The organism is Halomonas sp. MCCC 1A13316 (genome assembly GCF_014931605.1).
In the GTDB taxonomy this organism is placed as follows: domain Bacteria; phylum Pseudomonadota; class Gammaproteobacteria; order Pseudomonadales; family Halomonadaceae; genus Halomonas.
Genome location: NZ_CP053382.1, coordinates 2215282 through 2329038, shown reverse-complemented (window position 1 = coordinate 2329038; position 113757 = coordinate 2215282). Strand labels below are relative to the sequence as shown.

General features: G+C 63.0%; 106 protein-coding genes and 1 pseudogene (2 of these 107 cut by a window edge). 76 read left to right on the top strand and 31 right to left on the bottom strand.

The annotated features are described in order from the left end of the window. The 16 genes and pseudogenes from HNO52_RS10790 to HNO52_RS10715 form a co-directional block, all read left to right on the top strand. A protein-coding gene (locus HNO52_RS10790) for a Gfo/Idh/MocA family oxidoreductase (RefSeq protein ID WP_197565336.1) crosses the window boundary here: on the top strand, nucleotides 1-861 show its 3' portion. 90 nt of this gene lie to the left of the window's left edge; only the last 861 of its 951 coding nucleotides appear in the window; its start codon lies off the left edge, out of view; it ends in the stop codon at nucleotides 859-861. A gap of 8 nt (nucleotides 862-869) precedes the next feature. Next, nucleotides 870-1466 (top strand): annotated as a pseudogene (locus HNO52_RS10785) (acyltransferase); the annotation flags it as partial. A gap of 51 nt (nucleotides 1467-1517) precedes the next feature. Further along, complete coding sequence (locus tag HNO52_RS10780; RefSeq protein ID WP_197569185.1) at nucleotides 1518-2603, top strand: DegT/DnrJ/EryC1/StrS family aminotransferase; 1086 nt, start codon at nucleotides 1518-1520, stop codon at nucleotides 2601-2603. A gap of 25 nt (nucleotides 2604-2628) precedes the next feature. Beyond that, on the top strand, nucleotides 2629-4095 hold the full coding sequence (locus HNO52_RS10775) for a lipopolysaccharide biosynthesis protein (protein WP_197565335.1): 1467 nt from the start codon (nucleotides 2629-2631) through the stop codon (nucleotides 4093-4095). A gap of 12 nt (nucleotides 4096-4107) precedes the next feature. Next, a complete protein-coding gene (locus HNO52_RS10770; protein ID WP_197565334.1) occupies nucleotides 4108-4692 on the top strand; it encodes a GNAT family N-acetyltransferase in 585 nt (194 codons plus the stop codon). Between the two features lie 11 nt (nucleotides 4693-4703). Next, complete coding sequence (locus HNO52_RS10765; protein WP_197565333.1) at nucleotides 4704-5636, top strand: GNAT family N-acetyltransferase; 933 nt, start codon at nucleotides 4704-4706, stop codon at nucleotides 5634-5636. 68 nt (nucleotides 5637-5704) lie between these two features. Next, entirely contained in the window at nucleotides 5705-7090 is a 1386-nt protein-coding gene (locus HNO52_RS10760; RefSeq protein ID WP_232090205.1) for a polysaccharide deacetylase family protein, read from the top strand. 19 nt (nucleotides 7091-7109) lie between these two features. Beyond that, nucleotides 7110-8456, top strand: a complete 1347-nt coding sequence (locus HNO52_RS10755) for an O-antigen ligase family protein (protein WP_197565331.1) — start codon at nucleotides 7110-7112, stop codon at nucleotides 8454-8456. Then, nucleotides 8416-9534: a glycosyltransferase family 4 protein gene (locus HNO52_RS10750; protein ID WP_197565330.1), complete on the top strand. Its 1119-nt coding sequence runs from the start codon at nucleotides 8416-8418 to the stop codon at nucleotides 9532-9534. Before HNO52_RS10755 ends, HNO52_RS10750 begins: the two co-directional genes overlap by 41 nt. Before the next feature lie 11 nt (nucleotides 9535-9545). Beyond that, nucleotides 9546-10796, top strand: a complete 1251-nt coding sequence (locus HNO52_RS10745; RefSeq protein WP_197565329.1) for a glycosyltransferase family 4 protein — start codon at nucleotides 9546-9548, stop codon at nucleotides 10794-10796. Beyond that, complete coding sequence (locus tag HNO52_RS10740; RefSeq protein WP_197565328.1) at nucleotides 10793-11392, top strand: sugar transferase; 600 nt, start codon at nucleotides 10793-10795, stop codon at nucleotides 11390-11392. Before HNO52_RS10745 ends, HNO52_RS10740 begins: the two co-directional genes overlap by 4 nt. Then, on the top strand, nucleotides 11385-12110 hold the full coding sequence (locus HNO52_RS10735) for an acetyltransferase (RefSeq protein ID WP_197565327.1): 726 nt from the start codon (nucleotides 11385-11387) through the stop codon (nucleotides 12108-12110). Before HNO52_RS10740 ends, HNO52_RS10735 begins: the two co-directional genes overlap by 8 nt. Continuing rightward, nucleotides 12110-13291: a DegT/DnrJ/EryC1/StrS family aminotransferase gene (locus HNO52_RS10730; RefSeq protein WP_197565326.1), complete on the top strand. Its 1182-nt coding sequence runs from the start codon at nucleotides 12110-12112 to the stop codon at nucleotides 13289-13291. Before HNO52_RS10735 ends, HNO52_RS10730 begins: the two co-directional genes overlap by 1 nt. Before the next feature lie 49 nt (nucleotides 13292-13340). Beyond that, the gene (locus HNO52_RS10725) at nucleotides 13341-15308 is read left to right on the top strand and encodes a polysaccharide biosynthesis protein (RefSeq protein WP_197565325.1); all 1968 of its coding nucleotides are present in this window, start codon (nucleotides 13341-13343) and stop codon (nucleotides 15306-15308) included. A gap of 133 nt (nucleotides 15309-15441) precedes the next feature. After that, a complete protein-coding gene (gene glmS / locus HNO52_RS10720) occupies nucleotides 15442-17292 on the top strand; it encodes a glutamine--fructose-6-phosphate transaminase (isomerizing) (RefSeq protein ID WP_197565324.1) in 1851 nt (616 codons plus the stop codon). 284 nt (nucleotides 17293-17576) lie between these two features. Then, nucleotides 17577-18707: an O-antigen ligase family protein gene (locus HNO52_RS10715; RefSeq protein WP_197565323.1), complete on the top strand. Its 1131-nt coding sequence runs from the start codon at nucleotides 17577-17579 to the stop codon at nucleotides 18705-18707. A 9-nt stretch (nucleotides 18708-18716) separates the two neighbouring features. On the opposite strand, the gene HNO52_RS10710 is transcribed toward HNO52_RS10715, so the two are convergent. The 4 genes from HNO52_RS10710 to HNO52_RS10695 all read right to left on the bottom strand — a co-directional run bounded on the left by HNO52_RS10710 (nucleotide 18717) and on the right by HNO52_RS10695 (nucleotide 22090). Next, on the bottom strand, nucleotides 18717-19337 hold the full coding sequence (locus HNO52_RS10710) for an alpha-ketoglutarate-dependent dioxygenase AlkB family protein (RefSeq protein ID WP_197565322.1): 621 nt from the start codon (nucleotides 19335-19337) through the stop codon (nucleotides 18717-18719). A 4-nt stretch (nucleotides 19338-19341) separates the two neighbouring features. Next, nucleotides 19342-20289 carry a LysM peptidoglycan-binding domain-containing protein gene (locus tag HNO52_RS10705; protein WP_197565321.1) on the bottom strand — a complete coding sequence of 316 codons (948 nt, stop codon included), beginning with the start codon at nucleotides 20287-20289 and terminating at the stop codon, nucleotides 19342-19344. Next, complete coding sequence (gene yihG / locus HNO52_RS10700) at nucleotides 20238-21107, bottom strand: 1-acylglycerol-3-phosphate O-acyltransferase, YihG family (RefSeq protein WP_197565320.1); 870 nt, start codon at nucleotides 21105-21107, stop codon at nucleotides 20238-20240. The genes HNO52_RS10705 and yihG overlap by 52 nt, the downstream gene beginning before the upstream one ends. Nucleotides 21108-21196: 89 nt before the next feature. Beyond that, nucleotides 21197-22090 carry a LysR family transcriptional regulator gene (locus HNO52_RS10695; protein WP_197565319.1) on the bottom strand — a complete coding sequence of 298 codons (894 nt, stop codon included), beginning with the start codon at nucleotides 22088-22090 and terminating at the stop codon, nucleotides 21197-21199. Between the two features lie 136 nt (nucleotides 22091-22226). Here HNO52_RS10695 and HNO52_RS10690 point away from each other — a divergent pair, with 136 nt between their 5' ends. Beyond that, nucleotides 22227-22928 (top strand): CoA transferase subunit A, encoded by a 702-nt coding sequence (locus tag HNO52_RS10690; RefSeq protein ID WP_197565318.1) that lies wholly within the window; start codon nucleotides 22227-22229, stop codon nucleotides 22926-22928. 68 nt (nucleotides 22929-22996) lie between these two features. Beyond that, on the top strand, nucleotides 22997-23656 hold the full coding sequence (locus HNO52_RS10685; protein ID WP_197565317.1) for a CoA transferase subunit B: 660 nt from the start codon (nucleotides 22997-22999) through the stop codon (nucleotides 23654-23656). A gap of 174 nt (nucleotides 23657-23830) precedes the next feature. Here the strand turns inward: HNO52_RS10685 and HNO52_RS10680 are convergent, their stop codons facing one another. The 3 genes from HNO52_RS10680 to HNO52_RS10670 form a co-directional block, all read right to left on the bottom strand. Next, the gene (locus tag HNO52_RS10680) at nucleotides 23831-24598 is read right to left on the bottom strand and encodes a VOC family protein (RefSeq protein WP_197565316.1); all 768 of its coding nucleotides are present in this window, start codon (nucleotides 24596-24598) and stop codon (nucleotides 23831-23833) included. Between the two features lie 155 nt (nucleotides 24599-24753). After that, nucleotides 24754-25014 carry a GrxA family glutaredoxin gene (locus HNO52_RS10675; RefSeq protein WP_197565315.1) on the bottom strand — a complete coding sequence of 87 codons (261 nt, stop codon included), beginning with the start codon at nucleotides 25012-25014 and terminating at the stop codon, nucleotides 24754-24756. A gap of 121 nt (nucleotides 25015-25135) precedes the next feature. Next, nucleotides 25136-25957 (bottom strand): inositol monophosphatase family protein, encoded by an 822-nt coding sequence (locus tag HNO52_RS10670; RefSeq protein WP_197565314.1) that lies wholly within the window; start codon nucleotides 25955-25957, stop codon nucleotides 25136-25138. 98 nt (nucleotides 25958-26055) lie between these two features. Here HNO52_RS10670 and hybE point away from each other — a divergent pair, with 98 nt between their 5' ends. Both hybE and HNO52_RS10660 read left to right on the top strand, forming a co-directional pair. Further along, nucleotides 26056-26496, top strand: coding sequence for a [NiFe]-hydrogenase assembly chaperone HybE (gene hybE / locus HNO52_RS10665; RefSeq protein WP_197565313.1), 441 nt, complete (start codon nucleotides 26056-26058; stop codon nucleotides 26494-26496). An 86-nt stretch (nucleotides 26497-26582) separates the two neighbouring features. Then, complete coding sequence (locus HNO52_RS10660) at nucleotides 26583-27356, top strand: 3-hydroxybutyrate dehydrogenase (RefSeq protein ID WP_197565312.1); 774 nt, start codon at nucleotides 26583-26585, stop codon at nucleotides 27354-27356. Nucleotides 27357-27606: 250 nt separating this feature from the next. Here the strand turns inward: HNO52_RS10660 and HNO52_RS10655 are convergent, their stop codons facing one another. Beyond that, nucleotides 27607-28146: a response regulator transcription factor gene (locus HNO52_RS10655; RefSeq protein ID WP_197565311.1), complete on the bottom strand. Its 540-nt coding sequence runs from the start codon at nucleotides 28144-28146 to the stop codon at nucleotides 27607-27609. Between the two features lie 19 nt (nucleotides 28147-28165). Next, nucleotides 28166-29431, bottom strand: coding sequence for an ATP-binding protein (locus tag HNO52_RS10650; RefSeq protein WP_197565310.1), 1266 nt, complete (start codon nucleotides 29429-29431; stop codon nucleotides 28166-28168). Nucleotides 29432-29903: 472 nt separating this feature from the next. Between HNO52_RS10650 and dctP the strand changes: the two genes are divergently transcribed. The 5 genes from dctP to HNO52_RS10625 all read left to right on the top strand — a co-directional run bounded on the left by dctP (nucleotide 29904) and on the right by HNO52_RS10625 (nucleotide 36519). After that, nucleotides 29904-31070: a TRAP transporter substrate-binding protein DctP gene (gene dctP, locus HNO52_RS10645; protein WP_232090203.1), complete on the top strand. Its 1167-nt coding sequence runs from the start codon at nucleotides 29904-29906 to the stop codon at nucleotides 31068-31070. 139 nt (nucleotides 31071-31209) lie between these two features. Beyond that, entirely contained in the window at nucleotides 31210-33408 is a 2199-nt protein-coding gene (locus tag HNO52_RS10640; protein WP_197565309.1) for a TRAP transporter large permease subunit, read from the top strand. A gap of 181 nt (nucleotides 33409-33589) precedes the next feature. Continuing rightward, nucleotides 33590-35179 carry a peptide chain release factor 3 gene (locus HNO52_RS10635; protein WP_197565308.1) on the top strand — a complete coding sequence of 530 codons (1590 nt, stop codon included), beginning with the start codon at nucleotides 33590-33592 and terminating at the stop codon, nucleotides 35177-35179. 49 nt (nucleotides 35180-35228) lie between these two features. After that, a complete protein-coding gene (mscL, locus tag HNO52_RS10630; protein WP_197565307.1) occupies nucleotides 35229-35717 on the top strand; it encodes a large conductance mechanosensitive channel protein MscL in 489 nt (162 codons plus the stop codon). A 40-nt stretch (nucleotides 35718-35757) separates the two neighbouring features. Next, a complete protein-coding gene (locus tag HNO52_RS10625) occupies nucleotides 35758-36519 on the top strand; it encodes a TatD family hydrolase (RefSeq protein ID WP_197565306.1) in 762 nt (253 codons plus the stop codon). Nucleotides 36520-36534: 15 nt separating this feature from the next. On the opposite strand, the gene ygfZ is transcribed toward HNO52_RS10625, so the two are convergent. After that, the gene (gene ygfZ / locus HNO52_RS10620) at nucleotides 36535-37575 is read right to left on the bottom strand and encodes a CAF17-like 4Fe-4S cluster assembly/insertion protein YgfZ (protein WP_197565305.1); all 1041 of its coding nucleotides are present in this window, start codon (nucleotides 37573-37575) and stop codon (nucleotides 36535-36537) included. 139 nt (nucleotides 37576-37714) lie between these two features. Here ygfZ and HNO52_RS10615 point away from each other — a divergent pair, with 139 nt between their 5' ends. From HNO52_RS10615 to HNO52_RS10585, 7 genes are all read left to right on the top strand, one after another. Next, entirely contained in the window at nucleotides 37715-37912 is a 198-nt protein-coding gene (locus HNO52_RS10615; protein WP_197565304.1) for a hypothetical protein, read from the top strand. 16 nt (nucleotides 37913-37928) lie between these two features. After that, nucleotides 37929-38351 carry an OsmC family protein gene (locus tag HNO52_RS10610; RefSeq protein ID WP_197565303.1) on the top strand — a complete coding sequence of 141 codons (423 nt, stop codon included), beginning with the start codon at nucleotides 37929-37931 and terminating at the stop codon, nucleotides 38349-38351. 86 nt (nucleotides 38352-38437) lie between these two features. Beyond that, nucleotides 38438-40459 (top strand): excinuclease ABC subunit UvrB, encoded by a 2022-nt coding sequence (gene uvrB / locus HNO52_RS10605; RefSeq protein ID WP_197565302.1) that lies wholly within the window; start codon nucleotides 38438-38440, stop codon nucleotides 40457-40459. Nucleotides 40460-40596: 137 nt separating this feature from the next. Then, entirely contained in the window at nucleotides 40597-41418 is an 822-nt protein-coding gene (nei, locus tag HNO52_RS10600) for an endonuclease VIII (protein WP_197565301.1), read from the top strand. A gap of 173 nt (nucleotides 41419-41591) precedes the next feature. Continuing rightward, nucleotides 41592-43097 (top strand): fumarate hydratase, encoded by a 1506-nt coding sequence (locus tag HNO52_RS10595; RefSeq protein WP_197565300.1) that lies wholly within the window; start codon nucleotides 41592-41594, stop codon nucleotides 43095-43097. A gap of 99 nt (nucleotides 43098-43196) precedes the next feature. Continuing rightward, nucleotides 43197-44615 carry a cardiolipin synthase gene (cls, locus tag HNO52_RS10590; RefSeq protein WP_197565299.1) on the top strand — a complete coding sequence of 473 codons (1419 nt, stop codon included), beginning with the start codon at nucleotides 43197-43199 and terminating at the stop codon, nucleotides 44613-44615. Between the two features lie 98 nt (nucleotides 44616-44713). After that, nucleotides 44714-45631, top strand: coding sequence for a LysR substrate-binding domain-containing protein (locus HNO52_RS10585; protein WP_197565298.1), 918 nt, complete (start codon nucleotides 44714-44716; stop codon nucleotides 45629-45631). Here HNO52_RS10585 and HNO52_RS10580 read toward each other — a convergent pair. Beyond that, nucleotides 45628-46704, bottom strand: a complete 1077-nt coding sequence (locus tag HNO52_RS10580; RefSeq protein WP_197565297.1) for a bifunctional nicotinamide-nucleotide adenylyltransferase/Nudix hydroxylase — start codon at nucleotides 46702-46704, stop codon at nucleotides 45628-45630. The genes HNO52_RS10585 and HNO52_RS10580 overlap by 4 nt on opposite strands. 100 nt (nucleotides 46705-46804) lie before the next feature. On the opposite strand from HNO52_RS10580, the gene HNO52_RS10575 reads away from it, so the two are divergent. Beyond that, nucleotides 46805-47749: a YihY/virulence factor BrkB family protein gene (locus HNO52_RS10575; protein WP_197565296.1), complete on the top strand. Its 945-nt coding sequence runs from the start codon at nucleotides 46805-46807 to the stop codon at nucleotides 47747-47749. A gap of 39 nt (nucleotides 47750-47788) precedes the next feature. Here HNO52_RS10575 and HNO52_RS10570 read toward each other — a convergent pair whose 3' ends face one another. Beyond that, a complete protein-coding gene (locus HNO52_RS10570) occupies nucleotides 47789-48826 on the bottom strand; it encodes a Glu/Leu/Phe/Val family dehydrogenase (protein WP_197565295.1) in 1038 nt (345 codons plus the stop codon). 247 nt (nucleotides 48827-49073) lie between these two features. Between HNO52_RS10570 and HNO52_RS10565 the strand changes: the two genes are divergently transcribed. Further along, the gene (locus HNO52_RS10565; protein ID WP_167110184.1) at nucleotides 49074-49346 is read left to right on the top strand and encodes an acylphosphatase; all 273 of its coding nucleotides are present in this window, start codon (nucleotides 49074-49076) and stop codon (nucleotides 49344-49346) included. A 14-nt stretch (nucleotides 49347-49360) separates the two neighbouring features. On the opposite strand, the gene HNO52_RS10560 is transcribed toward HNO52_RS10565, so the two are convergent. Genes HNO52_RS10560 through HNO52_RS10550 form a run of 3 tightly spaced genes read right to left on the bottom strand, consistent with a single transcriptional unit; the run spans nucleotide 49361 to nucleotide 52174 of the window. Continuing rightward, complete coding sequence (locus HNO52_RS10560; protein WP_197565294.1) at nucleotides 49361-50302, bottom strand: nucleoside hydrolase; 942 nt, start codon at nucleotides 50300-50302, stop codon at nucleotides 49361-49363. A 16-nt stretch (nucleotides 50303-50318) separates the two neighbouring features. Continuing rightward, entirely contained in the window at nucleotides 50319-51224 is a 906-nt protein-coding gene (locus HNO52_RS10555; protein ID WP_197565293.1) for a ribokinase, read from the bottom strand. A 2-nt stretch (nucleotides 51225-51226) separates the two neighbouring features. Then, complete coding sequence (locus tag HNO52_RS10550) at nucleotides 51227-52174, bottom strand: D-2-hydroxyacid dehydrogenase (RefSeq protein ID WP_197565292.1); 948 nt, start codon at nucleotides 52172-52174, stop codon at nucleotides 51227-51229. 155 nt (nucleotides 52175-52329) lie between these two features. Between HNO52_RS10550 and HNO52_RS10545 the strand changes: the two genes are divergently transcribed. The 13 genes from HNO52_RS10545 (at nucleotide 52330) to HNO52_RS10485 (ending at nucleotide 63332) form a co-directional block, all read left to right on the top strand. Then, complete coding sequence (locus HNO52_RS10545; protein ID WP_197565291.1) at nucleotides 52330-52602, top strand: FmdB family zinc ribbon protein; 273 nt, start codon at nucleotides 52330-52332, stop codon at nucleotides 52600-52602. 55 nt (nucleotides 52603-52657) lie between these two features. Next, the gene (gene aspS, locus HNO52_RS10540) at nucleotides 52658-54436 is read left to right on the top strand and encodes an aspartate--tRNA ligase (protein ID WP_197565290.1); all 1779 of its coding nucleotides are present in this window, start codon (nucleotides 52658-52660) and stop codon (nucleotides 54434-54436) included. Between the two features lie 120 nt (nucleotides 54437-54556). Then, complete coding sequence (gene ruvC / locus HNO52_RS10535) at nucleotides 54557-55096, top strand: crossover junction endodeoxyribonuclease RuvC (protein ID WP_197569184.1); 540 nt, start codon at nucleotides 54557-54559, stop codon at nucleotides 55094-55096. A 134-nt stretch (nucleotides 55097-55230) separates the two neighbouring features. Next, nucleotides 55231-55845, top strand: coding sequence for a Holliday junction branch migration protein RuvA (gene ruvA, locus HNO52_RS10530; RefSeq protein WP_197565289.1), 615 nt, complete (start codon nucleotides 55231-55233; stop codon nucleotides 55843-55845). Between the two features lie 87 nt (nucleotides 55846-55932). Next, the gene (ruvB, locus tag HNO52_RS10525; protein WP_197565288.1) at nucleotides 55933-56970 is read left to right on the top strand and encodes a Holliday junction branch migration DNA helicase RuvB; all 1038 of its coding nucleotides are present in this window, start codon (nucleotides 55933-55935) and stop codon (nucleotides 56968-56970) included. Beyond that, nucleotides 56967-57362: a tol-pal system-associated acyl-CoA thioesterase gene (ybgC, locus tag HNO52_RS10520; RefSeq protein WP_269476055.1), complete on the top strand. Its 396-nt coding sequence runs from the start codon at nucleotides 56967-56969 to the stop codon at nucleotides 57360-57362. Before ruvB ends, ybgC begins: the two co-directional genes overlap by 4 nt. 35 nt (nucleotides 57363-57397) lie before the next feature. Then, nucleotides 57398-58075, top strand: a complete 678-nt coding sequence (gene tolQ / locus HNO52_RS10515; RefSeq protein WP_197565287.1) for a protein TolQ — start codon at nucleotides 57398-57400, stop codon at nucleotides 58073-58075. A gap of 12 nt (nucleotides 58076-58087) precedes the next feature. After that, nucleotides 58088-58525 carry a protein TolR gene (gene tolR, locus HNO52_RS10510; protein ID WP_197565286.1) on the top strand — a complete coding sequence of 146 codons (438 nt, stop codon included), beginning with the start codon at nucleotides 58088-58090 and terminating at the stop codon, nucleotides 58523-58525. Between the two features lie 31 nt (nucleotides 58526-58556). Continuing rightward, nucleotides 58557-59861: a cell envelope integrity protein TolA gene (gene tolA / locus HNO52_RS10505; RefSeq protein WP_197565285.1), complete on the top strand. Its 1305-nt coding sequence runs from the start codon at nucleotides 58557-58559 to the stop codon at nucleotides 59859-59861. Continuing rightward, a complete protein-coding gene (gene tolB, locus HNO52_RS10500; RefSeq protein WP_197565284.1) occupies nucleotides 59861-61156 on the top strand; it encodes a Tol-Pal system beta propeller repeat protein TolB in 1296 nt (431 codons plus the stop codon). The genes tolA and tolB overlap by 1 nt, the downstream gene beginning before the upstream one ends. A 37-nt stretch (nucleotides 61157-61193) precedes the next feature. After that, nucleotides 61194-61742 carry a peptidoglycan-associated lipoprotein Pal gene (gene pal, locus HNO52_RS10495; RefSeq protein WP_197565283.1) on the top strand — a complete coding sequence of 183 codons (549 nt, stop codon included), beginning with the start codon at nucleotides 61194-61196 and terminating at the stop codon, nucleotides 61740-61742. A gap of 36 nt (nucleotides 61743-61778) precedes the next feature. Beyond that, a complete protein-coding gene (ybgF, locus tag HNO52_RS10490) occupies nucleotides 61779-62549 on the top strand; it encodes a tol-pal system protein YbgF (protein WP_197565282.1) in 771 nt (256 codons plus the stop codon). A 27-nt stretch (nucleotides 62550-62576) separates the two neighbouring features. After that, complete coding sequence (locus tag HNO52_RS10485; protein ID WP_197565281.1) at nucleotides 62577-63332, top strand: YciK family oxidoreductase; 756 nt, start codon at nucleotides 62577-62579, stop codon at nucleotides 63330-63332. A gap of 31 nt (nucleotides 63333-63363) precedes the next feature. Here the strand turns inward: HNO52_RS10485 and HNO52_RS10480 are convergent, their stop codons facing one another. Then, on the bottom strand, nucleotides 63364-64026 hold the full coding sequence (locus HNO52_RS10480) for an HAD-IA family hydrolase (protein ID WP_197565280.1): 663 nt from the start codon (nucleotides 64024-64026) through the stop codon (nucleotides 63364-63366). Further along, nucleotides 64023-64742, bottom strand: a complete 720-nt coding sequence (gene ubiG / locus HNO52_RS10475) for a bifunctional 2-polyprenyl-6-hydroxyphenol methylase/3-demethylubiquinol 3-O-methyltransferase UbiG (protein ID WP_197565279.1) — start codon at nucleotides 64740-64742, stop codon at nucleotides 64023-64025. Before ubiG ends, HNO52_RS10480 begins: the two co-directional genes overlap by 4 nt. Nucleotides 64743-64910: 168 nt before the next feature. Between ubiG and galU the strand changes: the two genes are divergently transcribed. The 6 genes from galU to msrA all read left to right on the top strand — a co-directional run bounded on the left by galU (nucleotide 64911) and on the right by msrA (nucleotide 74979). After that, on the top strand, nucleotides 64911-65801 hold the full coding sequence (galU, locus tag HNO52_RS10470; protein ID WP_197565278.1) for a UTP--glucose-1-phosphate uridylyltransferase GalU: 891 nt from the start codon (nucleotides 64911-64913) through the stop codon (nucleotides 65799-65801). Between the two features lie 6 nt (nucleotides 65802-65807). Continuing rightward, nucleotides 65808-67106, top strand: a complete 1299-nt coding sequence (locus tag HNO52_RS10465) for a UDP binding domain-containing protein (protein ID WP_197565277.1) — start codon at nucleotides 65808-65810, stop codon at nucleotides 67104-67106. Between the two features lie 93 nt (nucleotides 67107-67199). Continuing rightward, nucleotides 67200-68108: a coiled-coil domain-containing protein gene (locus tag HNO52_RS10460; protein WP_197565276.1), complete on the top strand. Its 909-nt coding sequence runs from the start codon at nucleotides 67200-67202 to the stop codon at nucleotides 68106-68108. 66 nt (nucleotides 68109-68174) lie between these two features. Next, nucleotides 68175-70046, top strand: a complete 1872-nt coding sequence (gene tamA / locus HNO52_RS10455) for an autotransporter assembly complex protein TamA (RefSeq protein WP_332107631.1) — start codon at nucleotides 68175-68177, stop codon at nucleotides 70044-70046. 2 nt (nucleotides 70047-70048) lie between these two features. Further along, complete coding sequence (tamB, locus tag HNO52_RS10450) at nucleotides 70049-74302, top strand: autotransporter assembly complex protein TamB (RefSeq protein ID WP_197565275.1); 4254 nt, start codon at nucleotides 70049-70051, stop codon at nucleotides 74300-74302. 62 nt (nucleotides 74303-74364) lie between these two features. Next, nucleotides 74365-74979 carry a peptide-methionine (S)-S-oxide reductase MsrA gene (gene msrA / locus HNO52_RS10445; RefSeq protein ID WP_197565274.1) on the top strand — a complete coding sequence of 205 codons (615 nt, stop codon included), beginning with the start codon at nucleotides 74365-74367 and terminating at the stop codon, nucleotides 74977-74979. Here the strand turns inward: msrA and HNO52_RS10440 are convergent. The 9 genes from HNO52_RS10440 to can all read right to left on the bottom strand — a co-directional run bounded on the left by HNO52_RS10440 (nucleotide 74960) and on the right by can (nucleotide 84899). Further along, the gene (locus tag HNO52_RS10440) at nucleotides 74960-76000 is read right to left on the bottom strand and encodes a hydrolase (RefSeq protein WP_197565273.1); all 1041 of its coding nucleotides are present in this window, start codon (nucleotides 75998-76000) and stop codon (nucleotides 74960-74962) included. The two genes, msrA and HNO52_RS10440, sit on opposite strands and share 20 nt — an antisense overlap. Before the next feature lie 3 nt (nucleotides 76001-76003). Then, entirely contained in the window at nucleotides 76004-77314 is a 1311-nt protein-coding gene (gene pepQ / locus HNO52_RS10435; RefSeq protein ID WP_197565272.1) for a Xaa-Pro dipeptidase, read from the bottom strand. 22 nt (nucleotides 77315-77336) lie between these two features. Next, nucleotides 77337-78245, bottom strand: a complete 909-nt coding sequence (locus HNO52_RS10430; protein WP_197565271.1) for a LysR family transcriptional regulator — start codon at nucleotides 78243-78245, stop codon at nucleotides 77337-77339. Nucleotides 78246-78309: 64 nt separating this feature from the next. Beyond that, the gene (locus HNO52_RS10425; protein ID WP_197565270.1) at nucleotides 78310-79371 is read right to left on the bottom strand and encodes an ABC transporter ATP-binding protein; all 1062 of its coding nucleotides are present in this window, start codon (nucleotides 79369-79371) and stop codon (nucleotides 78310-78312) included. After that, nucleotides 79368-80390, bottom strand: coding sequence for an ABC transporter ATP-binding protein (locus HNO52_RS10420; RefSeq protein WP_197565269.1), 1023 nt, complete (start codon nucleotides 80388-80390; stop codon nucleotides 79368-79370). Before HNO52_RS10420 ends, HNO52_RS10425 begins: the two co-directional genes overlap by 4 nt. 21 nt (nucleotides 80391-80411) lie before the next feature. Continuing rightward, nucleotides 80412-81368 (bottom strand): ABC transporter permease, encoded by a 957-nt coding sequence (locus HNO52_RS10415; protein ID WP_197565268.1) that lies wholly within the window; start codon nucleotides 81366-81368, stop codon nucleotides 80412-80414. Continuing rightward, nucleotides 81365-82411: an ABC transporter permease gene (locus HNO52_RS10410; protein WP_197565267.1), complete on the bottom strand. Its 1047-nt coding sequence runs from the start codon at nucleotides 82409-82411 to the stop codon at nucleotides 81365-81367. Before HNO52_RS10410 ends, HNO52_RS10415 begins: the two co-directional genes overlap by 4 nt. A gap of 98 nt (nucleotides 82412-82509) precedes the next feature. Then, the gene (locus HNO52_RS10405; protein ID WP_197569044.1) at nucleotides 82510-84087 is read right to left on the bottom strand and encodes an ABC transporter substrate-binding protein; all 1578 of its coding nucleotides are present in this window, start codon (nucleotides 84085-84087) and stop codon (nucleotides 82510-82512) included. Nucleotides 84088-84245: 158 nt separating this feature from the next. Next, a complete protein-coding gene (gene can / locus HNO52_RS10400; protein ID WP_197569043.1) occupies nucleotides 84246-84899 on the bottom strand; it encodes a carbonate dehydratase in 654 nt (217 codons plus the stop codon). Nucleotides 84900-85059: 160 nt separating this feature from the next. Between can and gorA the strand changes: the two genes are divergently transcribed. From gorA to HNO52_RS10340, 12 genes are all read left to right on the top strand, one after another. Further along, nucleotides 85060-86421, top strand: coding sequence for a glutathione-disulfide reductase (gene gorA / locus HNO52_RS10395; protein ID WP_197569042.1), 1362 nt, complete (start codon nucleotides 85060-85062; stop codon nucleotides 86419-86421). 219 nt (nucleotides 86422-86640) lie between these two features. Then, the gene (gene ectA / locus HNO52_RS10390) at nucleotides 86641-87219 is read left to right on the top strand and encodes a diaminobutyrate acetyltransferase (protein WP_197569041.1); all 579 of its coding nucleotides are present in this window, start codon (nucleotides 86641-86643) and stop codon (nucleotides 87217-87219) included. A gap of 80 nt (nucleotides 87220-87299) precedes the next feature. Then, a complete protein-coding gene (gene ectB, locus HNO52_RS10385; protein ID WP_197569040.1) occupies nucleotides 87300-88565 on the top strand; it encodes a diaminobutyrate--2-oxoglutarate transaminase in 1266 nt (421 codons plus the stop codon). A gap of 100 nt (nucleotides 88566-88665) precedes the next feature. Next, nucleotides 88666-89061 carry an ectoine synthase gene (locus HNO52_RS10380; RefSeq protein ID WP_197569039.1) on the top strand — a complete coding sequence of 132 codons (396 nt, stop codon included), beginning with the start codon at nucleotides 88666-88668 and terminating at the stop codon, nucleotides 89059-89061. Between the two features lie 286 nt (nucleotides 89062-89347). Beyond that, entirely contained in the window at nucleotides 89348-90190 is an 843-nt protein-coding gene (locus tag HNO52_RS10375) for an ATP-dependent zinc protease family protein (protein WP_197569038.1), read from the top strand. A gap of 35 nt (nucleotides 90191-90225) precedes the next feature. Further along, on the top strand, nucleotides 90226-91731 hold the full coding sequence (locus tag HNO52_RS10370; RefSeq protein ID WP_197569037.1) for an inactive transglutaminase family protein: 1506 nt from the start codon (nucleotides 90226-90228) through the stop codon (nucleotides 91729-91731). A gap of 5 nt (nucleotides 91732-91736) precedes the next feature. Continuing rightward, complete coding sequence (locus HNO52_RS10365; protein WP_197569036.1) at nucleotides 91737-92735, top strand: alpha-L-glutamate ligase-like protein; 999 nt, start codon at nucleotides 91737-91739, stop codon at nucleotides 92733-92735. A gap of 33 nt (nucleotides 92736-92768) precedes the next feature. After that, entirely contained in the window at nucleotides 92769-93233 is a 465-nt protein-coding gene (locus HNO52_RS10360; protein WP_197569035.1) for a transcriptional repressor, read from the top strand. Nucleotides 93234-93243: 10 nt separating this feature from the next. Beyond that, entirely contained in the window at nucleotides 93244-93696 is a 453-nt protein-coding gene (gene hisI / locus HNO52_RS10355) for a phosphoribosyl-AMP cyclohydrolase (protein ID WP_197569034.1), read from the top strand. Between the two features lie 3 nt (nucleotides 93697-93699). Further along, nucleotides 93700-94050 carry a membrane protein insertion efficiency factor YidD gene (yidD, locus tag HNO52_RS10350; RefSeq protein WP_197569033.1) on the top strand — a complete coding sequence of 117 codons (351 nt, stop codon included), beginning with the start codon at nucleotides 93700-93702 and terminating at the stop codon, nucleotides 94048-94050. Nucleotides 94051-94185: 135 nt separating this feature from the next. After that, nucleotides 94186-94767, top strand: coding sequence for a DJ-1/PfpI family protein (locus tag HNO52_RS10345; RefSeq protein WP_197569032.1), 582 nt, complete (start codon nucleotides 94186-94188; stop codon nucleotides 94765-94767). Nucleotides 94768-94882: 115 nt separating this feature from the next. Further along, a complete protein-coding gene (locus tag HNO52_RS10340; protein WP_197569031.1) occupies nucleotides 94883-95290 on the top strand; it encodes a ribbon-helix-helix domain-containing protein in 408 nt (135 codons plus the stop codon). On the opposite strand, the gene HNO52_RS10335 is transcribed toward HNO52_RS10340, so the two are convergent. Together HNO52_RS10335 and HNO52_RS10330 are read right to left on the bottom strand one after the other, a co-directional pair. Beyond that, entirely contained in the window at nucleotides 95254-95685 is a 432-nt protein-coding gene (locus HNO52_RS10335) for a SufE family protein (RefSeq protein ID WP_197569030.1), read from the bottom strand. The genes HNO52_RS10340 and HNO52_RS10335 overlap by 37 nt on opposite strands. Nucleotides 95686-95713: 28 nt before the next feature. Further along, nucleotides 95714-96844, bottom strand: a complete 1131-nt coding sequence (locus HNO52_RS10330; RefSeq protein ID WP_197569181.1) for a tyrosine-type recombinase/integrase — start codon at nucleotides 96842-96844, stop codon at nucleotides 95714-95716. Between the two features lie 318 nt (nucleotides 96845-97162). On the opposite strand from HNO52_RS10330, the gene HNO52_RS10325 reads away from it, so the two are divergent. After that, a complete protein-coding gene (locus tag HNO52_RS10325; RefSeq protein WP_197569029.1) occupies nucleotides 97163-98212 on the top strand; it encodes a DNA-binding protein in 1050 nt (349 codons plus the stop codon). A 79-nt stretch (nucleotides 98213-98291) separates the two neighbouring features. Here the strand turns inward: HNO52_RS10325 and nfuA are convergent, their stop codons facing one another. After that, complete coding sequence (nfuA, locus tag HNO52_RS10320) at nucleotides 98292-98882, bottom strand: Fe-S biogenesis protein NfuA (RefSeq protein ID WP_197569028.1); 591 nt, start codon at nucleotides 98880-98882, stop codon at nucleotides 98292-98294. A gap of 245 nt (nucleotides 98883-99127) precedes the next feature. Here nfuA and metH point away from each other — a divergent pair, with 245 nt between their 5' ends. From metH to HNO52_RS10300, 4 genes are all read left to right on the top strand, one after another. Continuing rightward, complete coding sequence (gene metH / locus HNO52_RS10315) at nucleotides 99128-102829, top strand: methionine synthase (protein WP_197569027.1); 3702 nt, start codon at nucleotides 99128-99130, stop codon at nucleotides 102827-102829. Between the two features lie 62 nt (nucleotides 102830-102891). Continuing rightward, nucleotides 102892-104220, top strand: a complete 1329-nt coding sequence (locus HNO52_RS10310) for an MATE family efflux transporter (RefSeq protein WP_197569026.1) — start codon at nucleotides 102892-102894, stop codon at nucleotides 104218-104220. A gap of 137 nt (nucleotides 104221-104357) precedes the next feature. Continuing rightward, entirely contained in the window at nucleotides 104358-106010 is a 1653-nt protein-coding gene (locus HNO52_RS10305; protein ID WP_197569025.1) for a nitrite/sulfite reductase, read from the top strand. Then, nucleotides 106003-106536, top strand: a complete 534-nt coding sequence (locus HNO52_RS10300; RefSeq protein ID WP_197569024.1) for a DUF934 domain-containing protein — start codon at nucleotides 106003-106005, stop codon at nucleotides 106534-106536. The genes HNO52_RS10305 and HNO52_RS10300 overlap by 8 nt, the downstream gene beginning before the upstream one ends. 64 nt (nucleotides 106537-106600) lie before the next feature. Here the strand turns inward: HNO52_RS10300 and smrA are convergent, their stop codons facing one another. Then, nucleotides 106601-107194, bottom strand: coding sequence for a DNA endonuclease SmrA (gene smrA, locus HNO52_RS10295; protein WP_197569023.1), 594 nt, complete (start codon nucleotides 107192-107194; stop codon nucleotides 106601-106603). A 122-nt stretch (nucleotides 107195-107316) separates the two neighbouring features. Between smrA and HNO52_RS10290 the strand changes: the two genes are divergently transcribed. The 5 genes from HNO52_RS10290 to pdxH all read left to right on the top strand — a co-directional run bounded on the left by HNO52_RS10290 (nucleotide 107317) and on the right by pdxH (nucleotide 110038). After that, nucleotides 107317-107778 (top strand): gamma-glutamylcyclotransferase family protein, encoded by a 462-nt coding sequence (locus HNO52_RS10290; protein WP_197569022.1) that lies wholly within the window; start codon nucleotides 107317-107319, stop codon nucleotides 107776-107778. Nucleotides 107779-107869: 91 nt separating this feature from the next. After that, nucleotides 107870-108226: an arsenate reductase (glutaredoxin) gene (gene arsC / locus HNO52_RS10285; RefSeq protein WP_197569021.1), complete on the top strand. Its 357-nt coding sequence runs from the start codon at nucleotides 107870-107872 to the stop codon at nucleotides 108224-108226. A 30-nt stretch (nucleotides 108227-108256) separates the two neighbouring features. Then, on the top strand, nucleotides 108257-108880 hold the full coding sequence (gene wrbA, locus HNO52_RS10280; RefSeq protein WP_197569020.1) for an NAD(P)H:quinone oxidoreductase: 624 nt from the start codon (nucleotides 108257-108259) through the stop codon (nucleotides 108878-108880). Beyond that, nucleotides 108877-109278, top strand: coding sequence for a DUF2069 domain-containing protein (locus HNO52_RS10275; RefSeq protein ID WP_197569019.1), 402 nt, complete (start codon nucleotides 108877-108879; stop codon nucleotides 109276-109278). Before wrbA ends, HNO52_RS10275 begins: the two co-directional genes overlap by 4 nt. A 118-nt stretch (nucleotides 109279-109396) precedes the next feature. Next, nucleotides 109397-110038 (top strand): pyridoxamine 5'-phosphate oxidase, encoded by a 642-nt coding sequence (gene pdxH, locus HNO52_RS10270; RefSeq protein WP_197569180.1) that lies wholly within the window; start codon nucleotides 109397-109399, stop codon nucleotides 110036-110038. Nucleotides 110039-110098: 60 nt separating this feature from the next. On the opposite strand, the gene HNO52_RS10265 is transcribed toward pdxH, so the two are convergent. Then, nucleotides 110099-112846, bottom strand: a complete 2748-nt coding sequence (locus HNO52_RS10265) for a bifunctional acetate--CoA ligase family protein/GNAT family N-acetyltransferase (RefSeq protein WP_197569018.1) — start codon at nucleotides 112844-112846, stop codon at nucleotides 110099-110101. A gap of 108 nt (nucleotides 112847-112954) precedes the next feature. Here HNO52_RS10265 and HNO52_RS10260 point away from each other — a divergent pair, with 108 nt between their 5' ends. Continuing rightward, nucleotides 112955-113757: the 5' portion of a histone deacetylase family protein gene (locus HNO52_RS10260; protein ID WP_197569017.1), read on the top strand. The gene runs 133 nt beyond the window's last position; 803 of the gene's 936 nt are visible here — the first part of the coding sequence; it begins with the start codon at nucleotides 112955-112957; its stop codon lies beyond the right edge, outside the window.

Genomic DNA, 113757 nt, shown 5'->3' with positions numbered 1-113757 from the left:
GCCTACGACACCAACGATTCGGTGGGCATCATCGATTCGATCTCGCCGGAGAGCGAGTTCTACACCGAGTTCGAGCGCTTCCTCGAGAGCGCCTGGCAGCGCAAGCGCGACCCCTACACGGCGCTCGATTACGTCTCGGTATGCTCGCCCAACCACCTGCATCATGCCCATGTCGCCGCCGGCCTGCGGCTGGGCTGCAACGTCATCTGCGAAAAGCCGCTGGTACCCACGCCGGCCGTGCTCGACGAGCTCGGCAAGGTCGAGCAGGAAACCGGCCGGCGGGTATTCAACATTCTGCAACTGCGCCACCACCCGGCCATCGTCGAGCTCAAGGAGCGCGTGGCCGATACGCCCCGAGACGACAAATACGACGTCGAGCTCACCTACATCACGTCACGCGGCAAGTGGTACCACGAGAGCTGGAAGGGCGACCCGCGCAAGTCCTTCGGTGTGGCGACCAACATCGGCGTGCACTTTTTTGACATGCTGCACTACGTGTTCGGCGATCTCGAGCGCAACGTCGTTCATTTCCTGGACGAGCATCGCGCCGCGGGCTATCTCGAATATCAGAAGGCACGGGTGCGCTGGTTCCTGTCGATCGACAGCAACGACCTGCCGAGCAGCGTGCAGGGGCAGCAGACCACCTACCGTTCGATCCTCTGCGAAGGCCGCGAGATCGAGTTCTCGGGTGGCTTCACCGACCTGCACACCGTCTCCTACCAGGAGATACTGGCCGGCCGCGGCTTCGGCCTCGACAGTGCTCGTCACTGCATCGAGACAGTCGATACGATCCGCAATGCTTCCCTGGAAATACCTGCCCGCAACGAGGCGCACCCCTGCCTCAAGCGGCACTTGATGTGAGGCTCGCCATGGACAGCCAAACGATCGACAACCGATATCCCGGCGTGCAGATCCATTCCAGCGCCATCGTCGACGACGGTGCCGAGATCGGCGAGTCGTCGCGCGTCTGGCATTTCGTTCACGTCTGTGGCGGTGCGCGTATCGGCCGTGGCGTCTCGCTGGGACAGAACGTCTTCGTCGGCAACCGGGCCGTCATCGGCGACCGCTGCAAGGTGCAGAACAATGTCTCGGTCTACGACAACGTCACCCTCGAGGCGGGAGTTTTCTGCGGGCCCAGCATGGTCTTTACCAACGTCTACAACCCGCGCTCGCTGGTCGAGCGCAAGGACGAGTTTCGCGACACCCTGGTACGCGAGGGAGCAACGCTCGGAGCCAACTGCACCATCGTTTGCGGCGTGACGATCGGTCGCCATGCCTTCATCGGTGCGGGCGCGGTGGTCAATCGCGACGTACCCGACTTCGCGCTGATGCTGGGCGTTCCCGCTCGTCAGCAGGGTTGGATGAGCCGTCATGGCGAGCGTCTCGAATTGCCCCTGGAAGGCAAGGGCGAAGTGATTTGCCCGCACACCGGTGATCGCTATCGCCTCGCAGAGGGCACGCTGAGCTGCATCCCCGCACAGCAAGGATCCACCACCGCCGGCAAGGATGCCCGTCGCATGGATTTCATCGACCTCAAGGCCCAGCAGGTGCGCATCCGGGAGCGTATCAACGCCGGAATCCGCAACGTACTGGAGCATGGCAAGTACATCCTTGGGCCCGAGGTGGAAGAGCTGGAGATGCGTCTGGCCGACTACGTCGGCGTGCGCCACTGCATCACCTGTGCCAACGGCACCGACGCGTTGCAGATCGCTCAGATGGCGTTGGGCATCGCACCCGGCGACGAGGTGATCACTCCGGGCTTCACCTATATCGCCACTGCCGAGACGGTGGCGCTGCTTGGGGCACGCCCCGTCTATGTCGACGTCGACCCGCGTACTTACCTGCTCGACCCGGGGAAGCTGGAGGCCGCCATCACACCGCGCACGCGCGCGATCGTTCCGGTGTCGCTGTATGGCCAGTGTGCCGACATGGATGCCATCAACGAGATTGCCCAACGTCATGGCATTCCGGTGATCGAGGACGGAGCCCAGAGTTTCGGGGCCACCTATCGCGGACGTCGCTCGTGCAGCCTGTCGCAGATCGCCACGACTTCCTTCTTCCCCAGCAAACCGCTGGGTTGCTACGGCGACGGCGGGGCACTGTTCACCGACGACGACGAACTGGCCAAGGTGCTGCGCCAGATCGCCCGTCACGGCCAGGGGCGGCGTTACTACCACGTCCGGATCGGTGTCAACAGCCGCCTGGACACGCTGCAAGCCGCTATCCTGCTGCCCAAGCTTGGCATCCTCGATGAGGAGCTCAAGCTGCGTGAGCAGGTCGCCGAGCGCTATGGCCGCCTGCTGCGTGCACACGGCTTCGCGTCGCCCCATGTGGAAGACCACAACACCAGCGCATACGCTCAGTACACGGTGGAGGTCGACGATCGCGAGGTGGTAGTCGCGCGCCTGGCTGAGGCCGGCATTCCCACCGCCGTGCATTACCCGATCCCGCTCAACAAGCAGCCGGCGGTGGCCGACCCGGGGGTCGACCTGCCGATCGGTAATGCGGCCTCGCGTCGTGTGGTCAACCTGCCGATGCATCCGTACCTCACGGCAGAAGATCAGGAGCGCATTGTCACGGCGCTCGGGGAAGCGGTTGCCTGAGCCAGCTGTCAGGGAGAGACATCACGTGCTGAATCGGCTCGTCATACCGGCAAGACGTCTGCTACCGACCCATGCCTTCGCCCGTGGGGTCAGCGTGTTGGTGGGCGGCACGGCGGGGGCACAACTGCTGACCATCGCCGCCGCGCCGCTGCTGACCCGGCTGTATACCCCGGAGGATTTCGGCCTGCTGGCTGTCTTCACCGCCTTCCTGGCACTTTTTACGGTGTTGGCTGCCGGGCGCTACGAGCTGGCGATTCCGTTACCCGAGGATGATCAGGATGCGGCCAACCTGGCGTTGCTCGGGCTGCTCTGTATCGTGGTAACAACGGTCCTTGCGGCATTCGGCGTGTTGTTTTGGTCCGCGCCAATCGCTTTAGCGCTCGGCCTCCCCGATCTTGCGTCTTACTTGTGGCTGGTGCCCTTTGGCATCCTGCTCATTGGCACCTACCAAGTGTTCAACAAGTGGGCAGTGAGAGTCGGGCGCTTCGACCAGATAGCGCGCACGCGGATCTGGCAGGCGCTGGGTACACTGGGCATGCAGATTGGCGCCTCACCGTTGGGGCCGGTCGGTCTGCTGGGCGGCCAGGCGGCCGGCCAAGGCGTCGGCGCCACCGGGCTGGCACTATCCGCGCTGTCTCGTCCCGAGTTTCGACGCTGTTCTTTAGTGGACATTGTGTTTCAGGCACGGCGTTACAAGAACTTTCCGATCTACTCGACCTGGACCGGCCTGTTCAATACCGGCAGCCTACAGTTGGCGCCAATCGTCTTCGTCGCGCTCTACGGAGCCACGGTTGCCGGTTTGTATGGCTTGACGCTGCGTATCCTGACGATGCCGGTCAGTCTGATAGGGCAGGCTGTGGGTAATGTCTTCCTGTCGCACGCGCCGGAAGCCAGACGCAGGAATGAGCTACCTGCGCTGGTTGAGTCGTTACACAGGAAACTCGCTATCCTGGGAATTCCGCCTCTGGTTTCCCTCATGATCATCGGCCCCGAATTCTTCGCGAACATTTTCGGCGAAGAATGGAGAAAGGCGGGTATTTATGCCCAGTGGATGCTGCCTTGGCTGTATATCCAGTTTCAATGGTCGCCATTGTCCATGCTGGCGAGCGTTCTTGAGCTTCAGCGCGATGCCATGTTGGCTCAGCTATTTATGCTCGTGGCGCGTTTCGGTTTGTTGTTTGGACTCTTTGTTGCAGGAGCTGAGGCGGATACGGCGATTCTTGCTTTCGCCGTGGTCAGTGCCGTCGTCTATCTGCTCCAACAGGCATGGTTCTTCGCCAAGGTCGACGTTTCGTTCGCACGCAGTATGCGTTTCGAGCTGGTGAACCTGGCCATGTTCTCGCTTCTTTCTCTGCCGTTGATCGTACTGTATCTCCGTGAAAGCCTTTCCCTAGCCTGGTTTATCGCCGGCATGGTGCCTTTATCGGCAGGCTGGGTGTGGTTGCGCATTCGTCACGAGGCGGTTCCTCCCTTCGGCAGCCAGGCGGCGTGAGGTCTTTAGCCAATGAAACGTTTTATCAAGCATGCGAGAGCACTCGTCACTGGGCTTCGTGTGATACGCGATAGTCTGATTATGGCCAACCGTTTGGCGAGGTGTGAGCCCGTCCAGGCGGGAGCGATCTTGTATCGCGGCATGCGGAAACATGAATACGAAGAGGCTATGGCGCTCTATGTCGCGCTACATGACGGCAGGCGATTGGCTTGGCCACAGCGGCTGATTTTTCGACTTGCAGGCGACAAGCTGCTGTTTGTCGCGGCAGTCGAAGAGTCCAACGCCACGCAAGTGGTTGGAATCGACATGTTCTATGTGAATGCCCGGGATCGAGCCGAGCATACCGTGCATGAAGGGTTTATCGGGGTGAGGCCGGACATTGCCGGAAAAGGCGTGGCAACTGAGCTCAGAAAGTTGGCAATAGAACACTTCGGGCGACACGGGCTCGAGGGCGTCTCATCGCGTATTTCGACGGACAATGCTCCTTCGCTCGTATCGGCGAAAAAGCTGGGGTTCGTGCCGGTCGAACGCTACCACGACACCGCTATGCGGGCCGAACGCCTGTATCTCATTCGCTGGTTCCAGGAAGGACATTGAGTGTGGAAGACATGCACAAGAGAACCGACCCGCTGTTCCATCCCGGATGGATCCGGTTCAACGAGCAACGCTGGGATCTGACGGCCGAATCGTTGTCATTCACTCCCGACAAGGGTGATGGCTGGCGGCTCGATACGGTGCTCTACCGTAACCATCAGGGTCGCCTGGTGACGCCGCCGCGCAACCCTCATCTGCCGATCGACTTCCAGTGCGCCGGCGAGCGGCCCGCCTCGCGTAATCGGCGTAAACGTCTGGCCCTGACCCGGCTGGCCGAATACCTGCAGCAGTGCGAGTTCGGTGGCAGCTTGAGCCTCTCCTCGGTGGCTGACGACGTGCGTCCCTTCGAGTGGGCCAACATGGCGGCACGCCCGCGCTTCACCTACCACTTGGACATCGCCACGCGCGAAGACGCCATCGACCCCAACGCGCGCAAGAAGGCGCGCAAATGCCGCCGGCTCGGCTATCACTGCGAAGTCACCGAGGACTACCACGCGGTGGCCGACTGCCTGGCGGGCCCGGAGGCCCGCAAGGGGTTCGACTATCGCCTGGATGCCGCTGAACTCTCACGCCTGGCCGAGCTGATGGGGCCGGAGCATTTCGTCTGCTTCCTGGCACGTAGTACTGAGGGCGAGGCGATGGGTACGCGGGTCTGTCTGTACATGCCGGGGGGCCATGCCTTGGCATGGTCGGCGGGGATGAAGACCGAAGCCATGAAGGACGGCGTCAACAACCTGGTCGCAGAGGAGGCGCTGAATTTCTTCGAACGCCAAGGCTGCACCGTCTTCGACTTCATCGGCGCCAACATTGCGCCGGTGGCGGAGATGAAAGAGGCATGGGGCGGGCGACTGGTATGCCACTACACGATCAGCCAGCGGGGCATTCGTCAGCTGGCCCGAGAGGCATACGTCACGGCCCGCACACTGATGAAGAGGGAATCCAAGTGAATGAAATGACTGCACTTTACGACAGGAATTCCCCGGAGCGGCCGAACGCCTCCCTGAATCCGTCCTGTGTGACGGATAATCTGACCGTGGTTGCTTCGGGTGTCAGCTCGAGTGAGCCGGTCCTTGCCTGGCTGGAACAGATACTGCAGGAACGCTTCGGACTGCCGTTGAAGCTGGAACGCGATGGGCCGGAACGGCTCTATCTTCGCCACGCCGAGGCACCGGGACACGTCCTTTTCGATCGGCTGCAGCCGGGGTTCTATCTGGCTGGCGGAGAGCTTCCACACTGTCAGTGGGATGCGACGGCCGAAGGTTTCCGCGCGCCGCTCGACCTGCCGTTGCCGGCCCCGGGTGCCGCCAGCCTGCCGCAGCCGCTGGTCGAGCCGATGGCGGGAGGACTGACGATTCACTACGACATCCTCGGCATGACCTATTGGATGCTGTCGCGGCAGGAGGAGGTCGACGCTCAGGTCCTCGATCGCCATTGCCGCTTCCCCGCCAGTGCTTCCCATGCCGGCCGCCACGGCTATCTGGACAGGCCCGTGGTCGATGAATGGCTGGCGGTGCTCGGTCAGGTGATTCAACGCCAGTGGCCGGGGATACAGCTGCGCCAGCACGTGTTCGAACAGCGCCCGACCCACGATGTCGATCGTCCCAGCCGCTACGGCTTCGCCCGTGACATCAAGCTAGCGCGGGCGATGCTGGGCGACGTCCTGTTGCATCGCCGCCCACAGGCGCTGCTGGTCGGTCCCTGGGTTCGGTTGAGTACCCGCCGTCGGCTGCATTCGCTGGACCCGCTCAATACCTTTGATTGGCTGATGGACGTCTCCGAGCGTCATGGCCTGACCAGCGCCTTCTACTTCATTTGCGGCCGAACCGATCCGCGCAAGGATGCCGACTACGAGCCGGAGCATCCGGCCATGCGTGATCTGATGCGACGCATGCATGCGCGCGGCCATGAGATCGGTCTGCACCCCAGCTACCACACCTTCCGCAACCCCAAGGAGCTGGCCAACGAGGCCGTGCGCTTGCATCGGGTGTGCGCCGAGGAGGGAATCGAGCAGGCGCAGTGGGGCGGGCGCATGCACTACCTGCGCTGGCAAATGCCGCTGACGCTGCAGGGCTACGTGCAGGCCGGCCTGGACTACGACACCACGCTGGGTTACGCCGAATCGCCCGGGTTTCGCTGTGGCACCTGCTTTGATTATCCGGCTTTCGACCCGGTCAAGGGTGAGCCCTTGGCGCTGCGCATCCGGCCGCTTATCGCCATGGAGGCTTCGGTGATCTCACCGCTCTATCTCGGGCTCGGCACAGGGGAGGAGGCCTTCGAGTGCTTCAGCAGGCTCAAGGCGCGCTGCCGCGCCATAGGCGGTGTCTTCACCTTGCTGTGGCACAACTCGGAACTGACCACGACGGCCCAGCGCGAGCTCTACGAGCGCGTGCTGGCCGACTGAGCGATACAGGAGTATCGGCATGGTCCTGTCCGGTGACGCACTGACGACACGCGCCTCGGCCATCGGTTTCTATGTGCTATTTCCGGGCTTCATTCTCTATCACACTCTGGTGGCGATGGGGATGATTCCACCGGTGCTGGGTGGCCTGTTCGGGGTGGTGTCGGTGTTGATGTTCGTCGTCTATTGCGCGCTGCTGCCGTCCCAACTGTACGTCCTGCTGGCCACGACCCGAGGCTATGCACTGGTCACGCTGTCCTTTTTCACTTATGTGCTGCTGTGGTCGGTCGGCAACTACGGCCTGATCGGGGGCAGCGTGATGCGGGCGGCGCTGACACAGACCATCGAGACACTGGTGCTGTGGTTGGTGCTGTTCGTGCTGGGCTATCGCGTACCGCTCGATTCGCCACGATTGACACGCGCCTTCTGGATCGCCTTCGTGCTGATTGCCGGCTACCTGATGTTGCATGTGGCCACCACCGGCCAGTGGATGTTCTTCGCCCGGCGCATGATCGAGGCCGAAGTCGAGGCGGGCGATAGCGTCTCTACCTACCAGGGCTATGCACGCAGCGCCCTGGTGCTGCTGTTGTTCCTGATCGCGGTCAACGAACGGGCCGTGGTGCGTGCCGTTCTGATCGTACTCGGGGCCTTCGTCATGTTCGTGCTGGGCGCGCGCTCTGAACTCTATGCCTTCATTGCGCTGACGGCGCTGCTGCTGATGCTGTGGGCGGGCATGAGCGTCAAATACATGCTCACGCTGCTGGCGGTGGTTGCCGTCCTGATCGCACTGGTGGTGAGTCAGTTCGAGGCATTGGCCGGCAGTCGGCAGCTGCAGATATTCGACCTGTCGGGGACCAGTTCGTGGCTGGCGCGCCAGAACCTGGGGCAGCGAGCCGTAGAGCAGATCCTCGCAAGCCCGCTGCTGGGCCGCTTCGGGGGCCATATCGCCTCGGCGGATGTGACCGGCGGCTATGCCCACAGCATGCTGTCGGCCTGGGTCAACTACGGTCTGCTGGGCTTCGCCCTCTATGTCGGTCTGACGCTTTCCGCCTTCGTCGGTGCCGCCTACCGCTTGATCCTCATGGGTGATCGCAGCGCCGATTGGGTGTTCGCCTTCTCCATCAACTTCGTCTGTCTGCTGCTGATGGTGCTGGCCAAGCCGGTGTTCTGGCCGCTGCCGGCACTCGGCTGGGGGGCCTTCGCCAATGCCGTTGTCGCCTCGCGCCAGGAGCGCGGCAGCACTGACACGCAGCAGGCCGTCACCAACGGTTTCCACCACGACGAACCGGGGCATGACGCTGCCAGGGATTTACAAGGACGCAACGATAATGAAAGTGGTTCACCTGACTTCCGCCCATCCGCGCTATGACACGCGTATCTTCCACAAGCAGTGCCGCTCGCTGGCCGCCGACGGCTATCCGGTGACGCTGGTCGTCGCTGATGGCGTGGGTAACGAGGAGCGCGATGGGGTTTCCATCGTCGACGTGGGGCACCTGCCCGGACGTCTCAATCGTGTCGTCAAGACCACGCGTCGCGTCTATGAGCGGGCCAGAGAGCTGGATGCCGACCTCTACCACCTGCATGATCCCGAGCTGTTCCCGGTGGGGCGGCGCTTGAAGCGGCTTGGCAAGAAGGTGGTCTATGACGCCCATGAGGACCTGCCGCGCCAGATGCTGGCCAAGCACTATCTGGGCAAGGCCACCCGGCAAGTGCTTTCGCGCGGTGTCGAGGCCTATCAGCGGCGAGTCTGCCGTCATTTCGATGTCATCGTGGCGGCGACGCCCTACATCCGCGATCGTTTCAGCGAGTTCCATCCCCGAGTCGTGGACGTCAATAATTTTCCCATGCTGGGCGAACTCGACGGCGCGCCCGATGCGCGCCTGACCGCTAGTGCGGGTCAGCCGCTGGGGGTGTGCTATGTGGGCGGCATCGCCGAGGTCCGCGGCATTCGTGAGATCGTACGGGCGATGGAGCTGGTCGAGCAGGAATGCCGGCTGCAGCTCGCCGGCGATTTCAAGACGCTCGCTCTCGAGCAGGAGGTGATGACCTACGCCGGCTGGGCACGGGTCGAGCCACACGGCTACCTCGATCGTGCCGGTGTGCGCCGGGTCATGGCCAGTTCGATCGCCGGCCTGGTGACGCTCCACCCCATCATCAACTACCTCGATGCCTTGCCGGTGAAGATGTTCGAGTACATGAGCGCCGGTCTGCCGGTGATCGCCTCGAATTTCCCGCTCTGGCGCGAGATCGTCGAAGGCAGCGATTGCGGGCTGTGCGTGGACCCGCTCGATCCCGCTGCGATCGCCGATGCCATCGATTACATCGTGACCCATCCCGAACGTGCCCGTGAAATGGGCAAGAACGGCCAGCGGGCCGTGACCGAGCACTACAACTGGGAGCAGGAGGAACGCAAGCTGCTGGATACCTATCGCGGCCTTTCCCGCTGACCGAGGACTTCATGAAACACGTCTGGATCCTGAACCACTATGCCAAGCACCCGGATGCGGCTGGCGGGGCTCGTCACTATCAGCTCGCCCGGCACCTGCCGGCACATGGCTGGAGCGCAACCTTAATTGCCTCCAGCGTCGATCATCCCAGCGGTGAGCAGCGGCTCGCGCCGGACGAGTCCTGGCGGCTGGAGACCTGCGGCGACGTGCGTTTCCTGTGGCTGCGCACCTCCAGCTACCGGGGCAACGGCGGTGGGCGCATGAAGAACATGCTGGAGTACGCCTGGCAGTCGATAAGGCCGGCGCACCTGGCGGGGCTAGAGCGGCCCGACTTGATCATCGGCTCGAGCGTGCATCCCTTCGCCGCCCTTGCCGGTTGGTGGCTGGCGCGTCGCCACCGGGTACCGTTCGTCTTCGAGGTACGCGACCTTTGGCCCCAGACCCTGATCGACATGGGCCGGCTACGGGAGGGGGCGGCGGTGACTCGGGTGCTACGCAGGCTGGAAACCTTCCTCTATCGCCGTGCCCGCCGCGTGCTCACTCTGCTGCCACGGGCGGTGGACTATATCGCTCCGCTGGGCGTACCCGAGGAGCGTGTGGTGTGGCTCTCCAACGGGGTCGATCTTGCCGAGTTTCCCGCACCGAGTCCGCCCGCGCCGCGGCCACCCGAGATGCCGCTTTCATTGATGTACTTCGGCAGCCACGGCGAAGCCAACGGGCTCTCCGACCTGCTGGAGGCCATGGCGATCGTCAAGGCGGACAGCGTCGATGGCAAGGTACCGGTGCAGCTGCGCCTGATCGGCGACGGACCGGCCAAGAATGAGCTGATGGGGCAGGCCAGTAGGTTGGGGCTGGATGGACGCTGGCTGCGCTTCGAACCGCCGGTGCCCAAGCGCGAGATTCCGGCGCTGGCCCGCGAGGCCGATGCCTTCGTGATCACGGTACGCGACCTGCCGCAGCTCTATCGCTTCGGTATCAGCATGAACAAATTGTTCGATTACATGGCCGCTGCGCGCCCCGTGATCATTGCCTCGGCGGCGATCAATGATCCGGTTGCCGAGGCCGGGGCCGGTATCACGGTCCCGCCCGAGGACCCGCTGGCCCTGGCCGAGGCGATCAAGCGGCTGGTGGCGCTGTCGCCCGAGGAGCGCGCACGCATGGGACAGGCTGGGCGGACCCATATGGAAGCCGTCTACGACTACCGGATCCTGGCCGAGCGCCTGGCCGGCATCATGAACGACGTCATGGATGAGAAGCAATGAAGCGACTGTTCGATATCGTGGTCTCCCTGGTAGCGCTTGCGCTGCTCTTGCCGTTGATGATCACGGTGGCATTGCTGGTGCGGCTGAGACTTGGCTCGCCGGTGCTGTTCCGCCAGACCCGTCCAGGGCGACACGGCCGCGCCTTCGAGATGATCAAGTTCCGCACCATGCGCGACGCCGTCGACCGCGACGGCAAGCCGCTCCCCGATGCGGCACGCCTGACACCCCTGGGGCAACGGCTGCGCGCTGCCAGCCTCGATGAGCTGCCGGAACTCTGGAACGTGCTCAAGGGCGATATGAGCCTGGTCGGACCGCGTCCGCTATTGATGGAGTATCTGCCGCTCTATACGCCACGCCAGGCCCGGCGCCACGAAGTGCGCCCGGGTGTGACCGGCTGGGCTCAGGTCAATGGCCGCAACTCGCTCTCCTGGGAGCAGAAGTTCGAACTCGACGTGTGGTACGTCGACCACCGCTCGCTGTGGCTGGATCTGCGCATCCTGCTGCTCACGATGAAGAAAGTATTGGTTCGAGAAGGCATCGCCCACGACGGGGATGTCGCCATGCCGAGGTTCCGCGGAGGTCATCATCATGAGTAATCGTCGTCGTCTCGCCATCCTCGGAGCCAGCGGCCATGGCAAGGTGGTCGCTGACATCGCCATTCACGCCGGTTGGCAGGACCTGGTCTTCTATGACGATGCCTGGCCGGAGAAGACCCGTCATGAGCACTGGGAAGTGCAAGGCACCTTGCCGATGCTGCTGCACGACCTGTCCAGTTTCGAAGGCGTGGTAGTGGCCATTGGGCACAACGCCATCCGCGAAGCCAAACTGGATGCCTTACTGGCACATGGCGCCAGGGTCGTCTCGCTGGTGCATCCACGTGCCACGGTCAGCCCGATGGCGAGTCTCGGACCGGGCAGCGTGGTCATGGCGGGGGCGATTATCAATGCCTTTGCCGAACTCGGCATGGGCAGCATTGTCAATTCCGCCGCTACCGTGGATCACGATTGTCGCCTGGGTGCCTGCGTGCACGTGGCTCCAGGCGCCAACGTGGCAGGCGACGTCGAGATAGGCCGCACCAGTTGGATCGGCGCCGGTGCGGTGGTGCGTCAGGGTGTGGCCATCGGTGAAGGCGTGATGGTCGGTGCCGGAGCAGCGGTAGTCTCCGAAGTCGCAGGCCATCTCGTCGTGGCGGGTGTGCCGGCCCGCCCGCTATTGCCATCGAATGACGTAGACGATGACGATGACGATGAAATTCCTCCCGGTGCCTCGAACGTGCTGCGTTTCGACCTGCTTTCTCCACAAGGAAGATCGTGATGCTCAACGGACCCTTTTCCCCTTGGCCTTGCTACACCCGCGAAGAGGCGGATGCGGCGAGCCGCGTGCTGCTTTCCAACCGGGTCAACTACTGGACCGGCGAAGAATGCCGCCAGTTCGAGCGTGAGTTCGCCCACTTCGCCGGCAGCGAATATGCCATTGCCGTGGCCAATGGTACCGTTGCGCTCGACCTCGCCCTGCGCGGGCTCGGCATCGGCGAGGACCCGGCCGACGAAGTGATCGTCACGTCGCGCACCTTCCTGGCATCGGTCTCGAGCATCGTCACCTCCGGCGGCAGGCCGGTATTCGCCGATGTCGATCGTGATTCGCAGAACGTCACCGCGACGAGCGTGGCCGAGAAGATCACGCCACGCACCCGGGCAATCGTTGCCGTGCACCTGGCCGGCTGGCCCTGCGAGATGGATGAACTCATGGCCCTGGCCGAGCGACATGGGCTCTATGTGATCGAGGACTGTGCCCAGGCCCATGGGGCGCGTTACCGCGGGCGCAGCGTAGGCAGCATCGGGCATGTCGGCTGCTGGTCGTTCTGTCAGGACAAGATCATGACTACCGGCGGCGAGGGCGGCATGGTCACCACTAGCGATAGCGACCTATGGCAACGCATGTGGGCCTTCAAGGACCACGGCAAGAGCTGGGAGGCGGTGTATCGGCGCAAGCATCCACCCGGCTTCCGCTGGCTGCACGAAAGTTTCGGCACCAACTGGCGACTCACCGAGATGCAGGCCGCCATCGGTCGTATCCAGCTGGACCGCATGGCGCAATGGAAACCCGCACGGCAGGCCAATGCACGGCGCATCTGGCAGGCGGCGGCCAGGAGCCCTGGCCTGCGTGTGCCCGAGGTACCGCCTCACTGCGATCACGCTGCCTACAAGTGTTACGTCTTCGTCGAACCCGATCGGCTGGCGCCGGGCTGGGATCGCGATCGCATTATGGCCGAGGTCAATTCCGCCGGAGTGCCGTGCTTTTCGGGTTCCTGTTCGGAGGTGTATCGGGAAAAAGCGTTCGAGGGCACCGGCTGGCGGCCAGAACGACCGCTCCCCGTCGCCCATGAACTGGGCGAGACCAGTCTGATGTTCCTTTGTCATCCGACGCTGACCGAGGACGAGATCGCGCGGACCTGCGCGGTGCTCGAGGAGATCATGGAGCAGGCCTGCGCCTGATGCCGGAGTGAGGCGGGCGCCTCGGCGCTCGCGGTCATGGAGAGACGATATGCGAAATCTACTGCAATCCCTGTTCCGCCTGCCCAGACGGCAGAAGCGCACCATTCAACTTGTGGTCGATTGCGTGCTGATCGCCGCGAGCTTTCTGCTGGCCATGCTGCTGCGCCTGGAGGACTGGGCGCCATTGGTGGAAGTGCGCACATGGATGGCGCTGTTGATCATGATCCCGCTGAGTCTCGCGATCTATGTGAGGCTTGGCTTCTATCGTGCGGTGATCCGCTACCTGGGACCCAAGGCGATCCGCGCCGTGGTGATCGGGGTAGTGGTGTCGGCGCTGTCGCTGCCACTGGCAAGCTACCTCTTCGCCCTCGGCATTCCCCGCAGCGTGCCCTTCATCTACGCCATGCTGGCGCTGCTGACCATCGGTGGGGTGCGCTTCGGACTGCGCGCCATTTATCTGCGCAGCCAGATTCGCCATAAGCCGCGCGTGGTGATCTACGGTGCCGGTTCTGCAGGGCGGCAATTAGCCGTGTCGCTCAGCCATGGCCAAGAGTATCTGCCGATCGCCTTCGTCGACGACACCGTGAGCCTGCAGAACACCTATATCGAGGGGCTCAAGGTCTACCCGCCACGCCAACTGGGGTACCTGTCCGACACTTACGGTGCCGAACGGGTGCTGCTGGCGATGCCCAGCGTGAGTCGCGAGCGCCGCCGCGAGATTCTCGCCGAGCTCGAGCCCCAGGGCTTTCCGGTCCAGACGATTCCCGGCGTGGCCGACATGGTGACCGGGCGGGCCAGGATCAGCGAGGTCCGTGACGTGGCGGTCGAGGACCTGCTCGGGCGCGATCCGGTGCCGCCCAATCCCACTCTGATGGACGCCAACATTCGCGACAAGGAGGTGCTGGTGACCGGGGCGGGAGGATCCATCGGTTCCGAACTCTGTCGTCAGCTCCTGCGTCACGGTCCCAAGAGGCTGCTGCTGCTCGATATCTCCGAATATTCCCTCTACCGCATCGAGCAGGAGCTGCGCCGCATCGCCAAGGCTGAAGGGCTCGAGGTAAGCATCGAAGCGCTACTGGGGTCGGTGCAGCATCGCAAGCGGCTGACTGCGGTGATGAAGGCCTACCAAGTGCAAACCGTCTACCATGCGGCCGCTTACAAGCATGTGCCGATGGTCGAGCACAACGTGGTCGAGGGGGTGCAGAACAACGTCTTCGGCACGCTCTCCGCCGCCCGGGCGGCGATGGAGGCTGGGGTCCCGACCTTCGTGCTGGTTTCCACCGATAAGGCGGTACGACCGACCAACGTGATGGGTACCACTAAACGCCTGGCCGAGCTCATCTGCCAGGCGTTTGCCAAGCATCAGGATGCCACCCGCTTCTGTATGGTGCGCTTCGGCAATGTGCTGGGTTCCAGCGGCTCGGTGGTGCCGCTGTTTCGTGAACAGATCCAGGCGGGCGGTCCGATTACCGTCACCCACCCGGACATCACGCGTTTCTTCATGACCATTCCCGAGGCGGCCCAGTTGGTGATACAGGCCGGTGCGATGGCACGCGGTGGCGACGTCTTCGTGCTCGACATGGGCGAGCCGGTACGTATCGCCGACCTGGCGCGCCAGATGGTGCGGTTATCGGGGCTGAAGGTGCGCGACGAGTATAGTCCCGATGGCGATATCGCCATCGCCTTCAGCGGCCTGCGTCCGGGAGAGAAGCTCTACGAGGAGCTGTTGGTGGGCAATGACGTCGCAGCCACCTCGCACCCGCGCATCATGACGGCCCAGGAGGTCTTCTGGGAATGGCCGCGTCTCGAGGGCTACCTTGACCGGCTGTTCGAGGCGTGCCGCAACTTTCATCACGACGGTATTCGTAGCCTGTTGCTGGAGGCCCCGACGGCCTACCGGCCGGAGGGTGAGATCGTCGACCTGGTATGGCTGGAAAAGCGCCGTCGCGAAGCCCAGGTGGTGGGCCCGAAGATGACCGTGACGCCGTTGCGGCCGGTGCTGGAGCGGCACAGGTAGGCGCACCTTGTGAAAATCTGTCGACTCGGGATGGCTGCCAGCCGGTCTCGTCGCAGCCGGCATATCGCACCGAGAATTCATTGCCCTAGTGCACGCGGCACGAGGTCGTGGCACCGTTCATGGAGAAGAGAACATGTGTGGCATCGTAGCTGCAGTGGGTACAGACAATGTCCTGCCTATCTTGATGGAAGGTCTCAGGCGCCTGGAATACCGGGGCTATGACTCAGCCGGCGTCGCCCTGGTGGAGGCTCCTGGCAAGCTGGGTCGTGCCCGGGAAGTGGGCAAGGTGGCGGCGCTGGAGCAGCTGTTGTCGTCTTCATCGCTGACGGGCATGACCGGGGTGGCCCACACTCGCTGGGCTACCCATGGCGAACCCAGCCAGGACAACGCCCATCCTCACGTGTCGGGGCGTATTGCCGTCGTACACAACGGTATCATCGAGAATCACCATGAGCTCAAAGCCGAGCTAACCACGCATGGTTATGTATTTACTTCCCAGACCGACACCGAGGTTGTGGCGCATCTGATCGAGCATGCATTGCAAGGTCATGGTGATTTGCTGAAGGCGGTCGAGATGGTGGTAGCGCGGCTCGAAGGGGCCTATGCCCTGGGCGTGATCGATGCCGACAGACCCGATCGCGTGGTGGGCGCGCGCCATGGCAGTCCGCTCGTGGTGGGAGTCGGCGAAAATGGCTGCTATCTGGGCTCCGACCCGCTGGCGTTGCTGACGGTGACCGATCGCTTCGTCTATCTCGAAGATGGCGACCTGGTGGAAGCGACGCGCGAAGGCTGCGCCGTATATGGGCTCGACCTCGAGAGGCAGCGCGTCCCCGTGGTACGCGAAGTACTGCGCTACGAACATGACGATCAGGCGGTCGGCAAGGGTGAGTTCGACCACTACATGCTCAAGGAGATTCATGAGCAGCCGGTGGCCGTGGCCAACGCCCTGGAGGGGCGGTTGGGCAGCGATCAGGTGCTGATCGAGGCTTTCGGTCCTCAGGCCCGCCAGCTCCTCGGCAAGACCCGTCAGATCCATCTCGTCGCCTGCGGCACCAGCTATCATGCCGGCATGGTGGCGCGCTACTGGATCGAAGCACTGGCCGGCGTACCGTGCCAGGTGGAGATCGCTTCGGAGTACCGGTACCGCGACGTGGTGGCCCCCCCGGGTACGCTGCTGCTGACCCTGTCGCAGTCGGGCGAAACGGCCGATACCCTGGCCGCCCTGCGTCATGCACGCAAACGTCAGGGCGAGAATTACGCCGGTACGCTATCGATCTGCAACGTGCCGGGCAGCTCGCTGGTGCGCGAGTCCGACCTCAGCCTGATGACCCATGCCGGCCCCGAGATAGGCGTGGCTTCGACCAAGGCCTTCACTACCCAGTTGACCTCGCTGATGCTGGTGGCCCTGGCACTGCGTCAACTGCGTGGCGGCGACCAGGGCCTGACGGCCAGGCTGGTGCATCGTCTGCGCTACCTGCCGACCTTGCTGGGCGACACGCTGCAGCTCGATGCCGAAATCGCCGAGCTGGCCCAGCGCTTCGTCGACTACCGCCATACCCTGTTCCTGGGCCGCGGTGCCCAGATGCCGATTGCCCTGGAAGGGGCGCTCAAACTCAAGGAGATCTCTTACATTCATGCCGAGGCTTATCCCGCCGGAGAGTTGAAGCATGGCCCGCTGGCGCTGATCGATGGCAACATGCCAGTAGTGGCGTTGGCGCCGATGGACGAACTGATCGACAAGCTCAAGTCCAACCTGCAGGAGGTGCGGGCGCGTGGCGGTCAGCTGGTGGTCTTTGCCGATCCCGAAAGCAGGCTGGAGCAGGAGGAGGGCATGAGGGTCGTCAGGGTGCCCGGCTGCTGCCGCTTCCTGGCACCTATCGTCTACTCCTTGCCGTTGCAGCTGCTGGCCTACCATGTGGCGGTAGCGCGCGAAACCGATGTCGACCAACCGCGCAATCTGGCCAAGTCCGTCACCGTCGAGTGAAGGAGTTTGGGAACCGTTCGGGTGGGTGTCGACTTCACTATTCTATGAGAGGTCATTTTCCAGTACGGCGCCAGGGGAGCCAGGAGGGCAGTTCCTCCGAGCGTCGTTGACGGCAACGTATCAACGGATGAGCCATTGCCATGATCGAAGAAAATTCCTGTCGGCCGCTCCCCAGAGCCATGTCGTGTAGTGTTAAAGAGCAGTGCCAGGCCTGGTTGTCAGCTCTGGCCATACTTACCTTGGGGGCGTCGATGCTGGCGCTGCCGTGGGGAGTCCTCGTCCTCGTGCCACTGCTGTTGCTGGCGGCAGCCTGGCTTGGTGAGGAGGGGCAGATCGACGCGTTTCCGCGACGCGAGGACCTGTTGCTCGTTGCCGCAATGGTGCTGCAAGGCCTGATCTGGGTCGGCATGCTCCTGGTGCACGGTGAAGGCACCGCTGGCCTGGCCGTCGCCTGGCCCTTCGCGCTCGTCGCGGTCGGACTGATGGCTTTCGCCAGAGCCAGGGTTCCTGCCACCTGGCTGTGGGCGGGCTTGGCCTTGGGCAGTTTGGCGGCAAGCGCCTGGGCCCTGTGGCAGCGCGTGGTCGAGGGTACCGCGCGTGCCAACGGTCACGAGCCGCTGCACGCCATCCTGTTCGGCAACCTGGGGCTGCTGATGGGATTGCTGTGCTTCGCTGGCTTGAGTTGGTCCTTTGCCCGTCGCGATCGCTGGTCGTGGTCGCTTCTCTTGATAGCCGGTGGGCTGGCTGGCCTGCTCACTTCGGCGTTGTCCGGTTCGCGCGGGGGCTGGATCGGTTTGCCGCTGGCCATCTGGGTGCTCTATCGGGGGCACGGTCGTCGTCTGTCGTTGGGCTGGCGGGTGTCATTGGTGGCGGCATTGATGGCACTGCTGGGCAGCCTGTATGCGATGCCGCAAACCGGCGTGGCGACGCGAGTCGACAATGCGATCAACAGCGTTCGCCAGTATGTGGCGGGCGATGACGAGATGACCTCGGTCAGTGCCAGGCTGGAAATGTGGCGAGGCTCTTCACAACTGATACTGGAGCGCCCGCTGCTGGGCTGGGGTAGCAGCGGTTATCAGGCTGCCATGCGTGAGCGCGGTGCGGAGGGAGAGCAGGACCCAGCACTGGGACGTTTCTGGCACGCTCACAACGACATTCTCGATGCATGGGTCAAGCGGGGGCTGCCGGGGCTGCTGGCCCTGCTGGCACTCTATTTCGCTCCGCTGTGGCTGTTCGCTCGCGGTGTCGGTTCAGGTTCAGGCGAACAGCGGGCCCTGGCGGTGGCGGGTACCTTGGTGCCGGTCGCTTTCATCGACTTCGGCTTGACTTACAGCTTTCTTGCGTACCCTGTCGGCGGGCTGGTCTACGGGTTGCTGATCACGACGCTATGGGGTCTCTATCGTCAGGCGCGCTGATCCTGCGTCTCAGTGACGCTCGGCATGCGACAGGACACGGCGAAATGTGAGGCTGATACGGAGCCCGGGAATGCGTCTTGGCAGCAGGGCGTGCTGCAGGCTCGATTGGCAGCCGAATCCCATCAGGAGCAGGCTGTCATGTGGTAGCCAGACGTTGAAAGCCTCGCCAACTCCGTGTTTCCAGCGAAACCGCAACGGCCTTTCGCTGCCCAGCGTAACGGCGGCAATAACGGGATCCACGCCGAGTTCGGGCTCGTCGTCGCTGTGCCAGCCCATGCGCTCATGGCCGTCGGCATAGCGGTTGAGCAGGACGCTATTGAAGCCGGTTTCGATACCTCGAGACGACAGCAGGCGGTATATGCGCTCGCGTATGGCGGTGACAGCCGGGTGCCAGGCCTGCGGCTGAAAGTCACGTCCCGAGTAGCGATAACGTGCTTCGGGCTCGCCCATCCACACCTGATGGCGGGGAATAGGATGCTCGCGCCCATACAGACGCAGACTGGGGCGCTGCCAATCCAGCTCCGCGTTCAGCCTGGCCAGGGCCTCGCTGGCCTCGGGCTCGCCCAGCACGCCGCAGTAGCGATACAGTGCCGGCACTGCTAACAGCCGTTCCCAAGCCTCCGTCGGCATGGCGCTAACGCAGCACTCGGCGGGGGTCGATAGGCTTGCCGCCGAGCCGCATGTCAAACAGAAGGTCGAAACGCTCCGTGGCGTTACTGAAGCCGATTTCGCACAGCGGTGTGCCGCGGCTAACTCGCGTACCGTCATCCACCAGCAGCTTGTCGCACAGGGCGTAGACGCTCTGCAGGTTGTTAGCATGATGCACGATGATTACGCGGCCAAGCTGGCGCATGCTGCCGGCGAAGCGTACGTCGCCGTCGGCTACCGCCTTGGCCCGGGCGCCGCGACTGGTGGCGAGCAGCATCGGCTGCAGGGTGCCATGACTGTCGGTGCCATAGGAGCGCACGATGCGGTAGTCCTCCAGCGGCCAGGGCCAATTGCGTGCCGAACTCGGCACCGAACTGGGTGCGGCAGATGGCGCGGCGGCGCGTGCGGGGACACTGGTCGAACCGCCACTCGAACGGCCGCCCGAGGAGGTTGCCGCCACCGTCCCGGTTGAGCCACGCAGGGGCACCTGAACGATTTGGCCCACGCGCAACCGTGTCGGTGCGACACCGGGATTGGCCGATTGGATCCGCGACGGCGTGGTGTTGAAGCGCCGTGCGACGGCAGAGAAGGTGTCGCCGGGACGTATCTGGTAGCGATAGGGACCGCCGGAGGGCGCGCGCTCGCGTTGGGTCGGTACCAATAAACGCTGACCGACCGCCAATCGATTGGGATTGGCATCCGGGTTGAAACGCTGCAGCCGGGCCAATGGCACGTCGGCGCGGGCGGCGATGTTGCCCAGGGTATCGCCACGCTGTACCACGACCCAATTACCGGCAATGCCGGAATCGACGCGGCGTTGGACCTCCCCGCCGGGCGAGGCGCAGCCGGCGAGCGACAGCAGCGTGAGTAAGCAAAGCAGTATCAGCGCGATTCGAGTGCCTGGTCTTTTTCCTGCCACAGGGCGTTGAGCCATGAGTGGAAGCGTTCCTTGTAGTGCGGATCGTCATGGTAGCGACTGTCGAGCATCCAGCCGGGTACCTCGAGACGGCGAGCCTCGAGCGTTATCGGTCCCTCGAGTCCGCACAAGAAGCCCCAGAAGGTCGGGTTCGGGGTTGCATAGTGCAGGGTGACATCGAGGATGCCGTCGAGCTGCTCGCCGAGCAGGCTCAGTACCTGGGCGACACCGCCGGCCTTGGGACGAAGCAGGTGGCGGAAGGGGCTATTTTGCGCGTCGCGCTTGGCTGGGGTAAATCGTGTGCCTTCAACGAAGTTGAAAATGGCCAGCGGCATTTCGCGGGCGCGCTCGCACATGCGCTCGGTCTCCTTGCGGTCGACGTGCGCGAGTTGCGGGTTGCGTTCGATCTGCTCGCGGCTGTAGCGACGCATGAAGGGGTATTCGAGTGCCCACCAGGCAAGTCCCACGACCGGAATCCAGATGAGCTGTTGCTTGAGGAAGAAACGCGGCATCGGTATGCGCCGATGAAGGACCATGAGCAGCATGAAAATATCGGTCCAGCTGCGATGATTGGAGATCACCAGCCAGCGCTGCTCGGGCGTCAGCCCGTTGGGCAGGCTTGCGTTGATCTGGGGCTTCAACCAGTGGCGCATCCACCACAGGTTGCAACCTATCCAGTTCAGTGCCACGCCGTTCAGGCCGCGGAGCACGGTCAGGCGCAACCGGCGCGTTGGGGTAATCAGCTTGATCGCCGTCAACAGGATCAGGGGAACCGACCAGAACAGCGTATTTATGACCAATAGCAGAACGCTGACGAGCCCTTTCAGGGTCGACATGCCTGACTCCTTAATCGTTGCGCCTTGGCTCTTTTGGGCGATAGCCGCACATGCTAATGGATAGGGCTCAGGCTGCCCAGCTCCTCATTTCACGCAGGCGGTTCGCACAGGGTCGTCTGCAGCACCTCGCGCAGCGCCCGCGCGGCAGTCGACAGCTCCTGGCCGGCACCGAGTATCACGCCTACGGTACGGCGGATCTGTGGATCGTAGAGCGGTACGCAACGTGCGCCGAGTTCATGCATCTGTTCGCGACACAGCGAAGGTACGGCGCTGACGCCCAGGCCACTTGCCACCATGCGCCCGACGGTGGCGAGCTGGTGACTTTCGAACGCTACCGGTAGCTCCGTTTGTTGGCGCGCCAGCGCCTGTTCCAGCAGGATGCGCACCATGGAGGGGCGCTGCAGGGTGATGAAGTCGTATCTGAGCAGGGCCTTCCAGTCGATAGATTCGGCATCGACGAGGGGCGACTCGGGGGGCAGCACGGCAACGAAGGTATCGTCGAATAGCGGCAGGAAGTCGATGCCTTCTCGGGTTTCCGGCTCGAAGGCGATGCCTAGCTCGACCTGCTGACGGCGCACCATTTCGATCACTTGCTCGTTGATCACGTCGTGCACCGTCACGTTGACTCGGGGAAAACGCTCGCGAAAGCGTCTCAGCGCGCGAGGCAATCGGTTGCAGGCGATGGAGGGCATGGCAGCCAGAGCCACGCGGCCGAGCTGCAGCGTGAAGCGCTGCCGCAGCAGCTCCTCGGTATTGTCCCAGTCGGCCAACAAGCGCTTGGCCAGCGGAACCAGGACTTCGCCTTCCGGTGTGAGACGGACGCTGCGCGTGCTGCGAATCAGCAGTGCACCGCCCAAGGTTTCTTCGAGCCCCTTGATGGCAAGGCTTAGTGCCGGTTGAGACAGATGCAGCCGCTCGCAGGCTTGAGTGAAACTGAGGGTCTGGGCGACGGCAAGAAAGGCGCGAAGCTGCTTGACGGTCATGGTATGCGGCTCATTTTATAAATAATTCATATCAATTGATAAAAAAAACAAACTTAACAAATATATTGGGTGGGTCAACACTGATCATGTACCGTTATTTCTGTATTTCCATTTCACAACAAGACGAGGCTTTGCGATGTCCGGATTCGACAAGCGAGTGTACTCCTACGAAGAGGCAATGGCAGGCATCGAGAGTGGGATGACACTGGTTGCCGGGGGCTTCGGCCTGTGCGGGATTCCCGAGAACCTGATCGCCGAGGTCAAGCGCCGCGGTGTCAAGGAACTGACTGTCATCTCCAACAATTGTGGCGTCGATGGCTTCGGCTTGGGCGTGTTGCTGGAAGACAAGCAGATCAAGCGTTTCTATGCTTCCTATGTAGGTGAAAATGCCCTGTTCGAGCAACAGATGCTCAACGATGAAATCGAAGTGATCCTGACCCCGCAGGGCACCTTGGCCGAGAAGATGCGTGCCGGCGGGGCGGGCATTCCTGCCTTCTATACAGCCACCGGTTACGGCACGCCGATCGGCGAGGGCAAGGAGGTCCGCGAGTTCAATGGGCGGCACTACATCCTCGAAGAGGCATTCCACGCCGACTTCGCCATCGTCAAGGGCTGGAAGGCCGATCGTTACGGCAACGTGGTGTACCGCGATACTGCCCAGAACTTCAATCCGCTGGCTGCCAGCTGCGGCAAGGTCACCGTGGTGGAGGTCGAGGAGATCGTCGAACCCGGCGAGCTGCGCCCCGACCAGATCCACACGCCGGGCATCTACGTCGACCGTATCATCCAGGGCACCTTCGAGAAGCGTATCGAGAAGCGCACCGTGCGCGAGGGCTGAGCCCGCCGCCGCTTCCAAGCCGGCTGCGGCCGGTATCGCTTCTCCACCGAACACAAGAGGCAAACAAGATGGCACTGACTCGCGAACAGATGGCACAGCGCGTGGCGCAAGAATTGAAGGACGGCTTCTACGTCAACCTGGGGATTGGCATCCCGACCCTGGTGGCCAACTACGTCCCGGAAGGCATCGACGTGATGCTGCAGTCCGAGAATGGCCTGCTCGGCATGGGGCGCTTCCCCACCGAGGAAGAAGTCGATCCCGATATGATCAATGCCGGCAAGCAGACCGTGACGGCTAGGCCCGGGGCGGCAATCTTCGATTCGGCGGAATCCTTCGCCATGATCCGTGGCGGCCACGTCGACCTGACCGTGCTAGGCGCCTTCGAGGTCGACCAGGAGGGTAACATCGCCTCCTGGATGGTGCCCGGCAAGCTGATCAAGGGTATGGGCGGCGCCATGGACCTGGTGGCCGGCGCCGAGAACATCATCTGTACCATGACCCATGCTTCCAAGCATGGCGAGTCCAAGCTGCTCGAGAAGTGCACGCTACCGCTGACCGGAGCCGGCTGCATCAACCGCGTACTCACCGACCTCGCCTACCTGGAAATCGAGAACGGCAGCTTCATCCTCAAGGAGCGCGCTCCCGGGGTTAGCGTCGAGGAGATCGTCGAGAAGACCGCCGGTAAGTTGATCGTGCCCGATCACGTTCCGGAAATGACCTTCGACTGAGGCATGATTAGTAGCGCAAAGGCCCGGGCAGATGCCCGGGCTTTTCGTTTCGTTACGTGATGATTTTATGATCAGTCTGAGCGACACGCGTCATTCTTGGGGCGCGGGGGGCTTGTCACAGCGTCTTGCACAGCGTTATCCACAGATTCTGTGGATAACGCACCAGCCACTGGTTCAGGTGAGCTCGCAGCGCGTGTGAAGGGGTAGCAACAACTCCACGCTGCGCTCATGGTCGCTGCTCAGGCGCTTCTGGATCAGGGCCAAGCCGCCCAGGCAGATGCGATGCTCGTCACCCTCGGCGAAGGCCAGGCGCCGCGAACAGGTGGGGTAGAAGCGATACTGGAGCAACGGCGACACGGGGAAGACACCATGGTGGCGGTCTTCGGTACCTGCCAGGCCGGCCTCGGACAAGGCGGCATCGAGGGCTTCGAAACTGCTGCCGAGGCGTTCGCAATCGAAACCGGCGTGATGCACGCTCGGCCCCATGGCCGCGATCCAGGCTGCCAAGGGGTGGGCGTCGTGCAGCGCTCGATACATACCCCAACTGGGCATGGCCCAGGGGCGGCCCCGGCTCAGCAGGTTCTTGCCGCGGGTATCCTGGGGATGCGCGCGGCTCACCAATTCGGCAAGCTCGTCACGCGGCACGCGCGATAGGCTGCTGAGCTGGAATTCCGCCAGCACCAGCCAAGTGCCACTGTCGGGCGGCGCCAACAGTGATACCAGCAGGCCACGGTCGGCCATGGCGTAGCGATGCACGGGACGGTAGCCGAGATGAGCCAGCGTCGGCAGGAAGTCATCGGCAGCGAAGGGAGGCTGATTGAGGGTGAGAAGGGTCATGTACTCGACCGGCGCATCGGTTGGCCACAGGCGCAGCATCCCCACATCCGGATGATGGTGAATGTAGTCGAGCCAGAGTTGCTGGAGGAATTCTTCCCTTTGCATCGTGCCGTTCCTATTGTCCAGATGCGCTTGCGCATTAGACCTCAGTATAGGGGCTGGTCAGGAACGGCTTTCAACGCGGGGAGAACGTTAAACGGGAATTGAACGGTCAAGGCAGGCCGGGACACCGTCCCGGCACGGGCGGACGACGCAGCTCCTCATGCCATGAGGGCATTGTCACGGACGTATCGGTCGAATTCGGTGAAGCCGCCGACATGGGTCTGGTCAACGAAGACCTGCGGCACGGTCGAAACCGGCTTGCCGATGGTCTTCTCCAGATCGGCCTTGCTGATGCCTTCGGCCCAGATATCCACGTAGCGATGCCCTTCGATCGCGTTGGCACTTTCCAGGCTCTGGGCGAGCTGCTGTGCACGAACGCAGAAGGGGCAACCGGGACGACCGAAGATGACCACGAACATATAAAGCTCTCCTGAAGATATTTTCTGATGCCATTGTGACGGATGGAGGGACAGGGGGCCAATAGCAGCCTGCTAGAGGTCCGATTGGAGGATGCTATCGCGCGGCTGCCGAGGGAACCCTTCAGTACGACCTGAGTTCATCGGCATCGGCCGCGCGCAGCAGGTCGCCGAGCTCGGCATGAATCTCGGGGCCACTGACCAGCAGGTTCTCGCCGTATAGGTCTTCGGGAATACCCTCCGGACACGGATAAAGGTGACCGCTACGGGCGCCGGCCTCACGAGCGATCAGAACTCCGGCGGCGAAGTCCCAGGGCGATACGCTCTCGTAGTAGGCATCCAGGCGACCGCAGGCCACGTCGCACAGATCGAGAGCGGCGGAACCATTGCGGCGCACGTCCTGGCAATGCTCCAGGATGGCCAGCAGGCGGCGCATGAGCGGAGGTCGGCTGTCGCGCCGGTAGGGAAAGCCGGTGCCCACCAGGCAGCGCTGAAGGTTGGCGGTGCGACTGGCGTGAACCGGTTTACCGTTGCACCAGGCGCCCTGGCCGCAAAGCGCGGTATAGGTTTCGCCGAGGAAGGGGGCATGGACGACACCCAGGCGGGTCTTGCCCTCGCTGACCCAGGCGATGGAGACGGCGACATGGTACAGGCCGTGAGCGAAATTGACGGTGCCGTCGATGGGGTCGATGACCCATAGCGCATCGGCCGTACGCATGACATCGCGGTCCGGTGCGAGTTCTTCGCTGAGCCGCTGCTCGCCCGGCAGGCTGGCATCCAGGCGCTCGCTGATCAGGGTATCGACGGCCACGTCCACATCGGTGACCAGCTCCTGGCCGTGCTTGAGCTGCTGGTTGAAGGTCTGACTGTGCCTGGCCGCCACGATTCGTTCGCCTGCCTCCCGGGCGATGGAGACGGCCAGCTCTAGGCGTTGCTGGGGAAGCATGGGCATTCCTCGTCGCGCATGGAACTGCCAGAATAGCAGCCGCGAGGCATCCTGCCGAACGGGACCCTCGATCATTTTCGCAAAAAGGAGAGTGTGCCATGCTGGTCCCGACGCCCGAGCAGTACCGGCGCCTGAACGAGATGGCCCAGGCCTGGAAACGCCGCCAGGCCGGTGCACTCGAGGCAGCACCCGGTCGTAACCCTCACCTCGATGTCGACGCCTTGTGTTTTCAGGCCTGTCCCGACGATGGCGTCGATTCGACAGGGCGTGACTATCTGGTCGGTGCCTTGATCAGCCCGGTCTCGCTGTCGCTGGTGCTGTTTCCGACCTTCGGCAGTATGACGCCACCGGTCGAGGGTGAGCGGCGAGCTTTCGAGCTACCCTCGGGCCGTTACCCCTTCGTGGCCGAAATTCTGCAAGAGGGCCACTGGCTTTGGCGCTGCGAGTTGCTCGACGACCTTTCCGATCTTGAAAACCGCGAGGAGGGGAGTCGCCTGGCCCAGCGCCTGATGGACAGGGTAATGATGCCGGCCACGTGAGGCCATGTCCCGGCTGGCTCTGATTGCCGCCTCGGGCTTATGCTGGAAGCACCTCTTTTTCCAACGTCGTGTAGAAGGATTTACCCATGCCCAACGCAATGACCCCCGTGCCACGTGTCGCCCTGGTGACGGGAACCGCCAGCGGTATCGGTGAGGCGGTGGTACGCCAGTTTCGCGAGCTCGGCCATCAGGTGTTGGCCGTCGATTTCAACGACCAGGCCAAGGAGAAGGCCGATGACGTCGGCGCAGCGTTCTTCCAGGCCGACCTCACCGACGGCGAGGCATGCAAGGCTGCGGTGGCAGAGGCCATCAAACGCTTCGGTCGAGTCGATATTCTGGTCAACAATGCCGGCATCCAGCACGTGTCGCCGATCGAGGATTTTCCCGAGGCCAAGTGGCGCCAGATCATCGAGCTGATGCTGACGGCACCTTTCCTGCTGACCCAGGCGGTGTGGCCCTCGATGCGCCAGAATGGCTGGGGGCGGATCGTCAACATCGCCTCGGTGCACGCCCAGGTCGCCTCGCCGGGCAAGTCGGCTTACATCAGCGCCAAGCACGGCATGATCGGGTTGACCAAGACGGCAGCGCTGGAGGGCGGGCCGCAGGGAATCACCGCCAATGCCATCTGCCCGGCCTACGTCAAGACGCCGCTGGTGGAGAACCAGATCGCCGACCAGGCCAAGCTGCACGGCATGAACGAACAGGACGTGGTGGAGCAGATCATGCTCAAGAACGCTGCGGTCAAGCGCCTGATCGACCCGGAGGAGGTGTCGGGGCTGGTGGCCTATTTGGCCTCCGATGCGGCAGGTGCCGTCACCGGCTCGAGCTGGAATATCGACTTGGGCTGGACAGCTCAGTGACATATGCTCGCGGCTTACCCGGCGCCAGGTCTCGCGGAGGCGCTGTGAACCCAACCTTGGGCGCTAAATTTGCCCTGCTTCGCTCTCGCGTCCTGCTCCGCTTGCAGGACCGGTGCTGGCCATCCATGGCTAGCCCGTTCGGAGCAGTGATCCTCACCCCTGGCAAATGACCTCCGCTACGAGCTGCCCCCGGCGCCGCTTGCCTGGGTGGCACTTTAGTCCTGTGTCGGGAGTCGTCTGGGCGAAATGATTACCGTCGCACCGGCCGCTTCTGCAGCTTGCGCTGCAGAGTGCGGCGGTGCATGCCCAGGGCACGTGCGGTGGCGGAGATGTTGCCGTCATGCTCCTGCAGTACCTTCTGGATATGCTCCCAGGCGATGCGGTTGATCGACGGTGGGTTGTCGGCCACCTCGGCTTCCGGATCGCCCTCTTCGCGGCCCAGCGCCACCAGGATCTCCTCCGCGTCGGCGGGCTTGCACAGGTAATTGACGGCCCCGAGCTTGATCGCTTCGACGGCGGTGGCGATGCTCGAGTAGCCGGTCAGCACCACGATGCGACAGTTCGGCACCACCTCGAGCAGCTCCGGCAGCAGCTTCAGTCCCGAGCTGTGCTCCAGCTTGAGGTCGAGAGTGGCCAGTTCCGGGCGGTGGCATCGAGCCAGCGACAGCGCCTGCTCCGCGTCATGCGCCACCAGCACTTCGTAGCCGCGTCTGGCCATGGCGCGAGAGAGCACGTGGCAGAACATTTCGTCGTCATCGATGATCAACAGGCGGGTATCGGCGTCTTGCATGGCAACCTCGTCGCGTCGCTCAGGGCTCACTGTGTGGCAGGATCACTTCGGTCAGCGTCCCCCCGTCCGGATGATTATACAGGCTCACGCCGCCGCCGAAGCGGTTGATCGTGGCATGCGTCAGGAACAGCCCGATGCCGAGCCCCTTGCTCTTGGTCGAGACAAAGGTTTCGCCCAGCTGGTCGGCGATGTCCAGGGTGACTCCGGGGCCATGGTCGCGGATGTCGATCACCACATCCTGGGCGTTCCAGTCCAGGCCGATGTTGATGTCGTCGGGGTTGGCATCCGCTGCGTTGTTGAGCAGGTTGGTAATTGCCTGGTCGAGAGTGGTGTCGACCTTGAGCCAGGGAGTGCCGCGCTGACTAGCGATCTCGAGGCGATGACTGACGTCGGGGCGCAGCACCAGCCAGCGCTGCACCACGCCCTTAAGCCAGTCGCGGGAATCGCGGACTTCCGGTTCGGCCATGCGCCGCCGATCGGCGCTCTCCACCAGGTGACGCAGCCGCGACTTGCACACGTCGACCTGGCGCCGCAGCAGTTCGATGTCCTCGAGCAGTTCGGGATTGTCGCGAGCGTCCTGGCGCATTTCGCTGAGCAGCACCGCCATGGTCGACAGAGGCGTGCCCAGCTCATGGGCAGTGCCGGCAGCCTGGGTGGCCACGGCGACGATCTGCTCGTTACGCAGCGCCGACTCCCGGGTCTGGGAAAGGGCTCGCTCACGGCTGCGCAGGGCGTGGGCCATCTTGTAGATGAAGAAGGTCACCAGCCCGGCCGAGAGGCCGAAGTTGAGCCACATGCCCAGCACATGCAGGTTGAGCACCTCGTTGCCTTGATCGTGGGTCAACTGCGGGACCGGGTGGTAGTCCCCCAGCAACAAGGTGTAGGACGCCATGGCAGAGACGGCGACGATCCAGGCGTAGCGCCAGGGCAGGGTGGCGGCGGCAATGGTGACCGGTACCAGGTAGTAGTTGATGAACGGGTTGGTGGCGCCGCCGGTGAGGTAGAAGAGTAGCGTCAGGCCGAACACGTCGACGAGCAGGTGAATCACGTACTCGATATGGTTGACTGCCCATTGGCGGCCGAGCCGCCACCAGGTGAAGAGATTGACCAGCCCCATGCCGACGATGACGCCGATTACCGCGGTAACCTCGAGCTCGAAGTGAAGCAGTTCGATCCCGACGATGACCGCCGCCAGGAAACCGGTCCAGGTGATGCCACGCACGATGGTCAGGCGAACCAGGTTGCGACTGGGGGTCGATAGCGGCAGAGGGGGGGCGGTTGGCATGGTAACTCCAAGAGACAGAACTGTACCCATCATATCGTGAATTTCTTTTGGGCATTGTGTCGGGATTCTGCCGATAATGATGTGTTTCACATGGGTTTATTGGAAATCAATATCATATAGCACTGGGGTTTAAGCTTCGTCAGGCTTATTCTTTAGTCGCAAATTGAAATCAATTATAATTGGTCATACCAGTAAAAAGCTGAATTAATGCAAGGGTTTGGAATGACAGGTATCATGGTCTTACCAAAAAGATCAAACGAATGTCCCACCTCGTCACTGCTGGTGGTTAATCGGCTTTTTGGATAGCTTGGTAGGAGGTTGCGGAAAGCTTTTCCGAAACTTTATTGTCAAGCAAGGGACGACAGACGACAGGGCACTTCCCCCATGGGGGTGGATGCATGCTAGCCAAGGATGACAACAACAAATCCCGCTCATGAGTGTTGCGGGGCGCGCTACTAACTGGAGTCATGACATGCAAGACGACAAGCTATCGCTCAAAGACAACATCAACATGCCGTGTGCCGATGAGCCGGGAACGCCTTCAACCTCGGGTCGACGTAGCTTTCTCAAGAAGGCTGCCTTGGGTTCTGCGGCCGCTGTGGCCGCTCCCTGGGTAGCCAACGTTCAGGCTCAGGAAGGCATTCGTATCAGCATGCAATCTTCGTGGCAGCCGGGTACGACTGGCTACAGCATCTTCGAGTCGTGGGCAGCAGGAGTAGCAGAGGCCACCGGGGGTGAGGTAAGCATCGAACCGTTCCCGGCTGGTGCTGTTGCAGGCGCCTTCGAGGTCGCCGATGCGGTGCGAAATGGCGTTCTCGACGGCCAGAACTGGTTTACCGTCTATTGGCCAGGCAAGATGCCGGCGGGTGTTTTCCTCACCGCGTATCCCATGGGTTTATCCGTTCCGCATCAGTGGGACATCATGTTTGGCGCCTACGGTGGGTTCGATATTGCAAAGGATCTCTACCGCAAACAGGGTCAAGAGCTACTGGGTTATGTGCATCATGACCTCAACCTGATCCACTCCAAGGTCCCGCTACGCAGTTTCGACGACTTCAACGGCGTCAAGATTCGCATGCCAGGTGGTATCGTAGCGGAGACCTTTGCAGCCATTGGTGCTCGAACCACTCTCTTGCCCGGTTCGGAAGTTTATCCGGCGCTGGAGAAAGGAACTATCGATGCAGCCGATTACACTGGCGCTGCCGTCAATTTCGAACTGGGGTTCTGGCAGGTCGCAGACTACATCATCATGGGGCCACCCTCGACTCCTTGTCTGCATCAGGCGGTCGATCTCATGGATATCTCCGTCAACCGCAGGGTCTTCGAGCGGATGTCGCCGCAGACCCAGGATCTCATGCATGACTTGGTGGCAGCCTACTCTCGAGAGCATTATGCTGCTATACAGAAGGCAAATGCCGAGGCTTGGCCGAAGTATCGCGAGAAGGGCGTGGAGATTATTCACCTCACTGAAGAAGACGCTACACGGTTCCGTGAAGCGGCAATTCCGCTGTGGTTCAAGTGGGCAAACAAAGATCCAGATGCAGCTCGTCTATTCAAGGCCCACCTGGATACCATGATGGATCCTGCTGTTGCGTTGATAACAGATGAAGATATAAAAGATTACGAGCTCAACCTCTAATCTCCAATCAGCCTGGTGCCGGATGCTACTTGTACAAATGCTTGTGGTGTCCGGTTTCAACATATAGAAAATAACCTTGTCGGTCGAACCGGCGATCCGTTGCTACTGCTGAAGTCAGTAGTTTTACGGAGGAGCATTCATGAATCTCGAGATAAATTTTGTTCTACCTCATTGGCTATACTGGGCGGTATTGCTAGTACTACCCTTGGTCGTGATGTTCTTCGTTGCAAGGAGCTTTCGGCGCGGAGGGACCATAAGTGGAGGCGACACTGCAGAATTGCCGGTTACAGAGGGTTACAGCGAAGCCTATGCCCCTCCAGGCAACGTGCTCACCAAGACCATTGACAGGATATCCGGCTTCGCTGGGCAGTATGTTGCCTATTGGGCGTTGATCGCGCCGTTTGTCTTCGCCTATGAAGTGCTGGTGCGCTATGCCTTCAACTCGCCGACCAACTGGGCGCATGAGTCAATGACGTTGATGTTCGGCATGCAGTATCTTATCGCAGGGGGGTTTGCACTGCGGGAAGGGGGGCATGTCAGGGTCGATATCCTCTATAGTCGGGCCCGGCCGATCAACAAGGCTGCGCTGGACCTGATGACGTCGGTTTTCTTCTTCATCTTCACCATTGCCTTGCTCGTTACAGGTTGGAAATTCTTTTCCCAATCCGTCAGTGACAAGTTCTTCTTTGGCTCTAGCTATGCCAACGAGACATCCTTTACTGAATGGGCAATTCAGTTCTATCCCGTGAAGTTCATGCTGTTCTTCGGCGCCTTGTTGCTACTGCTGCAGGGGGTGGCCCAGCTGATACGCGATTTCCAATTATTTCGCCACTTCTGGCAGCGTCGGGAGTCCAGTCATGCTTTCGCAGCGATATTAATGGCTGTTGCTGTCGCGCTAGCCGCCTGGCTGCTGTTTGAAATGGTCAATATCGCCGTGACAGATTACGAAAGTCTGCCTTTCAGTCTGGAGTCGAGCCTCAGCGGGGTTGGGATCGGTGGATTGACTTTGGTAATGTTCGGTGCGCTGATGGTCGTGCTCGTGGCGGGCCTGCCGCTGGCATTCGTCACAGGCGGACTCGGGGTGGTGTTTCTGTACCTTGTCGGCAGCCAGGATATGCTCAATCTCATGCCGTCTCGTATCTTCCCGATGATGACGAATTACCAGCTTTCAGCAATTCCCTTGTTCATCTTCATGGCTTCCGTACTTGAGAAGGCGGGCATCATCGAGGAATTGTTCGATGTTGTCTACAAGTGGATGGGGGGGCTCAAGGCAGGCCTGGCAATAGCCACCGTCATTGCCTCGACCCTGCTGGCGGCCATGGTCGGCGTGATCGGGGCGGCAGTCGTGACCATGGGACTGATCGCCCTCCCGGCTATGCTGAAGCGCAATTACAACCCCGAGATCGCGATCGGCTCGATCATGGCAGGTGGGACGCTCGGTATCCTGATTCCGCCATCCATACTGGCCATCATCTATGGGGTCATTGCTCAGCAATCCGTAGGCGAACTATATCTTGGTTCACTGATCCCGGGCTTGTTGCTTGCCGGCATGTATGGCCTGTACTGCTGGCTGCGCGGTACGCTCAACCCGGCCATGGCTCCGCCGATGCCGGTCGCCGACCGAGTCGACATGAAGGAGAAGCTGCGTCTGCTGCGCAACATGCTGGCTCCCATCGTGCTGGTCGTTCTCGTGCTTGGTATTATCTTCACCGGTATTGCTACACCTGTGGAGGCGGCAGGCATCGGCACCTTCGGGGCGCTGATAGTGGCTGCCCTGCATAAGCGGTTGACCTGGCCAAACTTGCATGCTGCCTGCATGACGACGCTGGTGGCTTCGGCAATGGTGATGTGGATCATCTTTGGCGCCAGCATCTTCGTCGGTTTCTATATCCTTCAGGGGGGGCAGACATTCGTGCAGGAGCTCATCTCGGGAGCAGGACTGGGGCCGTACATGGTGCTGGCCTTGATGATGGTTCTCCTGGTGGCACTGGGGATGTTCCTCGACTGGGTGGGCATTCTGCTGCTGGCGGTGCCTATCTTCGTTCCGCTGATAAAAGGGTTGAGCTTCGATGGTGTGCTAGGGTTGCCTGGGGTGGATCCAGCCAATGTCTCGCTATGGTTCGGGGTCATATACTTGGTCAACATGCAGATGTCGTTTCTTAGCCCCCCTTTCGGTTATGCCCTGTTCTACATCAAGGGAGTATGCCCCCCCCATATCACCATGGGTCAGATCTTCCGGTCTTCCTTCCCGTTCCTGGGTATCCAGGCGCTGGGTCTGCTCTTGGTCATACTGTTCCCGGCTCTGGTAACGTGGCTACCGAATCTGGCTTATGGGTAGAGGCTGAGGTCGTTTCATGCTGAAAAAATGCTCCCTTCGGGGAGCATTTTGCGTCTGCATCGCTATTCCGTGTGGAGTACCCCCTCTAACCGCCCTACAACTCTTGGTATCAAAGCCGTAGAATGCGTGCCATCCCACACTCACGCACCCATATGGGTGCCATACGACGAATTCGAGACTGATGTCTGATGCCGATCTGGCCCGGGAAGTCGGGCTGCGCAGAACCTTTGCCATTATCTCGCACCCCGATGCGGGCAAGACCACCATCACCGAGAAGATGCTGCTGTTCGGAAACGCCATCCAGCTTGCCGGTTCGGTGAAGAGCAAGCGCAACGACCGCCACGCCACCTCCGACTGGATGAAAATGGAGCAGGAGCGGGGCATCTCGGTGACCACCTCGGTGATGCAGTTCCCCTACGGCGGACGCATCGTCAATCTGCTCGACACCCCGGGGCACGAGGACTTCTCCGAGGATACCTACCGCACGTTGACGGCGGTGGACTCGGCGCTGATGGTGATCGACGGTGCCAAGGGCGTCGAGGCGCGTACCATCAAGCTGATGGAAGTGTGCCGCCTGCGCACCACGCCGATCCTCACCTTCATCAACAAAATGGATCGCGACATCCGCGACCCCATCGAGGTGATGGACGAGGTCGAGACGGTCCTGAACATCGAGTGTGCACCGATGACCTGGCCGATCGGCATGGGGCGCCACTTCAAGGGGGTCTATCACCTCTACAACGATGTAATCCACCTTTATACCCAGGGGCAGGGCAGCCGCATTCCCGAAGACAAGCGCATCGAGGGCCTGGACAGCCCCGAGGTCGAGGCGGTGCTGGGTGCGGAACAGGCCGAGGAACTGCGCATGGAGGTGGAATTGGTGCGCGGCGCCTCGCATGAATTCGACCTCGATGCCTACCTGCGCGGCGAGCTGACCCCGGTCTACTTCGGTACCGCCATGGGCAACTTCGGCGTGCGCGAAATGCTCGACGGTTTCGTCGAGTACGCGCCGCCTCCCCAGCCGCGCGAGACCGACACGCGCAGCGTCGATGCCCAGGATTCACGCTTTACCGGCTTCGTGTTCAAGATCCAGGCCAACATGGACCCCAAACACCGTGATCGTATCGCCTTCCTGCGGGTCTGCTCGGGCAAGTACGAGAAGAACATGAAGATGCGACACGTGCGTCTGGGCAAGGACGTCAAGATTGCCGATGCTTTGACATTCATGGCATCCGACCGTGCCCATGTGGAGGAGGCGTGGCCCGGCGACATCATCGGCCTGCACAACCACGGTACCATCCAGATCGGCGATACCTTCACCATGGGTGAGGACATGCGCTTCACTGGTATTCCGCACTTTGCCCCGGAGCTGTTCAAGCGCGTACAACTGAAGGACCCGCTCAAGCTCAAGGCGCTGCAGAAGGGCTTGCAGCAGCTCTCCGAGGAGGGCGCCACGCAGCTGTTCCAGCCGCTGGACAACAACGACCTGATCCTGGGTGCCGTGGGCACCCTGCAGTTCGATCTTGTCGCCCATCGCCTCAAGGAGGAGTACAAGGTCGACTGCGTCTATGAGCCGGTCAACGTGCAGACCGCGCGCTGGATCTATTGCGACGATGCCAAGAAGCTCGACGAGTTCAGGCGCAAGGCGAGCACCAACCTGGCGCTGGATGGCGGCGGCTACCTGACCTACATTGCTCCCACGAGGGTCAACCTGCAGATGACTCAGGAGCGCTGGCCGGAGATTCGCTTCGCCGCCACTCGCGAGCACTGACGCCAGGCACGCCGGGAATGTCGCGGAGTTGAAGGGAGGAATGGGGGACATGGCATCCAAGATGCTGAAGGAGTTCCGCGAATTCGCGGTCAAGGGCAATGTCGTCGACATGGCGGTGGGTATCATCATCGGCGCTGCCTTCACCTCCATCGTCAACAGCCTGGTGAAGGATGTCTTTACCCCGTTGATCGGCCTGGTGACGGGCGGAATGAATTTCACCAACCAGTTCCTGGTACTGCGCGACGGCACTGGCGACGAGATCTACCACACCCTGGAACAGGCCCAGGCGGCCGGGGCAGTGACCCTCAACTACGGTCTGTTCCTGAATGCCTTGCTATCGTTCCTCATCGTGGCTTTCGCTACCTTTCTGCTGATTCGCAACATCAACCGGCTCAAGAACCTGGCCTATCGCCCCGAGACGGCAGCCGCACCCACCGTCAAGGATTGCCCGTACTGTCTGAGCAAGATTCCCATTCCGGCCAGCCGCTGCCCGGCCTGCACCTCGCAGTTGCCTGCAATGCAACCCGAATCGAGGTGACACGGCGGCGTGGCCATTCCACGCAAGGAGCATGACACGGATGTTGATAGACGCTCACTGCCATCTCGACTTCGAAGCCTTCGATGACGATCGCGAGGCAATGTTCGAGCGCGCCCGGGCAGCCGGCGTCGGTCTTTTCATGGTCCCGGGCACGACCCGCGAGCGCTGGCCGGCGGTGCTGGCGCTGGGCAAGCGCGCTGACGTCCATGTCAGCCTTGGCCTGCATCCCTATTTCATGCATGAGCATGGCGAAGGCGATGTCGAGGCCTTGGCCCGCATGCTCGACGAGCAGCAAGAGGTGAAGGCGCTGGGTGAGTGCGGCATCGATGCACGCTTCGAGGAGACCCTGGATGCCCAGTGGGCGTTGTTCAACGCCCAACTGCGCCTGGCCAAGTCGCGCCGGTTGCCGGTGGTGATACATTGCGTGCATGCCAACGACAAGGTGTCCCAGCGACTTCGGCAGCTCGATCTGCCAGCAGGCGGTCTGATCCACGCCTTTTCCGGCTCACCGGACCAGGCGTGGAAGTTCCTCGACCTCGGCTTCGTGGTGGGGCTGGGCGGTGCGGTCACCTACGAGCGCGCTCAACGCCTGTGGCGTGCGGTGAAAAGCCTGCCCGAGGATGGCTTCGTGCTGGAGACCGACAGCCCGGATATGCCGCTGTGCGGTCATCAGGGGCAGCGCAATGAGCCGGCGCGTATCGGCCAGGTGTGCGAGACGGTGGCAAAACTGCGGGGGGGGAGCGCCGAGGCGATCGCCGCACAGAGCACGGCGACCGCGAAACGCGTGTTCGGCATCGACTGAGGGCTTCGAGCCGCTTCAGCCGGCCGCCTGCGCCAGGTTTTCCGGATCGAGCCGCTCGATGGGATAGGGCAGCTTCAATAGCTTGACGGCCTGGCCGTCTACGCTCAGCGGCCCAATTTCCTCCTTGGTGGTGAGTACTGCCAGCACCTCGACCTGGCCGTAGGCGTCTAGCTCCGCAGCCACGACCTCGCCCTGGCTCTTGCCATTCTCATCGACCACTGTTGTACCCAGTTCGGGCAGGCGATCGCCTTCCAGCTGGGCCCGCACCAGGCGCTTCTTCACCTGGCCGCGAAAATGCGCACGCGCCACGACTTCCTGGCCGGTGTAGCAGCCTTTCTTGAAACTGACGCCACCCAGCGCCTCCCAATTGATCATCTGCGGCAGCAGGGCATCCTGATGGGTGGGGGTGAGCCAGGCGAGTCCGGCCTGAATGTCTTGCAGGCACCATACGGCATTGCCCACCAGAAGTGCCTGTTCGGCGAGGCGGCTGGCAATCGCTTCGGCCTGGGGCAGCGGCAGGCAGGCCAACAGCCGCTGCTGCGGGCCGGGATGGGCCAGCAACTGGAACTCCTGGTCGCCGACCTGATGCCACAGCGCGGGCGGCGTGACGTCGAAGTGCACCTCGGCCAGGGCGAGAGCTTCCTTGCCGGTCAGCCCCAGCAGCGCCAGGTCGTCACGAATGGAAAGCTCGCTCTTGTAGAAGGGAGCAAACTTCTTGAGGTGGTCACGCAGCGGCTCCAGCAGGCCGCGATGCAGGATCAGGCGGTAACGGTCGGCGTCGATTCGCAATAGTTGGGCGTTGGCCAGCATGCGCCCCTTGGCGCTGCAGAAGCAGGTCAACGGGGCGTAGTCGCCATCGGCGAGATCGACCTGGGCACTGGTCTGGCCTTGCAGCAGCTTTCCGGCACCGGGCCCGGTCACGTCGAGTACGCCAAATTGGACGAGAGGCGTGATGACGGTGCGCTCCTTGGCCTGGCGGGCGGGGTCGGGAGTATCGAATGCCACCCGTTCATCGCTCACGCGTCGCCCACCCAGGGCGGTTATCCAATCGCTCATGCCTGTCTGGCTCCGGGTCGTCGTGGGGAATACTTTAAGTAGGGTATGCGGGCGCAAGCGACCGATTGCAAGCGGTGTCGCCTCCAGAGGGTCATGCTAGACTTGGTTTTTCCTTGTTCCATGCCCAGGGGAGTCATGCATGCCACAGCAGTCGCTCAGTTTCAGCGGCGTGGATAGCGCCGATCAGGTTAACCGTATCACCACGGCCCTGATGATGGTGGATGGCGTGGAGAGTGCAGAGGTGGGTCGCCATGGGGCGGATGTGGAAGGCCGTGTCAGCCGCGATGCGTTGATAAGGGCTGTTCAAGCCTTAAATCTACCTATTGAAATCAAATAACCGAGCGGAACAGTCAATGCACAAGGCTATCGAAATCGTCAGCGAACGCAACAGCATCCTTCGTCAGCGGGTCCGGATAGAGGGCTTCGAGGACCTGTTTGTGGACGTGCCAAAGGCGTACGGCGGTGAGGGCACTGCACCGGACCCGCACGATTACTTTGACCTTTCCCTCGGCGCCTGCAAGGCCATCACTGCGCAGATGTACGCCCAGCGCAAGCAGTGGCCGCTCGAGGGAGTCAGCGTCAGGGTCAATCGCGACGACAGCGAGGAACGCAAGGGCACTTACCGACTCGAAGTGGTGATGACTTTCCACGGCATCGAGGACGAGGTGCAGCGGGCCCGGCTCGAGGAGATCAGCCACAAGTGTCCCATTCACCGCCTGATGACCAGCGCCACCGTGGAGGTCACCACGCGCACCGCCCTTGTTGCCGAAGCGTAGGCCGGGAATCGGTCTTATACTGTTTTTCGCTATCGGTACGTTCCGCCCAGGCGCCGCATGGCGCCTGTAGCTCGTCTGGAGTCGCCATGAGCAAGCCGTTTCGCCTCAAAGCCAATTTCGAGCCCGCCGGTGACCAGCCTGCCGCGATAGAGAGCCTGATCAGCGGGCTCGAGTCCGGGCTGGCCCACCAGACGCTGCTCGGCGTGACCGGATCGGGCAAGACCTTCACCATGGCCAACGTGGTCGAGCGGCTGCAGCGGCCAACCATCGTCATGGCGCCCAACAAGACCCTGGCGGCGCAACTCTACGGTGAGTTCAAGTCCTTCTTCCCCGACAATGCCATCGAGTATTTTGTCTCTTACTACGACTACTACCAGCCTGAAGCCTACGTACCCTCGTCGGACACCTTCATCGAGAAGGACGCCTCGATCAACGACCACATCGAGCAGATGCGGCTCTCGGCCACCAAGGCCTTGCTCGAGCGGCGCGATGCACTGATCGTGGTCTCGGTCTCGGCGATCTATGGTCTTGGTGATCCCGACCAGTACCTGAAGATGCGCCTGCACTTCACCCGCGGTGAGCTGATTGACCAGCGCTCGTTCCTGCGCCGCCTGGCGGAGCTGCAGTACACGCGCAACGACATGGACTTCAAGCGCGGCACTTACCGCGTGCGCGGCGACGTGATCGACATCTACCCGGCGGATTCCGACGAGGAGGCGGTGCGGGTCGAGCTGTTCGGCGACGAGATCGACTCGATTCGCTTGTTCGATCCGTTAACCGGAGAGGTGCGCGGCCATGTCCCGCGCATGACCATCTACCCCAAGAGCCACTACGTGACGCCGCGGGAGACGATCATCTCGGCCGCCGAGCGGATCAAGGCCGAGCTGATCGAGCGCCTGGCGTGGCTGCGCAAGAACGATCGGTTGGTGGAGGCCCAGCGGCTCGAGCAGCGTACGCTCTACGATCTCGAGATGATGAACGAACTGGGCTACTGCAACGGCATCGAGAACTACTCGCGCTACCTCTCCGGGCGCAACCCCGGTGAGCCGCCGCCCACATTCTTCGATTACCTGCCCGACGATGCCCTGCTGTTCATCGACGAGTCCCACGTCAGCGTTCCCCAGGTGGGGGGTATGTACAAGGGAGACCGCTCGCGCAAGGAGACGCTGGTCGAGTATGGCTTCCGCCTGCCATCGGCGTTGGACAACCGCCCGATGACCTTCGAAGAGTGGGAAAGCATTAGCCCGCAGACGATTTTCGTCTCGGCCACGCCCGGCCCTTATGAGGCCGCGCACGCCGGGCAGGTGGTAGAGCAGGTGGTGCGTCCCACCGGACTGGTCGATCCCGAGATCGAGGTGCGCCCGGCCTCGACCCAGGTCGACGACCTGCTCTCCGAAATTCGCCTGCGTACGGAGGTGGGCGAGCGGGTGCTGGTCACTACCCTGACCAAGCGCATGGCGGAGGACCTCACCGAATACTTCGACGAACATGGTGTCCGGGTGCGCTACCTGCACTCCGATATCGACACCGTGGAGCGGGTGGAGATCATCCGCGACCTGCGCCTGGGCAAGTTCGATGTGCTGGTGGGCATCAACCTGCTGCGCGAGGGGCTCGACATCCCCGAGGTATCGCTGGTGGCGATCCTCGACGCCGACAAGGAAGGTTTCCTGCGCAACGAGCGCTCGCTGATCCAGACCATTGGCCGGGCGGCGCGCAACGCCCACGGCAAGGCGATCCTCTACGCCGATCGGGTAACCGACTCCATGCGTCGCGCTATCGACGAGACCGAGCGGCGCCGGGCCAAGCAGGTCGCACACAACGAGGAGCACGGCATCACGCCGACCACCGTCACCCGCTCGGTGGCCGACATCATGGAAGCGGCTCAGGCGCCGGGGCGCAAGGGCAAGGGACGGCGCAGCGAGCGCAAGGTGGCCGAGGGCGCGGCGATCTACGACCTCTCGGAGCTATCGCCGACGGACCTGGTCAAGGAGGTCTCGCGGGTCGAGGACGCCATGTTCGAGGCGGCCCAGAACCTGGAGTTCGAGGAAGCGGCCAGGCTGCGTGATCGGCTGCATGAGTTGAAGGAGCGTCAGCTGGCGCTGGGCTAGGCATCGTTGATTGCCTGCTGCGCTCGACATCTTGCCCTCCGGTATCGAGGTAGCGCCCAGGGATGGGTTCACAGCGCCTCCTCATAGACCTGTCCGCGGATCAGCCCCGAGGGGGCAAGAGACTTAGGAAACACTGGATGCCCGAAGGCCCTGAGATTCGCCGTGCCGCCGACCGCCTGCACGAGCAGCTTGCCGGCAGACGGCTGGAGTCCGTGTGGTTCGCCCTCCCCGAGTTGGCCGCCGAGGCCGATTCGCTTGTGGGTCGCGAAGTCTCAGCAGTGGACAGCTGGGGCAAGGCGCTGCTCACCCGCTTCGACGACGGCCGCGTACTCTACTCCCACAATCAGCTCTATGGGGTCTGGAAGCTGCATGACGCTGAGCGCGAGCCCGACACCGAGCGTTCGTTACGGGTACGGCTGACCGCGGAAGGGCGCTCGGCCAGCCTCTACAGCGCCTCGGATGTCTCGCTGTGGCCGGCCGACAGACTCGATGAGCATCCACTCCTTTCCCGGCTTGGCCCCGATCTATTGACCCATGGCGTCACGCCGGAGCAGGTCATGGCCCGCCTGGCCGAGCCGCGCTTCGCGCGTCGCCGGCTAGGCGGGCTGCTACTCGATCAGGCGCTCCTCGCCGGCATCGGCAACTACCTGCGATCCGAGATCCTGTTCTTCGCTGGTGCCTCGCCCATTGAGAAGCCCCAGGAGTTGGGGGAGGAGCGCCTGGCGCTGCTGGCGCGCGCTATTCTCGACGTGACGCGGCGGGCCTACGGCCAGTCGGGCGTGACCAACCGTGACGAATGGGCAGCAGCCGCGCGTCGGCGAGGCGAAAGCCGGCGATTGTGCCGCTTTGCCGTTTACGAGCGCGATGGGTTGCCGTGCCACGACTGCGGGAGCCCGATAGTTCGGGAGAAAGTTGCTTCGCGGCGACTATATCGTTGCCCACGCTGTCAGCCAGGCTGATTCAATAGATTTATACCGTTATCTTGTGATCGTGCTAACCCCTATTCGACCTTGGCGGCACAACCCTGTCGGTCGGGGCTCGATACGGTATAATTCGCCACCGTTCGAACCCGCCGCTTCGCTCAGCGAATCCAGAAGCGGGCATGCCGACACTGCCGAGGAGTTCCTTGCACATGACCGTGATCCGCCAGGACGATCTGATCCAGAGCGTCGCCGACGCCCTGCAGTACATCTCATATTACCACCCCAAGGATTTCATCGACGCCATGGCGTCGGCGTACGAGCGGGAGGAGAACCCGGCGGCAAAGGATGCCATCGCCCAGATCCTGATCAATTCGCGCATGTGCGCCATGGGGCATCGCCCTATTTGCCAGGACACCGGCATCGTCACCGTCTTCGTACATGTGGGTATGAACGTACGCTTCGAAGCCGACATGAGTCTCGACGACATGATCAACGAGGGCGTGCGACGTGCCTACCAATTGCCGGATAACGTACTGCGGGCCTCGGTGCTGGCCGACCCGGACGGCAAGCGCAAAAATACCGGCGACAACACGCCGGCGGTAATCCATCACAAGCTGGTGCCTGGTGATACCGTCGAGGTGCATGTTGCGGCCAAGGGCGGCGGCAGCGAGGCCAAGAGCAAGTTCGCCATGCTCAACCCCTCCGATAGCGTTGCCGACTGGGTAATGGAGCAACTGCCCAAGATGGGAGCCGGTTGGTGTCCGCCCGGCATGCTCGGCATCGGCATCGGCGGTACCGCCGAGAAGGCCATGGAGATCGCCAAGGAGGCACTGCTCGATCCCATCGACATTCAGGAGCTGCAAGCCCGCGGGGCCTCGAATCGTGCCGAGGAGCTGCGCCTGGAGCTGTTCGACCGGGTCAACAAGAGCGGGATCGGTGCCCAGGGCCTGGGGGGCTTGACCACCGTGCTCGACATCAAGGTCAAGGATTTCCCGACCCACGCCGCCAACAAGCCGGTGGCGATCATTCCCAACTGCGCGGCCACGCGGCATGCCCATTTCACCCTGGATGGCTCCGGCCCCGCGGCGCTGCCGGCGCCCAAGCTCGAGGATTGGCCGGAGATCACTCGCGAGATGGGTAACAACGTCAAGCGCGTCGATCTCGACACCATCACTCCGGAGGAAGTGCAGACCTGGCAGCCGGGCGACACCCTGCTGCTCAACGGCAAGTTGCTCACCGGCCGTGATGCCGCCCACAAGCGCATGGTCGATATGATCGGCAAGGGTGAGGAGCTACCGGTCGACCTGAAAGGGCGGTTCATCTACTACGTAGGGCCGGTGGATCCGGTGCGCGACGAGGTGGTTGGCCCGGCCGGTCCCACCACAGCCACGCGCATGGACAAGTTTACCCGCACCATGCTGGAGGAAACCGGACTGCTCGGCATGGTCGGCAAGGCCGAGCGGGGGCCGGCGGCCATCGAGGCGATCCGCGACAACAGGGCGGTCTACCTGATGGCGGTGGGCGGCTCGGCCTACCTGGTGGCCCAAGCAATCAAGAAGTCACGCGTGGTGGGCTTCGCCGATCTGGGCATGGAGGCGATCTACGAGTTCGAAGTGGAGGACATGCCGGTCACCGTGGCGGTCGACAGCCAGGGTACCTCGGTGCACCAGACCGGCCCCGCCAAGTGGAAAGAGATCATCGCCGAGCGGGCCTGATCTCTCCTCGCCTGATCTCGATACCCGCGGCCTCGCCTTATGGCGGGGCCGCTCTCGTCTGGGGTATGCTGCAGATTGCTGTTTTTTCAGGGAGAGATCATGGCTTCAGGGCTGATCGGGCTGGCAATATTTCTGGTGCATCTGCTGGGCGTTCTCTCGGCGATCCTGGCGCTGCTCTCCAGCCGTACCTCACAGGGAGCCGTGGCCTGGATCATCTCGCTGGTCACCTTTCCCTATCTGGCGGTGCCGGCCTACTGGATTTTCGGTCGTCCGCGCTTCTATGGCTATGTGCTGTCACGCGGCGAGCGCGATACCGTGTTGCGCCGCATCCTGGTTCGCTATCGCCCGTGCCTGGAGCCCTTCCAGGCCGATGCGCGCAATCCCGACGTGCGTGCGATCGAAAAACTCGCCATGATGCCGTTGACCAGCGGTAACCAGGCCGAACTGCTGATTGATGGCAAGGAGACTTTCGATAGCATCTTCGACGGCATCGATGCCGCCGAAGAGTACGTGCTGGTGCAGTTCTTCATCGTTCGCCACGATGCCCTGGGGCATCAGCTCAAGGAGCACCTGCTGCGAGCGGCGGAGCGTGGCGTGCGGGTTTACTTCCTGTTCGATGACATGGGTAGCCGCAAACTCTCGGAAGGCTACTTGCGCGAGCTGAAAAAGGGAGGCATCGAGGTCCATCCATTCCGTTCCTCCCGCGGTTTCAAGCATCGCTTTCAGCTCAATTTTCGCAACCACCGCAAGATTCTCGTGGTGGATGGCGGCGAGGGATGGCTCGGTGGCTTCAATGTCGGAGTCGAGTACCTTGGCCAGCACCCGCGCCACGGGCCTTGGCGGGATACCCACCTGAAACTCACCGGTCCCAGCGTGCTGGGGTTACAAGAGGCATTCTGGGAGGATTGGCATTGGGCCACCGGCGAGGTCATCAATCTGTGCTGGGAACCACGGATCACCTGCGAAGAGTGCCAGAACGTGATCATCGTGCCATCGGGACCCGCTGATCGGCAGGAGACCGCCAGCCTGCTGGTCCAGCATGCCATACACAGCGCCCACGAACGGCTATGGGTCACGAGCCCCTACTTCGTTCCGGATCAGGGCGTACAGGATGCCTTGCGCCTGGCCGCCATGCGTGGCGTCGATGTGCGTATCATGATGCCCGAGCATCCCGATCACTTGTTGATCTATCTCTCTGCCTTCTCGTTCCTTCCCGACATGGTGCGGGCAGGCGTCAAGGTATTTCGCTACCAGCCGGGCTTCCTGCATCAGAAAGTGATTCTGGTCGATGATATCGCCGCGACGGTCGGCACGGTGAACCTCGACAACCGCTCGTTTCGTCTCAACTTCGAAATCACCGCTTATATTCCCGATCGTCGTTTCGCAGCAGAAGTATGCCAGATGCTCGAGCGCGACTTCGCCGTCTGTCGCCAGATCAGCTATGACGAGCTGCAGCATAGACCGCTATGGAGCAAGCTCGTGTCGCGCGCCGCCTATCTCACGGCACCGATCCAGTAGGTGGTGAAGTCACTTGGGTTCGGCGGGCAGCTGGGGTAAATTAGGCACCGCCTAACAACGCTATTTAATTCGCTCTATTGCTGTCAGCGGGAGTCCCGGTGAACCTCGAGACAAAGTGGCTGGAAGATTTCGTGGCCCTGGCCAACACCCGCAGCTTCTCTGCCTCCGCCCGGCAGCGTCATGTCACCCAGCCCGCCTTCAGTCGTCGTATTCGGGCGCTGGAACAGGCGGTGGGAGTGACCCTCGTCGACCGTTCCACCACCCCGATCAATCTGACGCCCGAAGGGCAGCTCTTTCTGATTACGGCGCGTAATCTGGTGGAGCAGCTCAACGAGTGTCTGGGCCACTTGCGCGGCGTGTCCATGGCACGTGAAGCGCTGGACATCGTCGCCGCCCATTCTCTGGCGCTGAGCTTCTACCCCGAGTGGATCTCGCGGCTTCAGGAAGGATTGGGGGAGTTGCCGACGCGCCTGGTGGCCATGAACGTGGGCGAGGCGATTCACGTGCTGCGCGAAGGCAACTGTGACTTGATGCTGGCTTACCATGATCCCTACGCCACCATGCAGTTGGATGCCGAAGTATTTCCCTCGTTCTCCATCGGCCAGGTCAAGATGCTGCCGGTCAGCCTTCCCGACCCCAAGGGCAAGCCTCGCTTCAGCCTCGAGAGCAAGGACACCATTCCCTATCTGTCCTATACCCAGGGCGCCTTTCTCGGGCGTAGCGTACGCATGCTGCTCAAGAACGATCCGCTGCGGCTGCGCTTGCGCACCGTCTATGAAACCGCGATGGCCGAGGGGCTCAAGGGCATGGTCCTGCAAGGAGTCGGACTGGCCTGGATTCCCGATTTCTGCGTGCGTGAAGAGCTCAAGAGCGGCAAGCTGGTGCGGGCCGGCGGCGAGAAGTGGGATGTTCCGCTGGAGATTCGCCTCTATCGCTGCTCGCTGGTACACAAGCCGGGCGTCGAGAAGCTGTGGCGGCAGATGATGAAGTTGCCGCGCGATTTCCTCCAAGCTTAAACCCCACCGAAATCGGCCGGCAGGCCGAGAAAATTCTGGATGATGAAGAAGTGGTCCTCGAACAAGCTGTCGGGTTCGAGTTCGGCCAGCGGTACCCAGCGCGCATGATCGCCACCCTTGACCGGCTTGAGCTGGGGGAGTTGTTGATCGGGGCGCAGTGCGAAATAGAAGGCTTCCGCGAGAGTGCGGCCACGCCAGCTGCGGTGGGGCTCGTCGAACAGTCGCTGGCCGCGCAGCGAGCCCTTGAGTACCGGTTCCGGCACCTTGAGTCGGACCCGTTCACGCAGTTCGCGCAGGCAGGCATCGAGCAGACGCTCGTGGGGGTTGATGAAGCCGCCGGGCAGTGCCAGCAGGCCCTTGCCGGGAGCTGCGGTGCGGCGTACCAGCAGCACGTGGCCGGATTGCACCACCACGGCGTTGACGGTAACGAAGATAGGCGGGTAGGGCGCGTTGACCCAGGCCTGACGATACTGCTCGAGCAGTTTCTGCTCCTCCATCAGTTGCTGGTGGGCATCGCTGCCGGCGAAGCGACGCAGCGCCTCGCACACGCCGGGAGGCAAGTCGTGGGTTGCCCCGGTGCTGAGGTAATCCTCGGTGGAGGAGGGGGATCGAAACAGCCGCTCGCGGATCTGGCTGGCCGAGATGCCGTCGACCAGCGGCACGCTGACGGACTCCCATTGGGGAAATAGCGACAGGTAGTAGCTCGACTGGCCGCGGCTGGCTCCGATCAGGCCGATGCGTGGTAGCCGGGCGTGGTGATGCCCGGCGATCTGCCGCACCTTGCGCTGCACGTCACGTACCCAGACGTCGTCGTTGTAGAGCGCATCCAGTAGCGGCACGATCTCTAGCCGCGCGTTTTCCTCCTCATCGAAGCAACTGCGCAGAAGCTCCTGGCGTTCATCGAAACGCCACGGATTGCGCAACGAACGCGCCTGCCAGGCCGAGCCCACCAGCACGATTACCTGACGCGCATGGCGCAGAGCCTCGTTGATCACCGCCAAGTGCCCCAGATGCGGGGGCTGGAAACGACCGATGAATACGAGACAGTCGAACTCATGATCGGTATCGCTCATCGGTAAATCCTTCGCTGGTGGCTCGGGGGGCCTATTATGGGCGTGGTCGGTACAGGGCTGCAATGCAAGCCGCCGGCCGACAGGAGCACTGCGGTTGGGTATGCTGGGAACGGAGGCAACTTGCCATGGAGGAGGTGTCGTGCGCGGTCTCTCGCTGAAATTCTGGTGGAATACGGTTCGGCAAGCGTTCAGCCTGTGGTTGGAGAGGAATGCATTCAGTTATGCCGGATCGTTGGCTTTCTATACCCTCTTCTCTCTTGCCCCGACGGTCATCATCGCCGTCGCCGTGATCGGCGTGGTATTCGGCGCGGAGGCCGCCCAAGGTCAGATCGTCGGACAGCTCGAGGGCGCCTTGGGCACGGAGGCCGCAAAGGCGATCGAGCAGGCCGTGGCGCAGTCGCGTCTTGAGGAATCGGGCCTCGTGCCGACCCTGCTTGGGATCGGCGGTCTGCTGGTGGGGGCCACTACGGTGTTCGCCCAGATGCAATACTCGCTCAACATGATCTGGGGGGTGACGGCCAAGCCCAGCCGCAACAGTATCCTGGTCTTTCTCAAACAGCGGCTGCTGTCGCTTGCGGTGGTGCTCGCCATCGGTTTCATTCTGCTCGTGTCGTTACTCATCGGCGTGATGGTGCGAGCCATGCTGCAGGCCATCGGCGATGCCATGCCGCTGGTCGGTCCATTGACGGCCGGGGCGGAATTCTTGATTTCCATGGCGGTGATCGCAGCCTTGTTCGCTACCATTTTCAAAGTGCTGCCCGACGTGGTGCTGAGCTGGCGGGACGTGTTGCTGGGAGCGCTGGTCACGGCACTGCTGTTTGCCATCGGTCGCAGTGCCATCGCCTCCTATCTGGCCTATACCGCCACCGCATCGACCTATGGCGCCGCCGGCTCGGTGGTAATGGTTCTGCTGTGGGTCTACTACAGCTCCCTGATCCTGCTGTTCGGTGCCGCCTTCACCCGCTGCTACCTGGTCGGGATGGGTCGGGACATCGTGCCACGCAACAGCGCCGTCATCGTCAAACGCGAATTGGTCAACGAGTGATCGCAGCGTGCCGAGCGCTAGCGCCCGGCACGGCACGTATCAAATGGCAAGGCGCTCGCGGGCCAATTGGTCGGCAATTTCCGCCGGGTTCTTGTCTTCGATTCTGGCGCGCGTGAGTATCTCGTCCATGGTGGCGGTAATTCGCTCCACGTGGCGCATCACGGCCTCTCGGTCGTAGCGGTCGTGGCGTTGGGCTTCCACATCGATGACTCCCCCGGCGTTGGCGACATAGTCGGGTGCATAGAGGATGCCGCGTGCATGCAGGCGTCCCGCCACGCCGGATGTGGCCAGCTGGTTGTTGGCTGCCCCGCAGACCACCTTGGCCCTGAGCCGGTCGGCTACCTCCGCGGTCAGCACTGCGCCCATGGCGCAGGGCGAGAAGACGTCTACCTCGGCATCGAAAATTGCCTCGGGCGCCACGCTCTCCGCCCCCAGTTCCTCGGCCAGCATGCCCAGGTTGTCGCGATCAACGTCGGTCAACACCAGGTTGGCGCCTGCCTCGTGTAGCTCGCGGGCCAGGTGTGCGCCGACATGGCCAACGCCTTGGATGGCCACGCGCAGCCCCTCGAGCTCGTCGCGACCGAAGCGATGGCGGACGGCGCTCTTCAGTGCACAGAACACACCATGGGCGGTGAAAGGCGAGGGATCGCCGGAGTCATCGCCGCGGCTCAGGCCGCTGACGTGACGAGTCTCCTGACGTATGAGGCGCATGTCCTCTTCGCCGCTGCCGGAGTCCTCGGCGGTGATGTAGCGCCCACCCAGCGATTCCACCAATCGGCCCATTGCACGCAGCATGTCGGGTGTCTTGTCGCGGCGGGGGTCGGCGATGATCACCGCCTTGCCACCGCCGAGGCGCAGGTTGGCCAAGGCCGACTTATAGGTCATGCCGCGCGAAAGACGCAACACGTCGGTCAGTGCCTCGGCTTCGCTGGCATAGGGATAGATGCGCAAGCCGCCCAAGGCAGGGCCTCGGCGTGTATCGTGGATGGCAATGATGGCGCGCAGTCCGCTGGCTTCATCGCTGCCGAAGACGATCTGCTGGTGATGCTCGAACTCGGGGTGATCGAAGACCCGCATGGCGTTATCTCCCTCGTGAGGATCCGTTGTTGTGGTCTGGAACGCAGTGGTTGGCACCGCGTCCGCGGGGGCGATCTTTGCTTGTGGCAAGTCCGCATCCCTATTATCAAGATTAGAGCATATGGGCAGCCGGCTGGAATCCCGCTTATGCTCTGGTGCGATGATTACGGCGTACTATCGAGGTTTGACGTAAGAAGCCAGACTTGAAAGCACGAGCACGAGCTGACGGAGCGAGGAGGAGGGAAGAATGAGCAAGCGCTGCGTGAAAGCCCTGGTGGCCGGCAAGGTGCAGGGCGTGTGGTATCGGCGGGCGGTTCAGGAGCAGGCGCTCCAGCATGGCTTGACCGGCCACGCCAAGAACCGGCCCGACGGTCAAGTCGAGGTGCTGTTGTGCGGCAATGGCGAGGCGGTCAACCAGGTGGCATCGTGGCTGTGGCAGGGCCCGCCCAATGCCCGGGTCACGCACGTCGAACTGGAATCGATCGAGTGTCGCGACCCGGATTGTTTCGTCTGCCTGTAATATCGGGGAAGCCTTTAGCTCAGGGTGTCGGCGATCCATTCGACGACGGCTTCACCGTCCACTTCGAGGCACACCTCCGCCAGAGGTGTTTGCGACCAGCGATCCTGGATGAAGCCGCGTCCCTCGGGAGCGAACAGGGTCTGACCTTCAGCGATGCCGTCGGTGACGACCGATAGATGCCCCGGAGCAGTGGTGAACAGCTCAGGGCGCAGCAGCCAGGCCAGTGCACAGCTGTCGTGGGGGCAGCAGCCGTCGATACCGAGGAACTCACGGTAGAAGTCGCGGTAGAAAGCGTAGCTGCCGGCTAGGATCTTGCCCAGCTCGCCCTGGCCCGCTTCGATGCGCTGCATGTGTTCTTGTGTCAGTACGCAGCGATGCGTCACGTCGAGGCCTACCAGGACCAATGGCCAACCGGCGGTGAGTACGCGCTGGGCGGCGTGGGGGTCGTTGTACATGTTGGCCTCGGCCACCGGTGTCACGTTGCCGCCCTCACGTATCGAGCCGCCCATGACCACCACACGCTTGACCTTCTCGGTGAGTCCCGGGTCGAGTTGCAGGGCAGCCGCCAGGTTGCCTACCGGCCCCACCGCCACCAGAGTGACCTCTCCGGGGCGTGCATTGACCGTATCGACGATGAATTGCGCGGCGCTGCGCGGGTCTTTCTTTCCTCTTACGTCGGGTAGCTCGATGTTGCCCAGTCCGTTGGCGCCATGGATATGGGCGGGCGCCGGATGGCGCGGCTTGACCATGGGGCCGGCAGCGCCCTGGGCGACCGGTATTTCACGGCCGGCCAGCTCGCTCAGCAGCAGGGCGTTGTGAGTGGCGGTTTCGATGTCGACGTTGCCGTAGGTGGTGGTCAGCCCGAGTAGTTCTATCTCGGGATGGCGCAAGGCGATGGCGATGGCCTGGGCGTCGTCGACGCCAGGGTCGGTATCGAAGATGATCGGATGTGACACGTTGCCTCCTTGTGTGTCAGGGACTGGATTGCCGGGTGAGGTACCGCTCGACCTCGTCGCGCGTCGGAATACTGTCGGCGGCACCCGGGTGTTGTACGCCCAGTGCTGCGGCATGGGCGGCAAGCGCCAGGCAGTCGTGAATGGTGCGCTGCTTCTGCAACGCCGCCATGAAGTAGCCGATAAAGGTGTCACCGGCTCCGGTGGTGTCCACTGGCTCGACCGGCAGGGCAGGCTGGAAATGCCGCTCTTCGCCCGACTGGTACCAGGCGCCTTCGCTGCCTAGTGTCAGTACCGTAGCCGTTTGCGGCAGTCGTTCGCATAGCCCCTCGAGCAGCACCTGGGCGTCACTCTCCTCGGGCAGGCCGGTGAGCCAGGCGGCCTCGCCGCGGTTGACGAACAGCAGCTCACAGGCATTGAGCGGCAGCTCGAGTACCGTGTCGCTCATCGGGGCGGGGTTGAAGGCGACGGCGAGGCCTTGGCTGCGTGCGCATTCGAGCAGTTCGGGCAGGGCATTGCATTCGTTCTGTACCAGTAGCCAGTCGCCGGGCCGGGCGGCGTCGCACAGGGCTTCGCGGTGCTGGCGGGTGAAGCCGTGGTTGGCGCCGGGATGCAGGATGATGGTGTTCTCGCCGCGATCATCCACTTGGATGATGGCATGTCCGCTGGCTTCGTCGACAAGCTCGACATGGGTGACGTCCACACCGGCGCGGGCCAGCCGGTCGCGGGCCCAGCTATCCTGTCGGCCCAGCCGCCCCCAGTGGCATACCTGACCGCCCGCCATGGCCATGGCCAATGATTGATTGGCGCCCTTGCCGCCTAGGCCGACATGGTAGCTGCGGCTGGCCAGCGTCTCGCCGGGGTGCACCAGATGCGGCACGCGATAGAAGTGGTCGAGATTGATCGAGCCCAGGTTATGCAGCATGGTCAGGTTCCGTTCCGTTGAGCTTTCCAGTGGCTCAGGTTGTCGGCGGTGAGCGCGACGATGCGCTGACGCGCTTCGGGTGTGATCCAGGCACTGTGAGGAGTGACGATCAGGTTGAGCGGCTCGGACAAGGCGTCGAGCAGCGGATGACCGTCGCGCGGCGGTTCCACCGGCAGCACGTCGACGCCCAGGCCGCCCAGGCGACCTTCTCGCAGAGCCAGTAGCGCGGCTTCCTCGTCGATGATGCCACCGCGGGCGCAGTTCACCAGCAGGGCGCCGGGCTTCAGCGTGGAGAGCAGGGCGGCGTCGACCAGGTGGCGGGTGGCCTCGGTGAGCGGGCAGTGCAGGCTGATCACGTCGGCCTCGGGAGCGAGTTCGGCAATGCCGGGGCGGCGGTCGTTGCCCTCGTTGCCGGGGCGAGCAGCGAAAGTCACGCGCATGCCGAAGGCCTCGGCCAGGGCCGCCACGCGGCTGCCCAGCTCGCCTTGGCCGAGGATGACCATGTGCTTGCCCTCGAGCTGCAGCGTGGCGTGATCCATCAGGCAGAAGAAGGGGCTCTCGCTCCAGCGCCCGGTTGCCACGTCACGCTGATAGAGCGGCAAGCGGTTGGCCAGGGCCAGGATCATCATCAAGGTATGCTGGGCCACGCTGGCGGTGCCGTAGGCCGTGACGTTGCGTACCGGAATGCCCAGCTGCTCGGCCGTCGCGATATCGATGTTGTTGGTGCCCGTCGCCAGCACGCAGATCAGCTTGAGCTCGGGCAGTGCCTCGAGGGTGGCGGCATCGAGTACGACCTTGTTGACGATGGCGATCTCGGCGCCCGCCAGCCGTTCGCGGCTCTGGGCGGTAGTGCTAGTCTGGTGAACGTCCAGCGTATCGACCTGTTCGCGAATGGCGGCAAGGTCGATGTCGGGGCCCAGACTAGCGGCATCGAGTATCACGGCTTTCATGCTGTATTCCTTGTGTTGGTTCGCCGCGGCAAGGCTGGGACAGGCCTTGTCAGGCACGTTATACTATCGGGCTTTCACGGCAGGCTTGGAAAGTACGCCGCACGACCCTATATCGCCGTTGGTTGCGCGCTGTCGAATCAGGAGTGAATTGAACCATGCCCATCTATGAATATCAGTGCAAGGCCTGCGGCCACCGCCTGGAGAAACTCCAGAAGCTCAGCGCCGCCCCCCTGACCGATTGTCCCGCCTGCGAAGCACCGGCGCTCGGGCGCCTGGTTTCCGCCGCGGGCTTCCGTCTGGCCGGTGGCGGCTGGTACGAAACCGACTTCAAGTCCGGTAGCAAGAAGAACCTGGCTGGCGACTCGAGTAGCGGCGGCGGAGATAGCAAGGAGAGCAAGGCGCCGGCGAAGGACGGCGCCGCGGCCTGACCGTGACCGATACCGACACTTTTACTGACAACGCTTAACGAATACAGGATACGACATGCGCAGCCATTATTGCGGCCAGCTCAACGAGACCCTGGTGGACCAGACGGTCACCCTGTGCGGCTGGGTTCACCGCCGCCGTGACCACGGGGGCGTGATCTTCCTCGACATGCGCGATCGCGACGGCGTCGCCCAGGTCGTGGTCGACCCCGATACCGCCGAGGCCTTCGCCACTGCCGACCGCGCGCGCAGCGAATTCGTGCTGCGCGTCTCCGGCCGTGTGCGGCTGCGCCCCGAGGGCACACAGAACCCCAAGATGCCCACCGGGATGATCGAAGTGCTGGCCAAGGACGTCGAAGTGCTGAACACGGCGGCCACGCCGCCGTTCCAGCTCGATGAGCACGGCAAGGTCGGCGAGGAGGTGCGTCTCAAGCACCGCTACATCGATCTGCGCCGCCCCGAAATGATCGAGAAGCTGCGCCTGCGTTCGCGCATCTCGCACCATGTGCGCGCCTTCCTGGAAGGGCAGGGTTTTCTCGACATCGAGACGCCGATCCTGACCCGCGCCACGCCCGAGGGTGCCCGCGACTATCTTGTGCCGAGCCGCACCCATCCGGGTAGCTTCTTTGCCCTGCCGCAGTCGCCGCAGCTGTTCAAGCAGTTGTTGATGGTGGCGGGCTTCGATCGCTACTACCAGATCGCCAAGTGTTTCCGCGACGAGGACCTGCGCGCCGACCGTCAGCCGGAGTTCACCCAGATCGACATCGAGGCCTCCTTCGTCGAAGAAGGGGACATCATGGGCGTCACCGAGACCATGATCCGCGAGCTGTTCCAGGACGTGCTCGATGTCGAGCTGCCCGAGTTTCCGCGCATGACCTGGGCCGACGCCATGGATTGCTACGGCTCCGACAAGCCCGATCTGCGCATCCCGCTGATGCTGGTCGACGTCGACGACCTGATGAAGCAGGTCGATTTTCAGGTCTTCTCCGGCCCGGCCAATGCCGATGACGGCCGCGTAGCGGCGCTGAAGGTGCCGGGCGGAGCCAGCATGTCGCGCAAGGTGATCGACGACTACACCAAGTTCGTCGGCATCTACGGCGCCAAGGGCCTGGCCTGGATCAAGGTCAACGACCGCGCCAAGGGTCTCGAGGGCCTGCAATCGCCGATCGTCAAGTTCATGGGGAACGTGATCGAGGATCTGCTCGACCGCATCGGCGCCGAGGATGGCGATATCGTCTTCTTCGGTGCCGACAAGACCTACGTCGTCAACGAGGCCCTCGGTGCGTTGCGGGTCAGGCTGGGTGAGGATCTCAACCTCTATACCCGTGACTGGGCACCGCTGTGGGTAGTCGACTTTCCCATGTTCGAGAGCGACGACAACGGCCGCCTGAGCCCGCTTCACCATCCGTTCACTTCGCCTTCGTGCAGCCCCGAGGAGCTCAAGGCCAACCCGGCCGCAGCGCTCTCGCGGGCCTATGACATGGTGCTCAATGGCACCGAGCTCGGCGGCGGCTCGATCCGTATCCACGACCAGCAGATGCAGAGCACCGTGTTCGAGATCCTCGGCATCGGTGAAGAGGAGGCCCGCGAGAAGTTCGGCTTCCTGCTCGATGCCCTGCACTACGGTGCGCCGCCCCACGGTGGCCTGGCCTTCGGCCTCGACCGCCTGGTCATGCTGATGGCGGGTTCGCGCACCATCCGGGAAGTGATCGCCTTCCCGAAGACCCAGAGTGCAGCCTGCCTGATGACCGATGCGCCGGGCGAGGTGAGCGTCGAGCAGCTGCGCGAACTCAACATCCGTCTGCGCCAGAAGGCCAAGGTGGAAGGGCAGGAGTGACGCTCTCGTCCTCTCGTTGCTGCATGTACCTGACCGGCGCCCTCTGGGCGCCGGTTTCACGACTCCACCAGAGCGGTGTCCGATGAACCTGGCCATGAATCCCTCGATCGAGCATTCGCCGTGCTGATTCTCGGTATCGACCCGGGCTCCCGCATCACTGGCTACGGCGTGCTCGACGTGAGTGCGCCCAGGCCGCGCTACGTGGCCAGTGGCTGCCTCCGCTTGCAGGACGTGGCGCTGCCCCAGCGCCTGGCGCGCATCTACGCCGGCATTACCGAGCTGATCGCTCTGCATCGCCCGGGCGAGCTGGCCATCGAGCAGGTGTTCATGTCGAAGAACCCCGATTCGGCGCTCAAGCTGGGGCAGGCACGTGGTGCGGCGATCGTCTGTGCGGCCAATCACGGCCTGCCGGTGAGCGAGTACGGGCCGCGGCAGATCAAGCAGGCGGTGACGGGTAGCGGCGGGGCGACCAAGGCGCAGGTGCAGCACATGGTGGTCGCGGTTCTTGGGCTCGACGGCACTCCCCAGGCCGACGCCGCGGATGCACTGGCCATCGCCCTGACTCACGCCCACGCCAGGCTCGGCTTGCTCAGTCAGGGCAGTTTCGGTGGGCATCGCTCCCGCCGTCGTGGAGGCTCGTGGCGCGATTTCCAACCTTGAAAGCGCGACGTCAGCTTCGGCGGTTAATTCTCGAACACCGTTTACCATAGACTGGTCAGCCGCTTGAGCGACCAGTATAGTGGCGCCAGGAAGGCCTTGAGCCTGGATGTATTCGGATCGGGATATCGGACTCCATGATCGGACGCCTGCGTGGCACCCTGCTCGACAAGCAACCGCCCTGGTTGGTCGTGGACGTGGCCGGGGTCGGCTATGAACTCGAAGCTTCCATGACGACCCTGGTGGCATTGCCTGGGGTGGGGGAGACCGTTTCACTTTATACGCACCTTACCGTGCGCGAGGACGCCCACCTGCTGTTCGGCTTTGTCCGCGAGCAGGAGCGGGCGCTGTTCCGTGCATTGATTCGCGTCAACGGTATCGGCCCCAAGCTGGCTCTGGCCATTCTCTCCGGCATGGACGAGGCGGCCTTCATCCGCTGCGTGATGGAGGACGATGCCAAGTCGTTGACGCGGCTGCCCGGGGTCGGCAAGAAAACCGCCGAGCGTTTGATCATCGAGATGCGCGACCGCTTTCCCCACTGGGAGCACCCGGGGGCGACCGACCTGGCGGATGCCGCGACGGCGCCCGGCGCGGGGCGGGAACGTCAGGATCCGCTGGCCGATGCCGAAGCCGCGTTGGTCAGCCTGGGCTACAAGCCCACCGAGGCGACCAAGATGCTCTCGGGGCTGGGCGAGGGCCTTTCGACCGAGGCCATGATCAAGGCGGCCCTGACCAGGCGCATGGCTGGCTAGGTGCAGCATGGCGCGGGCCGCCTCGAGTACCAGCGTCGTCCGGTCGGTGATAGAAGGGAATTCTCATGAGCGCCGCGAGTGTACGACATGATTGACAATGATCGCTTGATCGCTGCCGACGAGCGCGAGGGCGAGAGTCGCGTCGACTATGCGATTCGCCCCAAGCGCCTAGCCGAGTACATCGGTCAGCCGCGCGTGCGCGAGCAACTGGATATCTTCATCTCTGCCGCGCGTGGTCGCGACGAGAGTCTCGACCATACGCTGGTGTTCGGCCCGCCGGGGCTGGGCAAGACCACCCTGGCCAATATCATCGCTGCCGAGATGGGGGTCGGGCTCAAGTCCACTTCGGGCCCGGTGCTGGAGCGTGCCGGCGACCTTGCCGCCATGCTCACCAACCTGCAGCCGGGCGACGTGCTGTTCATCGACGAGATCCATCGCCTCTCGCCGGTGGTGGAGGAGATCCTCTATCCCGCGATGGAAGACTTCCAGCTCGATATCGTCATCGGCGAAGGCCCGGCGGCGCGCTCCATCAAGCTCGACCTGCCCCCCTTTACCCTGGTGGGGGCGACCACCCGCGCGGGGCTGCTCACTTCGCCGCTACGTGACCGTTTCGGCATCGTCCAGCGCCTCGAGTTCTACGATATCGAGGAACTCACCGAGATCGTGACGCGCTCGGCCAGGCTGCTCGGCGTCGAGGCGGACCGCGATGGGGCGCGAGAGGTGGCGCGGCGTTCGCGGGGTACGCCGCGCATTGCCAACCGCCTACTGCGGCGGGTGCGCGACTACGCTCAGGTACGCGCCAGCGGCAAGGTGGATGCCGCCATTGCCGATCAGGCGCTGAACATGCTGCACGTCGATCATCATGGGCTCGACCATATGGATCGTCGCCTGCTGCTGGCGATGATCGAGAAATTCGACGGCGGCCCGGTCGGCATCGACTCGCTTGCGGCGGCGATCGGCGAGGAACGCGATACCATCGAGGACGTGATCGAGCCCTATTTGATTCAGCAAGGCTTGATGATGCGCACGGCTCGCGGCCGGGTGGTCACGCGCCAGGCCTGGCTGCATTTCGGCCTGGTGCCCAACGAGCAGGCTCAGGACGCGAGTGGCGAGGTGCGTCAGTGAGAGCATTCACCTTGCCGCTTCGCGTCTACATCGAGGACACCGATGCCGGTGGGATCGTCTATTACGTCAACTACCTGAAATACATGGAGCGGGCGCGGAGCGAGTGGTTACGTCAGCACGGTTTCACCCAGCGTGAGCTGCTCGCAGCCGGCATCCAGTTGGTGGTGCATCGGCTGGACTGTCGCTATGCCAAGCCCGCCCGTCTCGACGACGATCTCTCGGTCACGGTGGCCGTTGAATCGAGCGGTCGCTGCCGGCTGAGATTCGCTCAGTCGGTGATGCGTGACGGGGAACCCTTATGCGAGGCGCAGGTCGACATCGCCTGTGTGGATGCCACGCGCCTCAAACCCATACCTTGGCCGCCGGCATTGGCCGCGGTTCTCAACGGTTAACTGCAAGATCAGCGAGGAAGCCCGTGAACGACTCCATGTCAATACCGCACCTGATCATGAGCGCCAGCACCGTGGTGCAGCTGGTCATGCTGATCCTGGTGATAGGTTCGATTCTCTCCTGGGTAGTGATTTTTCAACGCACCTTCGTGCTACGTCGGGCACACCGCGCGCACCAGGCCTTCGAAGAGCGCTTCTGGTCGGGTGTCGACCTCAACGAACTCTACCGCGAGACACCATCAGAGCAGGAGACCCTGGGTGCCGAACACGTCTTTCGTGCCGGCTTTCGTGAATTCAACCGCCTGATGGCCAAGACCAAGAGCGCCGATGCCATTCTCGATGGTGTCCAGCGCAGCATGCGGGTGGCCTGGTCGCGTGAAGAGGAGCGCCTGACCCTGCACCTGGTGTTCCTGGCCACGGTGGCGTCGGCGAGTCCCTACATCGGGCTGTTCGGCACCGTGTGGGGCATCATGGGCTCGTTCCAGTCGCTCTCCATGGCCCAGCAGGCCACTCTGGCTACCGTGGCTCCATGGATTGCCGAGGCGCTTATCGCTACCGCCATGGGGCTGTTCGCCGCCATCCCGGCAGTCATCTTCTACAACCGCCTGTCATCCGAGTCCGATCGCATGCTGGGTAAGTACGAGGACTTCGCCGAGGAGTTCCACTCCATTCTGCACCGCAATCTGCAGGGCCGCAGCGAAGCCGGCGCCGCCTGAGGGAGTCGCGACATGCATGGACCGTTCAATCGCAGTGGGCGCCGCAAGCCGATGGGGGAGATCAATGTCGTTCCCTTCATCGACGTCATGCTCGTACTGCTGGTCATCTTCATGATCACCGCGCCGATGCTGACCCAGGGCGTGCAGGTCGAGTTGCCCCAGGTCACGTCAGAGCCGATCGAGACCGAGGAAAACCAGGATCCGATCATCGTGTCGGTGGATCGCGAGGGAGGCTATTTCCTGTCGGTCGGCGGGGAAGAGACGAGCGTGGAGCTCGATGAACTTGGTGAGCGCGTGATCATCCTGCTCGATCGTCAGCCCGGTACGCAGGTCATGGTGCGCGGCGACCGCTACGTGCCCTATGGCGAAATCGTGACCCTGATGAGCACCCTGCAGGTGGCCGGTGTGGCCAATGTCGGGTTGATTTCCGAGCCGCCGCCGCGTGATTAGGAGCCCTTTGATCAGGAAGGTAGGAGACGTGATGGCTCGACGTCAGCGGGGTTCCTCTGCCCCCCGAAAGAAGGGTCGTGTTGGCTATGGCGTGCCTGTGCTGCTGGCCATTGGTCTGCATGTGCTGGTCGTGGTGATCAGCACGATAAGCCTGCCCCAGCGTCAGCCGGAGTCCGAGACGACCTCGATTGTCCAGGCTACGCTGATCAGCACCGAGACCACCACCGACCAGGCACAGCGCGCCGAGGAGGCCCGCGCGCGTGCTGCGGCTCGCCAGGCCGAGGAGGAAACTCGCCAGAAGGAAGAGGCGCAGCAGGCCGAGGAAGATGCACGTCAGGAGGAAGAGGCCCGGCAGGCCGAGGCCGAGGAGCAGACGCGTCAGGCCGAGCAGGAGCAGGCGGCACGTGAGGAAGAGGCTCGTCGCCTGCAGGAGGCCAGGCAGGAGGCCGAGGCAGAAGCACAGCGGCGCGCCGAGGAAGCCGAGCGACAGGCCCAGCTACGCGAGGAACAAGAGGCCGAACGCCAGCGTCAGCAGGAAGCGGCCGAGGAAGCCGAGCGACAGCGGCAGCTCGAGGAGCAGCGGCGCGCCGAAGAAGAAGCACGTCGTCAGCAAGAGGCTGAGGCAGAAGCTCAACGCCAACGCGAAGCCGAGGCGGAAGCTCAACGCCAACGCGAAGCCGAGGCGGAAGCTCAACGCCAACGCGAGGCCGAGGCGGAAGCTCAACGCCAACGCGAAGCCGAGGCGGAAGCTCAACGCCAGCGCGAGGCCGAGGCGGAAGCTCAACGCCAACGCGAGGCCGAGGCGGAAGCTCAACGCCAACGCGAGGCCGAGGCGGAAGCTCAACGCCAACGCGAGGCCGAAGCGGAAGCTCAACGCCAACGCGAAGCCGAGGCGGAAGCACAACGCCAACGCGAAGCCGAGGCGGAAGCACAACGCCAGCGCGAGGAAGAAGCACGACGCGCGGCCGAGGCAGCGTCTCAAGGGCTCGAGCGGGCCATTGAAGGTGAGTCGGATAGCGTGGCCAACGCCCGGCAGGGCCAGGAGGCGGCCAATAGTTTCATCAACCTGGTCCGCCGCGCTGTGGAGCAGGCCTGGGTGATCCCGCCCGGGGCCAGCGGCAGCTTCGCCGCTACCGTTCAGGTGCAGTTGGGTCCCTCGGGCGAGTTGTTTGGCGCTACCATTACCCAGAGCAGCGGAGACAGTAGCTTCGATCGCTCCGCAATTCAGGCAGTGGAGGCTGCTGCACCGTTCAACGAGCTGCGCCAATTGCCGCCAATGGCGCAACGTGACTTCCGCCAGTTCAATCTGCGATTCACACCGGGAGATGTACGCTGATGAAAGCCCTGATGACCCTCTGGCTGAGTGCCGTGTTGCTGATGTTCGGTGCGCTCGCTCATGCACAGGACGACCTGACCATCGAGATCACCCGTGGCAGCGATCGGGCTACTCCCATCGCTATCGTGCCGTTCGCGGCTGATGGCGGGGAATTACCCGAGGACGTGGCCCAGATCATCAGTGATGATCTGCAGCGCAGCGGCTACTTCGAGCCGCTGCCGCGTGAAGCCATGTACGACCGCCCCAGTTCAGGCGACCAGGTTCGTTACGGCCAGTGGAGTGCGCTAGACGTACGCTATCTGGTAGTGGGCCAGGTCAGTCGTGGCGCCGACGGCTATCGCATACGCTACGAACTGATGGACGTCAGCGGACAGCGCCGCTTGCTCGGCGAGAACGTCACTGGTGGCGCTAACGAGTTGCGTGCCGTCGCTCATTTTGTCAGTGATCAGATCTTCGAGGCCATCACCGGCATCCGCGGGGCCTTCTCGACCCGCATTGCCTATGTCACTGCACAGGGTACCGGTGACGACGCTCAGTTCGCTCTCTACGTTGCCGATGCCGATGGCCACAACAGCCAGCAAGTACTGAATTCGCGCGAGCCGATTCTGTCGCCGTCCTGGTCGCCGGATGGCCGTCGACTGGCCTACGTCTCCTTCGAGACCGAGCGGCCGGCGATCTACGTGCAGGACGTGAACACCGGGCAGCGGACCAGGTTGACCTCGTTCGACGGAATCAATGGAGCTCCTGCCTGGTCGCCCGATGGACGGCGCCTGGCCATGACCCTGTCGAAGGATGGACAGCCGGACATCTATGTGATGGACGTTGGTTCACGTAATCTCGAACGTATCACCAACAGTTCGAGCATCGATACCGAGCCCTCCTGGGCACCTGACGGGCGCAGCCTGGTCTTCACCTCGGATCGCAGCGGGGGGCCGCAAATCTATCGCTACAGCTTCGGCGGCGGCGAGGCCGAACGCTTGACGTTCACGGGCAATTACAATGCGCGTGGACGCGTCTCACCGGATGGTGAGACGCTGTTCCTGATTCATCGCAGCAACAATGGTTATCAAGTGGCGCGACAGGATCTGGATTCCGGCCGCCTGGTCGTTCTCAGCGACTCTCGGGGTGACGAGTCCCCTAGTGTTGCGCCCAACGGGACCATGGTAATCTTCGCCACCCAGCAAGGTAACAGCGGGGTGTTGGGGGCCGTGTCGGCTGATGGGCGAGCGTCCTATCGGCTGCCTTCGGCTCGGGGTGACGTGCGCGAACCTGCATGGTCACCATTCTTGAACTAACGGTACGTGTCACTCGAATCCTGTGAGGAGTTTGACGATGCAATTCAAGTCGCATGCCAGAACCCTGGCAATAGCCCTGTCCCTGGCTCTGGTTGCCGGCTGTTCGAGCACCGGGGGAAGCCGTGACGGGTCCATGGACGGCTCCGGCTCCGGCACCGGCGCCAATGGCGGTGTCGGTACCGGTACCGCCGGCTCGGGCCAGGTCAGTGGCTCCGGTGTCAGCGGCGATCGCGCCGGCCAGCAAGCCGATGGGCGTATCCCCGATGTTCGCACCATCTATTTCGATTACGACCGCGACAGCATCCGCCCGGAATTCGAGTCGGTACTGGTAGCCCACGCCCGCTTCCTGCGCTCCAGCGGCAGTGCTCGTGTCGTCCTGCAGGGCCATACCGATGAGCGCGGCACGCGCGAGTACAACATGGCCCTGGGTGAGCGGCGTGCCAACTCGGTGAAGCGCTTCCTCGAAGTGCAGGGCGTCTCTCCGTCACAGCTCGAGGTAGTCAGCTATGGCGAAGAGCGTCCGGCGGTGCGTGGCAGTGGCGAGGAAGCCGGTGCCCAGAATCGCCGCGTTGTGTTTGCCTACTGAGCGAACTGGCGCAACCGCGCGCCAAGGGAGTGAAGCATGAGACACAGTCTGAAAAGGCTGTGCGGCGCGGGAGCCTTGGTGCTCCCGCTGTCCGTGATAAGCCTTGTAGAAGCCCAGCAGCGTCCGATCGTCGAAGACCGCACCGCACAGCCGCGGGGGTTCCTTGAACAGGCCGAGGTACGTGAAGAAGCCGGTGGCAGTCTGGTGATGTACAACCAGTTGCAGGAGCATCAGCGCGAGATCCAGCAGCTGCGTGGTCAGATCGAGGAGTTGCGCCATCAGTTGGAGCAGTTACGCAGCCAGACCCGCCAGCAGTATCTCGACCTGGATGAGCGGCTGATGGCCGGCAATGCCGGGATCGAAGCAAACCCGCCGGTTGATGAGGAGTCGGCTCGACAGGTGGCGCAGACGCCTTCGCCGAGCGGCAATAGCCCCGATGCGCAAAGTGCCTACCAGTCTGCCTTCGCCAAGGTGCAGGCGCGCCAGTTCGATGAGGCGATCGCGGCTTTCAACGCCTTCGTGCAGGACTATCCCGACACCAACCTGACCGCCAACGGCTATTACTGGCTGGGCGAGCTGCACTCGGCGGAAGCCAACCTGGACCAGGCGGAAACCGCCTTTCGTCAAGTCATCGACAATTTCCCCCAGAGCAGCAAGGTACCCGATGCTCTGTACAAGCTGGGCCTGATCAAGGCACGGCAGGGCGAAATCGAAGCGAGTCGCGGGCTGCTCGAGCGCGTGCGTGACGATTACCCCGACAGTAGTGCTGCCGGGCTTGCCAACGATTTCCTGCGCCAGTCCCTGTAGGGGACTGGTACCGTCCAAGGAGTCAAGATGACCTGCAAGATCGACTATGTGGCGCCCGCCGATCTACTTTCCGATCGCATCATCCTCGTGACGGGGGCCGGTGATGGTATCGGTCGTGCGGCCGCCCTGGCCTTCGCTCGCCATGGCGCTACGGTGATTCTGCTGGGCCGCACGATCAGCAAGCTGGAAAAGGTCTATGACGAGATCGAAGCTGACGGTGGTCCGCAACCGGCCATTTTTCCGCTCAATTTCGAAGGCGCTACGCACAAGGATTACCACGACATGGCCGAGACCCTGGACAGGGAGTTCGGTCGCCTCGATGGGGTTCTGCATAACGCTGGATTGTTGGGGCGCATCACGCCTTTCGAGCAGTACAATCCGGAGCTGTGGGATCAGGTGATGCAGGTCAATATCAACGGGCCGATCTGGATGACTCAGGCTCTGCTGCCGCTTTTGCAGGCCTCGCCCGATTCGTCGGTTGTGTTCACCTCATCCAGCGTCGGGCGCAAAGGGCGCGCGTTCTGGGGCGCTTATGCCGTGTCTAAGTTCGCCACCGAGGGCTTCATGGAAGTCCTGGCCGACGAGGTTGAGCACCTGGGTACGCTGCGTGTCAACTCGCTCAACCCAGGGGCGACTCGCACGGCGATGCGCGTCAATGCCTATCCGGGGGAGGACCCGAATACCCTGCGCACGCCGGAAGAGATCATGCCCACCTACCTGTGGCTGATGGGACCGGACAGCCGCGGACATAATGGCGAGCGCTTCGACGCCCAGCCGAAGTGACAAATGGCTGCGCGGGCCTGCCTGAGCCGTATCAGGCGGGTTCGAGCAGGGCCTCGACCAAGGCCTCGCAGGTCTCGAACCAGAGGTCGGCCGGCCACTCCCGGTAATCCTCACCTTCCTCGATATAACCGTAGCCGACGGCCACGGCGACCATGCCGGCGGCACGGGCCGCCTGCATGTCGCGCAAATGATCCCCCACATACCAGCACTGCTCGGGCGGTACCGCCAATTGCTCGGCGGCGGCCCACAGCGGCTCCGGGGCCGGTTTGCGCTGCGGCAGGTCGTCGGCGCACAGCAGCGCTCCCGGCGTCAGCTCGAGCGCTTCGACCAGAGGTGCCGCATAGGCGCGTGGCTTGTTGGTAACGATCCCCCAAGGACGGTCCCTGGCTTCCCAACTGCCCAGCAGGCGATCGAGATGGGGGAAAAGGCAGCTCTCCACGGCCAGCGCCTCACCATAGGCATCGAGCAGATACTGACGTGCCACGTCATGGTCCTGGTGCGCTTGATCGATCCCCAGTGCCAGGGCGACCAGGGCGCTGCCGCCGTTCGAGACCTGCGCGCGGATCAGCGGATAGGGCAGCGGTTCGAGTCCATGATGGGCGCGCAAGGCATTGGTCGCCCGTGCCAGGTCCGGCGCAGTGTCGACCAGCGTGCCGTCGAGGTCGAACAGCAGTGCTTGGGGCTGAGTCGTCATGCCGTCTCTCGGCGGCAATGCATCATGTAGTTGACCGAGACGTCGCGCGTCGAGAGCCGATAGCGGCGCGTCAGCGGGTTGTAGACCAGGCCGCTCTGCTCGCGCACGGAAAGCCCATGTTCACGACACCAGCCGGCCAGCTCGGCGGGGCGAATGAACTTGCGATACTCATGGGTGCCGCGGGGCAACATCCGCAGCAGGTACTCGGCCCCGACGATGGCCAGGGTATAGGCCTTGGGGTTGCGATTGATGGTCGAGAAGAACAGGTGCCCTCCAGGCTTGACCAGCGTGGCGCAGGCCTGGATGACCGAACCGGGATCGGGTACATGCTCGAGCATCTCGAGGCAGGTCACCACATCGTACTCGCCGGGCTGTTCGGAGGCCATGGTCTCGGCACTGGCCTGGCGATACTCCACTTCAACCCCGCTCTCCATGGCATGCAGGCGTGCCACACCGAGTGGCGCCTCGCCCATGTCGATACCGGTGACCCGGGCGCCGCGATGTGCCATGGCCTCGGCCAGGATGCCACCGCCACAACCGACGTCGAGCACGCTGCGGCCGGCCAACCCACAGCGGGCATCGATGAAATCGAGGCGCAGCGGATTGATGTCGTGCAGCGGCTTGAATTCGCTGTGCGGATCCCACCAGCGGCTGGCCAGAGCCTCGAACTTGGCGATCTCAGCCTGGTCGACGTTGTGGTGGAGGGTTGCGCTCATGTGGTCTCTCCGTGTCAATTGGTCTGGCACCCTGGCAACATTCTTTACCTTCGGTATCATGCGTATTGTACCCGTAGCTGCCCGGGCTTTCCCATGACGGAATCTAAGGACAGGCCCGGGGAGTTTCATTCACCGACCGATCTTTCACCAACCGACAAGGAAGGCACCATGATTCGCAAGGCCGTACTGCCCGTCGCCGGATTCGGCACCCGCTGTTTGCCGGCTTCGAAGGCGATTCCCAAGGAAATGATCACCATCGTCGACCGCCCCGTGATCCAGTACGTGGTCAATGAGGCGGTAAAGGCGGGTATCCGTGACATCGTGCTGGTAACTCATGCCAGCAAAAGCGCCATCGAGAACCACTTCGACACCCACTATGAGCTCGAATCGACCCTCGAGGCCAAGAACAAGCAAGAGCTGCTCGACGAACTGCGTGCCATCGTGCCCGCCGACGTCAACATCATCAGCGTACGCCAGCACGAGCCGCTGGGGTTAGGTCATGCGGTACTCTGCGCCCGCCCCGTCATTGGTGATGACGAGCCCTTTGCCGTGCTGCTGCCCGACGTGCTGGTGGACGACGAGGGTCTTCCGCGCAATGACCTGGCCGGCATGCTCGAAGCCTATGAGACGACCGGGCGCTCGCAACTGATGGTCGAGGAGGTGCCCTGGGAGCAGGTGCACAAGTACGGCATCGTGAGCCCGGAGGGCGAGACTCCGACCGCAGGAAATTCCTGTGCACTGGCCGGGGTGGTGGAGAAGCCCGCGCGTGAGGAGGCACCTTCCAATCTGGCCGTGATCGGGCGCTACGCGCTGCCGGGCAGTATTTTCCCGCTGCTGGCTGAAACGCCACCCGGCGCCGGTAACGAGATCCAGCTCACCGATGCCATCGAGACCCTGCGTCAGCGTGACGGTGTCGATGCCTGGCGCATGCGCGGCAAGACCTACGATTGCGGTCACCAACTGGGCTATCTCGAGGCCACCCTGGTCTATGGCCGCCGCCATCCTCGCTTCGGCGAGGGTTTCCGCGAGCTGCTCGCTCGCTATAGCCAGGCGGAGTAAAGCATCATGCGGATACAAATTCATGGTAGCGAGCTGGCGGCGGCTACGGCCGCCGCCGCGCTCTCCTGGGTCGGCCACCAGGTCCGTTGGGTACCCCATGCCAGCATGCGCTGGCCGGCGTTGCAGGCTGCCGACTGGCTGCGGCGGGAGCCGGATCTGCTCGAGCGTCTCGAGGAGGGGTTCGAACAGAGCAATCTGAGCCTGGCCAACGGCGAAGGGGCCGACCCTGGCGAGCGAATCGACATCCTCTGGCTTGCCCTATCGCCGGAACAGCGCGATGAGGCCGACGAACTAGTTGCCGAGATCGCCACCCGGCAGCAAGGCCCGTTGATCCTTGTCAACAACTCCACCTTTCCCGTCGGTGAAACCGAACGGCTGGAAGCGCGGCTCGGCGGAAACGGGCGCCGAGCGGTCGCCTTGGTCGACATGATCGAGGAGGGACGGGCATGGGCCAGCTTTACCCGTCCGGGGCGCTGGCTGCTGGGTTGCGATGACGAACGGGCTGAGGCCCAGGTGCGCGAGCTGCTACGGGCGTTCAACCGACGCCGTGACGTGATCCAGCTGATGCCGCGTCGGGCCGCCGAACTGACCAAGCTGGCAACGATCGGCATGCTCGCTACGCGAATCAGCTACATGAACGAGATCGCCGGGCTTGCCGACAGCTTGGGCGTCGACGTGGAGTTCGTGCGCCAGGGGATGGGGGCGGATTCGCGCATCGGCTACGAATATCTCTACCCCGGTTGTGGCTTCGGCGGGCCTCACTTCTCCCGTGACCTGATGCGTCTGGCCGATGTTCAAGAGGCCAGCGGGCGCCATTCCGCGCTGCTCGAGCAAGTGCTGGATATCAACGAGCAGAAGAAGGAGACGCTCTTCCGCAAGCTCTGGACCCACTTTCATGGACAGCTCGAGGGGCGCACCCTGGCGATCTGGGGAGCCGCCTTCAAACCGGGCTCGGCGCGCATCGATCACGCGCCGGTGCTTACCCTGCTCGAAGCGCTGTGGGCCCAGGGTGTGCGGGTGAAACTGCACGATCCGGCAGCGATACCGTCACTGCGCGCCGCGGTGGGAGACCATCCGCTTCTGACGCTGTTTGACGGCGATCCTTATGCCGCCTGCGACGGGGCCGATGCCTTGATGCTGGTCACGGAGTGGAAGCACTACTGGAACCCGGACTGGCCACGTCTGGCCGAACTGCTGCGTGAGCGCCTGTTGCTGGATGGTCGCAATATCTACGATCCCAGCCACGTGGCCAGCTGGGGATTGACCTATCGTGGTATCGGTCGCCGCGCTGACGCGCAAGCGTGACTGACGACGCGTTGAGGCAGCAATGTGCGCGCAGGTGCTTGACCTGCTTACAATGGACCGGCGCCTGCCGCATCTGCCTAGAAGGAGTTTGACATGCCCGAAGCGCGTCCCTCCGAGCGACGTCCCATCGTGCCCGATCCGGATTCCAGCCTGACAAGGCCGCGCCGTCCTTCACAGCCTCAGCCACGCCTGTGGCCCCTCAAGTTTGCCGTACTGCTGCTTCTGGCCATGCTGCTCGCAGTGTCGTGGCTGGGTTGGCAGGAGCGCGCCCGCTTGATGACCCAGGTGCAACAGATCTCTGCCGAGATGTCGAATGTTCATGCCCGCTTCGATGCGGAGGAGGGACGTGGCGATCGCCTCGAGAACATCGAGTCGCGCCTCACCTCCACGGAGAAGCATACCGAATCGATCGTGGCGCGCATGGCTGGCTTGGAGGTCGAAGTTCAGCAGGTCGGGGAAGGGGACGCCTCCCGATTCGAGGCGCTCGATGAGCGCGTCGACGACGTGTCGTCAAGAGTCGAGCGGCTCATGGAGGAGGCCGAGAGTCGTGATGCGTTGCTCGCAGCGATACGCACTTCCCTCGACTCGTTGGAGCGCGCCGGCGACGAGGGCCGCGAAGCCCTGGCTACAAGGATCGAGACGCTGGCCGAGACCAACGAGCGCCGGCTTGCCGAATTGCAATCGCAACAAGATGAAGTGGCACAGCGACAGCAGAGCGTGAGAGCATCGTTCGACGAGCGACTCGAGGCCATGGACCAGCGCTTCCAACAGCTCATGGGGCAGGAGCTCGCAGCCCTGGAGGAGAGCATGGAGACACGCGAAGCGGCACTCGATGAGCGCCTTGATGCCCTGTCCGCCGAGATCGAGGCAACTGCCGAACGCAGCGATGCCTCAGAGGCCGTCGACAGCCTTCGGGGGCGCTTGACGTCGATGCAAGCCGAGTTGCGAGAGCTGCGTCAGGAGCAGCTTTCGCTCAGCGCAGGACTGGAAGCCCTGCGGTAATTTTGCCTGGCCCCGCCATGGGCCGAGCAAGAGTCAAGTCGGGAAGCCGTGAATATGGGAATAGGCGTGATCTCACGCATGGGGGCGGCGGCCCTGTGTCTCGGCATGGCGCATGGAGCGCTGGCACTGGAGGCACGTATCGACGGACTTGAAGGCGATGTTGCCGACAACGTCCGCTACTACCTGGGTGACCTGGACGCTACCCAGTACGACCGCCGTCGCCTGGAAGGCGAGGCGGTACGTCGCACGCGCGAAGCCGTGCGGGTGTATGGGTACTATGAGCCGCGCATACGCTCACACCTCGATGAGCAGGATCCACCGCGCTACGTCAGTCTCGACATCGATCCCGGCCCGCGCGTGATCATCGAGACTCTCGATGTCCGACTCGAAGGCGAGGCTGACAGTGACGAGCCCTTCCGCGATACCGTTGATGCCTTTCCCTTGGCGAAAGGCGATCCCTTGGTACATGCACCCTGGGATCGCATGCGTAGCCGGCTGGCCAATCTCGCCCTAGAGCGCGGCTATTTCGACTGGTCATTCACCGACCGGCGCATGGAGGTGCGGCCATTCGACGAGAGCGCCAGGCTCTACCTCACCCTCGACAGTGGCCAACGCTACGATTTCGGCGACATCGCGATTCGCGGTAACCATATCGTCAAGGACCGGTTGCGCAACATGGCCCCGTTCGAGCCAGGAGACCCTTACCAGGCCGGTCAGGTGGCGCTCTATGCACAGCGCTTGGGTCAGACCAACTGGTTCAGTTCAGTCAGTGTGCGTCCTCGGCTCGATGCCCGTCGTGAACTGGCCCTGGCGCCACCCACGCTGGGCTGGTGGAACCTGGTTGAAACCGAAGGCGATGCCGCGCTTCCACAGGCTCCGTCTTCACGTACGGCAATGCACACCGGACCCCGGCTCACGGCCATGGCGCTGTCCTCCGTCGCCAGCCTGAATGTGCCCGAGCGTCCCGACATGCCGATCGACGTAGTGCTGGCACCGGCCGACCGGCACCAGTTCGAGACCGGTATCGGCTACGCGACCGATGTTGGGCCGCGCCTGCACTTCGGCTGGAACCAGCCGTGGATCAATCGCTACGGGCACAACCTCGAGCACGAATTTTTCATCTCTCAGCCTGAGCAACACCTGACCGGCACCTACCTGATGCCGCTGGATAACCCGTTGCGCGACCAGTACCGCATCCAATATGGCTTGCGTCATCGCGACAACGAGGATACGCAATCCGACGAGGCGACCGTCGAGCTTGCACGGCGCTGGGAGTTTGACAACCGCTGGGTGCAGACCCTGTTCCTGCGTGCCACCTACGAGGACTTCAAGCAGGGTGGGGAGGACGAGAGCGTCTTCCTCTACTACCCGGGGGTGAGCTGGTCACGGACGCGTACCCGTGATCCCCGTTTTCCCACCTGGGGTGACCGTCAACGCATCACCCTGGAGTACTCCGATACGATCTGGGGCTCTGACGCCGACTTTCTGCGCATGACGGGCAATACCGAATGGATACGCATGTTGGGCGATGATCTGCGTTTCGTCACCCGGCTGGGGCTGGGCGTCATCGAGACCAACGACTTCTCTCAGATACCCCCTTCGTTGCGCTTCTTCGCCGGTGGTGATCGTTCGGTCCGAGGTTACGGCTACGAGACCTTGGCGCCACGTAACGAGGAGGGATTGCTGCGCGGTGGACAGCAGATGCTGGCCGGCAGCGTCGAGATCCAGCGGCGCGTGACCGGCGACTGGTGGGGAGCGGCATTCGTCGACAGCGGGGACGCCTTCGACAGCTGGTGGCCGGAAGCTCTCAATACGGGTGCCGGACTCGGCGTACGTTGGATCTCTCCGGTCGGGCCGGTGCGTTTCGACATCGCCCACCCCTTCGATGACGAGGAGAACTCGTGGCGCCTGCACTTCGCCATCGGCCCGGAATTTTGAGTATGCGGCGTCTGACCCTTGCCATCCTGAAACTGCTGATCGTGCTGCCCGTGCTGACGTTCGGCGTCGTGATTCTCGGGGTCGGCCTCGCATTGTCGCCCTGGGGCGCCGGCCTGTTGCTCGAGGAGGGCGCCAAGCGCGGCTTCTATCAGTTGGAACGCGTCGAAGGAGCGCCCCTGGATCACCTGGTGTTGCATGGCTTCCAGGTCGAAGCTGGCCCCGCTGAGATTGCTGCCGAGCGACTCGAGCTGTTCTGGTCGGAAGACTGTCTGCTGCGTGGCCGGCTGTGTATCGAGCGCCTGGCCATGCAGGGTGGTCGAGTCCGGTTGCAGGAGGCAGAGGAATCGACCGATCCAGTCGAACCGGCGCAAGCCAGCGACCCATTCCACCTGCCGCTTGCCTTGGAAGTGCGTGAACTGGTGCTGGAAGATACCCGGCTGCAGCTGGCCGACGGTACTCGTGTCGAGCTGGCCCAACTGGATACGGCGGCCCAGGCGGAGAACTCCCGACTGAAGCTGGAAGCTTCACGCGCCGAGGGCCTGCGCGTGGTTCTGCCGGCCGACAGCCAGGCAGCGCCTGAGGTGACGGAGGAGACGCGAGAAGCGAGAGAGCCGATTTCTCGCCCCGTGCTGGAAGCACTCGACGAGGCCCCGCAGGAGCTGGCCCCATCGTTCCGCTTTCCGCTCGATATCTCGGCGCCGGAACTCGACGTTCAGGATGTCGAACTGCGGCTTGCCGATGGCACGCGTATCGCCTGGGACGTCCTTCATACCGGCATCGAGGCTGAGGGAGAGAAACTGACGCTGCTGCCTACGCGGCTGACTCAACTGCAAGTCGCCATTCCGCCACCCGGAGCGGCCCGGCTGGCCCTGGAGGCAACGAAAGACGCCGCCGTGTTGAGCGAGCAGGCTCTCGCTGCTGCCGAAGCCGTGGTGGCGCCTGCGCGAGACACGGCCGAGCCCGAAGTGCCGCTCGGACAGCGTGAGCGTATCGCGCTGCCCGAGGTCATGCTGCCACTGACCGTGTCGGCGCCGCGCATCCATCTCGACGGCATCGAAGTGCGTGGCCCGGTGGACTACGATCTGCGCCATCTTACTCTCGCCTTCGAGGCGAGCGGCCAACAGCTGGAGATCGCCGCGCTGGACGTCGCCAGCCTGGATGCCGATGCCAGTTTGACCGCTCGGATCGAGCTGCGCGACGACTATCCGCTCGAGGCGCGGCTCGAAGCCGCCCTGTGGCTGCCCGAGCTGATGCCCGCGCTGGCCGGACAACGCCTTGACCTGAAACTGGACGGCAGCCTGGGCGAGCTGAGTGCGCAACTCGACGCCCACGGGCCTGTGGATGCGAGCCTGTCGGCCCAAGCCGATGTACTGGACCCCAGTGTGCCATTCAATGCCTCGCTGCAGAGCGAACTCCTGCGCTGGCCGCTGCCAATGGCCACGGAACCGATGCAACAGGATGAGGCGCTTGCCGAGCCGTACGTGGTCGAGGATCTGGAACTGCGCTTGTCGGGTAGCCTGGTCGACTACAGCGCGGCGCTGTCGATGCGCCTGGAGGGACCCGACATTCCCTTGACCCGGGTTGCCCTAACGGGGAGCGGCGACTTCGAGCACTTCGCCTGGACGCCGCTGTCGCTGAGTCTCGGCAATGCCTCGATAGTCAGCCGCGGTCGGGTCGAGTGGCAGGATGGGCTCGACGTCGAGGCCACGGCGCGGCTCGACAATGTCGATCCCGGGCTGTTTACCGATGCCATGGAAGGCCGTCTCGACGGCAACTTGGACATCGCCTTCAGCCAGACTCCCCAAGGTTGGCAGTTGCGCGTGCCGCGGCTGGCCATCGACGGTGAACTGCAGGAGCTTCCGCTATCGCTGCGCGCGCGCCTGACAGGAAACAGCGACATGCAGTGGCAGGTCGAGGAGTTCGATTTTCGCCAAGGCAACAACCGCATCACGGCGAGCGGTGCGATTTCCGATAGCCAAATGGACCTGAGTGGTGATATCTCACTCACCGAACTTGGCAGCCTGCACGATGAGCTGAGCGGCAGCCTGACAGGGCGTTTCCGCACCGAAGGCTCTCCCGAGAAGCCAAGACTGGAACTCGACCTCGAAGGCCGCGAACTGGCTTTTGCCGACAACCGTCTCGAGACGCTGCAGCTCAGCGGCAGCGTGGAGGGCCTTGACGATCCCGAGCTCGACGTGGAACTCGATATCGAACGACTGGTCGCGGGAGGACAGCGCTTCAGCGATGTGTCGCTGGACCTGGCGGGACGCTTGTCATCGCACCGGGCCGAACTCACCGCCATTGCCGGGCAAGGCATGCCGCTGACGCGGGCGTCACTGGTACTCGAGGGTGGCCTTGATGCCGAGCGGCAGCGCTACACGGGACGTATCGACCCGCTGGAAGTCGACGGCGATTACGGCGAGATTCGCCTCGCTGAGTCGATTGAATTCAGCGCCGACCTGACGAGCGGTCAGGCTCAGGTAGAGCCGTTCTGCCTGCGCCGCGAGCAGGGCGGTCGTGCGTGCCTGAAGGAGCCGCTGCAGGCCAGTGCCGAAGAAGGACAGGTGGCCCTGACGGTACGCGAGCTGCCCATGGAATTGCTCGATGAATGGCTTCCCGAGGATTGGCGGGCCAGCGGAGCGAGCGAGCTGAATCTCCAGGCACGCTGGCGGCAGGGTGGGAGCCAATGGGACCTCGAGGCGGACCTTGGCAGCGAGCTGAACCTGGAAGGAGTCGACATCTACGGCCAGCCATGGTCGATGCCCGATACGCGCCTGAACGCGCGGGTGGACGCCAGCCAGGCGCGCACGGCGCTGGAACTCGACCTGGAGCTCGGCGACGCCGGCCGCCTCGACCTCGACATCGGCCTCGACGACCCGCTGGGAGCCGGTGAGCTGAGTGGCGTGCTGGTTCTCGACGGCCTGGACCTGTCGCGCTATCGCACCCTCGCCGAGGGGCTCGACATGCTCGAAGGCGTTGCCGCCGGCCGGGTCGAAATCTCTGGCACACGGGACAATCCGAGCCTGGACGGTGCGCTCGAACTCACCGGCCTACAGGCCTCTGGCCTCGACGTGCCGTTGATCGTCGAGGATGGCCGCATACGCGTCGAGTTCAATGGCGATAGCGCTCGGCTGATGGGTTATGTTGCTAGCGATGAGGGGCGCCTGGACATCGATGGCAATGCCAGCTGGCCATCTCTCGATGAGTGGCGTATCGCCGTGGACCTGGATGGCACCCGGAGCCCGTTGCTGGTAAGCCTGCCCCAGTTCGGCCGCCTGCGTGTCGCGCCCGAGATCGCCGTGCGGATCAATCCGCAGGAGCTTCGGGTGCGTGGCGACGTTCAGGTTCCCTGGGCCCGGCTGGAAATCGGCGAAGCCCCGCCGGCGGCCGTCACCCCCAGCCCCGACGAGATCATCATCACCCGGCGTGACGAGGCGCGTGCTCAGCAGCGCGACGAGCTCGAGGCGACCGCGGGTAACGACGAAGCGGCCGCGGTGGCCCTGCGCGAGGCGGGGATGCGCCTCGATGTACGAATCGACCTCTCGCTGGGGCCCGACATGAAGTTGGAGGCGATGGGGCTCGAGACCGACCTGCTTGGCACCCTGCAGGTACGTCAGCAGGATGGGCCGGTGCAGCTGTTCGGTGACGTCAGCCTGACCGACGGACGCTTCAGAGCCTTCGGCCAGGATCTGCTGATCCGCCAGGGGGAGCTGTTGTTCAGCGGTCCTCCCGACCAGCCGCTGCTCGACTTCGAGGCGATTCGCAACCCCGATGCCACCCAGGATGGCGTGGTGGCGGGGTTGCGCGTGACCGGCTTTGCCGCCGAGCCGACCCTGACGATCTTCTCCGAACCGGCCATGGACGAGGCGCGGGCGCTCTCCTACCTGTTGCGGGGCCGCGCCCCGCGAGACGGTGATGCCGATGGAGCGCTGACATCCGCACTGGTCGGCCTCACCCTGGGACGCACCGGTGGCGCCGTTGGGGCGATCGGGCAGGCGTTCGGCATTGACGATCTGGCGCTTGAGACCGCCGGGGCCGGTGACGACAGTCAAGTGGTGGTCAGTGGCTATCTGACAGAGGATCTGCGCATCAGCTATGGTGTCGGTATCTTCTCGCCGATCGCTGAACTGACGCTGCGCTATACGCTGTGGCGCAACCTGTACGTACAGGCCGTCTCGGGCGCTGCTCAGGCCGTTGACCTGGTGTATATCTTCACCCGGCCGGGCGATCCACCGAAGCTGGACGAGGCACCATGATTCGACCGTCCCAGGATCGACGTCGCGGGTCCGCAACCGTATCCATCCACAGGAGAAACGTCATGATCATCGAGCCTTCCCATGCCTTGCCGGGTCGCGATACGCCAGTGCATGTCTCGGGCGTGCATGCCGTCAACGGCCGCTCGATACTGTCGCCCTTTCCCGAGGGGTACGAGACGATCGTCTTCGGGCTCGGTTGCTTCTGGGGCGCCGAGCGCCTGTTCTGGCAACTGTCTGGCGTATACGTCACGGCGGTGGGCTATGCCGGCGGCGTGACGCCCAACCCCACCTACGAGGAAACTTGCACCGGGCGCACCGGCCATGCCGAAGTGGTGCGGGTGATTTTTGATCCTCGGGAGCTGGATGTCGAGGCGTTGCTCAGGGCGTTCTGGGAGGCGCATGACCCGACCCAGGGCATGCGCCAGGGCAACGATGTCGGCAGCCAGTATCGATCGACGGTCTATACCACCAGCGATGCACAGCTCGCCGCAGCGCAGCGCAGTCGCGATGCTTACCAATACTCGCTGGCCCAGGCCGGGCGAGGGCGTATCACCACGGAAATCGCGCCGCTCGACGACTTCTACCTGGCGGAGGAGTACCACCAGCAGTACCTGCACAAGAATCCGGGTGGCTACTGCGGCCTGCGGGGAACCGGCGTCAGTTGTCCGATCGGCTGAGGTTGCGAACCATGGCCGATTGCCACGATGCGCCGGTATCGGCCCAGCAGGCGAGTTCGTGAGCCAGGCGTCGCGTAAGCCATGGCTGCAGGCGGCGGTTACGCCACTCCATGAAGCCGACGTGGCCGCCGTGGTGGGTGATTTCCAGGCGCACCGCATCAGCTGGCTCGGGTAATCGCTCGAACAGGCCGGCGGGCATGAAAGGATCATCGTCGGCGTGCACGATCAGAGTGGGCAGCTCGACCTCGCCAAGTAGGCGCCCGGCGGAGGCTCGGCGATAGTAATCGGCGGCATCGCAGAAGCCATGCAGCGGCGCAGTTACCGCATCGTCGTAGCCGCGCAGACTGTCGATTCGCGCCAACGCATGGCTATCCAGCGCCAAGGGCAGTTCGCCACGTGCGAGACGAGGCGCGACCTTGCGTTTCAGCGCATTCAGCAGATGGCGTTCATAGATCCGTGAGAAGCCTCGATGTAGCCTCTCGGCACTGGCGGCGAGATCGAGTGGTGCACTGATCACGATCGCGCCGGCGAGGTCGAGACCGCCGCCACCCTGTTCGGCGACGAGCTTGAGCAGCATGTTGCCGCCCAGCGAAACACCGGCAGCCACCTTCAGCGCCTTGGGGTAGCGCCGCGACAGTTCGCTTATCAGCCAGTAGGCATCGGCGGTGTCGCCGCTGTGGTAGGCGCGGGGCAGGCGGTTCGGTCGCTTGCCGCAGCCGCGGAAGTGCATCAGCAGCGCTCTCCAGCCCATGCCGCTGGCCGTTGCCAGCAGCCAGCGAGCATAGGGCGACTGAAACGAACCTTCGAGGCCGTGGAACAGCACGAAGACGGGCGCTTCCGGGTTCGCAGGGGCCGGCTGGATCCAGTTGAGTTCCACGAAATCGCCGTCGGGTAGCTCGAGAATCTCGTCAGCGTGCGTAAGGCGGGGCCTAGGCAGCAGGCGAGGCAATAGCGTCTGTACGTGCGGGCTGGTCAGCCCGCGCGGGGGAGTGAAGCCGGTCTGCTGCCGCCGTTCGCGCATGGGTCACTCGATGTCTGCGGTCAGATTCCTGGCTGCGTTGGTCGTGATACTCACGTTATCCTCCATGCGAATGCCGCCATGGGGGGCCAGGCGCTCGATCAGAGCCCAGTCCAGAAACCGCCCGGCGGGAGCAGACTCTAGCGGCTCGAGCAGCATGGGAATGATGTACAGACCAGGTTCTATGGTGACCGCCATTCCCGCTTCCAGTTCCCGTGTCAGCCGTAGTGCCGGATGCTCGACAGGCGGTGGCAGGGGAGTGCCATCGCGTGCGGCGCGGCCGGCCACGTCGTGAACCTGAATGCCGAGCAGGTGACCGAGGCCATGGGGGCAGAAGGCGCGCGTGATGCCGCTTTCGACGGCGGCCTCTGCGGAGCCGCTGACCAGTTCGCTCTCCACCAGCAGCTCGCCGAGCAGGCGATGCATACGCTCGTGCAACTCGACGAAGGAAACGCCGGGAGAGACCGCTGCGATCAGGTGCTGCTTGATGTCGTGCATACGTGCGACCAGGGCGACGAATAGCGGATCAGCGTTGGCTCCCGGCCAGGTACGGGTGATGTCGGCGCAGTAGCCGCGATAGCGGTGGCCCGCATCCATCAGCAGGCTGTGTCGCTCGCGGGGCGCTTGCGTGTCGTAATGCTGATAATGCAGAACTGCGGCATGCGAACCGATGCCGACGATATTGCCGTAAGGCAGTTCGCTTTCACGCTGGCGTGAGGCCTGAAGGTAGGCCAGGTGAATGTCGAGTTCACTGCCTCCCGCCAAGAAGGCTTCCCGGGCGGCGCGGTGGCCGAGAACTGCCATGCGATTGGCCTCGCTCAGGCAGGCGATTTCATAATCGGACTTGCGTACGCGACCTTCGTCCAGCGCAGTGAGCAGGGCGGGTGGGTTGAGCTCCGCCCCGAGTGCGGCGGCCGTCGCGGCGGAGACATCGCCGATCACGGCAAGACGACCGCCGGCGGCGATGGGGGGTGCCTCATCGAAGCGTCCGGGAATAACCTCGAGTCTTTCGGTCCAAGCCTCGTCGGGAAGCTGCGCCGGCAGATGCCAGAAGTCGTCGGGAGCATGCAGGTAACAGCTAGGCCGCCGGCCGGGGTGTACCAGCAGCCAGCTGTGCGTCAGTTCGGCCTGGCCCGTCCAGTGCTGGAAGTGGCCGTAGCTTTGAAAGCTGGCGTCCTGGTCGTCACCGAAGTGGCGGGTGGGGCGACCGCTGTAGATCAATATCCGGTCGTAGCCCTGGTCAGCGAGCACGTCGGCGTAGCGATTCTCGAGCGCGTCGAAGTGACGCGTCTGCAGAGCATCGAGGTCGAGGGTCATGATTTAACTCCGGTTCGGAAGATCAAGCGGTCACATCCGCCGAGAGACTTTCCCAGAAGGTGGCCACCGCCGAGTGCCTGCTTTCGGCGCGGCGATAGAGGCGGATCTCCAGCGGAACCTGCCAGCGTTCGCCACCGGCCGCGACCAGGGTACCGGCGGCGAGCGCTTCGCTCACGCTGCGCCCAGGCAGCCAGCCCAGGCCATAGCCCAGGCTGACCAGTTCACGAATATTATTGCTCTGGATGCTCTCGTTGAGGATGCTGAAATCAGGCGTTTCACCGAGATGGGCCAGATGGCTGCGAATCATTGCGTCGAACAAGCCGCGCGGATGATAGGCGATCAGCGGCAGCCGGGCACCATCGTCCAGCTCAAAGCGCGGGCGCCCATCCGCTTCCGGTAGCGAGACGGGAATCAGGCACTCCTCCCCGAGCCGACAGGAGACGAACCCTTCCGTCTCGGGCTCGATGCCACAGGGCGTGCGCGGCCAGTAGCAAAGCACCAGGTCGCACTCCTCGCGCGATAACGCCCGAAAGTAGTCGTCGACCAGCCAACTGGTGGCGCGCAGGTAGGGCGTCACCGACGGCGGTGCCGACCACTGGCCGAGCCATTCCGGCACGAAGTGGGCGAGCAGGCTTTGCGGCGCCGCCAGGCGAATACGCCCGGCCTGTTGTTCAGCGAGCTGGATCAAGCGCCGACGGCTCTCGGCGACCCGCTGGGTGATATCGTGGCAAAGCCCCAGAAACTCCTCACCGGCGGGTGTCAGCGACAGCGGCAGCGTCTGACGGTTGATCAGCGTCGTGCCCATCTCCTCCTCGAGCAGTTTGATGCGTCGCGAGAAGGTCGGCTGGGTGACGTTCTGTTGCTCGGCGGCACGCGAAAAATGGCGCGTGCGGGCCAGGGCGATGAAGTCTTCCAGCCAGCGTAGTTCCATGTTGTCTCCCGAGACAGGACGAGTACCACTCTCACATTGTAGCCAGAGGCATCATCGCATCGTCTCAGACGAGACGTCCCTCTTCGATGGCGTGGCAGGCCACGTGGCCGCCGCCATCGCGGGCGATCAGCGCCGGCACTTCTTCGCGACAGCGCGCGTTGGCATGCGGGCAGCGGGCGTGAAAGACGCAGCCCGAGGGCAGGTTGACCGGCGTGGGTACTTCCCCCTTGAGACGGATGTGCTGGGGGCGATCGTCCTCGAGCCGCGGAATCGCCGACATCAGCGCACGGGTATAGGGATGGCGTGGCGTGGCGAACAGCGTCGCCGTGGGTGCCACCTCGCACACCCGGCCCAGGTACATCACCGCCACGCGGGTGCCGAAGTGCTCCACCACGGCGAGGTCGTGGGTGATGAACAGATAGGTCAGGTTGCGTTGCTGCTGGGCATCCATCAGCAGATTGAGCACCTGGGCCTGGATGGAGACATCGAGCGCCGAGATCGGCTCGTCGGCGACGATGAATTCAGGGTCCACGGCCAGTGCCCGGGCGATGGCGATGCGCTGCCGCTGGCCGCCTGAAAACTCGTGACCGTAGCGCGTGCCCCAGTCGGGCGCGACGCCGACCGAATGCATCACCTCGGCGACCTTGTCAGCCACCTGCTGGCGATTCCAGTCGGGATGGTGCAGGCGGATCGGCTCCTCCAGGGTCTGCTGGATGGTCATGCGCGGATTGAGCGATGCATAGGGATTCTGAAAGATCATCTGCATGCGCCGGCGATAAGGCATCAGCGACTTGGTCGATAGATCGTCGATGCGCGTGCCGTCGTAGTGGATCTCGCCACCGGAAGGGTGAATCAGGCCCATCACGATGCGTGCCACGGTGGACTTGCCGCACCCGGATTCGCCGACCACGCACAGCGCCTCGCCGCGGCAGATGTCCAGGTCGATGCCGTTGATGGCATGCACGAACTTCTGCTCACGTACCAGCTTGCCGCCTTTGAACTTGAGCTGTTCGAGGAAGTCGCCGGAGAGTGAGAAGCGCTTCTCCAGGCCGCGGATCTCCAGCAATGGCTGACTGGCGTCGGTGGCCGGCGCCTCGTGAGAGCGTGCGATTGCTGTCGCTGTCATCGGGTAGTCTCCTCGGCCGGAATGCGTTCGCGCTCGATCATCTCGGCGACCATGTGGCAGGCCACCTGGCAGTTGCCGGAGGCGACGAATTCGGGCACTTGGGAGCGGCAGGCAGGGCGCTCGCTGCCGTCGGGGCGCCGCGTGAAGGCGCAGCGTGGATGGAAGGCGCAGCCGCTCGGCAGGTTGTCGAGCGAGGGCATGCTGCCGGGAATCTGGTTGAGCCGCTCGCCCGGCGTGGCCATCTGTGGCAACGCGTTCATCAACCCCTGAGTATAGGGATGCTGGGGGTCGTTGATGATTTCGCGGGTCGGGCCCTGTTCGATCACCCGGCCGGCATACATCACCAGCATACGCTGGGTTACCTGGCTAACGACTCCCAGGTCATGTGTAATCAGGATCAGGCCGACGTTGTGCTTCTCGCATAGCTCCAGCAGAAGCGCCATGATCTCGGCCTGGATGGTGACGTCGAGCGCCGTGGTGGGCTCGTCGGCAACGATGATGTCCGGATCGAGAAGCAAAGCGATGGCAATGATCACCCGTTGCCGCATACCGCCGGAGAGTTCGTGGGGGTACTGGTCGAGGCGCGCCTCGGGAGAGGGAATCTGCACCTGTTCGAGCTTGCGCAGGGCGATGGCTCGCGCCTCGCGCCGAGCGATACGGCGATGAGCCTTGAGGCACTCGATCATCTGCTCGCCGATGGTAAGCACCGGGTTGAGCGTCATCATCGGATCCTGAAAGATCATCGAGATGCGGTGCCCTCGGATCCGGCGCAGCGCACGATCACTGAGCCCGGTGAGTTCCTGACCGTCGAAGCGTATGCTGCCGCCGGCGATGTAGCCGGGCTTGGAAATCAGATTGAGCAGACTGAACGCCGCCACCGACTTGCCGGCGCCGGATTCGCCCACGATGCCCAGCCGCTCGCCGCGATCCAGGCTGAAGCAGACGTCGCGCAGCGCCTGGACGTCGCCGCGGCGCAGGGCGAAGCGCACGTCGAGATTGTTGACTTCGAGAAGTGACATGGGTGTCTCCAGAATCCGTCGTCAGCCCTTGTACAGGCGCGGGTTGAGCACATCGCGCAGCCAGTCGCCGAGCAGATTGATCACCAGTACCAGCAGCACCAGCACTGCCCCTGGCATCAGTGTGATCCACCAGGAGCCCGATTGCAGATAGTCGAAGCCCGACTTGATCAGCGAGCCCAGCGACGGGTGGGTCTCGGGCATGCCCAGCCCCAGGAAGGAGAGCGCCGCTTCGGAGATGATGGCATTAGCCACCTGCACCGTGGAGATGACGAAGATCGGCGACAGGGTATTGGGCAGGATGTGGCGGAACATGATGCGCCGGCTGGAGAGGCCCATGGTGCGCGCCGCATCGACGTACTCCTTGTTCTTCTCGGCAAGCACCGAAGCGCGAACGGTGCGGGCGTATTGCGGCCACTCAGCGAGGCCGATGATCAGCACCAGCAGCGGCACGGCGTAGGAGCTGAAGATGGCGCCGCCGAAGATTGCCTTGACCAAGGCGCCTACCACGATGGCGACCATTAGGGTGGAGAAGGAGAGCTGGATGTCGGCCAGACGCATCAGGAAGGCGTCGATACGCCCACCCAGGTAACCGGCCATGAGTCCGAAGCAGACCCCCAGAATCGCCTGCAGAGCCACGGCGCCGAAGCCGATGATCAGCGAGACACGCGCACCGTAGAGAATGGTGGAGAGCATGTCGCGGCCCTGGGCATCCGTGCCGAGAATGTAGGCATCCTCGCTGCCGGAGATCCAGAAGGGCGGCAGCTCCGAGGCGAGAATATCGATCTGCGCCAGATCGTAGGGATTCATCGGCGCCAGCCACGGCGCCAGCACGGCGGCGGCCACCATCATGATGAAGACCAGCAGGCTGACCTGGGCGATCAGGTCGCGCTTGAAGCTGTAGAGGAGGTATGAATCGCGGAAGCGCTCCCAGCGGCTCGTTGTGGGAGGGCTCTCGATGGCAGAGGGGGTGGTGGTCATGCGGGTTTCCCTGTCAGCTTGACGGTGGGGTTGACCAGGCCATAGATCAGGTCGACCAGGGTGTTGGTGATCACGAAGATCAGCCCCACGATCATCAGATAGGTGATGATCAGCGGAATGTCGGAGCGGTTGATGGCATTGAGGAACATCAGACCCATCCCCGGCCATTGAAAGACCGTCTCGGTGAGGATGGTGTAGGCCACCAAGGTGCCGATCTGCACCCCGCCCACGGTGATGACCGGCAGCATGGTGTTCTTGAGCGCGTGCAGAAAATAGATGCGGCGCAGGCGGATGCCCTTGGCGCGGGCGAACTTGACGTATTCCGACTGCAGTACCTCGAGCATCTCGGCGCGAATCAGCCTGATGAACAGCGGCAGCATGATCGAGGCCAGCGAGATAGCCGGCAGAACCAGGTAGGTCAATCCCTTCAGCGAGGCGAAGTTGGTATACCAGGTACCGAAGACATGCACCGGGTTGCCTCGGCCGTAGGCCGGCATGCCGCCCTCGGTGGTGATCAAATCGTTGAGCCAGTTGCCCCAGGCGGTATCAGCGGGGAAGGGCGCCCAGGTCATGCCGATGGCGAACAATTGGATCAGCACGATGGCCGTGAGAAATACCGGTATCGAAATGCCGACGATGGAGACGCCCATGAAGAAGCGTGACAGCCAGGCCCTTGGCTTGATGGCGCTGTACACGCCGATGGGGACCGACAGCACGATGATCAGGAAGGTGGATGCCGCAACGAGCTCCAGTGTGGCCGGCAGGTGGCGAAGGATCACCTCGGTGGTCGGCTGGTTGAAGATATAGGAGTAGCCGAAATCGAGCTGGGCGGCATTGACGGCGAAGCGCAGGTACTGGACCAGGAAGGGGTCGTTGAGCCCGAGCCGCTCGCGCAGCTCCTCGCGCTCGCTCTCGGGCACCGACTGACCGACCATCTGCTGGATGGGGTCGCCGAGACTCTCCTGGATGGCGAAGGCGATCACGCTGATGACGAACATCACCAGCAGCGCATGAAAGAGGCGCTTTACCAGAAAGGCGATCATGGATGGCGTCCTATGGGCAACGCGGGATGGCACGCCCGCCTGGGGCGTGTCACCGGATCGGGTTCACGGAATGCCGGCCTGCGGGCCGGCAGGGTGGGTCACTCGGACTCGATGACCAAATCCCCGAGGTAGGGGAAGTTCATCACGTTGAGGATCGGCTCGATGTTGACGCTCGGCGCTGCGGCCCAGGCGAGATCCTGCCAGTGCAGCGGCACGAAGGCGGCCTCGTCGTAGAGCGTCTGCTCGACCTGCTGGAGCATCTCGGCGCGCTTCTCCAGGTCGACCTCGAGGTTCGCCTCGGCGACCAGTCTGTCGAGTTCGGGGTTGCAGTAGTTGCCGGCATTGTACTGGCCGGCACCGGTATCAGGGTCCGGACAGGCGGTGAGATACTCGTGGAAGTTGGCGCTGTCCTCGGTGTCGGCGTGCCAGCCGATCATCATTACGTCCGCGGCGCGATCGTCGTATTCGCCCCAGTACTGCGCCTTGGGCAGGGTCTTGAGATCCACTTCGACGTTGATGCGTGCCAGCATGGTGGCCACCGCCTGGGCGATCCTGGCATCGTTCACGTAGCGGTTGTTGGGCGCCATCATGGTGATCTGGAAACCGTCGGCATAGCCGGCTTCCTCCATGAGCTCCTGCGCTCTCTCCAGATCGTGGCGCCGCTCGAGCGACTCGATATGCCCCGCGTAGCCTTCGGGCGAGAATTGCGCCGCCGGAGTGGCGAAGCCCTTCATCAAACGTTCGGCGATGGCATCCTGATTGATGGCGTAGGCGAAGGCTTGACGTACCCGCTCGTCCTGGAAGGCCTCGACGCGTTCCTGGTTCATGTGCAAGAGAATGATGCGGGTGCCTGACATGGTGACCAGCTCGGCATCATCGCTCTCGCGAACACGCTCCAGGTCATTGGGAGGCACCGGGGCAATGAAATCGACGTCGCCGGAGAGCAGGGCGGCCACGCGCGTGGCATTCTCGCTGATGGGCGTGAGCACGATGTTGTCGACGTTGCCGGGAGACTCTTCGTCCCAGTAGTCGGCGAATCGTTGGAACTCCATCCGGTTGCCTTTCTGGTGCTCGACCACGGTGAACGGGCCGGTACCGGAGAGATTGGACGATGCGAAGGAGTTGCCGTTCTTGACGATTTCGTCCTTGGGGTCGCCGTCGTCGGCCGTGCCGCTGTAGTACTGGCTATCCATCGGGAAGACATAGGTAGCCAGGTTGAGCAGCAGCGGATAGGGCTTCTCGGTCTTGAACTCGACGGTGTAATCGTCAAGAGCGGTCACGCTTGCGACGGGTTCGAAGATCGCTTTGAAGTCGGGGCTGCGCTTGAGGCGCTCCACGGTCCAGACCACGTCCTCGGCGGTAAAGTCGTTGCCGCTGTGAAACTTGACGCCCTCTCGCAGGGTCATGCGCATGGTAGTGTCGTCGACCTGTTCCCACTCGGTGGCCAGACGCGGCTCGAAGTCGAGATCATGGGTCCAGCGCACCAGCGGGTCGAAGGTCATGTGGGAGAGCTGCAGTATACCACCGGAGAGCTGCTCGTGGATGTCGAGCGAGACCGGGTCGGCGTCATAGGCCATGCGCAGGGTGTTCTCGGCATTGGCGACAGCCGGCAGCAGCGCCGTACCGGTCATGACGGCACCGATCATTCCGGCCAGCAAGGTCTTTTTGAACGTCATGTGTCGTTCCCTTCTCGGGTTTTTGTTGTGCGCAGCCCTCCGGCCGCGCCTGCGTGGTACGCAGCCAATGTAGTGATCTGCTCGAGAAGAGGACAATCGAAATTCCGACAGGCCCCATGCGCAAGGCGAATAGTGCCAATAGCGCCCGGGAGGGAGGATCAGTCGCCGGACGGTGCCGCCAGGCGATCTATGCGATACAGCGTGGCCACCTGATCGAGTCCCAGAACGCTGCAATCGAGGTCGCGAATACGACCATTGTCTAGTCCGTAGATCCAGCCATGAATGGCCAAGGGCTGGCCGCGCTGCCAAGCGTGCTGGATGGTCTTGTTATGACACAGGTTGTTGACCTGGGCTCTGACGTTCAACTCGCACATGCGGTCCACCTGCTCGTCGAGCGACAGGTCGGCCAGTTCATGACGGTGCTGGTTGTATAGTTCGCGTACCGAGTGCAGCCAGAGATCGACCATACCGTTGTCGCCACCGGAAACCGCGGCCCGCACGCCACCACAGCCGTAGTGGCCGACGACCATGATGTGTCGAACTTCGAGTACGTCGACGGCGTACTGCAGTACCGATAGCGCGTTGAGGTCATTGTGGTGGACAAGATTGGCAACGTTGCGGTGCACGAAGACTTCGCCGGGGGGTAGCGAGATGATCTGATTGGCTGGGACACGGCTGTCGGAGCAGCCGATCCAGAGATAATCGGGGTTCTGCTGGCTGGATAGCCGGGCGAAGAAGTCCGGGTCCTCCTGCTGCATGCGCTCGGCCCAGGCGCGGTTGTTGTCCAATAGGGCCTTGATTTCCTTGTCCATGAGATGAATTCCACCTAGTCAGTCAGGGCCCGCTCCTTGTACCTAGCCCAAGCGTCACGGTCAACTGCGCCGGCGGATCTGCACGCTCGCGTCCGACGCTGGTAGTATCGTGCCATCGATCAGGCCAGCTCGCACAGCTCGGCGAGACAAGGAGAATTGCGTGTCAGACTTCGATTATGACCTCTTCGTTATCGGGGCTGGTTCCGGTGGGGTGCGTGCCGCTCGTACCGCGGCGGCAATCGGCGCCAGGGTGGCTGTTGCCGAGGATCGCTACCTGGGGGGGACCTGCGTCAACGTGGGCTGCGTGCCCAAGAAACTCTACTCCTACGCTGCGCACTTCCACGATGCCTTCCAGGATGCTCGCGGTTTTGGCTGGAATCTGCCCGAAGCCCCCATGTTCGACTGGACCACACTGCGTGACAACAAGGTGCGGGAGATTGCGCGGCTCAACGAGATCTACGGCCGTTTGCTGGACAACGCCGGCGTACGATTGATCAATGGACGCGCACGAGTCACGGATGCGCATCGCGTCGAGATCGCAGGGGAGAGTTTCTCTGCCGCCAAGATCCTGGTGGCCGTCGGCGGCTGGCCCTGGGTGCCCGACTTTCCCGGTCGCGAGTTGACCGTGACTTCCAACGAGGTGTTCGACCTGGAGCGAATGCCGCGACGTTTCCTGGTCCTTGGCGGCGGCTACATTGCGGTGGAATTCGCCAGCATATTCAATGGCCTGGGTAGCGAGTCCCACCTGGTTTATCGCGGTGAGCTGTTCCTGCGCGGCTTCGATCGCGAGGTTCGCGAGTTCACCCGTGAGCAGATGGCGGCCAAGGGCGTCAATCTGCACTTCGAGACCAACATCGAGCGCATCGACAAGGTCGAGGGTGGGTTGCTGGTCACGCTTACCAACGGTGAGTCGCTGGAGGTCGATGCCGTGCTGGCCGCCACCGGGCGTAGACCCAACCTGGAGGGGGTAGGGCTCGATTCACTGGGTACCGAGCTCAATGCCGACGGCACGCTCAAGGTAAATGATCGCTTCGAAACGTCGATACCTTCCATCCTGGCGCTGGGCGACGTGACCGGTGGCCCTGAATTGACACCGGTGGCCTTGGCGGAAGCCATGCATCTGGTCCAGCAGCATTTCGGCGATGCCACATCGGCACCGATGGATTACCGCAACATCGCCACTGCAGTATTCTGCCACCCCAATATCGGTACGGTGGGGCTTTCGGAAGAGCAGGCACGTAAGGAGTATGGTGAGATACGTGTCTACCGCACTGACTTTCGTCCCATGAAGCACACACTCTCGGGTAGCCAGGAGCGCTGCCTGATGAAACTGATCGTCGCTGATGACAGCGATGTTGTCGTCGGCGCCCATATGGTAGGCGAGGAGGCCGGCGAGCTAATTCAAGGCATTGCCATTGCCGTGAGGGCTGGCCTGACCAAGGCGGACTTCGATGCCACGGTCGGCATCCATCCGACAGGGGCCGAAGAATTCGTCACCATGCGCACGCTTTCACGCCGCTGAAACCCTTGTTGCCCGCCTCGGGCCGCCTTTCTGGCGGCCCGATTTCTGTCTGTTGACTGCTTGGCTCTGGACTAGACTTACGAAGTGCCTTTCCTGAGCGGTTTGGCAACCAGCGATAATTTTTTGTTATGCAATAGCGCCCTAGCCATAATGCTAGTTTTGATTTGATCATGGGTCCTGTTATCATTACGGGCAACATCGCTACAGCGAGGCTTTACCATGAGCGGGACAACGCAGCCCTTTACACCTTCTGCCGACCTGGCACGCCCCAGCGTCGCCGATGCAGTAGTCGGCAGCGATGCCTCGCCACTATTCATTCGCAAGCCTAATCCCGACGATGGCTGGGGAATCTACGAACTGGTCAAGTCTTGCCCACCGCTCGATGTCAATTCGGCCTATGCCTATCTATTGCTGGCAACACAGTTTCGCGATACCTGTGCCGTTGCCACCAATGAAGAAGGCGAGATCGTCGGTTTCGTGTCCGGCTACGTGAAGAGCAACGCCCCGGATACCTATTTCCTGTGGCAGGTAGCGGTAGGGGAAAAGGCTCGCGGCACCGGTTTGGCCCGGCGTCTCGTCGCCGCCGTCATGAGCCGTCCCGAACTGGAAGGCGTCCATCACCTGGAAACCACCATCACGCCGGACAACCAGGCGTCCTGGGGGCTTTTCCGTCGCCTCGCCGATCGCTGGCAGGCCCCCCTCAACAGCCGTGAATATTTCTCCACGGACCAGCTCGGCGGTGAACACGACCCCGAGAATCTTGTGCGTATCGGTCCTTTCGACACGCGGCGCATCTGATCCCACCCGAATCATGGGATGGTCGAGGCCTTCGGCCATCCATGCATCCCTACGCTTGATTATTCCGACAGGAGGTCGATATGCAGACCCAGACACTCGAACGTCTCGAATCCAACGTCCGGACTTATTCCCGCTCTTTCCCGGTGGTCTTCACCAAGGCCAGGAATGCTCGGCTGACCGATGAAAGCGGCAGCGAATACATCGACTTCCTGGCCGGCGCAGGCACCCTCAACTACGGTCACAACAATCCGCACCTCAAGCAAGCACTGCTCGACTACCTGGACAGCGACGGCATCGTGCACGGGCTCGACTTCTGGACGGCCGCCAAGCGCGACTACCTGGAAACTCTCGAGGAGGTGATCCTCAAGCCGCGTGGGCTCGAGTACAAAGTTCACCTGCCGGGGCCGACCGGCACCAATGCCGTCGAGGCCGCCATTCGTCTGGCTCGGGTTGCCCAGGGGCGGCACAATATCGTGACGTTCACCAACGGTTTCCATGGCGTGACCATGGGCGCGCTGGCTACAACCGGCAATCGCAAGTTCCGCGAGGCCACCGGCGGTATTCCGCTGCAGGGCAGCGCTTTCATGCCGTATGACGGCTACCTGGGCGAGCATGCCGATAGTCTGGACTACTTCGAGAAGCTGCTGGGCGACAACTCCAGCGGGCTTGACCTGCCGGCAGCAGTCATCGTTGAGACCGTACAGGGCGAGGGTGGCATCAACGTGGCCGGACTCGACTGGCTCAAGCGCCTCGAAACTATCTGCCGCGATAATGGCATCTTGCTGATCGTCGATGACATTCAGGCCGGCTGCGGCCGTACCGGCAAGTTCTTCAGTTTCGAGCACGCCGGCATCAAGCCCGACATCGTAACCAATTCCAAGTCGCTGTCCGGCTTCGGCCTGCCGTTCGCTCATGTACTGATGCGTCCCGATCTCGACAAGTGGAAGCCGGGCCAGTACAACGGCACTTTCCGCGGCTTCAACCTGGCTTTTGCCACGGCCGCTGCCGCCATGCGACAGTATTGGGGTGACGATACCTTCGAGCGCGATGTCCAGCGCAAGGGCAGGGTGGTCGAAGACCGCTTCCAGAAGATCGCCGCCTGGATCAGCGAGCAGGGCGTGCCGGCCACCGAGCGTGGTCGCGGCCTGATGCGCGGGATCGATCTTGGCGACGGAGACCTGGCCGACAAGATCACTGCCAAGGCGTTCGAGAAAGGCCTGGTTATCGAGACCAGCGGTCAGGCGGGAGAAGTGGTCAAGTGCCTGTGCCCGTTGACCATTCCCGATGAGGATCTGCTCGAGGGGCTGGATATTCTCGAGGCAAGTGTCAGGGAAGTCATGGCCTGAACGCCGGTGTCACTGGCTCGATCCGGCACCGAATGGCGTTCATGTAACGGCCGGCTGTAGCGCAGCCGGCCAGTCTATGGATTGAACGGAGAATTTGAAGATGATCGTTCGCAATCTCGAGGAAGCGCGCAAGACGGACCGACTGGTCAAGGCCGAGAGCGGCACCTGGGACAGCACGCGCCTGTTGCTGGCCAACGACGGTGGCGGCTTCTCGTTTCATATCACGCGTATCTATGAAGGCACCGAAACGCACATTCACTACAAGCATCACTACGAGTCGGTGTACTGCATCGAGGGTGAAGGCGAAGTCGAAACCCTGGCCGACGGCAAGATCTGGCCGATCAAGCCAGGCGACATCTACATTCTCGACCAGCATGACGAACATCTGCTGCGTGCACACAAGACCATGCACCTGGCGTGCGTGTTCACGCCGCCGATTACCGGCAAGGAAGTGCACCGCGAGGACGGCTCCTACGCGCCCGCCGACGAGGCATAAGGGCGGGCTGGCCCATCGCGAACCCATGAACCCCGGCCGGCGAGTCGGGGTTCGTCGTGTGGATTGCGGCGACATGTCGGGGCCATTCAGCACGCAACCCATTTCTTCACCCTTGGTTCGCATAATGTATATTATGTTAAATAGCACTCCTGTCGAGATGGACAACGCTACCTCGTTATCCTTATCATCCCCCGTCATGTTTCGCCGCGACGAAACCTGTACCTTTCAAGCCAAGCTCACTGCCGCTGCGCCCAGTTCGTAGCCCGACCGGAGGCTGTCGATTCCAATGCGACCGAGAACGCTATCCGCACCCATCTCCTGGTTGCTGAGTTCATTGTTGATCAGCGGATGCGCCCTCACACCTGACTCAGAGCCTGAGCCTACACTCAGCCCCGCAGCCTTCGAGACGCGCATCGACCAACTCGAACACCAGATCGCGCTGAGCTGCGATCGTCCCGAGGCCAACGCCGCCGACCAGCGCCAGGCCGAGATGCTCGCCGAGCTACGCGATGCCGGTACCACTCTTCGTCACCTGCGTGGCGACATCGAGCGGCTCGAACAGCGTGGCGATGCCCCTAAAGTAGTCCCGGCGGAATGCAACGACGAGCTGAGCGCGACGCTGTCGGCCAAAGAGATGGTAGGTCGCTCCGAATGGATCGGCCTGCCTGAAGTCGGCACCTATATGCGTGCGCGGGTTGACTCGGGGGCTAACACCTCTTCTCTCTCCGCTACCGAGATCACCCGCTTCGAGCGTGACGGCGAAGACTGGGTTCGCTTCAAGCTGGGCCTCAACGAGGACGATGTCGTCGTCGACAGCGTACGCGATGAGTGGATCGAGCGGCCGATCGAGCGCCGGGTGCGTATCTTGCAGGCCGCCGGCAGCGAGTCGCGTCCGGTCGTCAGTTTGCTGATGACGCTGGGGCCGATCCGAGAAACGGTGGAATTCACGCTCAACGACCGAACCCATCTCAACTATCCGGTACTGCTGGGCCGACGCTTCCTCATGGACATCGCCCTGATCGACGTGGCGGAGGACTACATACACCCCCGTCCCGAATTCCCCGGTGGACGACCGGCCTCCGAAGCGGCTGAAGACGAGATCAGTGACGGGGACGAAGAGGAAGGCTGATACCGAGCCTGGATAACTACCTGCAAGGATGATACATGTCGCGACTGACCTTCTATCTCATCGTGGGCCTGCTGATGGTGCTCGGCATCGGCACGAGCCTTCATCGTCATATCCAGATGGAAGTACCGTGGACGCCGGGTGAGCAGCGCCAGGTCTGGGAGGTCGAGGCCGTCGTCGATTTCACCGCCCTGGGCGACTCCGCACGTGCCGAACTGGCTCTACCCTCGCACCAGCGAGGCTATCGGATCCTGACCGAGAATACCGCCTCACCGGGCTACGGCCTGTCATTCCTGCAGGACGAGACCGGGCGTCGAGCGCAGTGGTCGATCCGCAGCGCAACGGGTAGTCAGCAGCTCTACTACTCCGTGCGCCTGCTAGTGACTGATGACAAGCGCAAGCGTCAGATTGCGCGTCCGCCCCTGCGCGACGTCAGTTGGGAGCGTCCTTACGACACGGCGGCGGCTCAGGTGATCGAGCGCGCCTGGATGCGTAGTGCCGATCCTTACACCTTCACGCGGGAGCTGATTCGCGACTTCAGCGAGGATCGCCAGGGGGAGAATGCTCGTTTGCTGCTGACCCAGTTCGAGCGCACCCCCCTACTGGTACGCCTGCTGAACCAGGCCGGCGTGCATGCCCGTGAAGTGAGCGGCCTGATGCTCGAGGACGGGCGTCGGCGTCAGGCGCTGACGCCGTGGATCATGGTCTTCGAGGATGAAGAGAACTGGGCGCTGTTCGATCCACGTACCGCCGAACAAGGCCAGCCGGAAAATCTCCTGCTCTGGGAAACCGGCGGTCGCGCCGTGTTAGAGGTCCAGGGTGGCACCAACTCCCGAGTTACCTTCTCCATGCTGTCGCGCAGCCAGCCGGCCGCGGCCGCTGTGCGCAGCCAGCTGGCTGACGATACCCTGCTCAACTTCTCGATTCATAGCCTGCCGCTCGAGGAGCAGGCATTGTTCCAGACCATCCTGCTGATTCCCATCGGCGCGCTGGTGGTCGTGTTCCTGCGCATCCTCGTCGGCATCAAGACCTCGGGTACCTTCATGCCCGTATTGATTGCGCTGGCTTTCATCCAGACGACCCTGCCCACCGGGCTGATCGGCTTCCTGCTGGTCGTGTCCGTCGGGCTGGTGATACGCAATTATCTCTCGTACCTCAACCTGTTATTGGTGGCGCGAGTCTCGGCGGTGATCATCACGGTCATCGCCATCATTTCGATCTTCACCGTGTTGTCCTATCGTGTAGGACTCAACGCGGGCCTGACGATCACCTTCTTCCCGATGATCATTCTGGCCTGGACCATCGAACGCATGTCGATCCTGTGGGAGGAAGAAGGTCCCAAGGAAGTCTTGATCCAGGGTGGTGGCAGCCTCGTTACGGCTGTGCTGGCCTATCTCGCCATGAACAACCCATGGATACGCCACATCACCTTCAATTTTCTGGGTGTACAGCTCATCATCATGTCGCTGATCCTGCTGCTGGGTAACTACACGGGATATCGGCTGCTCGAGCTGAGACGTTTCAAACCGGTTACCGAGGACTGAACATCATGTGGGCACGGCCGAGCCAGCTTCTGCGTCGCGGTATTATCGGCATGAACCGGCGCAACATTCGCTACATTGGGCGCTACAACAGCCGTCGGCTCTATCCGCTGGTGGACGACAAGCTGAAGACCAAGCTGCTGGCCGAGAAACATGGCATCACGACACCGGCCCTGATCGGTACCGTGACCACCCAGTTCGGCATAAAGGGGCTGAGGGAAATGATTGCCGGTCACTCGGGCTTCGTCATCAAGCCGGCCAAAGGTAGCGGCGGCAAGGGCATCCTGGTCATCGAGCGCGTCGATCAGGATGGCTTCATCAAGCCCAGTGGCGTGCGCCTCGGCCTCGAGGATCTCCACCGTCACGTTTCCAATATTCTGTCCGGTCTTTACTCGCTGGGCGGCGTCCCTGACGTGGCGATGATCGAGGGCCTCATCAACTTCGACGAACAGCTCTCCGAGTACACCTATGAAGGCGTGCCGGACATCCGTGTGATCATCTTTCGCGGCTACCCGGTCATGGCCATGATGCGTCTCTCCACGGCCGCCTCCGACGGCAAGGCGAACCTGCACCAGGGCGCAGTGGGTGTCGGACTCGACATAGCCACGGGTACGGCGGTGCGGGGCGTCCAGTTCGACCGTTCGCGTCGCGACCATCCCGATACCGGGCATGAGCTGGCCAGCTTGCGCATCCCCGACTGGACCAGCCTGCTGGAGCTGGCCGCCGGTTGCTATGAGATGACCGGGCTCGGCTACCTCGGTACCGACATGGTGATTGATCGCGACTGTGGCCCGATGCTGCTAGAGCTCAACGCTCGCCCGGGGCTTGCCATCCAGATGGCAAATGGCGAAGGCCTTCGCCGCCGCCTGGACCTGGTGGAAACTCAGCCCGAGGGGGTGAGCGTCAAAGACCGGGTTGCCTTCTCCCAAGAGCATTTTGCTCGCCGTGGCGAGTTGCGGGCGGCGCCGGCTGAGCCAGAGCTGGCCCAGTCCTGTGCCAGCACGTAGAATGAAGCCTGTTCCAGACACATCGGCTCACTCATGACCGACGCTACCGCCCTGCTCGCGCAGGCCGAAAGACAATGCCAACTCCGCGGGGTGCGCTTCACCCCGATCCGCCGACGTGTACTCGAGATGATTGCCGCGGCCAGCGGTGGCCTCAAGGCCTATGAGCTACTCGATCGACTAGCCGTCGAGCATGCGGCTGCCCGTCCACCCACTATCTATCGCGCTCTCGATTTCCTCATCGAACAGGGCCTGGTGCATCGAATCGAATCGCTCAACGCCTATGTAGCCTGCCCCTGTCCCGAGCATGCCCACGGCTTCCAGCTGCTGATCTGTCGCCACTGCGGGCGTGTCGAGGAGCTGCATCTGGACGATGTCAATGCTCAGCTCAGCGACCAGGCGCGCGACCTCGGTTTTCGTGTCGAACGCCAGACCATCGAGTTGCTGGGCAGCTGTGATCTGTGTCTGAACGCTACGGCGCGGGCTCGAGCCAGTCTTTAACGGATATGCCATGACCGATACTTTCAAGCAACTCGAACGTGCCGAACTCGATAGTCGCCTGCCGCTCGCTCGTGTCATTTCCGCCGTGCGCTTCAACGACGATGGCCTGATCCCTGCTATCGCCCAGCAGCACGACAGTGGCGAAGTGTTGATGATGGCCTGGATGAATCGCGAGGCGTTGGAAGAAACGCTCGCCAGTGGGCGAGTCTGCTACTGGTCGCGCTCGCGGGGCAAGCTGTGGCGCAAGGGGGAAACTTCCGGCCAGCAGCAGCACCTGCGCGGCGCCTGCCTCGATTGCGATGGCGACACCCTGCTGCTGCAGGTCGAGCAGACCGGCCCGGCCTGCCATACCGGGCGGCGCAGCTGCTTCTACGTGGCGATGGAAGATGGCGAGGCGCGTATCGTCAGCGAGCCGTTGATCGATCCCGAAACCCTCTATCGCCAGCCCCCGGAGAGGCGCTGAAGCATGCCCTGCCTGGCAGGCTGGATCGCGAGCCTGGGTCGGCTCCTGCGTCATATGCTGGGCTTGGTGATGATCGGCCTGGTCCGGCTCTATCAGGTGGTGGTGAGCCCCTTGCTGGGGCCGCGCTGTCGTTACTGGCCAAGTTGTTCGCACTACACCGTGGAAGCCATCCAGGTCCACGGCCCACTGCATGGTGGCTGGCTTGCCTTCAAGCGTATCGTTCGCTGCCATCCCGGCAGCGACGGCGGTATCGATCCGGTACCCGGTGGGGCGAGTGAGCGGCTGTGTCTTGACGACCCGGAGCTCGACGAGCACTTCCATTGTCGCCACGGTCGGCATAGCTCGGGACACTGACAACCACGCAGCCCCTCTTCTCTCAGCTTGCCGCTTGCTGCTCGTGTAGTAGCCCGCTACCACCCTCCTCCGGCTTGCCTGTGCCAAACTGATCCGTGGCACATTCACAATAACGAGTCGATGAGGAGAAACGCCATGTCCGCCAAGCGACTGCTCTTGCTGTGCGGCGACTTTGCCGAAGATTACGAAACCATGGTGCCGTTCCAGGCCCTGCAGGCCGTTGGACACCGTGTCGACGCCGTCTGCCCCGACAAGCGGGCCGGCGAGAGCATTGCCACCGCCATTCATGACTTCGAGGGTGACCAGACCTACAGCGAGAAGCCGGGCCATCGCTTCACCCTCAACGCGGATTTCGCCACCGTAAACCCCGAGGAGTATGACGGCCTGGTGATCGCTGGCGGTCGCGCGCCGGAATACCTGCGCCTGAACGAAAAGGTCATCGAGCTGGTGCGTCACTTCTTCAGTGCCGACAAGCCGGTGGCAGCGATCTGTCACGCTGCCCAGCTACTGGCTGCCGCCAGGGTGCTGGAAGGTCGTACCTGCTCGGCTTACCCCGCCTGCCGCCCCGAGGTGGAGCTGGCCGGTGGCCGCTATGCCGACATCGCAGTGGATGATGCTGTGACCGACGGCAAGCTGGTCACCGCCCCCGCCTGGCCCGCCCATCCGGCCTGGCTCGCTCAGTTCCTGGCCGTACTCGAGACGCGCATCGAACTCTAGCAAGGGACTGGCATCGCGCTCCAGTGGCAGATAGCTTTCCATGATTGCCTTGCCCTGGCCCACGCCCGGCGCCATGATAATGGCGCCGGGCGGGCGAGCAAGGGAGGAAAATGGTATGTGCAGGCTTTTCATCGGCGCCGAACCGGGCCTCTGGGAGCCCCAGACACGCTCCATGCGTCTCGAGGGCATCTCGACCAGCGTACGCCTGGAGGGTTTTTTCTGGACGGTGCTCGAGGAGATCGGCAAGCGCGACGACCTCTCGCTCAGCCAGCTGGTGGCGAAGCTCTCACGAGAGTGCGCCGAGGCTGGGCACGATCCCGCCAACTTCGCTTCCTTCCTGCGCGTTTGCTGCGCTCGTTACCAGGTGCTTCAGTTGGCGGGAGAGATACCCGCTGCACGGGACGTTGCCATCTGCAGTCTTGATGCCGAGCAAATTCTCGAGCGCGAGCGCATACGGCATGCCGCCAAGCTACCTGTAGCGCAACGTCAGCTAGCGGGTGCCGCTTCCGCAGCAACTTCGTAGATCTTGCCGAGCATGGCGTGCAGGCCATTGCTGCGTGTGGGGGACAGGTGCTTGTCGAGCCCCAGGTCTCCGAGGAAATGCGGGCTGGTATCGCGAATTTCACCGGCCGGACGGTCATTGTAAATACGCAACAGCACCGCGATCAGGCCGGAGACGATGGCGGCATCCGACACCGCATCGAAGTGCAGCATCTCGCCGTCGCGGCGATGATGCATCCACACGTTCGACTGGCAGCCCTGGATCTTGCGCTCGGGGGTCTTCCACTCCTCCGGAAACGCCGGCAGTTGCTTGCCCATGTCGATGATGTACTGGTAGCGATCCATCCAGTTATCGAACATCTCGAACTCTTCCTGCAGGGCCTGCTGGGCTTGTTCGGCCGTGGCTTCGGTGGTCATGTCGTCTCCCTGGTTGGCTTGACCGCTATTATACCGGCTCCTCCACCCGGGCGGGCAAGACATGGGTGGATTGCTGGCGATGCCACTCCTCGTCTTCGGCATGCAGGTACTGCGCGGTGGTGTCCAGTCGGGAATGACGTGCGGTGCTGGCGAGGTAGCGTAGCTCGACGCCGGCCTGGGCCTGGTGCGTGAGTGCAGTATGGCGCAACCAGTGCGGGGTCGCGTCACGCAGCCGGGCCACTTGCGACATTGCCTTCTCTCCCGCCTCGGCCTCCAGGGCATCGGCCGCCTGGCGAAAGGCATCGCGAATCAGTCGATAGAGCTGGTTGTCGCCCAGGCCGCGCTGGCCATTCAGGCCGCGCAGTACGGCTCCCTCCTCGCCCGGAAGTGGCTCGGGTGCCAGGCCCAGCATTTCTCGCCAGCCGCCCAGCAGGGCCAGCATGTCGTCGGGTACCGGTATTCGCGCCGTCTTGTCGCCCTTGCCCACCACATGCCACCACCATCTCCCTTCGCGCCGGAAGAAGTCACCCATTTCGGCGGCGGCCATCTCGCTGATTCGCGGCGCCAACAAGTAGGCGAAGCCGAAAATAATGATCCGTCGGTGCCGGATGTATCGCTCGCGAACGCTGATGTTCCCCTGCTGCGGTCGTGTCAACCATTGCCATAGCCACTCCCATAACGGGCGTTCCAGATAGCGATCGATGCCGGGCTGGCGATTGTCGAGGCGGCGGCGCTTGTCGCGCATCAGGCGGAACGGATTGTGGCTGACCCACCCTGCCTCCACCAGCCAGGTGAACATACCCTGCAGAATGATCAGGCTCTGTCGGCGGCTGGCCGGGGATAGTGGTCCACGAAACGGACGCCAGTCCGGCGAATGGCGCGGCCGTGATGGGCCTACCCAGAGCTGATGCGGCGAGGGAGCGGCGAGAAAGGCCTCGTAGGCATCGAGGTCGTGCCGGCGCAGCTCGGTCAGGCTGCGCCCTTCCCGCCCGAGCCATAGCAGCAGGCGCTCTGCCTCGCGGCGGTAGGCGCGTAGCGTCTGCGGGCTGGCGCGAAACTCGGCGAGCCATTGCGCTACCGCCTCGGCGTCGCTTCCGGCGGCAATACGTGCTGTCCGGCTTGCCTCGGGCAGCGCCACGTCAAGTGCCGGGGTGGGCATGCTCGCCCCCTGCTGCTGGCCGGGAAGAACGGCGCCGTCGCCCTCCCCGATCGGTACCCTCATCGCGCCTCCTCCCGTTTCTGCTATCGAATGGCTCGAGTCTCGCCTGTAGCGATAATTTATTCAAGATAAGACGGGTAATCTTGAATTTATAACCATTTCATTATGTTTATTACGTAATAAACGTAATGTAATCTTCTTTTCGGATTGGACGAAAGTCGCTATGCTTAGCTATCCAGGGCGCACGGCAACAGCAAGAACAAGCGACGCCCTGCCGCGTGAGCAAGGATCAGCCGCCACACCACCAAGGAGATCGTCATGGCACGCAGCGGTGTGCAGTACGAGGACGTTCAGCAGGCCATCGAGGCCCTGCTGGCCAAAGGGGATGCCCCCAGTGTCCAGAAAATTCGTGACGTGCTGGGAACCGGCAGTTTCACTACGATCAGCGATCACCTGCGCGAGTGGCGGTTCCAGCGCGACGCTAACCGTGACCTGCCCGCCTCTCATGCCATGCCGGAGCCGGTGCTCAGGCTGGCGGAAGGCCTGTGGCAAAAGGCTCAGGAGTCAGCCGGTGAGGTCCTGGCAAGTTACCGCGAGGAGGCCGACCGACGCGTGGCCGAGATCGAGGCTGCCATGCAGGAGGCGCAGCGCCAGGTTGAAGATGCCGAGCAGCGCGAAGCCGCCCTGTCGTCGCACCTGGCGGGAACGGAGCAGCGTCTCGAGCAGCGCAGTGCCGCCTTGGCACGGGTGGAAGCCGAGCGCGACCAGTGGCAGGAGCGCGCCCGCCAATTGGAGGAGCGGCTAGCTCGCTCCTTGCAGCAGCTCGACAAGCTGCAAAAGGAGAACGAGCAGCAGGGTAAGGCCCACCAGCAGGCATTGGCCGACCGCGACGCTCAGCAGTTGGCGCGCCTGAATCAGGAGGAGCAGCGCCACGAGGCGGCCGAGGCGCGTCTTATGAGCCTGCTCGACGAGTCTCGGCAGGAACGGGTGTCGGCCGAGAAGCGGCATGACGCCACCGTCCAGCAGCTGGAGAAACGTCAGGACAACCTGCAGCGACAGCTTCACGAAACGCAGGCAGCACTGGGGCGCGAGGAGAAGCAGCACCGTGAGACGCAGTGGGCCAGGAGCCGCGCCGAGGAGCGCATCGATACCATGCGCCACGAGCAGTCACTGCTGCAGGCGCGCATCGACGATCAGAAGCGTCATATCGACGAGCAGGCGGCACGCCTGCGCACGCTCGATGCCGAGCTGATGCGGCGCATCTGGCAGCCGGGTGAAGATGGCGTGGTGTCGCGCCATTCGGAGGGAGGAGCTGAAGCGCAGGAAGACTCTGACTCTGCAGCGGAGCCCTCCGAGAGCGTTCGATGAAGCCTTCAGGCGTGCCCCTGAGGGGCGCGCCTGAACGGTTTAAGACGGTGTCGGCGAAAGAGGGACCGAAGTGGAGTGATCAGCGATAATAGGCGTTGGTGGTGTCGGTGTGGTCGGTCACGTCGCGGATACCGGCAAGCTCAGGAATGCGCTCCATCAGGGTCTTCTCCACGCCTTCCTTGAGAGTCAGATCGACTGCTGCACAGCCCTGGCAACCTCCACCAAAAGCGAGTACCGCCACCTGATCCGCGGTCAATTCGACCAGCTTGATTTCACCGCCGTGGGCGGCAAGCCCGGGGTTGATCTCGCTGTAGAGGATGTAATTGACGCGATCTTCGATCGGGCTGTCGGCGTTGACCTTAGGCATCTTGGCATTGGGCGCCTTGATGGTCAGCTGGCCGCCCATGCGATCGGCATTGAAGTCGACCACCGCTTCCTCGAGGAAGGCAATGCTGTTCTTGTCGATCAGCGCCGTGATCTTTTCTAGCTCCAGGCGCTCATCGCTGGGCTCCTCCTCGCCAGGCCGGCAATAGGCCAGGCAGGTCTCGGCATAGGGGGTACCCGGCTGGGTGATGAAGATGCGCACCGCAATTCCTTCGACGTTCTGCTTCTCGAGCAGCTCGGCGAGGTAGTCCTGGGCGCTGTCGGTAATCCGGATGATCTCGCTCATGGTGTTCTCGCTGGTCGGGCTGGGCCTCGTCGGGCCGGCCATATGTGACATACCATTATGGTATGCAAAAGCCTGCCGCGAGACAATCCCGACTATTTTGCTCGGTTTTTGACCAGCCCTGCCCTCAAGCGGCTGGTTTTGCTACCATGTCGGGCTGACACGACCGACCCTGCCAGTAGCCAACAAGAATCAGCGGGGCGGCATAGATTCATAGACGTGACTTTCGCTGGAGACCGACCCAACCCATGGCCGCCCTACCCTCTGCACTGACCGCTACCCTCACCGAACGGCTCGGCGAGCGCATCCTCATGCTGGATGGCGGCATGGGTACCATGTTGCAGAATGCCCGGCTCGACGAAGAGGATTTCCGCGGCGAGCGCTTCCGCGACTGGCCCTCCGAACTCAAGGGCAACAACGATCTGTTGGCGCTGACCTGCCCCGAGCTGGTGACGCGCATTCATCGCGACTACCTCGAAGCCGGCGCCGACATCGTCGAGACCAACACCTTCAACAGTACCCGTCTTTCGCAGGCGGACTATGGCATGGAGGAACTGGTACCCGAACTGAATCGTGAATCGGCACGCCTGGCGCGTGCAGTATGCGACGCCGTTGCGGCCGAAACCGGCGTGCCGCGTTACGTGGCCGGGGTGCTGGGGCCGACCTCACGCACCGCCTCGCTGTCGCCCGACGTCAACGACCCGGCCAAGCGCAACGTCACCTTCGACCAGCTGCGCGAGAACTACTACGAAGCCGCCGAGGCGCTGATCGAGGGTGGTGCCGACCTGATCCTGATCGAGACCATCTTCGATACGCTCAACGCCAAGGCGGCCATCTTCGCCTTGGAGACGCTGTTCGACGATCGCGGCGAGCGGTTGCCGGTGATGATCTCCGGCACCATCACCGACGCCTCCGGCCGCACCCTCTCGGGCCAGACTACCGAGGCGTTCTGGAATTCTGTACGTCATGCCCGGCCGCTTTCCATCGGCCTGAACTGTGCGCTGGGTGCCGAGGAGCTGCGCCCCTACCTGGAAGAGCTTTCGACCAAGGCCGACACCTTTGTCTCCGCGCACCCCAATGCCGGCCTGCCCAACGAGTTCGGCGAGTACGACCAGACGCCGGAAGAGATGGCCAACATCGTTGCCGAATTTGCCGAGAGCGGCCTGGTCAACATCATCGGTGGCTGCTGCGGTTCGACCCCTGAACACATCGCCGCGATCCATGCCGCCATTCAAGGCCTGGCACCGCGTCAGGTGCCCGAGCGTCCGCGCGCCTGCCGGCTTTCGGGGCTCGAGCCGTTCAACATCGAGAAGGATTCGCTGTTCGTCAACGTCGGCGAGCGCACCAACGTCACCGGCTCGGCGCGCTTCAAGCGCCTGATCGTCGATGAGGACTACACCACGGCGCTGGAGGTGGCGCTGGAGCAGGTGGAGAACGGTGCACAGGTTATCGACATCAACATGGACGAGGGCATGCTGGAGTCGCAGGAAGCGATGGTGCGCTTCCTCAACCTGATCGCCGGAGAGCCCGACATCGCTCGCGTGCCGATCATGATCGACTCGTCCAAGTGGGAGATCATCGAGGCCGGGCTCAAGTGCGTGCAGGGCAAGGCGGTGGTCAACTCCATCTCGCTCAAGGAGGGCGAAGCGGCTTTCCGCGAGCAGGCGACGCTGTGCCGCCGCTACGGCGCTGCCGTAGTGGTAATGGCGTTCGACGAGGCCGGCCAGGCCGACACCTTCGCGCGCAAGACGGAGATCTGTCAGCGCGCCTATGAGCTGCTGGTGGAAGAGATCGGCTTCCCGCCCGAAGACATCATCTTCGATCCCAATATCTTTGCCATCGCCACCGGCATCGAGGAGCACGACAACTACGCCGTCGACTTCATCGAAGCCACCCGCTGGATCCGCGAACATCTGCCCCATGCCATGGTGTCAGGCGGCGTCTCCAACGTGTCGTTCTCGTTTCGCGGCAACGACCCGGTGCGCGAGGCGATCCATTCGGTGTTCCTTTACCACGCCATCCGCGCCGGCCTGACCATGGGCATCGTCAATGCCGGTCAGTTGGCGGTCTACGACGGCCTGCCGGCCGAGCTGCGCGAAGCGGTCGAGGACGTGGTGCTCAACCGTCGCAGCGACGGTACCGAGCGACTGGTCGACCTGGCCGACAAGTACAAGGGTGACGGTAGCGGCGCGGCCAAGAAGGAGGACCTCGAGTGGCGCAGCTGGCCGGTGGAGAAGCGCATCGAGCACGCTCTGGTCAAGGGCATCACCGTCTTTATAGAAGAAGATACCGAACTTGCCCGTCAGCGCGCCGCGCGCCCCATCGAAGTGATCGAAGGGCCGTTGATGGATGGCATGAACGTGGTCGGCGACCTGTTCGGTGCCGGCAAGATGTTCCTTCCCCAGGTGGTCAAGTCGGCCCGCGTCATGAAGCAGGCGGTGGCCTACCTCATTCCCTACATCGAAGCTGAGAAGAGCGAAGGTACCCAGGCCAAGGGCAAGATCGTCATGGCCACGGTCAAGGGCGATGTGCACGATATCGGCAAGAACATCGTCGGCGTTGTCCTGCAATGCAACAACTACGACGTGGTGGACCTCGGTGTGATGGTGCCGGCCGAGAAGATCCTGCAGACGGCCCGCCAGGAGAATGCCGACATCATTGGCCTCTCCGGCCTGATCACCCCTTCTCTGGACGAAATGGTCCACGTGGCCAAGGAGATGAAGCGTCAGGGGTTCACGCTACCGTTGCTGATCGGTGGTGCGACGACTTCCAAGGCGCATACAGCGGTCAAGGTCGAACCGCAGTACGACGAGCCGGTGATTTACGTGACCGATGCCTCGCGTGCGGTAGGCGTGGCAGGCAAATTGCTTTCACCCATCCTCAAGCCGGCCTATATCGCCGAGATCAAGGCCGAGTACGAGCAGGTGCGCGACCGCAATGCCAAACGGCGACCCAAGGCTGCCGACCTGAGCTATGCCGAAGCCCGCCAGCGCAAGCTGCCCATCGATTGGGACGGCTATACCCCGCCCAAGCCCACCTTCACCGGACTCAAGGTGTTCCACGGCTACGGTATCGAGGAGCTGGTCGAGCGCATCGACTGGACGCCCTTCTTCATGAGCTGGGAACTGACAGGTAAATATCCCAAGATTCTCGACGATGCGGTGGTCGGCGAGGCGGCGCGCAACCTGTTTGCCGACGGGCAGGAAATGCTGCGCAAGCTGATCGACGAGAAGCACGTCGAGGCACGTGGCGTGATCGGCCTGTGGCCTGCCAACAGCGTCGATGATGACGTCATCGAGGTCTATGCCGATGAAACGCGCAGTGAAGTGATCAAACGGTTGCATCACATTCGCCAGCAGACCACCAAGAATCGCGACGGCGTGTGCTACAGCCTGGCCGATTTCGTGGCGCCCAAGGAAAGCGGCAAGCCCGACTGGATCGGCGGCTTTGCCGTGACAACCGGGCACGGCGTCGAGGCCTTGGCCGAGCGCTACAAGGCCGCCGGCGACGACTACAGCGCGATCATGGTCCAGGCGCTCACCGACCGCCTGGCCGAGGCTTTCGCCGAGCGCATGCACGAGCGTGTGCGCAAGGAGTACTGGGGCTATGTGCCCGACGAGACGCTGGACAACGATGCCCTGATCGCCGAGAAATACCAAGGCATCCGACCGGCGCCGGGCTACCCCGCCTGCCCCGATCATACCGAGAAGCGTACCTTGTTCCGCTTGCTCGAGGCCACCGAGAACGCCGGCATCGAGCTGACCGAGAACTTCGCCATGTGGCCGGCCGCGGCGGTATCGGGGTGGTACTTCTCTCATCCGCAGTCGAAGTATTTCTCCACCGGCAAGATCACCCGCGATCAGGTCGAGGCATTGGCCCAGCGCAAGGGTATGTCGCTTGTGGAAATGGAGCGCTGGCTGTCCCCAGTCCTCTCCTATGACCCCGCCTGATACCAGAGCCAAGCGCGCCCGCACCCATGGTGTGGGCGCCTGCCGAAACCAACGATAGACGGATGCTACCCGACTCGATCCGCCGCCGGCGTATTCTGAGCCTCGCCGTGCCGATCATTGCCGCGATGCTGACCCAGAGCCTGATCAACCTGATCGATGCGGCCCTGGTCGGCTCGCTCGGCGATGTGCCCCTGGCCGGCGTGGGTATCGGCGGCTATGGCATGTTCCTTGTTACCGCGGTGGTGTTCGGGCTCTCTTCGGGCGTGCAGGCGCAGACCGCCTGGCGACACGGCGAGCAGGCCTGGCAGCTGCGTGCCCTGCCGCTCAATGCGGGATTGATCATTGCGCTGCTGATATCGCTTCCCGTCACCCTGCTCTGCCTGTGGCAGGCGCCACGGCTGATGGCGCTTCTCAATCCCGATGTGGCAGTGAATGCCGTGGCAGTGGACTACTTTCGCTGGCGGGTGCTGTCGCTCGTTGCCGTGGCGATGATCTTCTGCTTCCGCGGCTACTGGAACGGCATCGAGCAGAGCGGGTTATACCTGCGCATCATGCTGATGATGCACGTCGTAAACGTGGCAGCCAGCATCGGCCTGATCTTCGGCCACCTGGGCCTACCGGCCATGGGGGCGGCTGGTGCCGGCGCGGGAACCACCCTTTCGCTGTTCGTGGGCCTTGGGCTCTGGGTGCTGCTCAGCTTCCGCCGCGCCGTGCCCAATGGGTTTCTCACTAGCCTGTCCCAGCGCCCTGCGCTCTTGGCCACCCTGCGCCTGGCGGCGCCGCACTCCTTTCAGCAGCTCTGGTTCGCCGCTGGTTACGCGGTGCTGTTCTGTATCCTGGGCCGAATCGACACGGCAAGCGTCGCCGTGGGCCATGTACTGGTGAACCTGTCGCTGCTGCTGATCCTGCCTGGCGTGGGGCTGGGCATGGCCGCGATGAGCCTGGTCGGCCAGTCGCTTGGGCAGCAGGACCATAGCGATGCACACCGCTGGGGTTGGGATGTGGTGCGCCTGGCCTGGCTATGCCTGGCCGCCCTGGCGCTGCCCCTGGCGGCGTTTCCCGATCAGGTGCTGGGTATTTTCCTGCATGATCGAGAACTGATTGCCTTGGCTCGCTTTCCGCTGCAGCTCACCGCGGTCATGATCGTGCTGGATGCGGCCGCCTTGGTGTTGGGGCAGGCCCTGCTCGGTGCCGGCGCCAATCGCACCGTGATGACCACCACGCTGACTCTGCAATGGCTGGTCTTCCTGCCGTTGGCCTGGTGGGTCGGCGTGGTCATGGAGGCGGGGTTACTGGGGATCTGGTGGGTACAGCTCGGCTATCGCTGCCTGAACTCTCTCTGGTTCGCGGTGATCTGGCAGCGCCGCCAGTGGCTGCGGCTACAGGTATGACCAGCACGTAGCCGATTTGACGCTTTATATGCTTTTACGTATAAAAAATATAAGTATTTATTCTTTCATAGAATATGTCATGGGCGTTATGGTGCCCCCTGACGCTTCGCCAATCCCCTAGCAGCAGGACCGGCTGAATGTATCGCTACGACACACATGATCAGACTCTGGTCAATGAACGCGTCGCCCAGTTTCGCGACCAGATGAACCGCTATCTGGCCGGCCGGATCAGCGACGAAGAATTTCTGCCGCTGCGCGTGCAGAACGGACTCTATGTCCAGCGTTACGCGCCCATGCTGCGCATCGCCATTCCCTACGGCATGCTGGCTTCCTATCAGCTACGCAAGTTGGGTGATCTGGCGCGTGACTTCGACCGCGGCTACGGGCACTTCACCACCCGTACCAATCTGCAGCTGAACTGGCCGAAGCTGGAAACGGTGCCCGACATGCTGGCCGAGCTTGCCAGCGTGCAGATGCATGCGATCCAGACCAGCGGCAACGACATTCGCAACACTTCTTCCGACCAGTTCGCCGGCATCGCCGAGGACGAAGAGGTCGATCCGCGCCCCTGGTGCGAGCTGATTCGCCAGTGGTCGACCTTCCATCCCGAGTTCACTTACCTGCCGCGCAAATTTAAGATTGCCGTGACGGGCTCCGTGGAGGATCGTGCCGCCATTCAGGTACACGACGTAGGCTTGCGCCTGTGGCGTGACGACCAGGGCGAGGTACGCGTCAAGGTACTGGCCGGCGGCGGACTTGGCCGCACACCGATGATCGGCGAGGTGGTGCGCGAAGACCTGCCATGGCAGCATCTGCTGACTTATCTGGAAGCACTGGTACGCGTCTACAATCAGTTCGGCCGCCGCGACAACAAGTTCAAGGCGCGCATCAAGATTCTGGTCAAGGCGCTGGGCGTCGAGGAGTTCCGCCGCCGGGTCGACGCCGAATGGGCGCACCTCAAGGATGGTCCCCAGACGCTGACCCGCGAAGCGATCGAGGCGATGCACTCGCACTTCGTCGACCCCGAGCGGCGCGTCATCAGCGAGGAGGCGATCGCCGATTTCGAGCGCCTGCGTGGCGAGAACCGTGCCTTCGCCCGTTTCGTAACTAACAACATGCATGGCCACAAGGTGCCGGGCTACAAGGCCGTCACGCTATCCCTCAAGCGCAGCGGTCACTCTCCCGGCGACTTGACCTGGGAGCAGATGCACCAGGTCGCCGACCTGGCCGACGAGTTCAGCTACGGTGAGATCCGCGTCACCCACGAGCAGAATTTGGTGCTGGCCGACGTAGCCGTGGATCGCCTGGAGGCGCTCTGGCAGCGTCTCCAGGAGCTCGGCCTGGCCAACCCGACCGTGGGTACCCTGGCCGACCTGATCTGCTGCCCCGGCGGCGACTACTGCGCTCTGGCCAACGCCAAGTCGATCCCGGTCGCCCAGGCCATCCAGGAGCGCTTCGAGGACATCGATTACCTCTACGATCTGGGGCCGCTGGACCTCAATATCTCGGGCTGCATGAACGCCTGCGGCCACCACCATGTCGGTCACATCGGCATTCTCGGCGTCGACAAGAAGGGCGAGGAGTGGTATCAGATCTCGCTCGGCGGTGCCCAGGGCAACGAATCGTCGCTAGGCAAGATCCTGGGCCCCTCGTTCGATCGCGAGAGCGTGCCCGAGGTCATCGACAAGGTGCTGCAGGTCTACGTCGGCGAGCGTGCCGAGGGCGAGACCTTCATCGAGACGTATCGCCGTGTCGGCCTCAAGCCTTTCAAGGAGCGGGTATATGCCTGATCAGAACGCCTCCGTCCACCCCTTCATCCGGGGCGGCAAGCCGGCCGAGGACCGCTGGGAGCTGGTTCGTGATGAGGAGGCGGCACTGCCCGACTCCCCTGCCATCGTGCCCCTGGCACGCTGGCACGCATCGAAGCGTGGCCATGAGCTGGCACCCTGGCTGTCGAGCGACACCGAGCTGACACCGGAGCTGGCAGAGGAACTGTCCGGCGCGCCGTTGATCGCCATCGACTTCCCCAAGTTCACCGATGGCCGGGGCTATAGCCTGGCGCGGCTGCTGCGCGAACGTTATGGCTATGACGGCGAGATTCGTGCCATCGGCGACGTGCTCGTCGATCAGGTCTTCTTTCTGACCCGCTGTGGGTTCGACGCCCTTTCGCTGCGTGAGGACCAGTGGCTGGAAGATGCACTGCAGGCGCTGAATGCCTTCAGCCGTGCCTATCAGCCGGCCGTCGACGTGGCCGAGCCGCTGTTTCGTCATCGCATGCGTGAAGCCGTAGAACGCGTGGAGCCGGCGCTGGTCTAGCGTTATCGATTCGCATTGCCTTTCACGGAAGCCGGCCTAGCGCCGGCTTCCGGCGTTCCTGATGTCAGCCACGCCGCTTCTGCTGGCGCTCACGGTTGTCCGCCTTCGCCCTTTCGCTCTTGCGCAGCATGACCCATGTTGCCCCCAATCCGCCGTCGGCCTGTTGGGCCGACACGTAGGCCTGTACCTGGTCGAACTGCGCGAGCCACTTGGCCAGGTAGGAGCGCAGCACATTGGCCGGGCTGTCGATCTCCGAACCGCGGCCGTGCACGATCAATACCGAGCGAAGATCGTGCGCATAGGCCTCGTGTATGAAGGGCGGCAGCGCCCGCCGGCACTCGTCCAGCGGTCGGCGCAGCAGGTGCAGGCGCGACTGGGCTGCATATCCGCCGTGGCGCAGGCGGTCGATAACGCCCTGCTGGATGCCGTCACGGCGGAACTCGACAGGGTCGAACGGTGGCAATAGTTCGACGAAGTCGTCCGACAGGAAGCTGTCCTGGCCGAGATCCGCCTGGGCGCTCTCGCGCCGCGCCAACTGGGCCTCGGTGGGGCGCGAGCGGTGTGGGCCAGGATCGGCTCGATTGACGCCGCTGCGCAGCGGCTTCACGTCTCCCATCAATGCCCTGAAGTCCTTATCATCGTGCGCTGACTGAGCCATGGGCATCCTCCACTGTATCGAGCCTTGCTTGGCATCCTACCAGAGCTTCGAGCCGGCGTTGAACCGGACAGCCCTCCCCCTGCCATGGCAGGATAGCTGGCACGAAAACTCAAGGAGTGCGCATGCGTCCTCGACCTCGCTCCCTCTATGTCGTGGTGAGCCTGTTTATCGTCCTGCTGGCCGTGTCGGGCTGGCTCTGGCTCACCATGCTGAGCCCGTTCATCTATGAGCGCCCCGATCACTTGCCTGACATCAAGGAGGGCGAACATGTCGTATTCGTCTATGGCACGTTGCGATTGGCGCCGATCCGCTGGGTAGTGATGAGGCGCGCCGGAGAGACCGAGCCGGCCTTTCTCGAGGGATTTCGTCGCGAGGGGCTGGACCTGACCGAGGCGCCGGGTGAGCGGGTCGAGGGCGAGGTCATCGTGGTCGATGCCGACGAACTGAAGCGTCTGGATCGCTACGAGCGCTTGGGAGTTCGCTACGAACGCGTGCCCATGCGTCTCGACGACGGCCGCATGGCCTGGGTATATCGGCGCATGAGCGAACTGCAGCACCCCTCTAGCGTCAGCACAAACAGCTGATCGACAGGAGCTTGCGGATGGCTGCGGTTGTGGCCGACACGGCGCCCCTTCTACAATATGGGCCAGCCTTCCAAGGATCGAGGAGTCTCGCATGGCCATTACGCTCTATCACAACCCCCGCTGTTCCAAGTCGCGCCAGGCCTTGGCGTTACTGGAGGAGCACGGTGCCGAGGTGGCGGTGCGGCGCTATCTCGACGAACCGCTGAACGAAGAAGAACTTCGCGACCTGATGGGGCGACTCGACGCCGACGGTGAGCGTCTGGTACGTACCCAGGAGCCTGAGTGGCAGGATGTCGAAGATACAAACCTGCAGGATCAGGAGCAGGTGATCGCGGCCATCGTTCGCCATCCCAAGCTGATGGAGCGGCCCATCGCAGACGACGGCAAGCGCGCCGTGATCGGACGCCCTCCCGAGGATGTGCTCGCCCTGCTCCACGCGAATGACTGACCGCCTGTCCCCTTGCGAACTGGAGCCATAATGCGTGACTCTCTGCCCTATGTGCTGATCCTGTATTATTCCCGACACGGCGCCACGCGCAGCATGGCCGAGCAACTGGCGGCCGGTGTCGAGTCCTGTCCCGGCATCGAGGCGCGATTGCGTACCGTGCCGCCGGTGTCACCCACGTGCGAAGCCGTCGACCCGGAGATTCCTGCCGAGGGAGCCATCTACGCCGACCTCGAGGACTTGCGTCACTGTGCCGGCCTGGCATTGGGCAGCCCGACCCGTTTCGGCAACATGGCCGCACCCCTCAAGCACTACATCGATACCACCAGCGCCCTGTGGCTCAACGGGGCGCTGGTGGACAAGCCGGCAACGGCTTTTACCTCGACTTCAAGCCTGCATGGTGGCCAGGAAACCACACTGGTGTCCATGTTGCTGCCGCTACTGCATCACGGCATGGTCTACGCCGGTCTGCCCTACAGTGAAACCGATCTGATGACCACCACCGTCGGCGGCACTCCCTACGGGGCGAGCCATGTGGCGGGGCAGCGAAGCGACCAGCCATTGGCGGATGCCGAACGCCGACTGGTCCGCGCGCAAGGCAAGCGTCTGGGTCGTCTGGCTCTGGCGCTCGAAGGCCTGAGAGATGTGGCCTCATGAGGCGTTGGGTCGAGGAACTCGAGTCGCGTCACGGCCTGGGCCTGCTCACCGAGCGCAGTCGTCAGCTGGTTCTCGTCAGTTACGTGCTGCTGGTGGCTTTGCTGGTCTGGAACGGCCTGGCGATGGAGGCAGGCACCAACCCGTTGACACCGATCGTTATTCGCACCCTGCCGCTCATACTCTTCCTGCCTTCGATCTTGGGGAAGCGAGCCAGGGGGCATGCCTGGCTGTCCTTCGTCAGTCTGCTGTACTTCGTTCAGGGCGTGATGCTGGCCACGCTACCAGGCCAAGGTCTGCTGGGTGTGGCCGAGTCCCTGGCAGCTCTGGCGCTGTTCACCGGCTGCATGTTCTACGCCCGCTTTCGCAGTCGTCAGGTGAGGACGGGGCACGGAGAGTGAAGCGCGAGGACGTGCCGGCCGAGTTCGGATGTCGAAATATGTGATGCTGGTCAAGCCGCGGGTGTTGTGCTGCTGCCCCACAGCGGCGACCATGAAGAAAAAGGACGAGGAGTACGCCATGACACGCAACATTGCCGACATCCGGCGCGATTACGAGGGTGGCAGGCTCGAGGAAGGCATGGTGCCGGTAGAGCCCATGGTGCTGTTCGACGAGTGGCTGACGTTGGCATTGGATGCCGAGGGTGAAGACGGCAACGTGATGACACTGGCCACCGTCGACAGTCAGGGTCTGCCCCATGCGCGGATTGTGCTGTTGAAGGGCTACGACGAGCGTGGCCTGGTGTTCTACACCAACTACCACAGCCACAAGGGCAGTGAACTGACCAATGTGCCATATGCCGCGCTGGTGTTCTGGTGGCCTTCCCTGGGGCGTCAAATCCGAGTCGAGGGCCGCGTGGAGCCGGTAAGCGACGAGGAGTCGGATGCCTACTTCAACAGCCGCCCCCGTGCCAGCCAACTGGGCGCCTGGGTCGCGACTCAGAGCGTGGTGATTCCCGACCGTCACTGGATCGAGGAGCGTCAACACCGCTTCGAGCAAGCCTACGAGGGCCAAGATATCCCGCGGCCCGGGCATTGGGGCGGGTACCGTGTCACTCCCGACATGATCGAGTTCTGGCAGGGGCAGCCGAGCCGACTTCACGACCGCATCCGTTACGAGTTTCGCGACGAAGCCTGGCGCTCCTTCCGCCTGGCGCCCTGACCTGCTGAGGTCCAGCGATGGAAGCCCTGATTCGCATTACGAGCGAAAGCAGGGTTTCCTTTAGTCCGGCAGGCTCTCCAACCGATGCCGCTGCCATTCGCTCTGCGGCTCATTGAGGCGCAGCACCGCATCCACCACTTGCTCCTCCATGTTGTAGCGACAGCGGAAGCCCAAGTGCTTCATCAGCGCCCGCATGGGGTGGTTGTCGACCATTATCTTGCCGATCATCTCCAGCGTACCCACGCTCTTGCAGTAGCCGATCATCTTTCTCATCAACAGGCTGCCGAGCCCCTGCCCTGCCATGTCGTCGCGCACGATGATGGAGAACTCGGTGCGGATGTTATCCGGATCGTTCCACACTCGTACCACGCCGAGCATCTCCTTGCTGCCGTCCTCCTGCTGGTGTTCGGCGATGAAGGCCATCTGTCTGTCATAGTTTATGTGGGACAGGATCGACAGGTCGCGCTGGCTGAGGTCCGATTTGTTGTGAAAATAGCGGAAGCGAATGCTCTCCTCCGACAGTTGGCTGTGAAAATTGGTGATCAGCGGTGCATCCTCGGCACGGATGGGGCGCACCTCGACCAACATGCCGTTGTTCAGCGTCACCCATTCCCGCAGTTCCTCCGGGTACGGCATGATCGCGAAGCGTGCAGGGGGGCCGAGGTCGAGGGCGAAATCTACCGCCAGCATGCCGTCTCGATTGAGCAGCAAGGGGTTCAGCTCCAACCCGCGCAACTCGAGCAGATCCGTGGCCATCTGCGATAGCTTGACCAGTAGCTGGCACAGCCTTTCCAAGTCGCGTTCGGGATCGCTCGAATGCTCGCGAATCAACCGTGCGGCGTGGGTACGACCGACCACATCGGCGGCCAGGGTCATGTTCAGCGGCGGTAGCGCCACTTGGCGGTCGGCCAGGATATTGACCTTGTAGCCGCCGATCCCGAACACGATGAGCGGACCGAATACCGGGTCACGGGTGATGCCGGCGCAGATCTGCATCGACTGCTTGCCGCGCTGCATAGGCTGCAGGCAGTATTCGCGAATCTTCACCGGAGGAAATTTTTCGTGCACCTTGTCGCCGAGCCGGCTGAGCCCTTGTGCCACCTGTCCCGGTTCGTGCAGGTCCTGCAACAGCCCCGCCGAAATGCGGTGAGGATGCTTGCGGTAGCGGAACGGCCGGCAGTTGCCGTCGTGCACTATCTTCAGCGCCCAGGGGCCCTCGAGTTCTACTGCCGCGGCAGCGGCCTCCTCCGGTGTCTGCACATAGCGGCTTGGGGCCACGGGTATGCCGTAGGCCTCGAGTACCCGCGCGGTCTCGGAGTGCGACAAGGTCTCGCGCCCTTCGGTCCTGGCCTGCTCGATGAGCGTATGGCAGCGACTGCGGATGTCCGCGGTGGTACTGAACGGCAAGCTGGGAGGGGTCTCCTGCAGCAGCGCCTGCACGCGCTGGTAGTCGACCATATGCATGAACGCCTTGACCGCTTTTTCTGGTGAGACATAGGTCGGTATACCCGCCATGCTGCATTCGTGGCGCGCATAAAGGGCGCCTTCGAGCCCCATCCAACTGGTCAGCAGGTTGCGTTTGAAGCGCTTGCGGTTGGCAATGAGTGCCTGGGCAGTGCTCTTCGAGGGCGCCAGGCGTGTGGGGGCATGCACTACCAGCACGGCGTCGACGCTGGGGTCCCCCGTCACGATTTCCAGCGCTTCGACGAAGCGCTCAGGCGTAGCGTTCCCGCCCAAGTCCACCGGGTTCTCGCCAGGCTTGCTCATGTCGAACTCACCCTGCCGTAACGCCTGGCGTGTCTCGGCACTGAAGCTTGCCAAGCTTCCCCCGGCGCTGATCAACTTGTCGATGGCCAGCATGGCCGGTCCTAGCCCGTTTGAGACGATGGCCAGGCGGTCGCCCTTGAGCGGTCGCATCTGCGACAGCGTCATCAACGCATCGAATAGTTCGTCGGAATCGTTGACTCGCACCACGCCGGCACGCGAGAAAGCAGCATCGAAAACCACGTCGCGGTTGGCGATGCCCGGGGTCGGTGGCATGTCGGAAAGGTCGGATTGCGGTGTGCGGCCGCTCTTGATCGCCAGCACCAGGCGGTGACGAGAGGCGTCGCGCAAGGCGGTCATGAAGTGCTGGGCGTCCTGGATGCGTTCCAGATGTAGCAGAATGGCCTGAGTCGGGGCGTACTGGTTGATGTAGTCGATCAAGTCGGGAAGCATGACATCGACACTGTCTCCCACCGTAATCAGGTGCGAGAAGCCGATGCCGCGTCCCGCCGCCCAATCGATCATGGCGTTACCGAGCATGCCCGACTGACCCAGGTAGGCGACCTTGCCCGCCTTGACCGGCTGGCTGGAGTAGGAGGCATTGATGCGTCGCCCCGGTACGATCAAGCCCATGCACTCCGGCCCCAGCACGCGGATGCCCGACTCGCGCGCGGACAGCAGCATGCGCTCGCGAATCGAGCCCTTGTCTCCTTCGGCCTCGTCGAGGTGGGCCCCGCCCGACAATACCAATGCCGCCTTGACGCCAATCCGCCCCAGGCGTGAGATCACCTTGGGCAGGGTAGCCGCCGGGGTGCAGACGACGGCGAGATCGGGTGTCTCGGGCAGATCGCTGATCCGTGTGACGCAGACTTGCCCAAAGACCGTCTCGTAGCCTTTGCGGTTGACCGTCCACAGTTGCCCGGGAAAACCGGCTTCCTGGAGGTTGCGAATCACGATGCCGCCGATGGAGTGGGGTTTTTCCGAGGCGCCGATCACGGCGATGGTTCGAGGTTCGAAGAAGTGGCGCAGGAATCGGGTGCTCAAGACGTTACCTCACCAGAGCTGTACATGCCTCCTTGTGTACGACTTATTGACACTGTTGTGCAAGGGCCTGCGCGCATTAAGGTGACTTCAGTCATTCTGGAGTTCCATATGATCACGGCGTTCATCTCGCATCCCGATTGTGACCTTCACCATATGGGCCCGGAGCATCCCGAAAGCCCCCTGCGGCTCGAAGCCATACGCGCCCGCCTGGCCCTGAGTGGTCTGCTGCAGCAGACCATGCAATCGGAAGCCCGACCTGCCAGCGAGGAGGAACTTGGCCGCGTTCATCCCCTGCGCCACCTGCGTGCGCTCGACAAGTGCGTTCCCCAGTCGGGCATCGTGACGCTGGACAGCGACACCATGATGAATCCCGACAGCCTGGATGCCGCCCGCGTGGCGGCGGGCGCAGTGATTCGCGGCGTCGATCAGGTCTACCGCGGCCAGGCCGATAACGTATTCTGCGCCGTGCGCCCGCCCGGGCATCATGCCGAAGCCACCGACGCCATGGGCTTTTGCTTCTACAACAACGTTGCCGTCGGTGCGGCGCATGCACGAGCCCGTTACGGGGCGCGACGTATTGCCATCCTCGACTTCGACGTGCATCAGTGCAACGGCACCATCGATATCTTCAAGGACGATCCGGACATATTGATCTGCTCCAGCTTCCAGTTTCCCTTCTACCCCTGGCGTTATCTGCGCAGCGAGTGGCAGAACGTGGTCAACACACCGCTGGAGGCCGGCACCGACAGCGCCGCCTTCCGCCGCGCGATAGAGGACGACTGGCTACCGGCGCTGCATTCCTTCAAGCCCGAACTGGTGCTGGTCTCGGCCGGCTTCGATGCGCATCGTGAGGATCCTCTGGCCGAGCTATGTCTGGAAGATGAAGACTATTACTGGATAACTCGTCTAGC

What these genes read in the sequence shown, in the direction of transcription:
- HNO52_RS10780 (WP_197569185.1), top strand. Translation starts at nt 1,518, where the DNA reads ATGGATTTCATCGACCTCAAGGCCCAGCAGGTGCGCATCCGGGAGCGT.
- HNO52_RS10770 (WP_197565334.1), top strand. Translation starts at nt 4,108, where the DNA reads ATGAAACGTTTTATCAAGCATGCGAGAGCACTCGTCACTGGGCTTCGT.
- HNO52_RS10765 (WP_197565333.1), top strand. Translation starts at nt 4,704, where the DNA reads ATGCACAAGAGAACCGACCCGCTGTTCCATCCCGGATGGATCCGGTTC.
- HNO52_RS10755 (WP_197565331.1), top strand. Translation starts at nt 7,110, where the DNA reads ATGGTCCTGTCCGGTGACGCACTGACGACACGCGCCTCGGCCATCGGT.
- HNO52_RS10750 (WP_197565330.1), top strand. Translation starts at nt 8,416, where the DNA reads ATGAAAGTGGTTCACCTGACTTCCGCCCATCCGCGCTATGACACGCGT.
- HNO52_RS10745 (WP_197565329.1), top strand. Translation starts at nt 9,546, where the DNA reads ATGAAACACGTCTGGATCCTGAACCACTATGCCAAGCACCCGGATGCG.
- HNO52_RS10740 (WP_197565328.1), top strand. Translation starts at nt 10,793, where the DNA reads ATGAAGCGACTGTTCGATATCGTGGTCTCCCTGGTAGCGCTTGCGCTG.
- HNO52_RS10735 (WP_197565327.1), top strand. Translation starts at nt 11,385, where the DNA reads ATGAGTAATCGTCGTCGTCTCGCCATCCTCGGAGCCAGCGGCCATGGC.
- HNO52_RS10730 (WP_197565326.1), top strand. Translation starts at nt 12,110, where the DNA reads ATGCTCAACGGACCCTTTTCCCCTTGGCCTTGCTACACCCGCGAAGAG.
- HNO52_RS10725 (WP_197565325.1), top strand. Translation starts at nt 13,341, where the DNA reads ATGCGAAATCTACTGCAATCCCTGTTCCGCCTGCCCAGACGGCAGAAG.
- glmS (WP_197565324.1), top strand. Translation starts at nt 15,442, where the DNA reads ATGTGTGGCATCGTAGCTGCAGTGGGTACAGACAATGTCCTGCCTATC.
- HNO52_RS10710 (WP_197565322.1), bottom strand. Translation starts at nt 19,337, where the DNA reads ATGCCGACGGAGGCTTGGGAACGGCTGTTAGCAGTGCCGGCACTGTAT.
- HNO52_RS10705 (WP_197565321.1), bottom strand. Translation starts at nt 20,289, where the DNA reads ATGGCTCAACGCCCTGTGGCAGGAAAAAGACCAGGCACTCGAATCGCG.
- yihG (WP_197565320.1), bottom strand. Translation starts at nt 21,107, where the DNA reads ATGTCGACCCTGAAAGGGCTCGTCAGCGTTCTGCTATTGGTCATAAAT.
- HNO52_RS10695 (WP_197565319.1), bottom strand. Translation starts at nt 22,090, where the DNA reads ATGACCGTCAAGCAGCTTCGCGCCTTTCTTGCCGTCGCCCAGACCCTC.
- HNO52_RS10690 (WP_197565318.1), top strand. Translation starts at nt 22,227, where the DNA reads ATGTCCGGATTCGACAAGCGAGTGTACTCCTACGAAGAGGCAATGGCA.
- HNO52_RS10685 (WP_197565317.1), top strand. Translation starts at nt 22,997, where the DNA reads ATGGCACTGACTCGCGAACAGATGGCACAGCGCGTGGCGCAAGAATTG.
- HNO52_RS10680 (WP_197565316.1), bottom strand. Translation starts at nt 24,598, where the DNA reads ATGCAAAGGGAAGAATTCCTCCAGCAACTCTGGCTCGACTACATTCAC.
- HNO52_RS10675 (WP_197565315.1), bottom strand. Translation starts at nt 25,014, where the DNA reads ATGTTCGTGGTCATCTTCGGTCGTCCCGGTTGCCCCTTCTGCGTTCGT.
- HNO52_RS10670 (WP_197565314.1), bottom strand. Translation starts at nt 25,957, where the DNA reads ATGCTTCCCCAGCAACGCCTAGAGCTGGCCGTCTCCATCGCCCGGGAG.
- hybE (WP_197565313.1), top strand. Translation starts at nt 26,056, where the DNA reads ATGCTGGTCCCGACGCCCGAGCAGTACCGGCGCCTGAACGAGATGGCC.
- HNO52_RS10660 (WP_197565312.1), top strand. Translation starts at nt 26,583, where the DNA reads ATGCCCAACGCAATGACCCCCGTGCCACGTGTCGCCCTGGTGACGGGA.
- HNO52_RS10655 (WP_197565311.1), bottom strand. Translation starts at nt 28,146, where the DNA reads ATGCAAGACGCCGATACCCGCCTGTTGATCATCGATGACGACGAAATG.
- HNO52_RS10650 (WP_197565310.1), bottom strand. Translation starts at nt 29,431, where the DNA reads ATGCCAACCGCCCCCCCTCTGCCGCTATCGACCCCCAGTCGCAACCTG.
- dctP (WP_232090203.1), top strand. Translation starts at nt 29,904, where the DNA reads ATGCAAGACGACAAGCTATCGCTCAAAGACAACATCAACATGCCGTGT.
- HNO52_RS10640 (WP_197565309.1), top strand. Translation starts at nt 31,210, where the DNA reads ATGAATCTCGAGATAAATTTTGTTCTACCTCATTGGCTATACTGGGCG.
- HNO52_RS10635 (WP_197565308.1), top strand. Translation starts at nt 33,590, where the DNA reads ATGTCTGATGCCGATCTGGCCCGGGAAGTCGGGCTGCGCAGAACCTTT.
- mscL (WP_197565307.1), top strand. Translation starts at nt 35,229, where the DNA reads ATGGCATCCAAGATGCTGAAGGAGTTCCGCGAATTCGCGGTCAAGGGC.
- HNO52_RS10625 (WP_197565306.1), top strand. Translation starts at nt 35,758, where the DNA reads ATGTTGATAGACGCTCACTGCCATCTCGACTTCGAAGCCTTCGATGAC.
- ygfZ (WP_197565305.1), bottom strand. Translation starts at nt 37,575, where the DNA reads ATGAGCGATTGGATAACCGCCCTGGGTGGGCGACGCGTGAGCGATGAA.
- HNO52_RS10615 (WP_197565304.1), top strand. Translation starts at nt 37,715, where the DNA reads ATGCCACAGCAGTCGCTCAGTTTCAGCGGCGTGGATAGCGCCGATCAG.
- HNO52_RS10610 (WP_197565303.1), top strand. Translation starts at nt 37,929, where the DNA reads ATGCACAAGGCTATCGAAATCGTCAGCGAACGCAACAGCATCCTTCGT.
- uvrB (WP_197565302.1), top strand. Translation starts at nt 38,438, where the DNA reads ATGAGCAAGCCGTTTCGCCTCAAAGCCAATTTCGAGCCCGCCGGTGAC.
- nei (WP_197565301.1), top strand. Translation starts at nt 40,597, where the DNA reads ATGCCCGAAGGCCCTGAGATTCGCCGTGCCGCCGACCGCCTGCACGAG.
- HNO52_RS10595 (WP_197565300.1), top strand. Translation starts at nt 41,592, where the DNA reads ATGACCGTGATCCGCCAGGACGATCTGATCCAGAGCGTCGCCGACGCC.
- cls (WP_197565299.1), top strand. Translation starts at nt 43,197, where the DNA reads ATGGCTTCAGGGCTGATCGGGCTGGCAATATTTCTGGTGCATCTGCTG.
- HNO52_RS10580 (WP_197565297.1), bottom strand. Translation starts at nt 46,704, where the DNA reads ATGAGCGATACCGATCATGAGTTCGACTGTCTCGTATTCATCGGTCGT.
- HNO52_RS10575 (WP_197565296.1), top strand. Translation starts at nt 46,805, where the DNA reads ATGCTGGGAACGGAGGCAACTTGCCATGGAGGAGGTGTCGTGCGCGGT.
- HNO52_RS10570 (WP_197565295.1), bottom strand. Translation starts at nt 48,826, where the DNA reads ATGCGGGTCTTCGATCACCCCGAGTTCGAGCATCACCAGCAGATCGTC.
- HNO52_RS10565 (WP_167110184.1), top strand. Translation starts at nt 49,074, where the DNA reads ATGAGCAAGCGCTGCGTGAAAGCCCTGGTGGCCGGCAAGGTGCAGGGC.
- HNO52_RS10555 (WP_197565293.1), bottom strand. Translation starts at nt 51,224, where the DNA reads ATGCTGCATAACCTGGGCTCGATCAATCTCGACCACTTCTATCGCGTG.
- HNO52_RS10550 (WP_197565292.1), bottom strand. Translation starts at nt 52,174, where the DNA reads ATGAAAGCCGTGATACTCGATGCCGCTAGTCTGGGCCCCGACATCGAC.
- HNO52_RS10545 (WP_197565291.1), top strand. Translation starts at nt 52,330, where the DNA reads ATGCCCATCTATGAATATCAGTGCAAGGCCTGCGGCCACCGCCTGGAG.
- aspS (WP_197565290.1), top strand. Translation starts at nt 52,658, where the DNA reads ATGCGCAGCCATTATTGCGGCCAGCTCAACGAGACCCTGGTGGACCAG.
- ruvA (WP_197565289.1), top strand. Translation starts at nt 55,231, where the DNA reads ATGATCGGACGCCTGCGTGGCACCCTGCTCGACAAGCAACCGCCCTGG.
- ruvB (WP_197565288.1), top strand. Translation starts at nt 55,933, where the DNA reads ATGATTGACAATGATCGCTTGATCGCTGCCGACGAGCGCGAGGGCGAG.
- tolQ (WP_197565287.1), top strand. Translation starts at nt 57,398, where the DNA reads ATGTCAATACCGCACCTGATCATGAGCGCCAGCACCGTGGTGCAGCTG.
- tolR (WP_197565286.1), top strand. Translation starts at nt 58,088, where the DNA reads ATGCATGGACCGTTCAATCGCAGTGGGCGCCGCAAGCCGATGGGGGAG.
- tolA (WP_197565285.1), top strand. Translation starts at nt 58,557, where the DNA reads ATGGCTCGACGTCAGCGGGGTTCCTCTGCCCCCCGAAAGAAGGGTCGT.
- tolB (WP_197565284.1), top strand. Translation starts at nt 59,861, where the DNA reads ATGAAAGCCCTGATGACCCTCTGGCTGAGTGCCGTGTTGCTGATGTTC.
- pal (WP_197565283.1), top strand. Translation starts at nt 61,194, where the DNA reads ATGCAATTCAAGTCGCATGCCAGAACCCTGGCAATAGCCCTGTCCCTG.
- ybgF (WP_197565282.1), top strand. Translation starts at nt 61,779, where the DNA reads ATGAGACACAGTCTGAAAAGGCTGTGCGGCGCGGGAGCCTTGGTGCTC.
- HNO52_RS10485 (WP_197565281.1), top strand. Translation starts at nt 62,577, where the DNA reads ATGACCTGCAAGATCGACTATGTGGCGCCCGCCGATCTACTTTCCGAT.
- HNO52_RS10480 (WP_197565280.1), bottom strand. Translation starts at nt 64,026, where the DNA reads ATGACGACTCAGCCCCAAGCACTGCTGTTCGACCTCGACGGCACGCTG.
- ubiG (WP_197565279.1), bottom strand. Translation starts at nt 64,742, where the DNA reads ATGAGCGCAACCCTCCACCACAACGTCGACCAGGCTGAGATCGCCAAG.
- galU (WP_197565278.1), top strand. Translation starts at nt 64,911, where the DNA reads ATGATTCGCAAGGCCGTACTGCCCGTCGCCGGATTCGGCACCCGCTGT.
- HNO52_RS10465 (WP_197565277.1), top strand. Translation starts at nt 65,808, where the DNA reads ATGCGGATACAAATTCATGGTAGCGAGCTGGCGGCGGCTACGGCCGCC.
- HNO52_RS10460 (WP_197565276.1), top strand. Translation starts at nt 67,200, where the DNA reads ATGCCCGAAGCGCGTCCCTCCGAGCGACGTCCCATCGTGCCCGATCCG.
- tamB (WP_197565275.1), top strand. Translation starts at nt 70,049, where the DNA reads ATGCGGCGTCTGACCCTTGCCATCCTGAAACTGCTGATCGTGCTGCCC.
- msrA (WP_197565274.1), top strand. Translation starts at nt 74,365, where the DNA reads ATGATCATCGAGCCTTCCCATGCCTTGCCGGGTCGCGATACGCCAGTG.
- HNO52_RS10440 (WP_197565273.1), bottom strand. Translation starts at nt 76,000, where the DNA reads ATGCGCGAACGGCGGCAGCAGACCGGCTTCACTCCCCCGCGCGGGCTG.
- pepQ (WP_197565272.1), bottom strand. Translation starts at nt 77,314, where the DNA reads ATGACCCTCGACCTCGATGCTCTGCAGACGCGTCACTTCGACGCGCTC.
- HNO52_RS10430 (WP_197565271.1), bottom strand. Translation starts at nt 78,245, where the DNA reads ATGGAACTACGCTGGCTGGAAGACTTCATCGCCCTGGCCCGCACGCGC.
- HNO52_RS10425 (WP_197565270.1), bottom strand. Translation starts at nt 79,371, where the DNA reads ATGACAGCGACAGCAATCGCACGCTCTCACGAGGCGCCGGCCACCGAC.
- HNO52_RS10420 (WP_197565269.1), bottom strand. Translation starts at nt 80,390, where the DNA reads ATGTCACTTCTCGAAGTCAACAATCTCGACGTGCGCTTCGCCCTGCGC.
- HNO52_RS10415 (WP_197565268.1), bottom strand. Translation starts at nt 81,368, where the DNA reads ATGACCACCACCCCCTCTGCCATCGAGAGCCCTCCCACAACGAGCCGC.
- HNO52_RS10410 (WP_197565267.1), bottom strand. Translation starts at nt 82,411, where the DNA reads ATGATCGCCTTTCTGGTAAAGCGCCTCTTTCATGCGCTGCTGGTGATG.
- HNO52_RS10405 (WP_197569044.1), bottom strand. Translation starts at nt 84,087, where the DNA reads ATGACGTTCAAAAAGACCTTGCTGGCCGGAATGATCGGTGCCGTCATG.
- can (WP_197569043.1), bottom strand. Translation starts at nt 84,899, where the DNA reads ATGGACAAGGAAATCAAGGCCCTATTGGACAACAACCGCGCCTGGGCC.
- ectA (WP_197569041.1), top strand. Translation starts at nt 86,641, where the DNA reads ATGAGCGGGACAACGCAGCCCTTTACACCTTCTGCCGACCTGGCACGC.
- ectB (WP_197569040.1), top strand. Translation starts at nt 87,300, where the DNA reads ATGCAGACCCAGACACTCGAACGTCTCGAATCCAACGTCCGGACTTAT.
- HNO52_RS10380 (WP_197569039.1), top strand. Translation starts at nt 88,666, where the DNA reads ATGATCGTTCGCAATCTCGAGGAAGCGCGCAAGACGGACCGACTGGTC.
- HNO52_RS10375 (WP_197569038.1), top strand. Translation starts at nt 89,348, where the DNA reads ATGCGACCGAGAACGCTATCCGCACCCATCTCCTGGTTGCTGAGTTCA.
- HNO52_RS10370 (WP_197569037.1), top strand. Translation starts at nt 90,226, where the DNA reads ATGTCGCGACTGACCTTCTATCTCATCGTGGGCCTGCTGATGGTGCTC.
- HNO52_RS10365 (WP_197569036.1), top strand. Translation starts at nt 91,737, where the DNA reads ATGTGGGCACGGCCGAGCCAGCTTCTGCGTCGCGGTATTATCGGCATG.
- HNO52_RS10360 (WP_197569035.1), top strand. Translation starts at nt 92,769, where the DNA reads ATGACCGACGCTACCGCCCTGCTCGCGCAGGCCGAAAGACAATGCCAA.
- hisI (WP_197569034.1), top strand. Translation starts at nt 93,244, where the DNA reads ATGACCGATACTTTCAAGCAACTCGAACGTGCCGAACTCGATAGTCGC.
- yidD (WP_197569033.1), top strand. Translation starts at nt 93,700, where the DNA reads ATGCCCTGCCTGGCAGGCTGGATCGCGAGCCTGGGTCGGCTCCTGCGT.
- HNO52_RS10345 (WP_197569032.1), top strand. Translation starts at nt 94,186, where the DNA reads ATGTCCGCCAAGCGACTGCTCTTGCTGTGCGGCGACTTTGCCGAAGAT.
- HNO52_RS10340 (WP_197569031.1), top strand. Translation starts at nt 94,883, where the DNA reads ATGTGCAGGCTTTTCATCGGCGCCGAACCGGGCCTCTGGGAGCCCCAG.
- HNO52_RS10335 (WP_197569030.1), bottom strand. Translation starts at nt 95,685, where the DNA reads ATGACCACCGAAGCCACGGCCGAACAAGCCCAGCAGGCCCTGCAGGAA.
- HNO52_RS10330 (WP_197569181.1), bottom strand. Translation starts at nt 96,844, where the DNA reads ATGCCCACCCCGGCACTTGACGTGGCGCTGCCCGAGGCAAGCCGGACA.
- HNO52_RS10325 (WP_197569029.1), top strand. Translation starts at nt 97,163, where the DNA reads ATGGCACGCAGCGGTGTGCAGTACGAGGACGTTCAGCAGGCCATCGAG.
- nfuA (WP_197569028.1), bottom strand. Translation starts at nt 98,882, where the DNA reads ATGAGCGAGATCATCCGGATTACCGACAGCGCCCAGGACTACCTCGCC.
- metH (WP_197569027.1), top strand. Translation starts at nt 99,128, where the DNA reads ATGGCCGCCCTACCCTCTGCACTGACCGCTACCCTCACCGAACGGCTC.
- HNO52_RS10310 (WP_197569026.1), top strand. Translation starts at nt 102,892, where the DNA reads ATGCTACCCGACTCGATCCGCCGCCGGCGTATTCTGAGCCTCGCCGTG.
- HNO52_RS10305 (WP_197569025.1), top strand. Translation starts at nt 104,358, where the DNA reads ATGTATCGCTACGACACACATGATCAGACTCTGGTCAATGAACGCGTC.
- HNO52_RS10300 (WP_197569024.1), top strand. Translation starts at nt 106,003, where the DNA reads ATGCCTGATCAGAACGCCTCCGTCCACCCCTTCATCCGGGGCGGCAAG.
- smrA (WP_197569023.1), bottom strand. Translation starts at nt 107,194, where the DNA reads ATGGCTCAGTCAGCGCACGATGATAAGGACTTCAGGGCATTGATGGGA.
- HNO52_RS10290 (WP_197569022.1), top strand. Translation starts at nt 107,317, where the DNA reads ATGCGTCCTCGACCTCGCTCCCTCTATGTCGTGGTGAGCCTGTTTATC.
- arsC (WP_197569021.1), top strand. Translation starts at nt 107,870, where the DNA reads ATGGCCATTACGCTCTATCACAACCCCCGCTGTTCCAAGTCGCGCCAG.
- wrbA (WP_197569020.1), top strand. Translation starts at nt 108,257, where the DNA reads ATGCGTGACTCTCTGCCCTATGTGCTGATCCTGTATTATTCCCGACAC.
- HNO52_RS10275 (WP_197569019.1), top strand. Translation starts at nt 108,877, where the DNA reads ATGAGGCGTTGGGTCGAGGAACTCGAGTCGCGTCACGGCCTGGGCCTG.
- pdxH (WP_197569180.1), top strand. Translation starts at nt 109,397, where the DNA reads ATGACACGCAACATTGCCGACATCCGGCGCGATTACGAGGGTGGCAGG.